This window comes from Streptomyces luteoverticillatus (assembly GCF_003970715.1).
GTDB classification, from domain to species: domain Bacteria; phylum Actinomycetota; class Actinomycetes; order Streptomycetales; family Streptomycetaceae; genus Streptomyces; species Streptomyces abikoensis.
Window position 1 is genome coordinate 5615653 of the sequence record NZ_CP034587.1, and the last position, 113438, is coordinate 5729090.

A 113438-nucleotide genomic window follows, 5' to 3' on the forward strand; every position below is an offset into this window, starting at 1 on the left:
TACCAGGTACTCCGCCGGGCGGGCACCGAGCCCGCCTTCCGCGGTGAGTACACCGACACCAAGACGGAGGGCGTCTACGCCTGCCGGGCCTGCGGCGCGGAGCTGTTCCGCTCCACGGAGAAGTTCGAGAGCCACTGCGGCTGGCCCAGCTTCTTCGACCCGAAGGACTCCGACGCCGTCGAGCTCCTGGACGACCGCTCCCACGGAATGGTCCGCACCGAGGTCCGCTGCGCCCGCTGCGGCTCCCACCTGGGCCACGTCTTCGAGGGTGAGGGCTACCCCACGCCCACCGACCAGCGGTACTGCATCAACTCCATCTCTCTGCGGCTGCGCCCGGCCGAGGGCTGAGCGGAGCGCTCACCCGGTGAAATCCGCGAGGCCCTTCTTCAGGTCGTCCAGGTTCATCACCGGGTTCAGCTCGACCTCGGCGTCCGCTTCCTGGAAGAGCTTCTCGCCGATCCCGACGATCTGCGAGGAGTCCTGCATGTCGAAGACCATGAGACAGGACCGGCCGCCGTCCAGGGGCGCGAAGTAGGCGGCTTCGGGCTTGAGCTCCTCCACGATCTTCTCCATCAGCCTGGGCAGGCTGCCGTCCTTGACCCCCGCGTTCGACGTGTGGGTGTCCATCCGGGCCCGCAAGAGCATGCGCATGGCCCTCACTCCTTCACCTGCGCGGTTGCGTCACTTCCAGGGTCGGCCCGCCGCGCGGAGGGGCGCAAACGCGCGGGCCGGTTCAGCGCAGCACCGCCGCCGTCTCCGGCGGCAGCCGCAGCACGCCGTCGGGGCCGTCCGGCAGGCCCACCGGGCGCCACGCCGCGACGGCCTCCGTCACCGGGCCCGCCGGGCGCAGGGCGGCCGGGCGGGCGGCGAGGTTGACCGCGATGTGCAGGGGGCCCCGCCGGAAGGAGACGAGGCCCTCGGCGGTGACGGACAGCGCCTCGTACCGCCAGCGCGGATCCGTCAGGGCGGGCTCGGCGCGGCGCAGGGCGATCAGGTTCCGGTACCAGGCGAGGAGCCGGGCGTGCGGGGGGCGGCCGGGTTCCGTCCAGTCCAGGCAGGAGCGGTCGCGGGTCGCCGGGTCCTGGGGGTCGGGGATCTCCTCGGCGGGCCAGCCGTGCGCCTCGAACTCCCGGCGGCGGCCGGTGCGCACGGCCTCCGCCAGGGCCGGGTCCGGGTGGTCGGTGAAGTACTGCCAGGGCGTCCGGGCGCCCCACTCCTCGCCCATGAACAGCATGGGGGTGAAGGGCGCGCACAGGACGAGCGCGGCCGCGCAGGCCAGCAGGCCCGGGGAGAGCCGGGCGGAGAGGCGGTCGCCGAGCGCCCGGTTGCCGACCTGGTCGTGGGTCTGGGCGTAGCCGAGGAGCCGGTGGGCGGGGGTGGCGGCCGGGTCCAGGGGCCGGCCGTGGCGGCGGGCGCGGAAGGCGGAGGGCGTGCCGTCGTGGAAGAAGCCGCCGCGCAGGGTCTTGGCGAGGGCGTGGGCCGGGTCGGCGGCGAAGTCCGCGTAGTAGCCCTGGGACTCGCCGGTCAGGGCGGTGTGCAGGGCGTGATGGAAGTCGTCGTTCCACTGGGCGTGGAGGCCGTGGCCGCCCGCCTCGCGCGGGGTGGTGGTGGCCGGGTCGTTGAGGTCGGACTCGGCGATGAGGAACAGCGGTCTGCCCAGCCGTCCGGCCAGCGCGTCGACGGCGGCGGACAGGTCGGCGAGGAAGTGCCGGGGCCCGGTGTCGGCGAGCGCGTGCACGGCGTCCAGCCGCAGCCCGTCGAGCCGGTAGTCCCGCAGCCAGGCCAGGGCGCTGCCGATGAGGTACGCCCGCACCTCCGGTGATCCGGGCGCGTCGAGGTTGACGGCCGCGCCCCAGGGGGTGTGGTGGGTGTCGGTGAAGTACGGGCCGTACGCGGGCAGGTGGTTGCCGGAGGGGCCCAGGTGGTTGTGGACGACGTCGAGGACGACGCCCAGGCCGAGGGCGTGCGCGGCGTCCACGAACCGCCGCAGCCCGTCCGGGCCGCCGTAGGGCTCGTGCACGGCCCAGGGCGCCACCCCGTCGTACCCCCAGCCGTGCCGGCCCGGGAAGGGGCAGACGGGCATCAGCTCCACGTGCGTGACGCCCAGCTCCGCGAGGTGGGGCAGTCGCCCGGCCGCCGCGTCGAAGGTGCCCTCGGGGGTGAACGTGCCGGTGTGCAGCTCGTAGAGGACCGCGCCGGGCAGCCCCCGGCCGGGCCACGGATGCCGCCAGGCGAAGCGGCCGAAGTCGACGACGGCGCTGGGCCCGTCCGGCCCGTCCGGCTGCCGGCGCGAGCGCGGATCGGGCCGGGCCGGGCCGCCGTCGAGGGCGAAGCCGTAGCGGGTGCCGTGCCGGGCGGGGGCTTCGCCCCGCCACCAGCCGGGCCGGGCCGGGTCGGCCTCCATGGCGTACGTCCGGCCGTCCGCCTCCAGGGCGACGTGCCGGGCCTGCGGTGCCCACACCTCGAACAGCACGACGGCTCCTCTCGACGAGGGAGTTTTTCCCCGGACGGGCTGCGATCAGCCCGTCCGGCGTTTGAGGACCGGGGGCTCGGGGGCGGAGCCCTCGAAAGAAACGGTGAAAGGGTGGGTCAGGGGCCGGAAACCAGTAGCGCCACCGGCGCCGCCCCCAGCAGCTCCGCAACCGCCACCCGCCCCCGCCATTCCCCGCCCCCAGCAGATCCCGCCATGTCCCGTCCCCGGGCAGCTCCAGGGCCGTCCCCCGCCAGCCACCCGCTTCCGCCAGCCGTCCCGCCAGCCGGCACACCACGGTGACGACTCGCGCCGCCCGCGTGAAAGCGACGACATGCTCCGCCGCTGGTCCGGACGCGTACTGCGGCACATACGAGCCCCCCTCCCCGAACCACTCCGGCCGCTCGCGCCGCAGCCGCAGCGCCGACCGCGTCAGCCGGAGCTTCTCGCCGGCGAGCCCGTCCTCCGTCCCGTCGGGGAAGGGAGGGACCGGCCGGTTGTCCGGGTCGACGAGCGCCCGGTACAGCCCCTCCGTCCCCATGTACACATCCGGCACCCCCGGCATCGTCAGGTGGAGCAGCGCCGCCCCCAGGGTGTTGGCCCGTATGGAGGCCAGGACCTCGCCTTCGAACGCGGCCAGGGCCTCCCGGCCCGCCGCCCCGCAGGGGCCGGTGGTGACGAAGGCCGCCACCGCCGCCTCGTACGCCGCGTCCGGTTCCGTCCACGTCGTCAGCAGCGCCGCCTCCCGGGCGCCCTTGAGGGCGGCGGGCACGAGCCGGGCGGGGTCGGGGTCGCCGAGGGCGAAGGCGTTCTGCCAGGCGGTCCACGCCAGGTGGGGATCCGGGGCGGGGGAGTCGGACCACAGCCGGTCCATCAGCCGGGCCCAGCGCGCCGGGTGCTCGCTCAGCGCGGCGATCCGCGCCCGCGCGTCCGCGCTGCGCTTGGTGTCGTGGGTGGACAGGACGGTCCCGCCGTGGGGCCGGTCGCGCTGCGCGCGGGCGCAGAAGGCGTGGAAGTCCTCCGGGGCGACCGCCGGCCGGTCGGGGGTGCCGCCCACCTCCGTCGCCGACAGCAGGGGCGCGTAGCGGTAGAAGGCGGTGTCCTCGACGGACTTGGCGCGCAGCGCCGACGCCGTCTGGGCGAAGCGGGCGCGGAAGTCGCGCTGGTCGGGGCCGTCGCCGAGGCGGCCGAGGGCGGCGTCGCGGATCAGTTCGACGGCCCGGGCCTCCTCGGGCACGGCGAAGGCGGTCCGGGCCCCCCGGGCGGCCTCCTCCAGCAGGGCGGCGTCCGTGGGCGCGGCGGGCCGTCCCGCCGTGACGTACGGGCGGTAGACGGGCAGCCGGACGAGGATCTCGCACAGGGCGGTGCGCAGCGTCCAGGGGGCGTGGTCGCGCAGCCGGTGGGAGGTCTCGCAGAGGCGGACGGCGGTGCGGACGAGCCGCTCGGTCTCGGCGGCCAGCTCGTGGCCGATGACCCGGTGGGCGGCGCGGCGCGCGGTCGCGGGCCAGTCGCCGCCCCGGTCGGGCGGGCAGCCGGTGAAGGCGAGGTAGACGTCGGTGAGTTCGCCGAGCCCGGCGGGGTCGGTGAACAGGCCGTCGAGCCGGCGCAGGGCGTCGTAGCCGGTGGTGCCGGCGACGGGCCAGTCGGCGGGCAGCCGTTCGTCCCCGGCGAGGATCTTCTCCACGACCGTCCACCGCCCGCCGGTGGCCTCGTGCAGCCGCCGCAGATACGCGGGCGGGTCGGCGAGCCCGTCCGGGTGGTCGACGCGCAGCCCGTCGAGGACGCCTTCGCGCAGCAGGCGGAGGATCGTGGCGTGGGTGGCGGCGAAGACCTCGGGCTCCTCCACGCGCACCGCGATCAGCTCGGAGACGGTGAAGAAGCGCCGGTAGTTGAGCTCGGTGCGGGCCAGCCGCCACCAGGCGGGGCGGTACCACTGGGCGTCGAGCAGCTCGGGCAGCGGGAGACGCTCGGTGCCGGGCCGCAGGGGGAGGACGTGGTCGCCGTAGCGGAGTACGCCGTCGGCGGTGGTGAAACGGTCCAGCTCGTCGCCGAGCCGGCCGGCGAGCACGGGCAGCAGGATCTTGCCACCGTGCTCGGCCCAGTCGACGTCGAACCAGCGGGCGTACGGGGAGGCCGGGCCGTCGCGCAGCACGTGCCACAGGGGGCCGCCCGGCCGTCCGGCGGCGGGCAGGGCCATGTGGTTGGGCACGATGTCGGCGATCAGCCCCAGCCCGTGCGCGTGGGCGGTACGGGCCAGGGAGCGCAGCCCGTCCTCGCCGCCCAGCTCCGCCCGTACCGTCGTGTGGTCGACGACGTCGTAACCGTGGGTGGAGCCGGGGACGGCCTCCAGGAGGGGGGAGAGGTGCAGGTGGGACACGCCGAGCCCGGCGAGGCGGGGCACGACCCGCTCGGCCGCCGCGAAGGGAAAGCCGGGCTGGAGCTGGAGCCGGTAAGTGGCGGTAGGCGGCTTCACAAGAACATGCGTACCCACCACGGAGCCCCGTAAGGGGCGCGGGGCTGTGTCGACCTGCGGCTGCCGCCGCGTGAGCGCGATCAACCCCCACCGGCCGGCAGGCGACCGGATCGCGCTCACCCCGGCCGCTGCAACACCGCCAGACTGCGGTCGACAAGAGTCAGCCGTTCCCCCGCCCGCACCTTCGGCCCGTCCGCCGCCACGCCCTCCGGGCGCGCCGTGTCGACGACGACCTGCCACTGCGCGCCGTGGTCGACCGGGACGGTGAAGTCCAGCGGCCGGTCGTGCGCGTTGAACATCAGCAGGAAGGAGTCGTCGGTCACCGGCTCGCCCCGGGGCCCGGGCTCGGAGATGGCGCTGCCGTTGAGGAAGACGGTCAGGGACCTGGCGTGGGCTACCTGCCAGTCGCCATCCCGCATTTCCCCCCCTTCCGGGGTGAACCAGGAGATATCGGAAAGCTCGTCGTGGGTGCCCTGCATCGGCCGCCCGTGGAAGAAGCGCCTGCGGCGGAAGACGGGGTGGTCGCGGCGGAGCCAGACCAGCGAGCGGGTGAAGCGCAGCATCCGCAGCGCCCGTGCCGTCTCCTCGTCCACGTCCTCCTCCGCCCCCTCCGGTCGGCGCGGCCAGCGCACCCAGGACACCTCGCCGTCCTGGCAGTAGGCGTTGTTGTTGCCGTGCTGGGTGCGGGCGAACTCGTCGCCGTGGCTGAGCATCGGCACGCCCTGCGACACCATCAGGGTGGCGATGAAATTGCGCATCTGCCGCTCGCGCAGGGCGAGGATGCCCGGGTCGTCGGTCGGCCCTTCCGTGCCGCAGTTCCAGGAGCGGTTGTGGCTCTCGCCGTCCCGGTTGTCCTCGCCGTTGGCCTCGTTGTGCTTGGCGTTGTACGCGACGAGGTCGTGGAGGGTGAAGCCGTCGTGGCAGGTGACGAAGTTGACGGAGGCCAGCGGGCGCCTGCTGTCGCCCTGGTAGAGGTCGGAGGAGCCGGTCAGCCGGGAGCCGAACTCCGCCAGGGTGGCCGGCTCGCCCCGCCACAGGTCCCGCACGGTGTCCCGGAACTTTCCATTCCACTCGGTCCACAGGGGCGGGAAGTTGCCGACCTGATAGCCGCCCTCGCCCACGTCCCACGGCTCCGCGATCAGCTTCACCTGACTGACCACCGGATCCTGCTGCACCAGGTCGAAGAACGACGACAGCCGGTCCACCTCGTGGAACTGCCGCGCCAGCGTCGCCGCCAGATCGAAGCGGAAACCGTCCACCCGCATCTCGGTCACCCAGTAGCGCAGCGAGTCCATGATGAGCTGCAGCACGTGCGGGCTCCGCATCAGCAGCGAATTGCCGGTGCCGGTGGTGTCCATGTAGTAGCGCGGATCATCGGTCAGCCGGTAGTACGACGCGTTGTCCAGCCCCCGGAACGACAGCGTCGGACCCAGATGGTTGCCCTCGGCCGTGTGGTTGTACACCACATCGAGAATCACCTCGATGCCCGCCGCGTGCAGCGCCCGCACCGCCGTCTTGAACTCCAGCACCTGCTGACCCCGGTCGCCCCACGACGCGTACGCGTTGTGCGGCGCGAAGAACCCGATGGTGTTGTAGCCCCAGTAGTTGACCAGTCCCGCGTCCACCAGCCGGTGGTCCTGCACGAACTGATGGACCGGCATCAATTCGATCGCCGTGACCCCCAGCTCCCTCAGATGCCCGATCACCGCCGGATGCGCCAGAGCCGCGTACGTCCCCCGGATCTCCTCCGGCAGCTCCGGGTGGCACATCGTCAGGCCCTTGACGTGGGCCTCGTAGATGACCGTGCGGTGGTACTCCGTCCGGGGTGGCCGGTCGTCCCCCCAGTCGAAGTACGGATTGACCACCACCGAAGTCATCATGTGCGGTGCCGAGTCCATGTCATTGCGCTTCTCCGGCCGCCCGAAGGGATAGCCGTAGACCGCCTCCCCCCAGTCCACCGCCCCGCTCACGGCCTTCGCGTACGGGTCGAGCAGCAGCTTGGCGGAGTTGCAGCGCAGACCGCGCCGCGGCTCGTACGGGCCGTGCGCCCGGAAGCCGTACCGCTGACCCGGCATCACACCCGGGAGATACGCGTGCCATACGAACGCGTCGGTCTCCTTCAGCTCCACCGCCGTCTCCGAGCCGTCCCCGTGCAACAGGCACAACTCGATCCGTTCGGCGGCCTCCGAGAAGACCGCGAAATTGGTCCCGGCGCCGTCGTACGTGGCACCGAGGGGGTACGCCTGTCCCGGCCAGACCTGCATGCCCAGAAGTCTTCCACCCCCGGCCGCGCTTTCCGCAGATCTTCCGCAAAAGCCGGTCCGCCGCCCGCCCCGAGGGCTCTGCCGAGCGGGTGACACCACCCTTCCGCCACCCGTCCGGCTACTTCTGGCTATGAATCAGATCACGTCCGCTGCCCGGGTATCGGACAACCGGCACGTCCGACGGCAGAGTTGGCCGAAGGCCCGACGGACGCGCGTGCACCCCCTCCCGCCCGCGCAGTAGTCTGCCTTGATCATTGGGAGCGGGGGCGGAAGGCGGTGCGCTGGTGAGCTCGGGCGGGCTGGAGCTGCCCCCTGGGGACGGCTGTCCGGAAGAGGACGGCACGTCCGACACCCCTCCGGGCGTGGTCTCCCTGACCCGCCCGAGGGAGATCGGGGCGGAACTGGACTGGGGCGCCGACGCCTGGGGCGAGGTGCGCACACGCGCCCGCCGGGCGGGGCGTGCCTACATATGGCTCAACCTGGTCGAGCAGCGGCTCCGCGCCGTCGTCGCCGCCGTGCTGCGCCCGGTCTACGAGCCCGTCCACGGCGACGAGGAATGGGTCGTCGCGGCAGCCGGCCCGGCCGGCCAGGAATGGGTGCAGCGCGCCGTCGCCGTCCGCGAGGTCAGCCGCCGCAAGGGCTATCTGCTCGACCCGGCCGACGACAACGTCCTCAGCTTCCTCACCCTGCCCCAGCTGCGCGAGCTGGTCGTCCAGCACTGGCCGTGCTTCGAGCCCTACCTCGACGACCGGCGCGAGCTCGAACTCGTACTGGACGAGCTCGAGGTGGCCCGCAACGTCGTCTCCCGCAACCGGGCGCTCTCCCAGACCGTCCTCGCCCAGGCCGAACGCGCCTCGGCCCGGCTGCTGGACATCCTCGGCAGCGGCAGCGGCGCGGGCGCGTCCTCCGGCGACCGGCTGCCCATAGACGCCGTCGAGGACCTCGTCGGCGACCGCTACGCCGACGTCGTCGGCGTCCACCCCGACCGGGTGCGCCTCCAGCGCCAGCTGCCCGTCGAGGACCTCTTCAGCAGCGCCCGCCGCCTCGACGCGGTCGGCATCGGCCTGAACCTGCTCGTCCAGAACTACTCCGGACGGCGCATGGTCCGCCTCGCCGAGGCCGGCTGCCGCACCCGGCTGCTCTTCCTCAACCCCGCCAGCAGCGCCGTGCGCCGCCGGGAGCGGGAACTGGGGATCAAGAAGGGCGAGATGAGCCGGTCCGTGGAGATGAACATCCTCCACATGCGGCGGGTGCGCGCCGCGCTCCGGGACGCCTCCTCCTTCGAGATCCGCGTCTTCGACGAGACCCCGCGCTTCACCGCCTACCTGGTCAACGGCGACGGCTCGGACGGGGTCGCCGTGGTGCAGTCCTATCTCCGCAAGGCGCGCGGCATGGAGTCGCCCGTGCTCGTCCTGCGCGGCGGCCACGGCCGGGGCGTGCTCCGGGAGGGGCGCCCCGACGCGGACGGCGGGCTCTTCGACACCTACCGCGAGGAGTTCGAGGGCGTGTGGGAGGACTCCCGGCCGGTGTCCTAGCGGACTCCTCCTTCGGGGCCGCGGCCCGTTGTCAGTGGGCCGTGCGACGCTGGGGACCAGACGGGGGAAGCACAACCGACAGGGGGGACCGCGATGGCCTGGCACGAGGAGCGTCTGGTCGGCTTCGATCTGGAGACGACGGGCACCGACCCGTCGACGGCCCGGATCGTCACCGCGGCGGTCGTGGAGACCAAGGGCGGCGAGGTCGTCGCGGGCCGGCGCTGGCTGGCCGACCCGGGCACGCCGATACCGGCCGAGACCACGGCGATCCACGGCATCACGACCGAGCAGGCCGCCGACTGCGGGCGGCCCGCGCGCGAGGTGGCGGAGGAGGTGGCCACCGCCCTTGTCGGTCACTGGTCGATGGGCGTGCCGGTCATCGCGTACAATGCCGCCTTCGACCTGAGCCTGCTCTCGGCCGAGCTGGAGCGGTACGGCCTGCGTTCGCTGACCGAGCGGCTGGGCGAGGACGGCGCGGGCGCGCCGACGGCCGTGGGCCCGGTCGTCGACCCCCTCACCATCGACCGCGCCGTCGACCGCTACCGCAAGGGCCGGCGCACGCTGGCCGCCGCCTGCCGGGAGTACGGCGTCGTGCTCGACGGGGCGCACGAGGCGGGTGCGGATGCCCTGGCGGCCGTGCGCGTGGCGCGCGCGATAGCCGAGCGGTACGCGCACATCGCGGCGGCCGACCTGTGGGAGCTGCACCGCGACCAGACGCGGTGGTACGGGGAGTGGGCGGCCGACTATCAGAAGTGGCTGCGACGGCAGGGGAATCCGGAGGCGGTGGTGGAGGGAACGTGGCCGCTGCGCTGAGGTAAGGAAACGGTAAAATCGGCTGGTAATGTCGTTGATCCGCCGATTCGACCTGCCTGAAGGATCTTGCATGAGCATGCCCACTCCGCCTGGCGACCAGAATCCTGTGGGCCAGGCGCCGACCGGCCAGGATCCCTGGGGCCCCCGCCCGGCGGGACCCGCCCCCTCGTACTGGCCGCCGTACCCGATACCCGTGCCGCAGCCACGCAACGGCATGGGCATCACGGCCCTGGTCCTCGGCCTCACCGGCGTGGTCCTCGGCCTGACCGTCCTCCTGTTCTGGCTGTCCTGGCTGCCGGCCCTGCTGGCCGTGGTCTTCGGCTTCGTCGGACTGAGCTACGCGCGTAGGGGGCTGGCGACCAATAAGGCGATGGCACTGGCCGGGGTGGTCCTGGGCGGGGTCGGTCTCCTGATCTCGGCCGGCGTCGGCGTGTTCTTCGTGGTGGTGGCGAAAGAGGTCGCCGACGACGGTCGTGCGGAGGCCGCGCGGGTGAAGGCGGAGGCCGCCGCGGAGGAAGAGAAGGAGAAGGCGGAGGAGAAGGCCAGGCACCTGTCGTTCGGTCAGTCGTACACGTTCGAGAACGGCCTGAAGGTCACGGTGGCCAAGCCGCAGCCGTTCGACCCGCGCGAGCCCGTGTTCGGCCACGCGGAGGGGAACAAGGCCGTCGAGGTGACGGTCACCGTCGTCAACACCGGCACGGAGCGGCTCTCGGTCGAGTCGGGGCTGCCCAGTGTCAACGACGCCAACGGGGCCTCCACGGAGCTGGTGATCGACGGAAGCGGACGCCAGAAGGTCCTCACCGGCTACGTCCTGCCCGGCAAGGAAGCCGTCGGCAAGTACGCCTTCTCGCTGCCGTCCGACGCGGCCGGCAAGGCCGAGGTCGAGTTCACCCCCGACGCGAAGCGGTGGGCGAACGCCTACTGGTCCGGCCCCACCTCCTGAGCGGTCGGGCGCCGGCCGCGCCGGTGTTCAGCCCGGTGTTCAGTCCGGGGGCTCGTCCGGCCGCGGTTCCCTGGAGCCGCCCGTACCGCCGGTCCGCTCCCCGGAGTTCTTGACGTTCTCGGTGCCCTTCCGGCTGCGGGAGGTCTCCGGGCCGGCCGGGCCCTGCCGTGGCGTGGCGCCCGCCTGCTGGTCCTGCATGTCCCGGGGAATGGCCTTGCGATGCCCGGACGTCTTCCTGGGCTGCTGCCGAGCCATATCGGCCACCTCCGTGGTCGTGAGCGCGCACCCACCACGTGGATGCGGCGGGCCCCCCGGGTACCCGCGAGCCGGTCACACATGCGGGGCCGACGAAACCGCGGTCCCTACCTCGCCTCCGCCGCCTCGATCCGGTGCAGCGTCACCTCGGTGAGCTCGCCGCCGTCCGCACGAGCGGTCATGTACGTGCGATAGGGCTGACGGCGCCGGTCGGTGGGCGAACCGGGGTTCAGCAGGCGCAGGCCGCCGGGGGCGGTGGTGTCCCAGGGGATGTGGCTGTGGCCGAAGACCAGCACGTCGGTGGACGGAAAGCGTTCGGCGCAGCGTTCCTCGCGGCCGAGGGCCGGGCCGGTCTCGTGGACGATCGTGAAGCGCAGTCCGCCGAGCTCGGCGTGGGCGATCTCGGGCAGCCGGGCGCGCAGCTCGGGGCCGTCGTTGTTGCCGTGGACGGCGACAAGACGGCGGGCGCGGGCGGTGAACAGCTCCAGGGTCGCGGTGTCGGTCCAGTCGCCGGCGTGGAGGACGACGTCGGCCCGGTCCATGGCGTCCAGAAGGGGTGGCGGCACCTTCCGGGCCCGGGTGGGCAGGTGGGTGTCGGACGTCAGGAGCAACCGCATGAACCGCACTGTAGCCCCGGCGCCCAGCGGTGGCGGGACCTGACGGTATGCGGTGTGCTGACCATGCCGACAAGGGGAAGAGCGCTTCCCGACCCGTCCCCCTACGCCTGGATACGCCTGGAGAGACCGTGACCATCGCCCTCGACAAGCTGAACGACCCGGCCGTGCGCGCGTTCGTGGGCGCGCTCAACGCCGGAGACCGTGTTGCCTTCGCCGCCGCGCTCACGCCCGGGGCCACCATGTCGGACGACGGCTCGGACCGGGACGTCGCCGACTGGACCGAGCGCGAGATCTTCTCCTCGGGCGGCCACATGGACGTCGAGACGCAGACGCTCGACGGGCTCGGCCTGGTCGCCAACTACCGCAACGACACGTGGGGCGAGATGCGCACGGCCTGGCGTTTCACTGTCGACGACGGAAAAGTCAGCCGCTTCGAAACCGGGCAGGCGTAAACCCTGGACCCATAGGCCCTGGACCCTAGCCCCGTACCCTGAGCGCGCTCTCGTCGCAGGAGACGATCTCCAGCTCCCGTCCGGGCCGCCCGGCCGTCGGGAAGGAGATCGTCAGCCGGACGCCGTCCTTGGTCTGCCAGACGCCGGGCACGGAGTCGGGGGCGTCACCGCGCCCGATGGGGTGGTCGATGAACGTTCCGTCGGCGGCGAACTCCATCCCTTCCCGCCCTCGCGAGGGCGGGAAGGGATGGTCGGCGGGCCGGTAGACGGAGACGTCGGCGGAGTCCTCTTCGCGGGAGTGGATCCAGCTCCGGAAGAGAGCCGGGGGTGGCTCGTTCATTCCTCAAACACCTCAGTAATCGCCCGGATTCACCTGAATGGCGGGATCCGGAAGGTTGACATACGGTTGGAATTGAATTCCGGTATATCCATCTCTTTCCACGTTCTACGGGTCTACCGTAGACGCCATCGGGCCCGACTCTCTCCCGTAACTCGCCGCGTCAGACGGCGGTCAGAGGAGGTGCCGCATGCCCGAGAACCGGCAGAACGCCACATCCGAGAGGTCACCCGAGAGCCTGCTGTGCGGGACCATGGAAGTCCACCGCAGACTGCTCACCGAACACGCTCCGTACGCGGGGGCGCGTGCGGCCCTCGAGAACAAGGCCTTCGCCTACGAGAAGGGGCACGAGCGGACCACGCGTGCCGGAGTGACCCTCATCCAGGTCGTCGTCCACGTCGTGCACCAGAACGGCGCGCAGAACATCGACGACGCGCAGGTCGCCAGCCAGATCGAGGCCCTCAACCGGGACTACCGCAAGACCAATACGGACGTCTCCGGCGTCCCGGCCGTCTGGCAGGCACTGGCGGCCGACTGCGACATCGAGTTCCAGCTGGCCACCACCGACCCGTCCGGGGCGCCGACCAACGGCATCACCCGCACCCAGACCGCGACAGCGAGTTTCGGCACCGACGACGCCGTGAAGTCGACGGCGACCGGTGGCCAGGACCCCTGGCCCACCGACCGCTACCTCAACCTGTGGTCCTGCGAACTGGGCGGCGGGCTGCTCGGGTACGCACAGTTCCCGGGCGGACCGGCCGCCACCGACGGCGTGGTCATCCTCCACTCCGCGTTCGGCACCAGCGGGACCGCGACGGCACCGTTCGACATGGGCCGCACCGCGACCCATGAAGTGGGCCACTGGCTGAACCTCTTCCACATCTGGGGCGACGACGGCACGGCCTGCAACGGCACCGACTTCGTGGCCGACACCCCCAACCAGGGCGGGCCCAACTTCGGCAAGCCGAACTTCCCCCGCGTCACGTGCAACAACGCACCCGACGGCGACATGTTCATGAACTACATGGACTACGTCGACGACGCGGCCATGTTCATGTTCACGGAGGGCCAGCTGGCACGCATGAACGCCACCCTCGACGGCCCGCGCGCCTCGTTCCTCAGCGCGTAGCCGCGCCGGTCAGAAGGGACAGCCGGTCAGAAGGGATACCAGCGCACCGTCGGGTCGTTCTCGCGGAGGGAGGCGACCCGGCGGCGGAACTCCGTGAGGGCGGCCGGATTGCCCGGCGCGTGCTGCGCCACCCAGGCGCAACTGGCCGTCTCCCGGGCCCCGCGCAGCACGGCGCAGCCCTCCCACTCCCGGACGTCCCAGCCGTAGGCGTGGGCGAAGGAGTGATAGGCGTCCGGGTCCAGCCCGTACCGGTCCTTGCTGAGGGCCATCACCACGAGATCGTGCTCGCGCAGGTCCGAGGCGAACGTCTCCAGGTCGACGAGTACGGGACCGTCGGGCCCGATGTGGACATTGCGGGGGAGGGCGTCGCCGTGGATCGCCCCCGGTGTGAGATGCGGGGTGAGGGCGGCGGCCGCGGCGGCGAACCCGTCGCGGCGCTCGCGCAGATAGTCGGCGTCGGCCGGATCGATCGCCGTCCCGGCCAGCCGCAGCCACCGTTCGACACCGCCCAGCAGATCGCGCCGCGGCAGCCCGAACCCGGGCTCCGGGAGGGTGTGCACCTGCCGGAGCAGCACGGCCAGATCGGCGGGATCGGCAGGGCGTTCCGCCGCCGGGAGCCGGTGCCAGAGCGTCACGGGGTGCCCGTCGGCGACCAGCACCTCGGGCTCCGCGGCCCGCACCGCCGGCACGCCCGCCTCCGCGAGCCAGGCGGCGATCCGCAGCTCACGGGTGGCGCGCTCCACGAGGGACGCGTCCCGGCCCACCTTCGCGACGAGACCGTCGGCGGCGAACACCGCGTTCTCGCCGAGGGCCAATAGCTCGGCGTCGGCCGCCGGGAGCGGGGTGCCCGCCTCCGCGAGGAGTTCCCGCGCCCGTTCTTCGGTGAATGCCACGCCGTTCCTTCCGCTTTTCCGCTCTCCAGGATGCCGCCAGTCTCCCCCATGGACGGCGGTATCCGGACACGCCGGAGTTCGGCCGATCACGTAACCCCTGGTACGGTCGCGTCCCATCGGCCGCCGTGCCCAACCCCCACGGGGCACGGCGGCCATCTCGATAAGCTCCTCCACGTTCTGCGTGATCTTGCGAGAGGAGCTTCGCCCATGACCACCGCGATACTCGGCTTCGCCCTCTTCTCCCTGCTGGTGGCCATGGCCCCTGGCCCCGACACCCTCCTCGTGCTGCGCAACTGCCTGCGCGGCGGCCGCCGCACGGGCAGCGCGACCGCGCTCGGCGCGGCGGCCGGCTCCCTCGCCTGGGGCGTCGCCGCGGCCCTCGGCCTGGCGGCGGCTCTCCAGCGCTGGGACGCGGCCTTCACGGTCGTCAGACTGGCGGGGGCGGTGTACCTCGTCTTTCTGGGGGCGCAGGTGCTGTGGGCCCAGCGGCGGTCGGCCGCTGCCGCGGCTGTGGAGGTGCCGGACGAGGGCGGGCAGGCCCCGGGGGCAGGGGAGGCGTTCCGCCAGGGGCTGCTGAGCTGTCTGCTCAACCCCAAGGTGGGGGTCTTCTTCGTGGCCGTCGTCCCGCAGTTCCTCCCGGAGGGCGGGGGGTCGGCGCTGGGCACGACGCTGTTGTTCGGCGCGGTCGACGCGGCGGTCGCGGGCGTCTGGCTGCTGCTGGTGGCAGCCGGTGCCACCCACTTGCTGGGCTGGCTCCGCCGGCCCCGGGTGCACCGCAACCTTGAGCGGACGACGGGCGGGGTGCTGGTGGCGCTGGGGGTGGGGACGGCGGTGGAGGGTTAATAGCGGGGGCCGGGGGCGATGGTGACCTTGCCGGGTGGGAAGAGGTCCAGGTTCAGGACCTCCTTGGCCTCCGCGATGACGATGTCGAGAGGTTCGGCGGTGGCGAGTGGGCTCAGGTCGACGACCGTTTGATGTGGCCAGTGGCAGGAGAGCCTGAGCAGCCGGAGTCCCGGGAAGAGCTTGCCCACGGGTGTCAGGTCGACAGGGTGCGAGGGACTTAGGAGCGTGAGTTCCCGCACCTGGGGGAGCACGGGAGCTATGGCGAGCCGGGGCATGTCCTGCTCGACGATCACCAAGCGAGTCAGTCGTGGGAGGCGCGTGAGCTCTTCACGATCCGCGTCGGGGAATCTGGGGGCATTGATGGCGAGAAATTCCAACCCGTCGAACGCGTCCAGTCCCGTCAGGGATCGCGACGCGTTCTGCTGCCATACGTAGAGCCTCCGCAATTTGGGCATGGCGGGCAGGGACGAGGTGTGCGACCGGCGCACGGGGAGGTCGAGGTTCAGCTCCTCAAGCTCCGGCAGCTCGGCCACGCGGCGCAGGTCGTGCGGGCGAGTGTCGTTGATCATCAACTCGGTGAGCGGCAGCCCGTCGAGCGGCGACAAGTCAGTGATCTCGGAGCACCCGAGCAGGGAGAGGCTGCGTAACTTGGGCAGTCTCCGGAGGAAAGCCACATCGCTCAGCCGCAGGTTGGCGGACAAGATGATGCTCGTCAACCGGTCCGGATCGACCACCGCCAGGATTTCTTCTGCGGAGAGATCTCCGAAGAAGCGGATGTCCGACTTCTGCGGGAGGTTTGGGGCGAGTTCCAGACCAGCGCGGCTGCGGACGGTAATGGTGCAGTCGGTCGGCAGGTGGTTGAGGATCTCTTCCGCGAACTCCCCGGTGTCGAACGAGTCCCAGCGCGCCGACAGTGCGCTGATGACGCGCGGGCCGCGACAGCCGCGATACCGCTTGAGCAAGGTGAGAGCGGCGTCCCCGCCGACGTCCGCCGCCGTGTGGACGACAGCCTCCGCCTCCTTCTCCGACAGCCCCTGCGGACCCGGCAGCAGATCGAGGATCACCGGCCCCACCATGGCCAGCTTCTGCGCCTCGGCGTAGCCGCGTGGCGGCAGCAGCGCCGCCGCCCGCTCCTCCACCGTCGCCCGGACCTCGGGGTCCAGCTCGGTGGCCTGCTCCAGGCACGCCATGGCGAGCAAGTGCAGCCGCGTGCGATGGTCGCCGGCTTGGTCACCGCGTGCCACGAGCTGGCGCAGCAGCGTCGCCCGCTCGGCAGGCCGCGCATGGGCCACGGCCATCCGTACGACGTCCTCCCACTGGTCGTCGTGGGCGTTCCGCACCAGCAGTCCGAGGTCGTGCCCTTCGACGACGGCCTTCGCGCCGAGGTAGTCCTGGAACGTGCGGTGAACGAAGTCGATGGTGTCCGCCGTCGGTCTGCGCAGCAGTCCGCAACGGGAGACCAGGTGGGTGAGGATCTGCCGGGCGTCGCCCTGTCCGGCGACGGTGGGCATCGCGGGAAGAACGTCTTCGAGGACAACCAGGGCGATGTTCTCCCCCATCTCCGCCTGGCTGTTGCGGATGAGCCAGTACGCCAGCCGCTGCAGCAGCTGAACCGCCTCGTGCTGCGTGAGGCTGATCCCCTCGGGGGCCTCGATGCCCCGCTCGTCGTCCCTCCGGCCGAGCAGCATGGCCAGCGCGGCCTCGTACAGCTCCATCCGGCTCCGTGGCAGACGCCCCCGCCGGTCGCGGTGGAGCGCACACAGCAGCGCGCACATCAGCGGCGTGGTCGCCAGTTGGGCCAGTGACCGCTGGGCCCGCACGGCGTCCTTGAAGCGCTCTTCGAGTTCGGGCTCGGTACCGGCCGCCGTGTGCCACCGCGTGGCGAAGACGAGGACGTCCTTCCGGTTCATCGGTCGTACGGTCAGCTCGGCGAACCCCGCCGCTTCGAGCCACCGTTCGGGCACGGCCGTCGGCCGCGTGGTGACCAGGAAGGTCGACCGAGGGTAGGCCGCGATCAGGTCGCGGAGCCACTCCTTCGTCTCTTCGCGCCGATGGGCGGGCACCTCGTCGATGCCGTCGACGAGCAACAGCCCCCGCCCGTTCGTCAGGACCCGGTCCGCCCAGTGTGATGGCTGCGTCGCGGCGAGCGGGCACCTGATGGCTTCCAGGAAACGGTCCGGAGCGGGTGGGGCGCTCTTGAGGTCGAGCCTGCGCAGGGGAATGACGAAGGGGATGCTCCCGCGCCGGGCGGAGGTGACGGCCAGCCACTGGACGAGCGTGGTCTTGCCGCTGCCCGCGAGCCCGCGGATCAGCGCTCGCTGCTGCCCGGCCAAGGCCTTCTCGGCACGTTCGACGACGGTGAGGGAGCCGTCGCGCCTGCTCGTCAGTTCCAGGCTGACGTAGGCGGGCTCCAGCGGCCAGCTCGCCGCGTGTGATCCCCGTAGGTCGAGGCCGACGACGGTGAGCCCGCTGTGCCGCTCGACGACATAACGGCAATACCGTTCTTCGAACGGGATGTCGTCCGCCCGGACAGCGGCCTCGACGATCTCCTCCGCCGCTCTCTCCCGCAGCACCAGCAGCGGGCCCGGGTCGGCGCCCAGGGCCTTGGCGAGAGCCACCACCGTGCCCTCCGTCGGCACCTTCCGCCCGTTGAGGGTCTGGCTGACGGTTGTGTGTCCCAACCGCGCCCGTCGCTCCAGCGCCACATGCGTCAGCCCGCGCTCGAACCGCAACCGGCGTAAGCGCGCGGCCAGTTCGCCCAGCGCCCCCGAATCCGCACCCATGCGTTCATCTTCATACGCGCGAACGTCGGCGAACGCGAAATCGCGGAAGTTCAGCCCATGGCCCTCGAACTGCTCATCCTCATCACCGCGTTCACCGCGATCCTGTCGCGCACCGACACCACCCCCGCCGACCGCGCCGCGCTCCTGACCGCCTTCGTCAACGTCCTCACCCTGCTCACCCGGTAGCGGCCACGACCACCGAACGCGTCACCCGCGCCGCCTCCTCGTACCGCCGCAGCACCAGCGCGGCCACCTCCGGCGCCGGCCCCAGCACGTTCGCCAGAAAGTCGGCGTCCCCGGCCCGCGCCCCCGCCGCGATGCGGTCCGGCAGGCGCCCCGGGGCCAGGACGTACGGTGCGACCGCCACGCGCCGTATGCCCTCGGCGCGCCGCAGCGCGCGCACCGCGTCCTCCGTTCTCGGAAAGGAAGAGGAGGCGGAGGCGAACGCGGGTCGCACGGCACACCAACCACTCGCGTGCCGCCACTCCCGCGCGATTTCTGCGATCACCGCGATCGCCTCCGGGTCCGATGAGCCCGCCGAGGCCAGGACGACCCCGGTCGAGCTCCGGTCGGCGTCCCGCACCCCGGCCTGCCGCAGCCGTCGTTCCAGTGCGTCCGTCAGCAGGGACGACGGGCCCAGGACGGGGGCCTGGTGGACGGACAACGAAGGAAGCGCGGCCGTCGCACCCGCCAGCACCGCCGGAATATCCGCCTTCGCGTGGAACGCCCGCGTCAGCAGCAGCGGAACCGCCACCACCTCCCCCACGCCCTCCGCCGCCAGCCGTTCCAGTACGCGCGGCACGCTCGGCGCGCAGAAGTCCAGGAAGCCGACCTCCACGCGCAGCCCCGGCCGACGCTCCGCGACCGCCTGCCGCAGCGCGGTGACCGTCGCCGCGTGCCGGGGGTCGCGGCTGCCGTGGGCGATGAGGAGGAGGACCACAAGCAGCGCCCCTATCGCGTCGCCAGGCCGCGCGAGCGCAGCACCCTGCGCTCCAGCGGGCTGAAGACGATCAGGTCGATGGCGATGCCGACGAACAGGATCAGGATGATGCCCAGCAGCACCCCCGGCATGTCCGAGTCCGTGCGGGCGTTCTCCAGGTACTGGCCCAGGCCCAGGCCCAGGTCGGGCGAGGACGCGATGAGTTCCGCCGCCATCAGCGATCGCCAGGAGAAGGCCCAGCCCTGCTTCAGCCCGGCGAGGTACCCCGGCAGTGCCGCCGGCAGCAGTATGTGCCACGCCCCGCGCGCGCCCGTCGCGCCCATCGTGCGGCCCGCGCGCAGGTACAGCGGGGGCACCTGGTCGATGCCGGAGACCAGGCCGTTGGCGATGGACGGCACGGCACCCAGCAGGATCACCGCGTACATCGCCGAGTCAGTGATGCCCAGCCAGATGACGGCCGCCGGCACCCAGGCCACCGACGGGAGCGACTGGAGCCCGGACAGGACCGGGCCCAGTGCCGCCCGTATCAGTGGCACTCTGGCCACCAGCAGTCCCAGCGGCGTGCCGATGGCGAGGGCGGCGAGGAAGCCGAGCAGGCCCCGCGAGACGCTCGTCCAGACGATGCCGAAGAGCGTGCCCTCCAGCCACAGCCGGCGCAGGGCGCCCCACACCGCCGACGGGTCGGGGAGCTTGTAGTCGTCCGTGACACCCGCCAGGACCAGCAGCTTCCACACCACCAGCACCAGGACGACGGCCGCCACAGGCGGCAGTACCTTGCGCAGCAGCACTTCCCGCAGCGGTGTCCGCTTCACCGGTACCGCGTCGAGGGCGTCCAGGCCGGCCTCCAGGCCCGCCAGATCCCCCACTCCGGCCCGGGGGCGGTCGGTCTCAGTCCCGGCCATGGCGGCGGATCTCCCCCCGGAGCTCTTCCGTGATCTCGACCGACAGGTCGGCCACCGCCGCGTCCTCGATCCGGCGCGGCTGCGGGATGTCCACCGTCCACTCCCGCACCACCCGCCCCGGCCGGGACGACAGCAGCACCACCCGCTGGCCGAGCCGCACCGCCTCCCGGACGTTGTGGGTGACGAACAGCACCGACAGCGAGGTCTCCGACCAGATGCGCGTCAGCTCGTGGTGGAGCACGTCCCGGGTGATGGCGTCCAGCGCGGCGAACGGCTCGTCCATCAGCAGCACCCGGCTGTCCTGTGCCAGGGCCCGCGCCAGCGCGACGCGCTGCCGCATCCCGCCTGACAGCTCGTGCACGCGCTTGCCGTACGAGCCGCCCAGCCGGACGAGCTGGAGCAGCCGCTCCGCCTCCGCCCGGCGCTCCGCCCTCGGCACGCCGCGCAGCCGCAGGGCCAGCTCGATGTTGCGGCCTGCCGTCAGCCACGGGAACAGCGCGTGTTCCTGGAACATCAGCGCCGGGCGGCCGCCGGGGACTTCGATGGTGCCGGCCGACGGCCGGTCCAGGCCGGCCACCAGGTTCAGCAGCGTCGACTTGCCGCAGCCCGAGGCGCCCAGCAGGCACACGAACTCCCCGGGGCGGACGTCGAGGGTGATGTCGTCGAGGACGGAACGGCCGTCGTAGCTCTTGTGGACGTGGTCGATCCGGACGCCCGTCGCCGGTGCCCGGTCCTCGCCGACGGCGGCCGTGGCGGACGTATTCGTGCTCAGTGCCGGTGCCATCCGGTCACCTCCTGGTCGGGGAGCGGGCATACGAGCCCCTACTGCCGCGTACACGTCACTGCCTGCCGAGCTTCGCCGCGTCGACCGTGGGCCTGCCCTCGGCCGCCAGGACCTTGTTGAGCGGGGCCAGGTCGTAGATGCCGACCAGATCCGGCTTCTCCAGCAGCCCCGCCTTGACCGCGTGGTCCGCCTCGGCCTGGAGGGTGGCGGCCAGCGGGTCGTCCGTCGTCCGGATGGACTGCCACGCCGGGTCGAGGATCTCCGGCGGCAGCTCCTTGCCCGACAGCTTCTTCAGCGCCGCGTTGGCCGAGGCCTTCGCCCGGTCGGGGTTCGCGGCGATCCAGGCGTTGGTCTTCACCGAGCCCCGCAGCACGGCCTCGACGACGTCCGGGTGGGCGTCGAGGAACTTCCGCGACACGATCACATTGGTGATGACGAACTTGCCGTCAGGCCAGAGGGTGCTCTCGTCCAGCAGCACCTTCCCGCCCTCCGACACCAGCTTGGAGGCGGTCGGCTCGGGCACCCACGCGCCGTCGACCGAACCGGACTTGAAGGCGTCGGGCGTCACCTTGTTGTCCGTGCGGACGACGGAGACGTCGCCCTTGCCGCTCTGCGGGTCGACCTTCCAGCCCTGCCCGGAGATCCAGTTGAGGAACGCCACGTCCTGGGTGTTGCCCTTCTGCGGAGTGGCGATCCGCTTGCCCTTGACGTCCTCCAGCGAGCCGATCTTCTTGGGGTCGACGACCAGCTTCACCCCGCCGGACGCCGAGCCGGCGATGATCCGCAGGCTCTGGCCCTTGGACTTCGCATAGCCGTTGATGGCGGGCGAGGGGCCGATCCAGCCGATGTCGATCGAGCCCGCGTTGAGCGCCTCGATCTCCGACGGCCCGGCGTTGAACGTCGTCGAGGTGAGCTTGGTGGTGCCCAGCTCCTTCTGGAGGATGCCCTCCTGCTCGCCGACCAGCGGCGTGGCGTGGGTGATGTTGGGGAAGTAGCCGATGCGCACGGTGCCGGCGGAGAGCTTCGCTCCGGTGGCGGCCGAGGGGCCGGCGTTGGAGCCGGAGGACTTCTGGGAGCCGTAGCCGCAGGCGCCCAGAGCCAAGGCCAGCAGCGGCACGGCGACGAGCGCCGGCCAAGGCCGGCGAGCGAGGGATGACACGAGGGGGGTTCCTCTCGTTCAGCGATACAGGCGGTGTCGGGGACGGGGACGGGCGTCAGCCCGCACATCGCCCCACTCCGCCCTGTCCGCTGCCGAGGGCGCCGCTGCCGATACGGCCGCCCTCCTTGTCGAACGTCGCGAAGGCGTCCTGCGCCCGCCCCGTCATCACTGGAAGTCCCAGCCGTCGTCGGCAGCCGCCACCGGGGTCTTCGCCGCGAACGCCGTCCCGGCCATGCCCGCCGTCAGCGTCGTGCCGTCGGCGGGGTCGATCAGCAGGAAGGAGCCGGTGCGCCGGGAGTCGGCGTACGTGTCGAGCGCGAGCGGCTCGGCGGTGCGCAGCACGACCCGGCCGATGTCGTTGGCGGCCAGCTCGCCGGGGTCGGGGTGCTGGGTGAGGTCGTCGAGGGCCAGCCGTGAAGGCACCGCTTTGACCAGTGCCTTCACCGTTCGCGTGGTGTGCTTGAGCAGCACCCGGTCGCCGACGCGCAGCGGGCGGTCGGCCACGTGGCAGACGGTGGCCTCGACGTCCCGGGTGGTGCCGGGCGCCGTGCCGGTGGGGGCTATCAGGTCGCCGCGCGAGACGTCGAGGTCGTCGGCGAGCCGGAGGGTGACCGACTGCGGGGCCCAGGCCACGTCCACCGGCCCGGCCAGGCCGTCGATGGCGGCGATCGTGCTCGTGCGCCCCGACGGCAGCACCGTCACCGGTTCGCCGACGCGCAGCACGCCGGAGGCGACCTGGCCGGCGTAGCCCCGGTAGTCGGGGTGCGCGGCGGTTTGCGGGCGGATGACGTACTGGACGGGAAAGCGGGCGGGTTCGTCGGTGGCATCGCTGCCGACGGGCACGGTCTCCAGGTGCTCCAGCACGGTGGGGCCGCCGTACCAGTCCATGTGCGCGGACGGGGTCACCACGTTGTCGCCCGCGAGCGCCGAGATCGGGATCGCGGTGACCTCGGGCACCCCGAGCGAGGCGGCGTACGCGCCGAACTCCCCGGCGATCGCGGCGAACGCGGACTCGGCGTAGCCCACGAGGTCCATCTTGTTGACGGCCAGCACCACGTGGGGGACGCGCAGCAGCGCGGCGACGGCCGCGTGGCGGCGGGTCTGCTCGACGACGCCGTTGCGGGCGTCGACGAGCACCACGGCCAGCTCGGCGGTGGAGGCGCCGGTGACCATGTTGCGGGTGTACTGCACATGGCCGGGCGTGTCGGCCAGGATGAACCGGCGGCGGGGCGTGGCGAAGTAGCGGTGGGCGACGTCGATGGTGATGCCCTGCTCACGCTCGGCGCGCAGCCCGTCGGTGAGCAGCGCCAGATCGGGGGCGTCCTGGCCGCGGCCCAGCGACGCCCGCTCGACGGCCTCCAGCTGGTCGGCCAGGACCGACTTGGAGTCGTGGAGGAGCCGTCCGACGAGTGTGGACTTGCCGTCGTCGACGCTTCCGGCGGTGGCGAAGCGCAGGAGCGAGGTGGCCTGGTCGGTGGCGGTGTCGGTGCTCATGGCTAGAAGTACCCCTCGCGCTTGCGGTCCTCCATCGCGGCCTCGGACAGTTTGTCGTCGGCCCGGGTCGCGCCCCGCTCGGTGAGCCGGGACGCCGCGATCTCGGCGATGACGGCGTGGATGGTGGCGGCGCCGGAATCGACGGCGCCGGTGCAGGACATGTCACCCACGGTGCGGTAGCGCACCAGGCGTCTCTCCACCCGCTCGCCGTCGCGGGGGCCTCCCCAGGCGCCGGGGGCCAGCCACATGCCGTCGCGGGCGAAGACCTCGCGTTCGTGGGCGTAGTAGATCGAGGGCAGTTCGATCTTCTCGCGGGCGATGTACTGCCAGACGTCCAGCTCGGTCCAGTTGGACAGCGGGAAGACGCGGACGTGTTCGCCGGGGGAGTGGCGGCCGTTGTAGAGCTGCCACAGCTCGGGGCGCTGGCGGCGCGGGTCCCAGCCGCCGAACTCGTCCCGCAGCGAGAACACGCGCTCTTTGGCCCGGGCCTTCTCCTCGTCGCGCCTGCCGCCACCGAAGACGGCGTCGAAGCGGTGGCGGCCGATGGTGTCCAGCAGCGGCACCGTCTGGAGCGGATTGCGGGTGCCGTCGGGGCGTTCGCGCAGCTCGCCCCGGTCGATGAAGTCCTGCACGGACGCCACGTGCAGCCGCAGGCCCAGCTCGGCGACCGTGCGGTCGCGGTAGGCGAGGACCTCGGGGAAGTTGTGCCCGGTGTCCACGTGCAGCAGCCCGAAGGGGACGGCCGCCGGGGCGAACGCCTTGAGGGCGAGGTGCAGCATGACGATGGAGTCCTTGCCGCCGGAGAAGAGCAGCACCGGCCGCTCGAACTCGCCCGCGACCTCACGGAAGACGTGCACCGCCTCCGACTCCAGCGCGTCCAGATGCGTCAGGGCGTACGGGCTGTCGTACGGCTTGTCCGCCGTGGTCACAGCAGTCCCCTCTCCGTCAGCAGCGCGTACAGCGCCGCCGCCGACTCCTCGACGTTCTGCTCGTGCGCGGGGATCCGCAGGTCCGGGTCGGCCGGCGCCTCGTACGGGTCGTCGACGCCGGTCAGGCCGGATATCTCACCCGCCGCCCGCTTGGCGTACAGGCCCTTCACATCACGCGTGGAGCACACGTCCACCGGCGTGGCCACATGGACCTCCACATATCCCGTGCCGCTCGCCTGGTGGCGCTTGCGCACCGCCTCGCGGGAGTCCGCGTAGGGCGCGATGACGGGCACGAGCACCGTCACGCCGTGCGAGGCCAGCAGTTGGGCGACGAAGCCGATCCGCTGGACGTTGGTGTGCCGGTCCTCGCGGGAGAAGCCCAGGCCCGCCGAGAGGAACTCCCGGATCTCGTCGCCGTCCAGCACCTCCACCGGCCGCCCCTCGGCGCCCAGCCGGGCCTCGAGCGCACGGGCGATCGTCGTCTTGCCCGCGCTCGGCAGGCCGGTGAGCCACACGGTGGCGCCCACGCTCATGTTCCTCTCCAGCTCGTTCGGCAGCTCGTTCAGCAGCTCGTTCGGCAGGGCTTCCGTCATCCGTGCAGCCCGCATTCCGTCTTGCCCGTGCCCGACCAGCGGCCGGCCCGTGCGTCCTCGCCCGCCAGCGTGCGCCGCGTGCACGGCGCACAGCCGACGGAGGTGTAGCCGTCCATCAGCAGCGGGTTGACGAGCACGCCGTGCTCGGCGACGTACGCGTCGACGTCCGCCTCGGTCCAGCGGGCGATCGGGGAGACCTTGACCTTGCCGCGCCGGGCGTCCCAGCCCACGACCGGCGTGCCGGCCCGGGTCGGGGACTCGTCGCGGCGCAGGCCGGTCGCCCAGGCGTCGTACCCGGCCAGGCCCTCCGCCAGCGGTTCGACCTTCCGCATCCGGCAGCACAGGTCCGGGTCGCGCTCGTACAGCCGCGGCCCGTGCGCCGCGTCCTGCTCGGCGACGCTCAGGCGCGGGGTGAGGGTCAGGACCCGGACGTCCATCACGGCCTCGACCGCGTCCCGGGTGCCGATGGTCTCCGGGAAGTGGTAGCCGGTGTCCAGGAAGACCACGTCGACGCCGGGCCGGACGCGCGAGGCGAGGTGGGCGACGACGGCGTCCGCCATGGAGGCGGTCACGCAGAAACGCTCGCCGAAGGTGTCGGCCGCCCAGCGCAGGATCTCCGGGGCGGGCGCGTCCTCCAGCTCCCGGCCCGCGTCGAGGGCCAGCTTCTCAAGTCCGGTCATGTCCCCGCTCCTTGACCAGGCCCCGGGTCAGGAGTCCGAGGAAGGAGAGCTTGAACGCGCGGTTGCAGGCGCCGCATTCCCAGGCGCCGTGGCCCTGCTCACCGGGCCGCAGGTCCTCGTCCCCGCAGTAGGGGCAGTAGAAGGGAGCCGCACGCTCACTCATGGCCCCTCCTGATTGTTCGCTTCTCCGCCCACGCGGCGCAGAGGTGCGGCCATCGTCGATGTCTGCGGCCCGGCGGCCGCGTGTGCGTCGCTCACGACAGCGCCTCCTCGTCCGCCCTGGCCGCCCATTGGGCGAACCGTTCCCCCTCGGTTCTCTCCGCCTGGAAGCGCCGCAGGACGCGCTCCACGTAGTCCGGGAGCTCTGCCGAAGTGACCTTCAGTCCGCGCACCTTGCGGCCGAAGCCCGCCTCCAGGCCCAGCGCCCCGCCCAGGTGCACCTGGAAACCCTCGACCTGCTCGCCCCGCTCGTCGGTGACCAGCTGGCCCTTGAGGCCGATGTCCGCCACCTGGATACGGGCGCAGGCGTTGGGGCAGCCGTTGATGTTGATCGTGACGGGCTCGTCGAACTCCGGCAGCCGGCGCTCGAGTTCGTCGATGAGCGAGGCGCCGCGCGCCTTGGTCTCCGTGATCGCGAGCTTGCAGAACTCGATGCCCGTGCAGGCCATCGTGCCCCGCCGGAAGGGCGAGGGCGCGACCCGCAGGTCCAGCGCCTCCAGGCCCGCCACCAGCGAGGGGACCTGCTCCTCCGGCACGTCCAGCACGATCATCTTCTGCTCGGCCGTGGTGCGTATCCGGCCCGATCCGTGCTGCTCCGCCAGCTCCGCGATCTTGGTGAGCGTGGCGCCGTCGACCCGGCCGACGCGCGGGGCGAAGCCGACGTAGAAACGGCCGTCCTTCTGCCGGTGGACGCCGACGTGGTCCCGCCAGCGGTGCAGGGGCTGTTCGGGGGCCGGGCCGTCGGTGAGCCGGCGGCCGAGGTACTCGTCCTCCAGCACCTGGCGAAACCGTTCCGCACCCCAGTCGGCCACGAGGAACTTCAGCCGGGCCCGGTTGCGCAGCCGCCGGTAGCCATAGTCGCGGAAGACGCCGATGACGGCGCCGTAGACGTCGGCCACCTCCTCCAGCGGCACCCAGGCGCCGAGCCGTACCCCGATCCGGGGGTTGGTGGAGAGCCCGCCGCCCACCCACAGGTCGAAGCCCGGGCCGTGCTCGGGGTGGCGGACGCCGACGAACGCGACGTCGTTGATCTCGTGGGCGACGTCCAGCAGCGGGGAGCCGGAGACGGCGGACTTGAACTTCCGGGGCAGATTGGAGAATTCGGGGTTGCCGATGAAGCGGCGGTGGATCTCCTCGATGGCCGGGGTGCCGTCGAGGATCTCGTCCTCGGCGATGCCGGCCACGGGCGAGCCCAGGATCACCCGGGGCGTGTCCCCGCACGCCTCCGTGGTGGACAGGCCGACGGCCTCCAGCCGCCGCCAGATCTCGGGCACGTCCTCGATCCGGATCCAGTGGTACTGGATGTTCTGCCGGTCGGTGATGTCGGCGGTGCCCCGGGCGAACTCCTGGGAGACCTCGCCGATGACGCGCAGTTGCGCGGTGGTCAGCCGGCCGCCGTCGACGCGCACCCGCAGCATGAAGAACTCGTCGTCCAGCTCCTCCGGGGCCAGGACGGCCGTGCGGCCGCCGTCGATACCGGGCTTGCGCTGGGTGTAGAGGCCCCACCAGCGCATCCGGCCGCGCAGATCGCTGGGGTCGATGGAGTCGAAACCGGCCCTGGAGTAGATCGTCTCAATGCGTGTCCGCACATTGAGACCGTCGTCGTCCTTCTTGACCTGCTCGTTGGCGTTCAGCGGGGTGAAGTGGCCGACGGCCCACTGGCCTTCGCCTCGGTGACGGCCGGACTTGCGCCGCGCCGGGGCGGCGGCAGGGGAGCGGGAAGGAGTGTCAGCCATGGAGAAATGTCCTTAAGATCCGCATACGTCACCGGCAGAGGGGCCGGGCACGGCATACGAAGGGAAGCGAGGGCCACCCCGTCGGCGATACATGGCCGACGGAGGGAGGGAACGGTGGTGCTGTGACTGTCAGCCCGCCGGACAGATGGCGCTGGACATGCGGCCGAGGTCGACGTGACGCCGACTCACCAAGGCGATTCCAGCTCGGGACATGACGGCAGCGTGGCACGGCAGTCTTCGGCCAGTCCACTGTTGTCCGAATAGCAAGATGGACCATTCCGGGATGTGGAATGGTCCATCGGCTCGCGGGCCGCCGCCCGCCGTCGCCCCGCGCGCCGTGCCCAAGCCGCCGCTAAGCCGCGCCTTCCGGGTAAGCGCCAGGCCAGGGGCCCGGAGTGGGCGCGTCCGGCTCTTCCGTCACCTCGGTGGCGAACACCCGGAAGCCGCGCCGCTCGTAATTGCCGAGCGCGTGCGGTCCGTCCAGGCTGCACGTGTGCAGCCACACCCGCTTCGTGGGCTCCCGCTCGGGCCAGCGCTCGGCCAGGTCCCAGGCCCGAGCGGTCCCCACGCTCAGCAGATGGCCCCCGATCCGCCGCCCCCGGAACGCCGGGACCAGCCCGAAGTACACGATCTCGACCGCCCCCTCCGGCTGGGCGTCCAGCTCCACGTACCCGGCCGGCGTGCCGTGCTCGTACGCCACCCAGGTCTCCGTCCCGGGCCGCTCCAGAAAGGCCGTCCACTTCTCGTACGACCAGCTCAGCCGGTCCGTCCAGCGGATGTCCCCGCCCACGGCCGTGTACAGGAAACGGCTGAACTCCGGGGAGGGCACGGCCGCCCGTTCGATCCGGATGCCGGACGAAGCGTCCGGAACGTGAGCCGGGATGAGGTCGGCCGGTGAGGTCTGCTCCAGCGACCAGGTGGTCACGGTCGTCGTCGTGCTGTCGCTCATGGCCGAAACCTCATCACACACCTGTCAGCGGTCCACGGGCAGCCCCCGGCGCGCGGCCAGCACCAGCGGCGCCGTCGAGGCGGGCAGCAGGTCCTCGGGGGACTCAGGCTCCAGCAGACGCACCTCCAGCCCGTCGGCGAACCGGTACGGGCGGTGGCTCAGCACCCCCGCCAGGGTGCGCCGCAGCCGGGAGAGCTCCGCCCGCACCGTCACCGTGCGCGAGGCGTCGCCGAAGAGGTCCGCCGCCAGCTGGGCGGCCGTCCGCCCCGCCCGGTGCCGGGCCAGCACGTACAGCAGCTCGGCGTGGCGCGGGCTGAGGGCGTGCGACCACTGGCCCGCCGCCCCGGCGACGCTCACCGTCCACGTGCGCGGACGGCTCAGGTCCAGCACCAGCCGGCCGGGCGGCACGTCCTCGTCCACGCCCCGGTCCAGCCGGACCAGCCAGCCGTCCGGCAGCGGCTCCAGCGTGCACGGCCCCAGCGACGGCAGCCACACCCGCCCCGGGGCCGCCTCCAGGGGCAGCACCACCCGGCTCACCGGCGCCATCCCCGTCACGGCCGCCGTCCAGCCGTCGCGGTCCACGGCCAGCGCACGGCCGCCCAGCCGGGCCAGCATCGGCGACGCGACCGTGCGCAGCCGGTCCACCGACTCCCAGTGCCGGGCGCGCAACTCCGCCTCGGACACCTTCGCCACGGCCGTCACCAGGGCCAGCGTCGCCGGGTTGAACGCGGGCACGGGCCCCGACACGTTCAGCACGCCCAGCAGCCGTCCGTCGCGCGGATCGTGCAGCGGCGCCGCCGCGCACGTCCAGGCGTGGTGCGTCCGCACGAAGTGCTCGGCCGAATGCACCTGCACCGGCCGGCGCTCCACCAGCGCCAGCCCGATCCCGTTGGTGCCCACCCGCTCCTCGGTCCAGGACGCGCCCACCTCGAAGCCCAGCCGGTCCGCGCTCCGGCGCACCCCGGCGCCGCCCTCCCGCCACAGCACCCGGCCCTCGGCGTCCGAGACCACGATCAGATGCCGCACGGCGTCCACCGCCTCGCGCAGCCCCTCCCGCACCTGCGGCAGCACCCCGCCCAGCGGGGAGGCCCGGCGCAGATGCTCCACCTCCTCCACCGAGAGCAGGGCGACGGACCCGCCGGTGTCGGGGTCGAGGCCGTGGCGGCGCACCCGGTGCCACGACTCGCCGATCACCGGACGCGGTCGCACGGGCGGCTCGGCGCCGGCGAGGGCGGCCTCCCGGATGGCGGGCAGCAGCCCCGCGTCGATCGGTATGCGCTTCACGCTGCAATGGTGCCGCCGCGAGCCGCTCCGCGCCGGGTCATCCGCGATATTGCAACGCCTTGCAACCATTGCGAACGCACCCGCTCCGGGCGGAAGGTGAAGGGGAGCGGCCGGAGGGTGGTGCCGAGTCGGCGCAGCATCACCCTCCGCGGCCTCCCACCTGCAACGGTTCCGCAGGGCCCGCTGCCCGGCCGCGGGATGAACCGACCCGCCCGCGGCGGATACGGTTAGGTCGTGCAGGCAGCAAAAGAACATTCGGGCCGGGAGGTCGGCCGGCTCCGCAGGGCTAGGGCTCTGTACCGAAATGTCTCCAAACGCAGGATGGCGTGGCTGCTCCTGAAGGACACCGTCAACTCCTGCATGGAGTACCGGGTCACGGGACTGGCCGCCGAGGCCGCCTTCTTCACCCTCCTGTCGCTGCCCCCGCTGCTGCTCGCCCTCCTCGGGCTGCTGCGCTACCTGGACGACTGGACGGGCACCCGCACCATCCTCGGCATCCAGGAGAGCATCCTCACCGTGTCCTCGGCCGTCCTGTCGGACAAGGGCACCAAGGAGATCGCCGAGCCGCTGGTCCGGGACGTCCTCAAGCTCGGCAGCCCGGACATCATCTCCGTCGGCTTCGCCATCGCCCTGTGGTCCGGCTCGCGGGCCGTGAACGTCTTCGTGGACACCATCACGATCATGTACGGGCTGGAGGGCAAGCGCGGCATCGTCAGGACCCGGCTGCTGGCCTTCCTCCTCTACGTCGTCGCCCTCGTCATCGGGGCGGTGGCGCTGCCGCTGATGGTGGCCGGGCCGGAGACGGTGGTGAACGTCGTGCCCTGGAGCGCGGACGCCGTCCGCTTCCTCTACTGGCCCGTCGTCACCCTCCTGTCCATCGCCTTCCTCACCACGCTCTACCACGTGTCCGTGCCCGTCCGTTCCCCCTGGGCGGAGGACATCCCGGGCGCCTTCGTCGCCCTCACCATGTGGGTCCTCGGCAGCCTCCTGCTGCGCGTCTACCTCACCCACACCGTCGAGGGCGTCACCATCTACAGCTCGCTGGCCGCGCCCGTCGCCGTGCTCCTGTGGATCGGCGTCTCCGCCTTCGCGGTGCTCGTCGGCGCCGCCGTGAACGCCGCGATCGACCGGGTCTGGCCCTCCGTCACCACCGCCGCCGCCCGCGCCGAGGTCGACCGGCAGCGCGAGGCCGCAGCCGCCCGCGCGGCCGCCGAGCGGGCCGCGCGGGCCCTGGTCCACGAGAACGACGACGATCCCTGGGAGGCCGAGGAGGGCGTCATCGGCCAGGACCGGGAGCCTCCCTCGGAATTCCCGGAGCGCTGGGCCCAGTTCCTGCCCCCGAGGACGTCCGCTCCCGGCTCCACAAACCGGACCACCCGCCCAAGCACGCCAAACCGAACAACAAACGGGATCAGGGCTAGCCCCACCGAACGCCGACGGGCCGCGAGAAAACCACTCGCGGCCCGTCGGCGTTCGTCTCTACGATCGTTCTTGTCAGGACGATCCCGTCAGGACAAAACGACTCCACAGGAGGTGAGCACGCGATGACTGTCGTCGCCACGGGCCGCGCCCGCGCTCAGAAGACCATCCACACCTCCCTCCTGAAGGACCACAGTCTTGTCCGAGCTCAATGCTCCGCACCCCCTCTCCGCCTACGGCTGGGACGCGGGGTTCGCTGACAGCTTCGCCCCCCACGCCGCCGAGGGCCTTGTCCCCGGGCGGATCGTCCGCGTCGACCGCGGCCGCTGCGACCTCGTCGTCGCGGACGGCGAGAGCGGCGTACGCCATGTCATGGCCGACACCTCGCTCGTCACCACCGGCGACCCACTGAACATCATGTGCACCGGCGACTGGGCCGCCGTCGACCTCGCCGGAGGCTACGTACGGGCCCTGCTGCCGCGCCGCACCGCCTTCGTCCGCTCCACGTCCTCCAAGCGGTCCGAGGGCCAGATCCTCGCCGCCAACGTCGACCACGCCGTCGTCGCCGTCTCGCTCGCCGTCGAGCTCGACCTCGGCCGGATCGAGCGGTTCCTGACCCTGGCCTGGGAGAGCGGCGCCACTCCGCTCGTCGTCCTCACCAAGGCCGACCTCGTCCCCGACCCCGCCGCCCTCGCCCACCTCCTCGCCGACGCGGAGACGGCGGCGCCTGGCGTGACAGTGCTGGCCGTCAGCGCCGAGACGGGGGAGGGCGTCGACGTCCTCGCGGCGGTGCTGACGGGCGGCGCGTCCGTCCTCCTCGGCCAGTCCGGCGCCGGTAAGTCCACGCTGGCCAACGCGCTCGTCGGCGGCGAGGTCCAGGCCGTCCGGGCGACGCGTGACCGTGACGGCAAGGGCCGCCACACCACGACCACGCGCAACATGCTGCCGCTGCCCGGCGGCGGCGTCCTCATCGACACCCCCGGGCTGCGGGGAGTGGGCCTGTGGGACGCGGAGGACGGCGTCGGCCGGACCTTCGCCGAGATCGAGGCCCTCGCCGCGGAGTGCCGCTTCCACGACTGCGGGCACGTGACGGAACCGGGCTGCGCGGTCCTCGCGGCGGTCGAGGACGGCACGCTGCGGCCGCGCCGCCTGGAGAGCTACCGCAAGCTTCTGCGCGAGAACGAATGGATCGCCTCGCGCACGGACGCCCGCCGGCGGACGGAGATCCGCCGCGACTGGAAGCGGAAGCAGGCGGAGGGGAGGGCGGCGGTGGCGTTGAAGCGGGGGGTCAGCTGACGCCGGGGGGTGGGCCCCCGGGGCGTCTGTCGCCCCCCCCCGGGCCGGGGGCCGCTGCGGTTCGGGGCGCTGGCCGGGCCGGGGGCGGTGCGGCACCGCCGGGCCGCGGCGCGGTGGCTGATCGCCGTCGCGGCGGGAGGGGGCCCCGGTCCCGCCCTTTCACCGTTTCCCGGGGCTGCGCCCCGGCCCCCCGTGGGGCCGGGCTCGCTCCCCCCTACGCCGGGCCCGCGCAGTGGCGGGTCGCCAGTGCTTCGGCCCCCGCCAGGTCGCCCGCCTCCAGCGCGTCCAGCAACCGCAGGTGCTCCGCGGCGTGGGCGGCGAGCCCGCCCGTCACCACGCCCGGGCACTGGGACCGGCGGTGGAGCTCCTCCGCGACGATCACGAGCTGCCGGTTGCCCGTGAGCTCCAGGAGCGCCCGGTGGAAGGCCCGGTCGGCCTCCGCGTAGGCCGCGCGGTCGCCCTCGGCGGCCACGGCGGCCGTGCGCTCGGCCAGCGGCCGCAGCTCGCGCCAGCGGGCCGCCGGCACCGCGCGGGCGACCCGCAGCAGGGCGGGCACCTCCAGGAGCGCGCGGACCTCCGCGAGCTCCGCGTGGTCCCGCTCGGTGCGGCTGGTGACGCGGAAGCCCCGGTTGGGGACGACCTCGACCGCGCCCTCCAGGGCCAGCTGCTGCATGGCCTCCCGCACGGGAGTCGCGCTCACCCCGAAGCGCTCGCCGAGCGCGGGCCCGGAGTAGACCTCGCCGGGCACGAGCTCCCCGCTGACGAGCGCCTTGCGGAGGGCGTCGAGCACCTGGCCCCGGACGGAGTAGCGCTGGGGAACCCGGGGCGCGGGGCGGGCGCCGGGGGCGTAGGCGTACTCGCTCTCGTCATGGGTGTGCTCCCCGCGCGCACTCGGCGTGGCCTGCGCGGGTACACCGGTATGCGGCCGCGATACTGCGCTGTGGGGTCTGCCCTGCTCCATTGAGGTCCTCCTGGTGTCCCATCGGAACCATAGGCGGCGAATCCGACAGTTCAAACCCCGATACGTCTGGGTAAGGTTAGGCTTACCTGTTTATGGCCGGGATTCGACGGCCACCGGGCTCGACGTGACTGTCAGCCGCCCGAATCGGCTAAGCCACTCCATCGAGTGGATTGGTTAGAACTCAATTCACCTGCCGCTGGCGGGCGTTCGAATTCATTCGTCGCTCTCCGTATATCCTTGCCGTCCATTGGCGGTGAGTTACCGCGAAACCCCTTGGCACCCGGCGCGAGTCCGTCAGGATGGCGCGCGAAACGCCGTACTGCATGCAAGGGACGAAGATGAGAGTGACCGACATACCGCTGAATTGGGCGCTCCCCAGTGCCGTGGCGCTCATCGGGGCAGTGGTGGCGGTGACGGTGTACACGCGCGGCCGGAACACCGCCAGGGAGGACGGGGCCGCCGGCACGGACTCCTGGGAGCGCAACGAGGAACGCAGACGCCGCAAGGAAGCCCTCTACGGCAGCGCCTCGTACGTACTCCTCTTCTGCTGCGCCGCGGTCGCCGCGGCCCTCTCCTTCCATGGCCTGGTCGGCTTCGGGCAGCAGAACCTGGGGCTGACGGACGGCTGGGAGTACCTGGTGCCCTTCGGCCTCGACGGCGCCGCCATGTTCTGCTCGGTGCTGGCGGTGCGCGAGGCGAGCCACGGCGACGCCGCGCTGGGCTCCCGGATGCTGGTGTGGACGTTCGCGAGCGCCGCCGCCTGGTTCAACTGGGTGCACGCGCCCCGGGGCCTGGACCACGCCGGGGCTCCGCAGTTCTTCGCCGGCATGTCGCTGTCGGCGGCCGTGCTCTTCGACCGGGCGCTCAAGCAGACCCGCCGCGCGGCGCTGCGCGAGCAGGGCCTGGTGCCCCGCCCGCTGCCGCAGATCCGGATAGTGCGATGGCTGCGGGCGCCCCGGGAGACCTTCGGCGCCTGGTCGCTGATGCTCCTGGAGGGCGTGCGGTCGCTGGACGAGGCCGTGGAGGAGGTCCGCGAGGACAAGCGCCAGCAGGCCCAGCACCGGATGCGCCGCCGGGAGGCCGGCAAGCTGGAGCGCGCCCGGCTGAAGGCCTACAACCGGCAGCACCGGATGTGGCCCCGGGTGCGCGGCGGACGGCAGGTCGAGGTGACCGGCCCGGCCGTGCCGGCCGCCCCGCAGCCCGCCCAGATCGGCTCGCAGGCGGGGCCGGAGCCCTCCATAGTCGAGCCGGGGCAGCTTCCGGTACGTTCCCGCCCGCTGCAGTCGGTGGACAGGCCAGTCCCCATCGACCTCACAGCGGAGGACGACACCCAGGCCATCCCGCGGCTCGACTCGCTGGAGGAGAAACTGGCCCGGATCGAGCGGCAGTTCGGCTGACGAAGCCCGGACAACCGCCGACAGCCGTCGCGACGGCCCCGGACCAGGAGCCCTGAACCGCCTCGTGGAGGCGGTTCAGGGCTCTCGCGCGTCCAGCTCGAACCAGACGGACTTGCCCACGCCGTGGCTCCGCACCCCCCAGCCGTCCGCGAGGGCGTGGACGAGCAGCAGGCCCCGCCCGGAGGTGGCCGCCGTGTCCATGCCCCGCTCGCCGTTCCGGCCCGGAGGGCCGGTGGCGGGCGCCCGTACCGTCGGATGCCGGGAGAGGAAGTCCCGCACCTCCACGCGCAGTCGGCCCTTGACGGGCGCGGCCGGACCGCCGGTGAGGCGGGCGGTGACGACGGCGCCGCCGTCGGTGTGCACCAGGGCGTTCGTGACCAGCTCGCTCACCAGCAGCTCGGCGGTGTCGGCCCGGCCCGGGGCGCCCCAGCGGGCGAGCAGCGCGCGCAGCCCGGCGCGGACGTCGTGGACGGCCGCCAGGTCCTTGCGCGGCAGTCTTCTCTCCCAGTGCGGCCCCGGGGCCGCCGCCGCACCCGATTCGCCGGATCCCTCCGACACGCCGCCTTCCGCGGACCCTCCCCTGCTCTCGCGCTGTTCCGCGCCCGCCCAGTGTCCAGTCCGCCTTTTCATCCCTCGCCGACCCGACCCCTCCCCGGCGCCCCGGCCTCGAACACGCTCACGGGAAATGCATGCCCCGAGGCCGCCGAGTCGACGCCTGTTGACGCGTCAACATGGTTATACGACCGGAATCCCGAAGTCGCTTGTGCGGCGCGCGAATTGCCGACCCGAGGGGCCGGGCAGGCGGCCGTTAGCCCTCCCAGACCGCGCAGGCCGTACGGTCGTCGGCGTACCCCTTCACCCTCAGCTGGACGTCCGCGAGGAACTCCGCCAGCCCCGGCGGCTCCGTCCGGGCCCACCGCTCCGCCAGCCGCACGCCCAGTTCCGCCTCGCCGCGCAGCGGGTCGGCCAGACCCGCGCTGCACAGCAGCAGGGTGTCGCCGGGCCGGGCGATCGAGGCGCGGAAGCGGAAGGGCTCGGAGGGCACCTCGGCGGGGTCGATGACGGGCGCGGTGCCGGGCGTGGGGATGCCGAGGTCCACGGTGATCCGGTCGGCGACGTCGTAGCCCGTCAACGGCTCCGCCTCCGCCTCGGCGACGGGCTCCCGGGGCTCCGGGTCCAGGTCCTGCCAGGCGCCCTCGCGCAGCCGGAAGAGCCCGCCCGGGCCCACACCGAAGAACACGCGCGTCCGGCAGCGCGGGTCCACGGGAAGGAGCAGACAGCGCAGCCCCGCCGTGTACTCGCTCGGCCGCAGGCCCAGTTCGGCCGCGCGGACGCGCAGCCGGCCGTACGTGCGGTCCGTCAGCCGGTGCAGCCCCGACTTGAGCTCGTCGCGGCGGCCCGCGTGGATGTCCTCGACCAGCCGGGCATGGCTGCGCCCGACCGCGCCGCCCAGCCACGCGCAGATCTCCCGCGCCGCCCGGTGGGCGCCCTCCGCCGCGCGGGCGCCGCTCGCCATGGCGACGAGCAGCAGCGCGTCGTCACCCGCGCCGAAGCGCGCGGTCAGCAGGGCGTCCCGGCGGGGCTCGCCGCGGTAGCGGGCGGAGTCCCCGCGCAGCGAGCCGGCCCGCAGCGTCAGCGCCCCGTACCGGGCGCCGTCCAGCACGGTGTCGGGCACGAGGTCCTCCAGCCCGCCGGGGTCCGCGGCCGGCCATGAGGTCGGCTCGGCCTCGTAGGTGGGCGGGCGCCGCCCCACGTACTCGGGGGTGCGCAGCCGCGCGCCGTTCCGGCGCGGCGAACCGGCGACGGGGGACCGCTCGGGCGGGGGCAGCTCGGATGCCTCGGTGGTCTCCAGCGCGGTGCCGGGGGCGGTCGCCGCGCGGGAGAGGCCGGGGATGCCGGAGAACCCGGGCAGGTCGGGGAGGCCGGGGAGGCCGGCGAGGTCCGGCAGCTCCGGGAATCCGGGCGGCTCCGCGACATCGGGGATGCCGGCGGGAGCGCCCGGGGCGCGTTTGCGCTTGGTGAGCTCCGCGCGTTCTGTGCGTTCCACGCGTTCTGGGCGGTCCATGCGGTCCATGCGGTCCGGGCGTTCCGCGCGTTCCATGCGCTCGGCTGGGCCCGCGTACCGGTCCGGGTCCGCGACGGCGTCCGGCGGCTCCGGGGGAGCCGGCGGCACCGGCTGCGGAGGGGGCGGCGGGGAGACCCGCGTCCTGGGGTCGGGGGGCGGCGGCCCGTCGGGAAGCCCCTCCGGCCCCACGGGCGCGCACGGCTCGGGAGGCGGCGGGGGCGGGGGCTGCCGCCGGGGGTGACGGGGACGGGCAGGGCGGAGCCCCGGGAGCGGTCGGGCCCACCGGGGCCGGTGCCGGTGCCCGTGCCGGTGGCTCGGCCGCCGGTGCGGGGGGCTCCGCCGGTGTGGGGGGCTGCGTCAGTGCTGTGGGGGCCGGCGGAGCCGTTCGGCCCGAGACTGCCGTTCGTTCCGAAGTCGCCGTTCGGCCTGGGGGCGCCGTTGGGCCCGGGGCCGTTGTTCGACCCGAGATCGTCGTCGGGTTCGAGCTCGCTTCCGAGACCGTCGTTCGCTCCGAGGCCGCCGCTGGATCGGAACCCGCCGTCGGCCTTCGGGCCGTCGTTCGTTCCGAGGCTGCCGCCGGATCCGACATCGCCGTTCGCCTCAAGGCCGCCGCCGGACCCGTTGGCCGCGCCCGTGCCGTGGCCGGTGCCGTGGCCGGTGCCGTTGGATCCGTTCGTGGTGGGGGGCTCCGTACCGCGGCCGCCGGGGGAGGGGGCGGGCGGCGACCAGCGTTTGGTCTGGCGTGGCACCCCGCGGGACACGGCGGGCGAGAGCCCGCCCGGGCCGCCCGGCGGCGGGCCGGGCGGGGCGTCCGTACCCCCGGCCGCCCTCCTGGGCGGCTCGGGCCGTCGCGGCTCCGCTCTCGGCCGAAGAGGTTCCGGACCCACGATCGCCGAGGCGGAGGAGAACCGTTCGTCGAGGCTGTCGCCGGCGGCGACACCACCCGTGTCGGCTTCACTCCTGCCGTACAACTCGCGCCACCAGGCGTCCTCTTGTTCGGCGTACTGGTCCCCCTGCTGACTCATGCCCTTATTGTCCACACTGTGGGGCATACGGGAAGAGTGCACAGCGAACACCACCCCAGGGATGATGTCCCGAGCCATAACGCGGTCGCGGGGATGGGGAGGAAAGTCGCGTGCTCGGTTCCATGGGTGTGGACGCCATACAACGGACGGCACACGGGGAAAGTCCAGCGGAGCAGCCTGTCGGCGAGGGTGCGGCGGAGATCGTGAGGGGTGCCGGGGCGGTCGCCCGGCGGCTGTCGGGGCTCCGGCTGGGCGCGGTGGAAGAAGTGTGCGTCATGTTGACGGCCCGGGTAGGGGTGTTGACGGAGCGGGCCGGTGGCCCCGTTCCCGGAGGGCCGGGGGCGGTGGTCCACCGGACGGTCGTCGAGGGCACCCCGCCGATCCCCGGCCTGTGCCGGGTGGTCGACCGAATACCCGCCGAACTCGTCATCGTGGACCGCAGGGTCGCGCTGCTGCCCCTCGCCTCGGGCGCCGCCGGCACCGCCGCCCTGGTCGTCCACTCCGGCGCGCTGCTGGACTCGCTGATCGACCTGTTCGAGGACGCCTGGCACGAGGGCCGCCCCCTGCGGCCGGGCGGTGGATCCGTCGGCGGTCCGTCCGAGCCCGACGCCACCGATCTGGAGGTGCTGTCCCTGCTGCTGGCGGGACTGACGGATGCGAGCGTCGCCAAACAGCTCGGGCTGGGCCTGCGGACTGTCCAGCGCCGGGTGCGGCGGCTGATGGAGCTGGCCGGGGTGACCACCCGGCTCCAACTGGGCTGGCAGGCCGCCGAGCGCGGGTGGGGGCGGGGGCGGGGTGGGGTGGACGGGCCCTTACGGGGCTGAGCTCTTCGCGGTGCCTGGTATCACGGTGCTGGTTGCCCCGTATTTGGCCCTAGCGGCGAAGAGCTCCTTACGCCCCTACCAGGGCCCGTCCACCCCACCCCGCCCCCTCACGTCAGTACCTCGTGGGTGCGCTTCCGGGTAATCGGGCGGGCGGGTGGGCGAAATCCCGCGCCGCCAGGCGCGGGCACCCCGACGGCGGGCAGCCGGAACACGCGGCTACGCTCCTTCGAGCTCCAGGAGCAGCCGCTTGCGGTCCAGTCCCCCCGCGTACCCCGTCAGGGACCCGTCCGCCCCGATCACCCGATGACACGGCCGGAGGATCAGCAGCGGATTGGCCCCGACGGCGCCGCCGATCGCGCGGACGGCCGCGCGCGGGGCCCCGATCCGGGCGGCGAGCTCGCCGTACGTCGTGGTGGCCCCGTACGGGATGGAGCCGAGCGCCTCCCACACCCTGCGCCGGAAGTCCGTGCCCTCGGCGGCGAATTCGAGCTCGAACTCCTTGACCCCGCCCGCGAAGTACGCGCCGAGCTGGCGCTCGGCCTCCGCGAACGCGGCGGGGTCCGCGTGCCAGTCCGGGCCGACGGCCGGGGCGTTCTTCTGTCCGGGCACGGTGAGGGAGGCCAGGGCGGTGCCGCCGGGGGCCGTGGCGGAGGGCAGACCGGTGAGCAGCAATGGGCCCAGGGGGCTGGCGATGTGGGTGTACAGCATGGTCAGGAGTCCTTCGGTGCGTTCCACAGGTGGTGGAGGGCGTACGAGCGCCAGGGGCGCCAGGCGTCGGCGTCGCCGGCCGTGGCGTCGAGGGCGGCGAGCCCATGGCGTACTCCGGCGTCGCCCGGGAGGAAGACGTCGGGGTCGCCGAGGGCCCGCATGCGGATGTAGCCGGCGGTCCAGGGGCCGATGCCCGGCAGGCCGAGCAGGGCGCGCTCGGTGTCGTCGCGGTCCACGCCCGCGTCGAGGCGGACCGTGCCGTCCGCGAGGGCGGTCGCGAGGGTGCGCAGGGTCCGCCGGCGGGTGTCGGGCATGCCCAGTTCGGCGAGGTCGGCGGAGGCGAGGGTGGCGGCGTCGGGGAAGAGATGGGTGAGCCCGCCGTCCGGCGCGGCCAGCGGCTTCCCGTACGCGGCCACGAGCGTGCCCGCGAGGCGGGCGGCGGCCGGGACGGAGATCTGCTGGCCGAGGACGGCCCGTACGGCGAGTTCGTCGCCGTCGGCGGTGCCCGGGGAGCGGAGCCCGGGGCGGGCCTCCACCAGCGGGCGCAGCCGGGGGTCGGCGCCGAGCCGCTCGGCGACGGCGAAGGGGTCGGCGTCGAGATCGAACAGGCGCCGGACGCGGTGGACGGCGGCGGCCGTGTCGCGGGGGTCGGTGAGGTGCAGCCGGCAGTCGAGCCAGTCGCCGTGCCGGCGGGCTCCTGCGGGGGCCGGCTCATGGATCTCGGCGATGCCGGTGCCGTAGGGGAGGCGCAGGGTTCGGCGGTAGATCCGGGAGGCGGGGGTGGCGAGGACCTCCTCGATGCCGGTGATGGCGCGGCGCTGGAGGAAGTCGAAGACCTCGCGTGCGGCGTACGGGCCCCGGTGGGCGAGCCGCAGCGGGACGCCTGCGGGGCCGGCGCCCGTCCCGTGCCGCTGGGCGGGGCGGGCGCGGAGTTCGCTGGGGGTGCGGGCGTAGACGGCGCGGACGGTGTCGTTGAACTGACGGACGCTGGCGAAACCGGCGGCGAAGGCGATCTCGGTGACCGGCAGGTCGGTGGTCTGGAGCAGCACCCGCGCGGTATGGGCGCGCTGGGCCCGGGCGAGGGCGACCGGGCCCGCGCCCAGCTCCTCGGTGAGTTGCCGGTGCACCTGGCGGGAGCTGTAGCCGAGGCGCGTGGCGAGCCCGGTGACGCCCTCGCGGTCGACGACGCCGTCGCCGATCAGCCGCATGGCCCGGCCGACGAGGTCGGCGCGGACGTTCCACTCGGGCGACCCGGGCGCGGCGTCCGGCCGGCACCGGCGACAGGCCCGGAACCCGGCGCGCTGGGCGGCCGCCGCCGACGGATAGAAGCCGACATTCGCCCGCTTCGGCGTCACGGCGGGGCAGCTCGGCCGGCAGTAGATCCCGGTGGTGGTGACGCCGAGGTAGAACACCCCGTCGAAACGCGCGTCCCGGCTGGTCACGGCCAGATAGCGGGTGTCGTCGTCGAGGGTGGTGGAGTGGTCCGTGGGGCGTTCCATGAGTCCAGTCTGCGGGAGCGCGCGCCGTCGGGCTGGCGGGAATCGGACACGGCCCTCGGGGCCGTTTTCCCCGCCGGGGCCCGGAGGCGTTCAGTCCTTTCGCTCGGTCATCGGGTTGGGCAGCAGCGCCCACTGATCGCCTTCCTGCGACAGCCGCATCAGGGTGAGGGCCTTCACCGGTAGTTCCTCTGTTTGCAGTGCCCTTAGGTCCGGGCTCTCGGGGAGGTCGCGGGTGGCGGCTTCGAGGAGGGTGCCCAGGGCCGCGGTGTTCCCGGCCAGCGGGCCCAGCGCGCCCGTGAGCAGGCAGCCGAGGACCTTGCGGCGGAGAACGGTGGGGTCGTCGTTGAGGAGACGGCCGGTCAGCGGTGGAGCCGGGAAGCCGTGCCGGGCCAGCCGGGCCGGGCTGATCCGTATGTCGGCGAGGTCGCGGTAAACCAGCCTTCTGGGCCATCCGTCCGCGTCGACGACCGCGAGGAGGTTCTGGCCGTGGGCTTCGAGTGACACGCCGAGGTGGAGCAAGTCCAGGCAGATGCCGAGGGCCAGGCGGGCGAACGCGGTGATCCGCGTCTGCCGCTGGTGAGGGCTGTGGGAGGCGAAGTACCCGGGCAGCTCGGCCACGGGTATCACCTGTTCCCCCGCCCCGGCGTAGCCGTACGGCGACTCCCGCAGCACCGCCGCCAGGTCGGGTGTGCCCGCGCCCGCCGCCGTCAGCGTCCGCGCGATGTGCAGCCGGCCGTCCAGCCGGTCCGCGACGCGCTCGATGACGTCCGAGGTGGTCAGGGCGTTGTCCACCCCGTAGGCCGAGATGTCGCGGACCGCCGAGGTGAGCCGGGTGCTCAGCGCGGTCTTGACGTGCAGTCCCGTGTCGAGGGCGAGGGTGCGCAGGGACAGCAGCGGATGGGCCTGCGGCCCGGGCAGCAGCGTCCGGCCGCTCAGGACGTGCTCGGCCTGCCAGGGGTGCACCGGGATCAGCACGGCGGTCCCGTCCCGTAACTCCGATGGCCACGGGCCCCGTACCGTCGCTCCCGGCACGGGTGCGAGCCGCAGGCCGACCACGGGCCGGTGCTCGGGCGCGTAGGCCAGCTGCTCGGCCGCCGAGAAGCCGGGCCGGGAGCGGCAGCCGGGATGGTACGGATGGCCGTCCGGCGACCGTTGCTCCCATTCCCAGGGAACCAAGGGAACCGAAGGCGCCACGGCTGGACGGCGGGCCGTCCGGGACAGGGCCATGGACGCGACGCTGTGGTCGAGCTCGGCGGCCAGTCGCCCGCCGCCCGGTACGCCCAGCGCCGTCATCAGCCGGGCCGGATGGCCGTACGGGACGCCGTCCAGCTCCACAGCGGCGACCGCCGTCCCCGTCGCCCACGGATCCGACGGCGGGCCGTGCAGCCGCCGCCCGTCGACGAGCCGCAGCGTGAGGCCGTCGCTCGTGGGGGCGCGCGTCGTGATCCAGGGCAGCGGTTCATGGACGAGCCCGCGCCACAGCCGCGCCAGCACCGCCGCCCGCGCCCCCGGCAGGGCGGCGAGGTAGGCGGACGCCGACTCGGGGCGAACGCGGTCCAGTTCCTCGGCAAGCTCCCGCTCGGCGGGTGTATCGCACACGCGCATGTCCTACCGCAGCCGAACACACGACACACATACTGGTGGTCGATGAATGCCTTCGCCGCGGAAGCCGACGCACTGGCCATGGTGCCCCTGCTCAACTGTCTGCTGAGGGAGGCCTCCTCGCCGGCCTTCTCACCGGGCTCCTCACCGGCCGGGGAACCGGTCGCCCGCCGGGCCGTCCACCGCCTGCGCGCCACCGGCAGGCTGCTGAGCGTCCGCACCGGCCACCGGCCCTCCGCACCCGAGCTCTGGGACGGCCGCACCTGGCGCCCCCTGCGCCACTCCGGCCTCGTCGACCTCACCGTCCAGGAGATGCGCGCGGTCACCGGACGCTCCAACGCCCCCCTGGTCGCCGAGATGACCGCCGGCCGCGAGGCCGTCGAGGCCCTCCTCGCCGCCCGCGCCCGCGCCACCCCGCCCGCCGGCCCGTGGCTGCGCTCCGAACAGGCCCTGGTCATGGGCCACCCCTACCATCCGGCCCCCAAGGCCCGCACCGGCGGCGGCCCGCCCGGCACCTGGCTGCGCTACGCGCCGGAGGCGTACGGCCGCTTTCCCCTCGTCCTGTTGGGCGTGCGCCAGGACGCGGTGCTCGACGGCGGCGACACCCGCGCCCTCGACGCCCTGGGCCAGGCCCCGCCCGGCTACCGGCTGTTACCCGTCCACCCCTGGCAGCTCGACCTCACCCACCGCCTGCCCGCCGTGCACGCCGCCTTCGCCGAGGGCCGCCTCGTCCACCTCGGCCATACGCCCTGGGACGCCCGGGCCACGGCCTCGGTGCGCACGGTCCACGTTCCCGGGAGCCCCGAACGGCCCGGAGCGGACGGCGACTTGTTCCTGAAGTTCAGCCTGGAAGTGCAGATCACCAACGACGTCCGGCGGATCCGCCGGCACGAGCTGCGCCATGTGCGTGGCATCGATCCGCTGGTCACCGCGGCGTTCCGGGCGATGGACGGCCCGGCGGCGTGGCTGAGCGAGCGCGGGCACCGCACCGTTCGCGGTCTGGAGGAGACGTTCCCCGTCATCGTCCGCGACGGCCTGGACCGTCATGTGGTCCCGGGCGCCACCCCTGTGCTGGCGGCGGCGCTCACCGAGGGTTTCGACGGGGACCCGCTCGACGGCCTCAGTGACCCACTGCCGTGGTGGTCGGCCTACCTGGACCGCGTCGTTCCGCCCGTGCTGGAGGCCTACGCCCGGCACGGCGTCGCGGTCGAGTGCCACCTGCAGAACACGCTGATCGCCGTCGGCCCGGACGGAATGCCCGTCCAGGCCGTCTTCCGCGACACCGAGGGCGCCAAGGCGATCCCCGCCACGTCCCGGGAGGCCGCCTGGGAGCGAGTGGCGTACTGCCTCGTCGTCAACAACCTCACCGAGATCGCGAACGTTCTCGCCCACCGCTTCCCCCGGGCCGCCGGAGCCCTGTGGCCCATGGCACGACGGGAGTTCCAGCGGTGCGACAAGGAGCACGGCCTCCCGGAGACCGGGGCGCTGCTCGCCGCGCCGACGGTCCCCTGCAAGGCCAGCCTGCTCTCCCGCTGGATCGACGCCGACGGCACCGAACCCGCCTACGTCCCCCTCACCAACCCGCTGGCTCTCCTACCGTTCGGCGGCGACGGGCAGGGGCCGCCGTGATCAGTGCCGGAGCCGCTCCGCGAGCCATCCCGGGACGCCCCCCAGCAGCCGCACCAGCCGGCGGGCCTCCTCCCGGAGCCGTTCCGCCTCCTCCGGGTCGGCCACGACCGCCGCGAGGGACGCGAGGGCCGGGGCGATGCCGACGAGGTAGCCGAGCTCCTCGCGGATCCGCAGCGACTCCGCGAAGCCGTGCCGGGCCGCCGGGAGGTCGCCGTCGTGCTCGGCCATCGCCGCCACGTGGCGCCAGGTGAAGGAGAGCAGCAGATGCTGCCCGTGGGCGGCGGCTCCCGCGTGCGCGCGCTGGAAGACGGCCGTGGCGTCGGAGGGGTTGCCCGACAGGTGCTGGGCGATCAGGCCGCGCCGGAAGTCCAGCAGCGGGCGGGTCGGCGAGTGCGGGGCCAGCAGGGCCGCCGCGCGGCCCAGCGCGGACCGCGCCTCGTCGGCCCGGTCCCGTACGCCCAGCAGGGTGGACGCGTAGGCGAGGTGGCCGCGTTCGCAGGCGGCCGCGCCGCGCTCCTCGTCGTCCGTGGCGAGGGCCTCCGCCTCGCGGAGCGCGGCCTCCGCCGGGGCCCAGCCCTCCGCCGTGAACAGGCACCGTTCGATCAGCACCGCCGTCCGCCGCAGCGCGGCCCCCGGTTCGGTGGCGGCGCGGGGTGCGAGCAGCGCTGCCGCGTCGTCCCAGCAGGCCCGCGACCGCAGCCGCCAGACGGCGCGTTCGAGGGGGTCGTCCCCCGGGATGTGTTCCTCCGGGACGTGTTTCCCCTGGACGTGTTCCCCCGGGACGTGTGGCTCCGACAACCCAGAATTCCGCATGGCGGTGTCCGCCACAGTGCCCTCCCCAAGCGCGCCGTCGAGCTGGAAGCCTGCCTCGATCACAGCACGGCGAACCACGCGCGGCCAAGGGTCAGGTGTGAACCAATTCACAAACTCCCGGCCCGAAGGCTACCCAAGATGATCGGCTTCATGAGCGTGCGTCCGCTCATCCGGGCGGCCCGGCGAGGGGGGTGGCCTCAGCTCATGCGCAGCGCCAGGAAGAAGTCCAGCTTGTCCTCCAGCCGGGACAGGTCGCGCCCCGTCAGCTGCTCGATGCGCCCCACCCGGTACCGCAGCGTGTTCACGTGCAGATGCAGCCGCGTCGCGCAGCGCGTCCAGGAGCCGTCGCAGTCGAGGAATGCCTCCAGCGTCGGGATGAGCTCGGCGCGGTGGCGCCGGTCGTAGTCGCGCAGGGGGTCCAGCAGCCGGGCCGTGAAGGCGCGGCGGACGTCGTCCGGGACGAACGGCAGGAGCAGGACGTGCGAGGCCAGCTCCTGGTGGCCGGCCGCGCACACCCGGCCCGGGCGCGCGGCGGCGACGCGGCGGGCGTGCCGGGCCTCCTCCAGTGCGCCGCGCAGTCCCTCCGCCGAGTGGACGGCGGCGCTGACGCCGAAGGTGAGGCGCCCGTCGTCGGCGAGCCCGCGCTCCAGCGGCTCGCGGACGGCGGCGAGCAGCGCGTCGGCGTGGAGGCCCGCGCCGGTCAGCGGCTCGTCGGGCCCGGTGACCACGCCGGGCAGCGGCACCAGCGCGACCGCCTCGTCACCCGTGTGGGCGACGGCGATCCGGTCGGTGGGCTCGGGGCCGGCGCTGTCCTGGTCGACCAGGACCTCCTCCAGCAGGGCCTGTGCCACCGGGCCGCCGGGGACGTCGCCGCCCTCCCACTCCACCCGGGCCACGACGACCTGCCAGTGCGGGGCGGTGCCCAGGCCGGGCAGCAGCACGGGGGCCGCCACCCGCAGCCGGGCCGCGATCTCGGCGGGCGCGGCGCCCGCCTGGACCAGCTCCAGCACCTCCTGCGCGAGCCGACGGCGCACCGTGCGGGCCGCGTCGCGGCGGTCGCGCTCGACGGCGATCAGCTGGGTGACGCCGTGGAGGAGGTCCAGGCGCTCCGCGGGCCAGTCGCCCGCGTCGGCCTCGACGGCCAGCAGCCAGTCCGACAGGACGGTCTCGCGCACGTCGGCCGCCGACGCCGCGCGGGCGGTGTTGCCCACGGGGAACAGGGAGTACGTGCTGCCGCCGGTGGTCACCCGGTGCGGGCCGCGCCGGCCGGTGCGCGAGGCGGCCAGGTGCTCGCCCGCGAGGACGGCGCCCGTCTCGGGGGACAGGCCGGGGCCCGCCTCCGCCGGCGCGGAGCCGGCGATCCGGCGGCCGGTGGGGGAGAGCACCCAGGCGCGCAGGTCCAGGTCGGTGCCGAGCAGGTCGAGGACGACCTCGGGGCCGCCGCCCGCCGGGCCGCCCGTCATCAGCCGCCGGTGGCGGTCCACGACGGCCGCGAGGTCGCCTGCGCGCTCGCTGGAGACCTGCCGGACGACGTGCTCGGTGATCGAGGCGAAGGAGACCGTCTCGTCCACGGAGAACAGCGGCATCCGGTGCCGGGCGCAGGCCGCGATCAGGTCGTCGGGGGTCGAGGCGATCTCCGCCTCGCCCGCCGCCAGCCCGGCCACTCCGGCGGCCGTGAGGATCCGGACGAACCGCTCGGAGTCCTCCGGCTCGCGCCGCCAGGCCAGGCCGGTGAGCACCAGCTCACCGCCCGACAGGTAGCGGCTGGGGTCGCGGAGGTCCGTGGTCATCACGCCGCGCACGGTGCGGTCCAGCTCGTCCTCGCCGCCGAGCAGCCGAAGGCCCAGCGCGTCCGTCTCCAGCAGTGCGCGCAGCCGCATCCTCGTCGCCGCCGATCTGTCCTCAGGTAACCCGTGGAATGCAGTGAGGTTTCTGCATCCCGTCTTTCGTTCGAATCTACAAGACATGGGGCCTGGCCAGCCAACCAGCTTCATGGTTTCGGTGACTGCACCGGCCCGGTCACGCGTCGCTGTACTGGCGGTGCGCCGCGTGAACAGCCATCGCCAGGACATGAAGCCGCTCGAAAAACTCTCGAGAAGAGACCCCCCATGGACTTCCTGCGCCCCGCCGCCTGGGAGGAAGCGCTGGCCGCCAAGGCCGCGCACCCCACGGCCGTGCCCATCGCGGGCGGCACGGACGTGATGGTCGAGATCAACTTCGACCACCGCCGTCCGGCCCACCTCCTGGACCTCACCCGGATAGGTGAACTCCACGAGTGGGACGAGGACGGCCCCGACATCCGCCTCGGCGCCGCCGTCCCCTACGCCCGGATCCTCGACGAGCTCCGCGCGCCGCTGCCCGGCCTCGCCCTCGCCGCCCACACCGTCGGCTCCCCGCAGATCCGCAACCGGGGCAGCGTCGGCGGCAACCTCGGCGCCGCCTCCCCGGCCGGCGACAGCCACCCCCCGCTGCTCGCGGCGGGAGCCGTGGTGGAGGCGGAGTCGGTGCGCGGCACCCGGCTGATACCGGTCGAGGAGTTCTACACCGGCGTCAAACGCAACGCCCTCGCCCCCGACGAGCTCATCCGCGCCGTCCGCGTCCGCAAGGCCACCGGGCCGCAGCAGTTCTCCAAGGTCGGCACGCGCAACGCCATGGTCATCGCCGTCTGCGCCCTCGGTATCGCCCTCCACCCCGACAGCCGCACGGTCCGCACCGGCATCGGCTCGGCGGCGCCCACCCCGGTGCGCGCCCGGGCCGCCGAGGACTTCCTCGCCTCCGTCCTGGAGGAGGACGGCCTCTGGGAGTCGGGGCGCCCCATCGCCCCGTCCGCCGTACGGCAGTTCGCCGAGCTGTGCTCGGGCGCCTGCAACCCGATCGACGACGTGCGCGGCAGTGCCCGCTACCGCCGCCACGCGGTCGGCGTCATGGCCCGCCGCACCCTCGGCTGGGTGTGGGACGCGTACACCACGAGGGAGGGGGAAGCGCGATGCGCGTGACGTTCACCGTCAACGGCCGCACCCAGCGGGCCGACGACGTCTGGGAGGGCGAGTCCCTGCTGTACGTGCTGCGCGAACGGCTCGGCCTGGCGGGCTCCAAGAACGCCTGCGAACAAGGCGAATGCGGCTCCTGCACGGTACGTCTCGACGGCGTCCCCGTGTGCGCGTGCCTCGTCGCGGCGGGCCAGGCCGAGGGCCGGGAGATCGAGACCGTCGAGGGCCTCGCCGACCGGACCACCGGCGAACTCTCCCTCGTCCAGCAGGCGTTCGTCGACTCCGGCGCCGTCCAGTGCGGCTTCTGCACCCCCGGCCTCCTCGTCGCCGCCGACGACCTGCTCAGGCAGCGGCCCGACCCCTCAGACGCCGACATCCGCGAAGCCCTCTCCGGCAATCTCTGCCGCTGCACCGGATACGAGAAGATCCTCGACGCCGTCCGCCTCGCGGCGGCCCGCACCGGAGAGGCGGACTGACCCGATGCGCGACCTCACCCCCACCGGACTCACCCAGGCCAGCGGCACCAAGGGCGGCATCGGCGAGTCCACCCTCCGTCCCGACGGCACCCTCAAGGTCACCGGCGAGTTCGCCTACGCCTCCGACCTGTGGCACGAGGACATGCTCTGGGGCGTGACGCTGCGCAGCCCGCACGCCCACGCCCGCATCCGCTCCCTCGACGTCGCCGAGGCCCTCGCCACCCCGGGCGTCCACGCCGTCCTCACCCACGCCGACCTGCCCGCCGCCACCCGCTACGGGCTGGAGATCGAGGACACCCCCGTCCTCGCCGACGGCGTCGTCCGCCACCACGGCGAGCCCGTCGCGCTCGTCGCCGCCGACCACCCGGAGACCGCCCGCCGCGCGGCCGCGAAGATCCGCGTCGACTACGAGACCCTGCCCGTCGTCACCGACGAGGCGAGCGCCACCGCCCCCGACGCCCCCGTCCTCCACCCCGGCCGCACCGACGTCCCCCAAGGACCTCCGACAAGCTCCGGTCCAGGGGGTACCCCCATCGCCCCCCACGTCCCGCACCCCAACATCGTCCACCGCCAGCCCGTCGTGCGCGGCGACGTGGCCGCCGTGAAGGACCGCGCCGACGTCGTCGTCACCGGCGAGTACGAAGTCGGCATGCAGGACCAGGCGTTCCTCGGCCCCGAATCCGGGCTCGCCGTCCCCGCCGAGGACGGCGGCGTCGACCTCTACATCGCCACCCAGTGGCTCCACGCCGACCTCCGCCAGATCGCCCCCGTCCTCGGCCTGCCCGAGGAGAAGATCCGCATGACGCTCTCCGGCGTCGGCGGCGCCTTCGGCGGCCGCGAGGACCTGTCCATGCAAGCCCACGCCTGCCTCCTCGCGCTGCGCACCGGCCGGCCCGTGAAGATGGTCTACAACCGCTTCGAGTCCTTCTTCGGCCACGTCCACCGCCACCCCGCGAAGCTCCGCTACGAGCACGGGGCGACCCGCGACGGCGACCTCCTCTATGTGACGGCCCGCATCGTGCTGGACGGCGGTGCCTACGCCTCGTCCTCCCCGGCCGTCGTCGGCAACGCCGCCTCACTCGCCGTGGGCCCGTACGTCGTCGACCACGTCGACGTCGAGGCGATCGCCCTCTACACCAACAACCCGCCCTGCGGGGCGATGCGCGGCTTCGGCGCGGTGCAGGCGTGCTTCGCCTACGAGGCGCAGATGGACAAGCTCGCGGCGGCGCTGGGCATGGACCCCGTCGAGTTCCGTCGCCGCAACGCCATGTCGCAGGGCGCGGTGATGCCGACCGGGCAGGTCGTCGACTCGCCCGCGCCCGTCGCCGAACTGCTGCGGCGCGTCAAGGCGATGCCGCTGCCGCCGGCCCGCCAGTGGGAGTCTGCGGGCGGCGCGGCGGACGTCCGGGCGCTGCCGGGCGGCCTGTCGAACACGACCCACGGCGAATCGGTCGTCCGGGGCGTCGGCTACGCGGTCGGCATCAAGAACGTCGGCTTCTCCGAGGGCTTCGACGACTACTCCACCGCCCGCGTGCGGCTGGAGGCGGTGGGCGGCGAGGCCGTGGCCACCGTGCACACCGCGATGGCCGAGGTGGGCCAGGGCGGGGTCACCGTCCACGCCCAGATCGCTCGTACCGAACTCGGCGTCGCCCGGGTGACGATCCACCCCGCCGACACCCGGGTCGGCTCCGCCGGCTCCACCTCCGCCTCCCGGCAGACGTACGTCACCGGCGGCGCGGTCAAGCACGTCTGCGAGCTGGTGCGGGAGAAGGTCCTGGAGCTGGCCCGGGCCCGCTTCGGCACCTACCACCCGGCGTGGGCCACCGCCGAACTCCTGCTGGAGGACGGCAAGGTGGTCACCGACGGCGGCGAGGTCCTCGCCACGCTCGTGGACGTCCTGGAGGGCGAAGCCGTCGAGGCCGAGGACGAATGGCGGCACCGCCCCACCCGGCCCTTCGACCGGCGCACCGGGCAGGGCTTCGGGCACGTCCAGTACTCCTTCGCCGCCCACCGGGCGGTCGTGGAGGTCGACACCGAGCTGGGCCTGGTCAAGGTCGTGGAGCTGGCCTGCGCCCAGGACGTCGGCAAGGCCCTCAACCCGCTGTCCGTCACCGGCCAGATCCAGGGCGGTACGACGCAGGGGCTGGGCCTCGCGGTCATGGAAGAGATCGTCGTCGACCCGGTGACCGCGAAGGTCCGCAACCCCTCCTTCACCGACTACCTCATCCCCACCATCCTCGACACCCCGGCCATCCCGGTCGACGTCCTCGAACTCGCCGACGACCACGCCCCGTACGGCCTGCGCGGAGTGGGGGAGGCCCCCACCCTCTCCTCGACGCCGGCCGTCGTGGCGGCGATCCGGCAGGCCACGGGCCTGGCCCTGACCCGCGTCCCGGTCCGCCCGGAACACCTGACCGGCACGTAGCCCTCTCTTTTCCCATCGTCTCGGGCCGTCCCCCGGGTCACGCAGCCCCCACCGGACACCTGGAGCAGGCACCATGACCCATGCACCCGTGCGGCCCGGGACCACGGCGGAGGACGCGGGCGCGGGCTCGCGTCCGCCCTCCGGACGGTCCTGGCTCGACCGCTACTTCCACATCTCCGAACGGGGCTCGACGCTCGCCCGCGAAGTGCGCGGCGGCGTCACCACGTTCATGGCGATGAGCTACATCCTCCTCCTCAACCCCCTCATCCTCTCCGGCCCCGACGCCGGGCGGCACACCCTCGCCCGGACGGGTCTGATCACGGCGACGGCCTTCGCGGCGGCGCTGTCCACCCTGCTGATGGGACTGATCGGCAGGGTTCCGCTGGCACTCGCGGCCGGCCTCGGCGTCTCCGGGGTGCTCTCCACCCAGGTCGCGCCCCAGCTGACCTGGCCGCAGGCCATGGGCATGTGCGTGATCTACGGCGTCGTCATCATGCTGCTCGTCCTCACCGGGCTGCGCGAACGCGTCATGAACGCCATCCCGCTCGAGCTCAAGCACGCCATCACCATGGGCATCGGCATGTTCATCGCCCTGATCGGCCTGGTCAAGGCCGGTTTCGTGCACGCCGCGAAGGCCGGGGGACCGGTCACCCTCGGCCCGGCGGGCGAGCTGGCCGGCTGGCCGGTGCTGCTCTTCTGCGTCACCCTGCTGCTGATCTTCATGCTCCAGGCGCGCGACGTGCCCGGCGCGATCCTCATCGGCATCGTCGCCGGCACCGTGCTCGCCGTCGTCGTGAACGCGGCCTTCGGCCTCGACCCCCGCACCTGGCAGAACGGCGCCCCGGAACTCACCGGCGGCGCCGTCTCCATGCCCGACTTCTCACTCTTCGGCCAGGTCGAGTTCGGCGGCTGGGAGAAGGTCGGCGGGGTCACCGTGGGAATGATCGTCTTCACGCTGGTGCTGGCCGGGTTCTTCGACGCCATGGCCACGATCATCGGCGTGGGCACCGAGGCCGGACTCGCCGACGAGCACGGCCGGATGCCCGGCCTGAGCCGGGCCCTGCTCGTCGACGGCGCCGGCGGCGCGATCGGCGGGGTTGCCGGGGCCTCGGGCCAGACGGTCTTCGTCGAGTCGGCGACGGGCGTGGGCGAGGGCGCCCGCACGGGCCTGTCGTCCGTCGTCACCGGGCTGTTCTTCACGGCGTGCCTGTTCTTCACGCCCCTGACGAGGATCGTCCCCGGCGAGATCGCCGCGGCGGCGCTCGTCGTCATCGGCGCGATGATGATGAGCCACGCCCGCCATATCGACTGGACGGACCGGGCGGTCGCCATCCCGGTCTTCCTGACGGTGGCGCTCATGCCGTTCACGTACTCCATCACCGTGGGCGTCGGCGGCGGCGTCATCGCCCACACAGTCATCAAGGCCGGGCAGGGCCGCTGGCGCGAGCCGGGCCTCTTCATGTGGGTGCTGACCCTGGTCTTCGCGGGCTACTTCGCCCTGCACCCGATCGAGCAGTGGCTCGGCGTGAGGTAGGGGGGTCTGCCGTGTTGGACATCGCGGGCGAGTTGCACCAGTGGTGCGCGGAGGGCCGCGACTTCGCGGTCGCGACGGTCGTGGCCGTCCGGGGCAGCGCGCCTCGCCCACCGGGTGCGGCCCTCGCCGTCGACGTCGGGGGCACGGCCGTCGGCTCGGTCTCCGGAGGGTGCGTGGAGGGCGCGGTGTACGAGCTGTGCCGCGAGGCGCTGCGCACGGGGGAGCCGCTGCTGGAACGGTTCGGCTACTCGGACGAGGACGCCTTCGCCGTCGGCCTGATGTGCGGAGGGGAGATCGACGTGCTGGTGACCCCGGTACGTCGCCACCGTCCGGTGCTGGCCTCGGCGCTGGCCACCGCCGCGCGCGGCGAGGCGCTCGCCCTGGCCCGCGTGGTGACGGGCCCGCCAGGCACGCCGGGCCGCGCCCTGCTCGTACGACCGGACGGCACGGTCGAGGGCGGCCTGGGCGGCGGCCCCGCGCTCGACGCGACGGCGGCCCGGGAGGCGCTGGCCCTGCTGGACACGGGCCGTACCGCCCCGGTCGACGTCGGAGCGGACGGCTCGCGCTGCGGGGAGCCGGTACGGCTCCTGGTCGAGTGCAGCGTGCCGCCGCCGCGGATGCTGGTCTTCGGCGCGATCGACTTCGCGGCGGCGCTGGTGCGGGCGGGCAAGTTCCTCGGCTACCACGTGACCGTGTGCGACGCGCGGCCCGTCTTCGCGACGGCGAAGCGCTTTCCGGAGGCGGACGAGGTCGTGGTCGACTGGCCGCACCGGTATCTGGACGGGGTGGCGGTCGACGCCCGTACGGTCGTGTGCGTCCTGACGCACGACGCGAAGTTCGACGTGCCGCTGCTGGAGCGGGCGTTGCGGCTGCCGGTCGCCTATGTGGGCGCGATGGGTTCGCGGCGTACGCACGAGGCGCGGCTGGGGCGGCTGAGGGAGGCGGGGCTGTCGGAGCGGGAGCTGGGCCGGTTGCGCTCGCCGATCGGGCTCGACCTCGGGGCGCGGACGCCGGAGGAGACGGCGCTCTCCATAGCAGCGGAAATCATCGCGCTGCGACGCGGGGGATCGGGGATTCCGCTGGCGGGAGGATCCGTTCCGATCCACCACGAGGGGGTGGTCGAGCCGGTGGGGGCTCGGTAGCGAGGGTCTCCCGTCAGGTGGGCATCCGGAGCGGCACCACGCGCACCGGTCCGGCACCGGCCGCCTGCGCGGCGATGGCGTAGGGGATGCCGATGACGTCCTCGCAGTCCCCGAGCCGGAAGACGACGCTGAGCTCGTCCCCCCGGCCGGGGCGCCCGACGCCGACGGTGATCTCGCCGGCGGCCTCGTCGGCACGTACGGACAGCAGACGGACCGGCTCCTCGGTGAACGCGAACCAGGCGTCGCTCGCGCCGCTCAACTCCTCCAGCAGCCAGGCATACTTGAGCGGAAACGGGTCGCTCTCGCGGGGAACGCGGTAGCCCGGGTCCGTCCCGGACACGGCCAGCGGCTCACGGAGGGCCTCCGGGCCCGCCTCGGAGTCCGGGCTGACCGTTGTACGGCTCCCGTCCGGCCACACGGCGGTGACGGTGGGGGCCTCGCCGGTCAGCTCGACGGCGGCCAGCAACGGCCCGGAGGCCGCAGCGGCCCGCTGGATCGCGGCGAGACCGGCGAGCAGGGGCGCCCACCACTCCGCCCCCGGCCAGCGGCGGGACGGTCGTACCGGTCGGGCGCCCATGCCGTACCCCTCTCGATCTCCAGGGTCAGATGTTGATCGCCTGCCGCACCCAGTCGGGGCACCGGCCCGGCGTGTTCTCACAGTAGGCGGTGACCACGCCGAACGGCTTGTTGTCCCGCAACACGCGGAAGTTCACCACGGCGTCGACGGCCTTCACCTCCACGACACGGCACGTGCGGAAGATCCACCAGCCGCTGCACTTCACGTGCAGCACGTCGGTGACGTAGATGTAGCTCGTCCCGCCCTGCTGCTTCTTCCCGCCCGTGGGACGCGGGTACTTGGTGGTGGCCTTGACGGCGGCCAGGCTGAGGTTGTGCTTCTGGTCCACCTTCGTCAGGCCGAAGCCGTAGTCGCCGCCGGGCCACTTGCCCTGGCGCATCGTGGTGTCCCAGCCGTCCTTGTCCTTCCACTCGCCCACGATGCTGTAGGCGGGGTCGGGCGCGGCGGGCGCGGCGGGCGCGGCGGGTGCGGCCTTCTCGGCGGAGTCCGCCGCCCCGGACGTCCGGCCCTCGGCCAGCCGGTTCACGGCCTTCTGCTCGACCCCGTACCGCGCCAGGTCGCGCAGCTGGAATGTACCGGTCCGTGGGATGGCGGACTTCGCGTCGATGACGGAGAAGGACATGTCGCCCTTGGCGGCCGGTCCTTCGTCCGCCTGTGCGGCGGTGGGTGCCAGGGCTATCGCGCAGGCGGTCATCACCACGGCGGACGCGACGGCACTTCGGAGTGGTTGCATCTCGTTTTCCCCCTCGTGCGGAGCTGCCACAGGACGTGCTCCGGAGCGCAGGCGACGTTACGAGCCGACAGCGACCCTGGCCAGCCGCACGGGCCCGAACCAGTCGCTCCGGCAACGGCGGTGGCGCGCGGCGCGAAGCGGGGCGCTCACCGGGGGATTCGCGCGCCGGTCCGCCGTTGGGGTCACGGCCTCCGGATGCGGGTGGGGTGTGGAGGCGCGGGGGAGGGGCGGGCGAAGGCCGCATGTAACGGCGATTTATGGCCATGGTTGTGGCGCGGAGTGATGGGCGATCGACTGTGGCCGGAATCTGACCACGGGTGGCCGGAGATGTTCTCCTACGCTGAGCGCGTCGCGTGATCGGTTGTACGGGGGAGGGACCGGGGATGCCCAGGTGGGCCGTGGGATGCGTGCGAGTGGTGGTTCTGACGGTGGCCGTCCTCGGCCTCGTCCACGCCCCGTCGTGGCTGGAAGACGCGTACCGGGACCGGGCGGCGTACGAACGGGCGTCCCAGTGCCCCGCCGGCCACCCGGCCGGAGCCGATTGCTTAGAGCAGGTGAAGGGCGAGGTCGTCGACATGGGCACCAGAGGCTGCCCCGGCGACGGCTGCCCGCCCGAGGAGCGACGACTCCGAGTCCGCTACGGGAGTGACACCGTCTGGCTGACGGTGAACGGCAGCACGTACGACGCCGCGCGGCGGGGCACTCCGGCCGACGTCCGCGTGTGGCACGGCGCGGTGACCCGGGTGACGGTCCGGGGACACAGCACCGACTTCCTCCCGTCCGCCGGGAGTTCACTGCTGTGGCGCCTGGCGGGCGTGTGGCTCCTAGCGGGGGCGGCGATATGCGCGTTGATCGCTTCCCGCCGCCGAACCCTGGCCTTCTTGGGCGGTGCCTGGCTGCTACTGACAGCGCCGTTCGTCGTGATCGTGGACACGTCGCTGGTGGGCAGGCTGGGCGTGGTGGACGTGATCCTCGCGGCCGTGCTGGCGGTGCCGGGTGTCATCGTGAGCGTTGTCGGACTGCGCCGGCCCGCCCGTCGCGGTGCCCATCCATGATCAGCTGAACGATGTCCTCGTGGGCGGAGAGATCCGGCACGACGACCTCGGCGCCGGCGGACCGCAGCTCCTCCCGACCGCACCGCCCGGTGGCCACGGCCACCACCCGCACCCCACCGGCCAGCCCGGCCCGTACGTCGCCCGGGGTGTCCCCGACGAGCACCGCCTCCGAGGCGGGACAGCCCGCCCGGTCGAGGGCCAGCGTCACCAGTTCGGCCCGGTCCTCCGACTCCTCGCCGTAGGCCCCGATGCCGAGGTCGAGGTGACGGTCGAGACCGTACGCCGCGACCTTGACGTGGGCCGTGGCCCGGATGTTCCCGGTCAGCACGGTCTGCCTGACCCCGGGCACCCGGCCGAGCGCGGCGAGCACCGACGCGGCACCAGGCAGCGCGTGGCCGCGCTCGCGGAGTTCGGCGGCGTGCCGGAGGTGGAGTTCGGCGAGCACGGGCGCGAACGCGTCGAACTCCTCGCGGGTGGTGGACAGTCCGTGCAGCCTGGCGGTCTCCCGGAAGATGACCGGCTCGGTCATGCCGCCGATGCGGGGCTGCCGCTCCAGCGCCACTCCGGTCACCTGATGAAACGCCTCGGCGAACAGGGCCCACCCGAAGCCGCGGGTGTCCACGAGCGTGTGGTCGATGTCCCAGAGGACGAGCCGGGTCGCCATTTCCGCCGCTCCTAGCGCCGCCGAGCCATGGTCTTTCACCGCAGTTCGAGCACCATGGCATCGTAAACCGGCGCCTCGCCCCAAGGCGCCATAGCCCGCCGCAGCGTGGCCCGTTCGCGACGTGCCCGCCTGGATCCGGCGTCCACGGCGATTCCGGCCGCTTGGGCGTCCGGCTCGACCGCCTGGTCGTGGGACTACCATGCGCGGCATGATCAGAGCTGTTGTCTTCGACGTCGGTGAGTGCCTCGTGGACGAGACCCGCGAGTACGGGACGTGGGCCGACTGGCTCGGTGTGCCGCGCCACACGTTCGCCGCGGTGTTCGGTGCGGTGATCGCCCGTGGGCAGGACTACAGGCAGACGTTCCAGGTCTTCCGCCCCGGCTTCGATCTGTACGAGGAACGTGAAAAGCGCGCGGCTGCCGGTCGGCCGGAGTGGTTCGGGGAGCCGGACCTCTACCAGGACGTGCGGCCCGCGCTTCGCGAGCTGCGGGATGCCGGGCTGTGGCTGGCCATCGCGGGCAACCAGACGGTGCGAGCGGGTGGCCTGCTCCGGGAGTTGTTCGCGGCGGACGTCGATCTCATCGGCACCTCCGACGACTGGGGCGCGAGCAAGCCCGACCCGACGTTTTTCGAGCGTGTCGCCGAGGTTGTCCCCTTCGCGAAGCACGAGACGTTGTACGTCGGAGACCGCCTCGACAACGACATCCGGCCCGCAGTGACGGCCGGAATGAGGACGGCGCTGATCCGTCGCGGACCGTGGGGCACGATCCAGCAGGGCGACCCGGAAGCGGCGACGCTGCCGACGTTCCGCATCGACAGCCTCCGGGAGCTGGTCGAGGAGATCGGCAAGTTCAACGCTGGAGAGCGCTGACGGTCGTTCCCCAGCCGTACAACCGATCGTCCAGCTCGCGGACGCAGGGTTCGTGCTGCCACCGCGTGAGCGAGCGCCGTACGTCACGGACGCGTTCCATGCCTGTGGCGTACCACGTGGCCGCCAGTTGATCGAGGGCACGGATCGCGTACGCGCACGCGTCCTCGGGGTGGCCGGCGGCCACTTCCACGGCGGCCAGGTCGCCCAGGACGACCGTGCGCTGCTTGTCGGACGCCGTGGGCAAATCGTCGAGCACGCGCAGCAGCGTCTCTCGGGCCTGCGGCAGGTGCCCGGCCTTGAGCTGGGTGTTCCCCTTGAAGGCGGCGAGCCTCGTCGCGTCGAACCAGTCGAACCACGGTGGGGAGGGCGCCTCGGAGCCCGCTGTCATGGCGTCTTCTCCGCGCGAGATGAGACGCAGGGCGATGTGAGCGTTTCCGCATCGGGCCTCGCACTCGGCCTCGACCGCGTCGAGCCAGGCGAGGAACTCCGCCGAAGTGTCGCTGCGGCGGGCGTACGCACGCGCCGCGACCATGCGCTCGACGGCTTCGTCCCTTTTCCCGTCCCAGCCCGGGATGAACGCGGTGTGCGCGAGAACGGCGCTGCCCATGAGCGAGTCGTCCGCTTCACCCGCCGCTTGCAGCGCGCGGAGGAGCGTCTCACTCGCCTGCTCCGGCTGCCTCAGGTCGAAGAACTCGATGCGTCCCGCGAGCAGGAACGACTCGGCCAGCGATGCCGCGAGAACACGGCGGCAAGCCGCGCTCGTGTCCGGCAGCAGAGCGCAGCCGAGTCGGGCATGCGCCAGTACGGCGGGGTGGAGCGTCGCGGGGGCGACGCTCCAGTAGAGACGTCGGTGGGCCCGGGTGACGCTACTGAAGTCGTGTCCGGCTGTGGCCGGTTGCGGCGAGGCGGCTGCCCGCGTGGGAATCGTGGCGAGCCCCACGGCCGCCACCGTGCCCGCCGCACTGGAAGCACGACGCATCGCGTCACGCTGATCGCCGCCGCCCGGACCCCACGGCGGCGTGAAGCCCAGCTCCTCAAGGCTTTGGCCGAAGAGATGGGTCAGGACCCGACCGATGTCGGGGTGGGGCCATGGCGGCGCGGACGATTCCCAACGACGGATCTGCCGGACGCCCGTCGTCACTCCGCGGAGCCCCAGCTCGGGTGCCGCACGTGTGATGGCCTCGGCGAGCTGCTGCTGTGATGTGTAACCGGCGGCGAGGCGCGCTGCTTTGAGGCGGATGTTGCCTGTCGTCCGCGACATGATGCCCTCCCATGGAACCCCCAAGGAACATGGTGGCTGTCGGCCAACGGTACGTCGGGGTAGCCGGGATGTTCACCCGATATGGGTAACGAAGGTCCTGTGCAGGCCCTTTGGGCGGCCTGTCGAAGTCCTCGAATCGTCCTTTGGCGAGCGCGAGGCTTGGCGCGGCCGGTCGTTCCGGCCGTCCCACCGAGCAGCTTGGAGCCGAATGATGCACCCAACCGCCGCCCAATGGCTCGTGTCCCGCGAGACCCACCCGCGCGAAGCGCGCGAGGCGTGGGCGCGGGGGGAACCCGCGATCATCCGGATGGGCGTCCACGTCGAAGCCGTCCGCCTGCCCGCGAGGTTCGTGCACGCCCGGGCGGGCGGCGAGGGGAGGGCGGTGGTCGAGGGGGTGTTCCGACAGGTCGGCGTGCTGCGGGCCGTGATCGCCGATGCCCACCGCCGCTGGTACTACGCACTCGTGCCGCCCGGCACGTCCGCCGCAGGGGACGAGCCCCGGCTCGTCTGCTGCGGCACGGGCGGCTACCTCGGCGTACCCCCGACACATCGCGTCGAGCCGCCCGGTACGTACTGGCTGCTCGCGCCGCCGGCCGGTGAGGCGGATCTCTGCGATCTCGACGCCCTGCGCGAGCTGGCCGCCGCGCCGGTGAGGGGCTGACGGCGCGCGCCGCCGGGCGTGTGGCGGGGCGGACGGCGGCGCGAGCATGCGCCGTCGCGCCGCGCGTCGCCGCCCCGGGGCGCTTTGCGTGCTCATTGCTCGCACATGGTCGACACCGGATACACCTGTGGCATGCTGGGTGCCGAAGGTGCCGTTCCGGTCCGCCAAGGCGGACGCGCCGGCGGCACCCGCGCTGTCCGTACGAGCGAGGAGGTGATCGGGATGACCAGTCGGAGTCCCGAGGGAAGTCCTCGCCACAGCGCACCTCTCCCGCGCGCGGCCCGTTGACGCCGTATTTCCGCTGACACGTAGGCCGTTCGCCCCGTCGGTCGCAGACCGTTCACGGTCTGTTCGCTGTCGCGTGTGATTCCCCTTCTCCATCGGCCCTTGTCGGCCTTTTTCTTCGCCTGAACCCGCGGACACGGGTGATTTCCGCTGCCCTCCGCGCGTCGGGTCCTCATACCTTCACGTCCACTTTTCCGTGCGACGGCACGTCCCCGCGCCATGCCGCCATGCCGCTCTCCGGCCATGCCGCCATGTCGCCGCGCCGCCATGCCGTCATGCCCGGAGAGAGGTTCCGCCATGACCAACACCACCCTCACCCCCCAGAAGCTCGCTCCGCCGGGCGGCCGTGCCCGCCGGGAGCGGAAGGCCGCCGAGCTCGAGGCCGGGACCCGGGCCGTCGCCGAGCGGCTCGCCCGGTACAGCGCCCTGCCCGGGTCGCAGGTGCTCCAGGACGTCCGCGCCACCCCGCAGGGGCTGCGGCAGGACGAGGCCGGGGAGCGGCTGGAGCGCGACGGCGCCAACGTCGTCGCCCACGACCGCGGGCCCCGCTGGTACGCACAGCTGGCCAGGGCCTTCTGGAACCCGTTCATCCTGATCCTGACCGCCCTTGTCGTGATCATGTACGTCCAGTGGCTGCAGGTCGCCGACGAGGAGCCCTTCGACCCCAAGATCCCCATCCTCGGCGCGATGGTGCTGATCAGCGGCCTGCTGCGGTTCTGGCAGGAGTACCGGTCCTCCGCCGCCGCCACCGCGCTCCGCGCCCTGGTCACCACCACCACGGCCGTCCAGCGCCGGGCCGGCCGGGACGCCGCGCCCGCGACCGTCGAGATCCCCATGGACCAGGTCGTCAAGGGCGACGTCGTCCGGCTCGCCGCCGGCGACCTCGTCCCCGCCGACCTGCGGCTGCTCACGGCCAAGGACCTCATGATCAGCCAGGCCGCGCTCTCCGGCGAGTCGCTGCCCGCGCCCAAGGCGGACACGCGCGTCCACGACTACGGGCAGTCCACGACCACCAACCCCGTCGAGGCCGACAACCTCGCCCTCATGGGCACCTCCGTCACCTCCGGAACCGCCACCGGCGTCGTCGTGGCCACCGGCTCGGGCACCTACTTCGGCTCGATGGCCGGCTCCCTCGTCGGCGAGCGGCCCGAGACGAGCTTCGACACGGGCGTGAAGAAGGTCAGCTACCTGCTGATCCGCTTCATGCTGGTCATGGTCCCGCTCGTCTTCGTGATCAACGGGTTCACCAAGGGCGACTGGGCCGAGGCCTTCACCTTCGCCGTCGCCGTGGCCGTCGGCCTCACCCCGAGATGCTGCCGATGGTCGTCACCACCAACCTGGCGCGCGGCGCGGTCACCATGTCCCGCCACAAGGTCGTCGTCAAGCGCCTCAACGCCATCCAGAACCTCGGCGCCATGGACGTCCTCTGCACGGACAAGACCGGCACCCTCACCGAGGACCGCATCGTCCTCGACCGCTACCTCGACGTCCGGGGCGGCGAGGACAGCGAGGTCCTGGAGTACGCCTACCTCAACAGCCACTTCCAGACCGGGCTGCGCAATCTGCTGGACCAGGCCGTCATCGACCGCGTGCTCGAGGCCGAGGAGGTTGTCGTCGACGCACGCTTCACGATGGTCGACGAGATCCCCTTCGACTTCGCCCGCCGGCGGATGTCGGTCGTGCTGGCGCGCAACGAGCTCAACGGGTCCGCAGACGCGCATGCGGTTGGTGAACACGTTCTCGTCACCAAGGGCGCCGTCGAGGAAGTCCTCGCCCTCTGCACCCACATCACCGACCGCGGCGCCCGCGTCCCGCTCACCGACACGCTGCGCCGTGAGGCGACCCTCACCGCCGAGGCCAACAACCGGCTCGGCCTGCGCGTCCTCGCCGTCGCCACCCGCACGATGCCCGCCGAGAGCGAGACGTACACCGTCGCCGACGAGGCCGGGCTCACCCTCATCGGCTTCCTCGCCTTCCTCGACCCGCCGAAGAAGGACGCCGCCCGCGCCCTGCAGGCGCTCGCCGACAACGGCGTCGCCGTCAAGGTCGTCACCGGCGACAACGAGCTGGTCGCCGCCCGGGTCTGCGCGGACGTCGGCATCGACGTCGGCCGCGTCGTCACCGGCGCGGAGGTCGACGAGCTGGACGACGCCGAGCTGCGCGTCCTCGCCGCCGCGACCACGGTCTTCGCCAAGGCGAACCCCGTGCAGAAGGCCCGGATCGTCCGCGCCCTCCAGGCCGAGGGGCACACCGTCGGCTTCCTCGGCGACGGCATCAACGACGCCGCCGCGCTGCGCGACGCCGACGTCGGCATCTCCGTCGACACGGCCGTCGACATCGCCAAGGAGTCCGCCGACATCATCCTGCTGGAGAAGGACCTCATGGTCCTGGAGCGGGGCGTCGTCCAGGGCCGGCAGACCTTCGGCAACACCATCAAGTACATCAAGATGACGGCCTCCTCGAACTTCGGGAACGTCTTCTCCGTCCTCGTCGCCTCCGCCTTCATCCCCTTCCAGCCGATGCTGGCCATGCAGCTGCTCGTGCAGAACCTCGCCTACGACATCTCGCAGCTGGCCACGCCCTGGGACCGGATGGACAAGGACTACCTGCGCGAGCCGCGCGCCTGGGACGCCCGGGGCATCGGTCGTTTCATGCTCGTGCTCGGGCCCACCAGCTCCGTCTTCGACATCACCACCTACCTGCTGATGTGGCACGTCTTCGGGGCGAACAGCGAGGCCCACCAGGCGCTCTTCCAGTCCGGCTGGTTCGTCGAGGGCCTGCTGACGCAGACCCTGGTCGTCCATATGCTGCGTACCCGGAAGGTTCCCTTCCTGCAGTCGCGGGCCACCGCGCCCGTGCTGGCGATGACCGCGCTGGTCATGGCGTTCGGCATGTGGGTGCCGTTCTCCCCGCTCGCCGGGGTGCTGGGGATGCAGGCGCTCCCCCTGACGTACTTCCCTTGGCTGGCCGGCACCTTGCTCGCCTACTGCCTGCTGACCCAGGGGGTGAAGAGCTGGTACATCCGCCGGTTCAACACCTGGCTGTGACCGGCCGATAAGAGATCGATACACGACGGGGAACGAGGACAAGGAGAGGCGGATCATGGCCATCGTTCACGAGTGGCAGCTCGCGGCCAACATCGGGGCCGGACTGGGCTTCGGTGCGATCATCGGGCTGGAGCGGCAGTGGCGGGCCAGAATGGCGGGGCTGCGCACCAACGCGCTCGTCGCCGCCGGATCCGCCCTCTTCGTCCTCCTCTCCACCTACGGCTTCAGCAGCGCCACCAGCACCACCGGCTACGACGGCTCGCGCGTCGCCGCCCAGATCGTCTCCGGCATCGGCTTCCTCGGCGCGGGCGTCATCATGCGCGACGGCCTGAGCGTGCGCGGCCTCAACACCGCCGCCACGCTTTGGTGTTCGGCCGCCGTCGGCGCCCTCGCCGGCACCGGGCTGTACGTCATCGCCGCCCTCGGCACGGTCGGGGTGGTGGGAGCCAACACCCTGCTGCGCCCGCTCGCCCGGGGTCTGGACCGGGGGGCCACCGGCGGGGCCGAGGTGGTCACGGACTACCACTTCGAGGTGGTCTGCACCGAGCCCGAGGAGGCGCACGTCCGCACGCTCGTCGTCCAGGCCGTGGCCCGGCCCGGCTTCACGCTGCGCTCGGTGCACAGCCGGGACGCGGAGACGGCCGGGAAGGTGACGGTCGCGGCGGAGCTGAGCACCGAGCGCCGGGACGACAGCCTGCTGGAGGAGGCCGTCAGCAGGCTCTCGCTGGAGCCCGCCGTCTCCGCCGTCAGCTGGACCGTGCTGCACGGCCCGGACGACGACGACAACGGTGATGACGACGACTACCCGGCCGGGCGCCGGACCAGGCGCCGGGTGCGGAACCTCTTCACCGGGCGGTGAGGTCGTCGACGGGGCGCCCGGGCAAGGGGGCGTCCGGCCCTGTGCACCGGGCACGCGGTGCTGTACGTTCGCGGTGGTCCGGCGATGGGAGTGTTTCAGCGTGACTGGCGTGGTGACTGGCGTGAACGGTTCGAGCGCGTCGGAGGCGTCGCGTGCGCCGCTGTTCGTCAAGATCTGCGGGCTGCGCACGGCCGAGGACGTGGACGCGGCCGTCGAGGCCGGGGCCGACGCCATCGGCTTCGTCTTCGCGCCGGGCGGCCCGCGCACGGTGGACCCCGCCCTCGCCCGCCCGCTCGCCGAGCGGGTGCCCGGGCACGTGCTGACCGTCGGCGTCTTCCGCGGCCAGCCCGTGGCCGAGGTCCGCGCGCTGGCCCGGGCCGCGGGCGTCCGGGCCGTACAGCTCCACGGCGACGAGGGGCCCGCGCACTACGCGGAGCTGCGGCCCGACGGCTGGACCCTGATCCGCGCCACCTCCTGCCACGGTGAGCCGCCGGCCCTCGGCGAGCTGGGGGAGGATCTCCTCCTGCTCGACGCCCCGGCCCCCGGGTCGGGCGAGCCGTGGGACTGGTCCGCCGGGAGCTTCACCCCGCCGGCGGGCCGCTGGATCCTCGCCGGCGGGCTGCACCCCGGGAACGTGGCGGACGCCGTCCGCACCACGCGCCCCTGGGGCGTGGACGTCTCCAGTGGCGTGGAGGCCCGGCGCGGAGTGAAGGACCCGCGTCTGATCAGGGAGTTCCTCCGGGCCGCCCGCTCGGTGGAATGATTCCGGCCGTCGGCACAGGGTCAACTCCGGCCTGCCCGTGTAGACTTCGAACGCCAGCGCGGTGTGCGAACACCTGTCCTGGAATATTCCCCTGACAACCCTCCATCGGATCGCGGCGCACTCGACGCGCCGCGCGGTTCCGGCCTGTCCGCGAACCGGAAGCTCACCATCTCCAGCACCCGAGAACCTCGCACCACCTTGCACTTCGCACGTCCGTGTACGGCAAGAGCGTCGGTCAGGAACTTCGGTATCACGAGAGTGAGGCGGCTGTATGTCCGCGAACGACTGTCAGAGCGACTGTAAATTGACCGGTACCTGGCTCGGCGAGGTCGATCTCCGACCGATCGCCGAACAAGTGGGGACACCGGTCTTCCTCTACAGCGAAGCACAGATCGTCAAGAACATAGGACGCGTACAGAGCGCCGCGGAGGCGGCCGGTATCGGCTCCCGCGTCGAGCTCTACGTCCCCTTCTTCCCCAACTCCAACCCCCACGTCCTGCGCCCCTTCCAGGACCTGGGCGTGGGCATCCTGCTCCAGCTCCCGAGCGAGTACCAGCTCCTCACGAAGTTCGGCTTCGACAAGTTCATCGTCTCCCCCGGCCACGTCTCCGACGACGAGATCAGCTTCTGGGACCGGGCGGGCTACCCCACCTTCCTCTCCAGCCTGGACGAGGTCTCCCACTCGCTGCGCAACGACGCCCCCTCGATCAGTGTCCGGATCGACAGCCTCGAGTCCGGGAAGCCCGGCATCAAGCTCAGCGAGCTGAAGAACCTGGCCGACCTGCTGGAACGGCACGGGCGCGACCTCGACTGCCTCGAGGTCTACTGCGGCAGCGGCAACTCCCTGGACGACATGGTCGGCATCATCGAGACGATGTTCACCATCTTCCTGACCCACTTCCCCAAGGCCCACTCCATCAACTTCGCGGGCGGCCACGGCTTCGTCTACGAGAAGTGGGACGAGACGGAGAAGCACTTCGACTGGGGCCAGTACTTCAAGGCGCTGCGGGCGAGCGCCGACCGGATGGGCATCCCGGAGCATGTGAAGTTCCTCTTCGAACCGGCCCGGGACGTACTGGCCGACACCGGAGCCCTCCTGCTCAGCGTCGAGCGCAACGTCCTCACCAACTCCGTCGGCAGCCTCGTCGTCACCGACGGCTCCCGCATGCTGATGCCCTCGGCCCAGCTCCGCGACCGGCGCCACAACGTGGTCTTCCTCGACGCGGACATGAAGGAGATCCCCGCCGGGGACGCCACCGGCGGCGTGAACGCGGCGCTGCGCGGCCGCAGCATCCTGCGCCACGACTACATCCTGCCGGGCGAGTACTTCGTGCCCGAGGGCGTCGACGGCCGCAGCCACATGCTGATCCTCGACGTCGGCGCCTACTGCGCCACGCAGCACATGGAATTCCTCAACATCCCGCCGGCGGCGGAAGTCCTCGTGGACACCGCCGGAACGCCGCACCTGATCACCGCCCGCGGTGGCGACCTCGACAAATGGCGCCACCTGCTCGACGAGAAGCAGGCAGTGAAGCTCTAACGCGCGCGTTCCCGCGAGGAGTGATCCGAGGAGTGAATTCCGTGCACGAAGTGAACGCCCCCATCGAACTGTTCCGTGAATGGTTCCGGGACGCCGAAGCCGGCGAAGTGAACGACCCCAACGCCATGTCGATCGCCACCACCGACGCCGACGGACTGCCCGACGTCCGGATCGTGCTGCTCAAGGGCTTCGACGCCGAGGGGTTCGTCTTCTACACCAACAGCCGGTCGCAGAAGGGCCGGGAGCTCGCCGGCAACATGCGGGCCGCAGGGGCCCTGCACTGGAAGTCCCTGCGCCGCCAGGTGCGCTTCCGGGGCCCCGTCGAGCACGTCACCGACGCCGAGGCCGACGCCTATTTCGCGTCACGCGCCCGGGACAGCCGTATCGGCGCCTGGGCCAGCCTCCAGTCCCAGCCGCTGGCCGACCGCGCCGAGCTCGAGGCCGCCGTGGCCCGCGAGAGCGCCCGCTTCGGCGACGGCGAGGTGCCGCGCCCGCCGCACTGGCTCGGCTACCGGGTCCGGCCCGTCTACGTGGAGTTCTGGACCGAAAAACCGTTCCGGCTGCACGACCGGCTGATATTCACGAGGGAGAAGCCGGAGGGCGAGTGGGACCGGAAGCGGTTCTACCCGTAGTCCGTGAGCGGGCGCCGGCCGGCGGCGCCGTCCCCGGACGGCGACCACCGGCCGGCGCCGCCCTCCGGCCCCACCGGTCCACCCGTACGGCTCCACCCGTACAGCGAGCAGGGACAGAACCATGTACTTCACACATGCCGATCCGGTCTGGAACGCCCACCCGCGCCTGCGCGCGGTCACCCTGGCCGTCGACGGCGTCCTCGGGACGACCAGCGGCCACGAGAGCGGCCGGGAACGCCGGGAGGCGCTCACCGCCCGGGTCGAGGAGCGGCTGGCCGCGGCGAGCGAGTCCGCGATGCCGGAGATCGCCGCCTGGCGCGAGGCGTTCTCCCGGATGGGGCTCAAGCCCACCCAGTACCGGTGCGCCTCGGAGGCGCTGCTCCGGCGCTACCGCAAGGAGCGGAACCTGCCGGGCTTCCACCCGCTGGTCGACTACCTCAACGTCGTCTCCATGGCCTTCGCCATCCCCATCGCCGTCTTCGACTGCGACAAGGTCACGGACGGCATCACGGTCCGCCACGCCGACGGCTCGGAGGTCCACCGGACCTTCCAGGGCGAGACCGAGCACCCCGCCCCCGAGGAGATCGTCTTCACGGACACGGCGGGCCACGCCCACTCCCGGCGCTGGACGTTCCGCCAGAGCGCCCTGTCCGTCGTCTCCAAGGAGACGGACCGCGCGCTCATCGTGGCGGAGGCGCTGCACCCCACGGCCGCCGAGGACCTCGCGGCGCTGGAACGGGAGCTGACGGCGGGGCTGCCGGAGGCCGGGGTGCGGATCGTGGCCGCCCGGCGGATCGACACCACGGATCGCCGGCTGGAGTTCTCGTACGCGGGAGGGGATCCCGCGGGAGGGAATTCCGCGGTAGGGGATTCCGCGCGAGGAGACTCGGTGCGACGAGACTCGGTGCGACGAGATGAGGAGACAGCATGAATCCGACCCCCGACCCCACCATCGGCCTCGAGAACGTACGGCGGGCCGTCGCCGAGGCCTGCGCGCGAGCGGGCCGCGAGCCCGGCTCGGTGACGCTCGTCGCCGCGTCCAAGACCGTGCCCGCCGACGTCCTGGAGCGCACGGTCGAGGCCGGCCACCTCGTCTTCGGCGAGAACCGGGTCCAGGAGGCCAAGGCCAAGTGGCCGGAGCTGCGCGGCCGATGTCCGGATCTGGAACTGCACCTGATAGGACCGCTCCAGAGCAACAAGGCCCGGGAGGCGGTGGCCCTGTTCGACGTCATCCACTCCCTGGACCGGTCGAGCCTGAGCGTGGCGCTGGCACGCGAGTGCGCCCGGCAGGGGCGTAGGCCCCGGCTGTTCGTCCAGGTCAACACGGGCAAGGAGCCGCAGAAGGCCGGTGTGCTGCCGGACGACGCGGACGCCTTCCTGGCCGACTGCCGGGAGACCCACGGCCTGGACGTCGTGGGGCTGATGTGCATCCCGCCGGCCGGTGAGCCGCCGGAGCCGCACTTCTCGACGCTGGCGAAGATCGCGGCCCGCAACGGTCTGGAACTGCTCTCCATGGGCATGAGCACGGACTACGCCACGGCCGTCGAGTACGGCGCCACGCATGTGCGCGTGGGCAGCGCGATCTTCGGCTCCAGGCCACCGCTGAAACCTTCCGGCACGGCCTGAGGCACGGACGGGCGGCCCGGTCATCGCCATGACCGGGCCGCCCGGCATGACCGCCCCCGTCCCACGACGCCCGCATGGAGACGTACATGCCCCACCGCCCCGCCCGCTACGACGTCCTCTTCGAACCCGTACGGATCGGCCCGGTCACCGCGAAGAACCGCTTCTACCAGGTACCCCACTGCAACGGCATGGGCCGGGCCTTCCCCAGTTCCATGGCCGCGATGCGCGGCGTCAAGGCCGAGGGCGGCTGGGGCGTCGTCGTCACCGAACAGTGCGACGTCCACCACTCCGGCAACCACCAGCGGGAGATCAGGATCTGGGACGAGAAGGACCTGCCCTATCTCACCCGGGCCACCGACGAGATCCACCGGCACGGCGCCCTCGCCGGCGTCGAACTCGCCCACAACGGCTCCTACGTCGGCAATCTGGAGAGCCGGACCATACCGATCGCCCCGAGCCTGAAGGCCGTCCGGGGCAACCTCCCCATCACCGCACGGGCCATGGACAAGGACGACATCCGCGCCGTCCGCCGCTGGCACCGCACGGCGGCGCTCAATGCCCGGCGCGCCGGCTTCGACATCGTCTACATCTACGCGGGCCACGACATGACGCTGCCCGTCCACTTCCTCTCCCGGCGCCACAACCAGCGCACCGACGAATACGGCGGCAGCCTGGAGAACCGAGCCCGGCTGCTGCGCGAGCTCATCGAGGACGCCAAGGAGGCCGTCGGCGACACCTGCGCCGTCGCCGTCCGCTTCGGCGTCGACGAGCTGATGGGACCGCGCGGCATCGGCTCCGAGGACGAGGGCCGTGACGTCGTCGAGATGCTCGCCGAGCTCCCCGACCTCTGGGACGTCAACCTCAGCAACTTCGACAACGACGGTCAGACGTCCCGGTTCAGCGACGAGGGCTTCCAGGCGGAGTACGTCAAGTTCGTCAAGAGCGTCACCAGCAAACCGGTCGTCGGCGTCGGCCGGTTCACCTCGCCCGACACCATGGTCTCCATGATCAAGGGCGGCACCCTCGACCTCATCGGCGCGGCCCGCCCCTCCATCGCCGACCCCTTCCTGCCGAGGAAGATCGAGGAAGGCCGCTTCGACGACCTCCGCGAGTGCATCGGCTGCAACATCTGCGTCGCCGGCGACAAGGCGAGTGTGCCGATGCGCTGCACCCAGAACCCCACCATGGGCGAGGAGTGGCGGCGCGGCTGGCACCCCGAGTACATCCCGCCCAAGGACACCGACGACACCGTCCTCGTCGTCGGCGCCGGCCCCGCCGGCCTGGAGGCCGCCCGGGCCCTGGGCCAGCGCGGCTACGACGTGCTGCTCGCCGACCGCCGCCGCGAACTCGGCGGCCGCGTCACCCTGGAGAGCCGGCTGCCGGGGCTGGGGGAGTGGGCGCGGGTGCGCGACTGGCGGCTCACCCAGCTGCGCCGCATGCCCAACGTCCAGCTCCTGCCGGACAACGAGATCACCGCCGAGATGGCCCTGGAGGCCGAGTGCTCGCTCGTGGCCGTCGCCACGGGCGCGCGGTGGCGGGCGGATGGAGTGGGCCGCTCCCACAGCTTCCCGATGGAGGGACTGGAGGGGCTGGAGGGACCGGCCGGGACACCCGTCTTCACCCCGGACGACATCATGGCCGGCCGGCTGCCGTCCGGCCGGGTCGTCGTCTTCGACGACGACCACTACTACATGGGCGGAGTGATCGCCGAGCGGCTGGCCGAGCACGGCTGCGAGGTCACGTTCGTCACGCCCGACAGCCTGGTGTCGTCGTTCACGCAGTTCACGGCGGAGCAGAAGCGCGTCCAGCGGCGCGTGATGGAGAAGTGCGCCGCCGTCCACACCTCGACGGCGCTCGTGCGGGCCGAGCCCGGCGCCGCCCGGCTGGCCTGCGTGTACACGGGCCGGGAGACGGTCGTCACCGCCGACGCGCTCGTCCTGGTCACCGGCATGGTGCCGCGCGACGAGCTGTACACCGGGCTGCGCGCGTTCGGCGAGGAGGCCCTGGGCGCGGCGGGCATCCGGCGCGTCGTCCGGCTGGGCGACTGCCTGGGCCCGGGGATCATCGCGGCGGCCGTCCACAGCGGCCACCTCTTCGCCCGCACTCTGGACACCGCGATCACCGATGAGACGCCGTACCGGCGGGAGAACGTCGAGCTCGACTGGGACCAGCCGCTGCCGGCGAGCAGCGGCGGCGCGTGGGGACGGCAGGAGGGGCAGGGGCATGGACGCTGACGACACCCGGTTCGAGGAGTTCAAGGACCTGGTCCGGAAGGTGGCCACCGGCGCCACCCTCACCCGTGAGGAATCGGCCCGCGCCTTCGAGCTGATGATGGCGGGCCGGGCCACGCCCTCCCAGATGGGCGGGCTGCTGATGGCGATGCGGATGCGTGGCGAGACCGTGGAGGAGATCACCGGCGGGGTGATCGCCATGCGGGCGCGGATGCGCGGGGTGGTGGCGCCGCCCGGGGCGATGGACCTGCTCGGCACGGGTGGCGACTCGTCCGGCTCGTACAACATCTCCACGTGCGCGGCGCTGATCGTCGCCGGGGCGGGGGTGCCGGTGGCCAAGCAGGGCAACCGGGCGCTGTCGTCGCGCAGCGGCGCGGCGGACGTCCTGCGCGCGCTGGGCGTCCGCATCGACCTGCGGCCCGAGGACGTGGCGCGCTGCGTCGCCGAGGCGGGCATCGGCTTCATGTTCGCCCCCGACCACCACCCGGCGACGGGCCACGTCCACCCCACCCGCGTCGAGCTCGGCACGCGCACCGTCTTCAACCTGATGGGGCCGCTGACCAACCCGGCGGGCGTGCGGCGCCAGATGGTCGGGGTGTTCGCCGAGGAGTGGGTCGAGCCGCTGGCGCGGGTGCTGGGCGAACTCGGTTCGGAGCGCGCCTTCGTCGTCCACGGCTCGGACGGCCTCGACGAGATCACCACCACCGGGCCCACGACCGTGGCCTCGCTGGAGAACGGCACGGTGCGGGTGTTCCGGGTGAGCCCGGAGGACGTCGGCCTGCCACGCGTTCCCCCGGAGTCGCTCAAGGGCGGCGACGCGCGAGCCAACGCGGAGGCGCTGCGGGGCGTCCTCACGGGGGAGAAGGGGCCGTACCGCGACATCGCGGCGTTCAACGCAGCGGCGGCACTCGTCGTCGGCGGCCGGGCGAAGGACCTGAAGGACGGCATGGAGCTCGCCACGGAGTCGATCGACGGCGGGGAAGCGCATCGCAGGCTGGAACGACTGATAACGGAATCGAACCGAAGCGACCGTAGTGACCGAAGCGAAGGGGCTTAATCGGATGCCGGACTTCCTCTCAAGGATCGAAGGGGCCAAGCGTGAGGAAATCGCGGAGGCGAAGCGCGACCGTCCCCTCGCCTCCCTCGAACGCGAGGCGGCGGCCGCCCCGGCGCCGCGTGGCTTCCTGACGGCCGTCGAACACCGTGTGGCCCGGGGCGAGTACGCCCTGCTCGCCGAGATCAAGAAGGCGAGCCCGTCCAAGGGCCTGATCCGCGCCGACTTCGACCCGCCGCTCATCGCCCGCGCCTATGAGGCGGGCGGTGCGGCCTGTCTGTCGGTCCTCACCGACACCCCGTCCTTCCAGGGCGGCCCGGAGCACCTGACGGCGGCCCGCGAGGCGACGGAACTCCCGGCGTTGCGCAAAGACTTCATGTACGACCCCTACCAGGTCGTCCAGGCGCGGGCCTGGGGCGCCGACGCGATCCTGATCATCATGGCGGCGGTCGACGACGCGGAGGCGAAGGACCTGGAGGACGCGGCGTTCGACCTCGGCATGGACGTCCTGGTCGAGGTGCACGACGAGGCGGAGCTGGAGCGGGCCACCCGGCTGCGGTCCCGCCTCCTCGGCATCAACAACCGCGACCACCACACCTTCGAGACCACGCTCGCCACAAGTGAACGGCTGGCGTCGAAGGTGCCCAAGGACCGGGTGATCGTGGGGGAGAGTGGTCTGTCCACCCCCGCCGACCTGGCCCGTCTCGCCCAAGTGGGCATCTCCGCCTTCCTGGTGGGCGAGAGCCTGATGCGCACTCCGGACATCGAGGCCGCGACGCGGGCCCTCCTGACCCGGTAGAAACGTATCGTCACTCGCCACAGAACAGCAGCAAGAGGAGTATGTCCCGTGGGCATCGAATTCCTGGTCACGTCCTTAATCGTGACCGCCTCACCCGGTACCGGCGTTCTCTACACACTGGCCACCGGCCTCTCGCGCGGCTTCCGCCCGAGCATCGTCGCCGCGTTCGGATGCACCCTGGGCATCGTCCCCCACATGGCGGCCACCATCATGGGCCTGGCCGCCCTCATGCACACCAGCGCCCTGGCCTTCCAGACCTTCAAGTTCCTGGGCGTCGCCTACCTCCTCTACGTCGCCTGGAACACCTGGCGCGACCGCGGCACCCTGAGCGTGGAGGAGCAGGCGGGCGAGCCGCCGTCCCCGGTGCGGGTGATCTGGACGGGCATCCTGCTCAACATCCTCAACCCCAAGCTGACCATCTTCTTCCTGGCCTTTCTCCCGCAGTTCGTCAGCGCGAACGAGGCCCACCCGGTGCCGCGCATGATCGAGCTGAGCGCGGTCTTCATGCTGATGACCTTCGTCATCTTCATCGGCTACGGGCTGCTCGCGGCCTCGGTCCGCGACCACGTCATCTCCCGCCCGCAGGTCATGACCTGGATGCGGCGCACGTTCGCGGGGGCGTTCGTGGCACTGGGCGCGAAGCTGGCGTTCACGAACATCTGAGGGAGTTCCCCGCCGCGGCGGACTCCGCGCCCCTGGAGGCCGGGGGCGCGGTGACCGCCGGCCGCGCCTCCAGCAGCCGCTCCAGCCGGCGCCGCGCCTCGACCCCTCCCGGGGCAGGTGCACGGTCACCCGCAGGTCGTGCCGGCTCGACGGGTGCAGCACCAAGTGGTCGAAGGTCATCTCGCCCAGCACCGGATGGAGCACGGCCTTCGTGCCGTTGGACTCCTTGCGCACGTCGTGCTGGTCCCACAGCTTCGCGAACTCCGGGCTGCGGGCGGGAATAGAGCTCGCCCGCGATGGACGTGAACTGCGCGTCGTCGGGATAGGCCGCGGCCGAACCCCGGAAATCGGCCACGACTGGTCGGCGCTCTGCGCGCGCCAACTGGTCTCCCCGGTGCGCTGGCACGCCACGCTCCACACGCTCGTGACCGGCCTGGGCAGCACCCGCTTCACCGACTTCGGCCCGGGCCGGAGCCTGGCGGGCCTGGCCCGCCGCGCGTTCCCGGACGTCCCGGCGGAACCGGTCGTCGGCCTCCGGCTGGCCGTGGTGTGACGGAAAAACGAAGTGCGGCGGACTCTCGTGAGAGAGTCCGCCGCGCTTGTCGGCGTTTCGGTCAGCCGGCCGAGAGGGCCGCTCTATCCGGTCAAGGCCGGTGCGGAGTGGTCAGGATGGCGAATCCGTCCCACTCGGCGAACTTGTCGAACGAGAGCACAGGACCTTCTTCACCCGTGCCGGCGGCACAGATGTACGCGGGATGCACTCGGCCCATGGTCAAGTGGTCCAGCTCGAAGAAGGCGTCCCTGCTGCTGCAGAGAATGCCGGGCTCGGAAGCCGAGTACATGATGAAGGACTTCTCGAATTCCATGAACCCGTTCGCGCGGGCCCACTCGACCGCCGCGTCCCCCGACCATCCGGCATCCGCATAGCTGAACACGGAGTACGGGATCTCGCGCCAGTCGATGCGCGACGGAAGCCACGGAAGCGTGCACAGGTATTCGTCGAACTTCCTGCTCGCCTCGACCGGCATCCGTTCCACCCTGCCGGAGTCCAACCAATCGGTGAAGTGATCGGAATCGATGTACATTCTCGTCCTCCGTATCAGCCGTGCGTGATCCGGCTGATCGTCGTTCTAGGTCCAGGGGAAATGCTTGATGATGTCCCTGTAGTCGCCCTCATCGGCAGGACCGCCTCGCGGCGACGGGATCGTGAAGTATCCGCGCGCGGAATCGGGCCCCATTTCGGCACGCTTCTTCGACCTGTCGAAGTTCTTCCACCAGTTGATATGAAGGGCCTTCTCCGGGTTCTTCGGGTCGAAGTCGATGCGCCATCCGTTCCGGCCGTCAGGGCTCTGCATTCCCACGTAGAGCTTGTCCTTCATCGGGCCGACTTCACTCTTGAACGGGACCGCGTCGTCCCCCAGGCCCGCCTCTGCTCGGGCCTTGTCCCGGGCAGAGGCGAAGTTCGGCACCTCGCCGCCGTCGATCTCTTCGCACGGGTTCTTGGAATTGTGGACGAGAACCGGAGCCGACCCCGCCACCACATAGTACGTGTGGAGGTTGTCGACGGTGAGGTTGTACACCGTCCGGGTGCCGGGCGCGGCACGGGTGCCCGTGACCTCCTTCAGCTCACCCTGCGGGGTGCGGAGGCGATCACCCGCCTTGAGATCCCTGGCGTCGGTCCAGTGGTGCCGGTTCTCCACCCAGAACGGGTGACCGGAGGTGGCCTTCAGCGTGCCGATGGCGCTCCCGGCATCGCCGTCCGTGTCGATCGTGACCTCGACGAGGTCGTTCTTGTCGCCGACGATCACGTCCGTGACCGTGCGGGCCCCGGTCGTGCCGGTGGCGGGGTCGGTGGCCAGGACCCGCTCCCCGATCCGGATCCTCCCGATCGGCTCCCGGGTTCCGTCGGCCATCAGGACGGGCGTGTCCGGGGTGAAGCTGTTCGGCTTCTTCTTCACATTGCAGACGGGGACCTTCTCAAGAGCCTCCTCGGCCTTCTTGATGTACTTCTTCGCCTTGGACGATTCCTCGAGCAGCTTGTCGATGCCCATGAGGCGCTTGACGAACTTGACGATGTCCGGGAGCTTCTCGGCGACCCTGAGGGCCTTGGTCCAGGGAACGTTATTGATGAGCGCCCAGAAGCAGGCCTCGACGTTGCCTTCCTTGTAGCACTTCTGGACGTCCTCCCAGTCGATGAGGCCCTTGATGACATCACCGCCGATTTCCAGCAGGAAGTCCTCGAAGCTCTTGTTCGCGAGCTGCCGGAGCTTCTCGTACTCATCCGGGTCGAACCCGGCGAGCCGGAGAGCCTCCTTCTCCTCGTCGTTCAGCTCCGGAAGGCCGCCCTTCTCAGTGGCCTCCTTGGCGGCTTCCTCGCGGGCCTTGCGCTCCCGTTCCTCCTGTTCGGCCTGGGCCTTCTTGGCCTCCGCGTCGGCCTTCTTGGCGTAGTCGAGGGCGTTGTCGGCCGCTTCCTTCGCCGACGCGGCGTGCTTCTCGGCGGATTCGGCGAGCTTGTCGGCCGCGTCGGCGTCCTCCTTGGCCTTGGTGGCCGCGGCCTGGGCGGTGGCGGCTTCTTGTTCGGCGAGATCGGCAGCACCAGCGGCGGCCGCGGCGTGCTGCTCGGCTTCGGCGGCGGCGCCTCGGGCGCGGGCTGCTTCGGCTTCGGCCTGGTTGGCGGCCTGGCGGGCGGCGGCCGCGTCGGCGTAGGCCTGGTTGGCGGCTTCGCGGGCTGCCTTGGCGTCTGCCTGGGCCTGTGCGTCGGCCTGGTTGGCGCGGGCCGCTGCGGCGCGGGCCTTGGCGCCGTCGACGGCGGCTTCGGCGGCGGACTTCATGGCGGCGGCCATGGAGCGGGTGGCGTTCGCGGAGGAACGGGCGGCGTCGGCGGCGGCCTTGAAGGCCGGCGCGACCTGGGCGTTCGCACCCTTCGCGGCGGCCTCGGCGGCTTCAGCGGCCTTGAGGGCCTCCGCTGCCTTGGCCTCGGCGGAAGCCACCTGCTCCGCGCCCAGCTCCTGGGCGGCGGCCGCGACGTCGGCGGCGAAGTCGGCGTCGACGTCCTTGCCGGCGAACGGGGCGGTCAGCTCGATCGCGGTGTTCGCCGGGTCGGCGATACCGGCCGCGCTGGCCTTGGCCGCCGTGGACGCCTGGACGGCGATACCGGCCTGAAGACGGGCCATCGCGGCCTCGCGGGTGGCGCCTTCCGCCTCGTCCTTCGTACGGTTCGCGGCCTGCAGCGCGTTCTTCGCCTCGATCGCGGCCAGACCGGCCAGACGGGCGGCCTCGTGCGCGGCCACACCGGCACGCGCCTCCTGGGCCGTGGCCTCGGCGGCCTTGACGTTGGCACGCGTCGCCGCGGCGTGGGTCGCGGCGGCCTCGGCCTCGGCCCGGTTGGCGGCCGCGTTGGCACGGGAGGCAGCGGCCTCCGCCGCGTTGGCGGCGGCGTTGGCACGCGCCGCGTGCGCGGTCGCCTCGGCCGCGGCGGCACGGGCGCGAGCGGCCGCGCCGGCGGCCTCCGTCGCGGCGGAACGGGCACGGATGGCGGCACCGCTGGCGGTGTCGGCGGCACCCTGCGCCTGATCGGCGGCGGCACCGGCGGTGTCGGCGTCCGCGCGCGCCGCGGCCGCGGCGGTCTGCGCCTGGACCGAGTACGCGGTGCCCTTGGTCGCGGCCGCCATCGACGCGGTCGCCTGAGCCTTGGCCTGCTTGGCGTCGGCGTCCTTCCGGGCCTGGCGCGCGTTGGACAAGGCCTCGCGGGCCTTGGTCTCCATCCCGCGGGCGTTGTCGTCCGCCGTGGCGGCGATGCCCTCCTGCTTCTCGGCGTCCGCCCGGGCCGACGCCGCCGTCGCGGCGGCGGCCTGGGCCTCCGCCCGTGCCGCCGACGCCGTACGGGCCTCGGCCTCCGCGCGCGCACGCGCGGCGGCGGCGATGTCGCGCTCGCGCTCCGCGCGCGCACGCGCAGCCGCAGCCAGGTCGCGCTCGCGCTCGGCGATGGCCCGCTGTTCGGCGGCGATCTTCGCCTGGCGCTCGGCCTCGAGCCGCGCCTCGCGCGTCTTCTTCGCGTGCTCCCACGCCTCGGCCTCGGCCTTCTCCGCCGCGATCCGCGCCGTGCGCGCACGGGACGCCGCGTCAGCGGCGATCTTGGCCTGCTTGTCGGCGGCCTCCGCGAGCTTCGCGGCGGTGGCGGCGTGCTGCTCGGCGTTCGCGCGCCACTTCTTGGCCTGCTGCTCGTGCAGCTCCGCCTGGTTCTTGGCGTTGAGGCCCTTGGCGTCGGCCTCGGTGGCGTCCACCGCGTGCTGCGCGGTCTCGCTCGCCTTCACCGCGGCGTCCGCGGCGGCGGCGATGCCGGAGGCGACCTCGGACCACTGCGTGCCATACGTCAGACCGGTCTCGACCAGCACGTCGGCCTGGACCTTCGCCTGCGCCGCGGCGACCTGCGCCTGCTTGGCGGCGATGCCGGCGAACTCGACCTGACGCGCGACGTCGGCCTTGACGTTGTCGTAGGACGACAGGGTCTTGCCGGCACGGTCGGCGGAGAGCATCCGGTCCGCCTGACGGGCCGAACCCGCCGCCAGCGTCATCGCGTTCGAGGCGTTCTTCAGCGCCTTGACCGCGTCGCCGTGCGCGGCGATGAGCTTGGTGCGGGCCTCGGCGGCGCGGGCGGCCTTCTCGGCCAGCTCGCGCAGCTTGTCCGCCGCCTCCTGCGCTTCCTTCTGCGCCTTCTCGATGGCGGCGCGGGCGTCGGCGTCCTTCTGGGCCGCGACCAGGTAGCCCTTCTCCAGGAACTCGGCGATCTTCGCGTTGTCCTTGGTGTCGAGGGCGGCCTGGGCGGCCTTCTTCACCTCCGGGCCACCGGAGGCCGCGAGCATCTCGACGCGCTTGCGGTTCTCCTCCGCCTGCTTCGCCGCGTTCTGCTTGTCCTTCTCGTCACGCTGCTTCGCGATCGCCGCGCCGAAGGCGAGGAAGTCGGCGCGGTCCTTCGCGGTCGCCTTCGGGCCCAGGACACGCTCGACCTCGGCGTTGAAGTACGTACCGCCGGTGCCGCGCAACTTCTCGATTTCGGCGCGGTTCTTGACGTCCGCGCCGTCCTTCTTCTCCTTCGCACGCTGGCGGGCCTCGGCTTCGCCGTGCTCCAGGAATGCCCGGATCGCGTTCGGGTCCGAGCTCTCCAGGGCCTTCTTCGCGGCCTCCTGGACCTCCGGCTCAGGATCGAACTCCGCGAAGTCCTCAACGAGCTGCCGGTCACGATCGGCCGACAGCTTGTCGAGCTCCGTGCGCGGCGCGGGCACCGCCGCGGCCGCCGGCTTCGGCAGCGCCGCCGCGAGCTTGTCCAGCGCTGCCATCGCCTCGGCCGGCGAGACCGCGGCGTTCCGGGCGTGCGCGGTGGTGGTGGCCGCGGTGGCCTCCCCTGTCGCGCCACCCAGGATCGCCACCACCACAGCTGTGGAGACGGCCTTTCTCACCACACCGGCCACGTCACCACGCAGCCGTCGTCCGGCTCTTGGCCGGAATCTACCCATCACGGGAAGAACCCCCAACGAAATGAAATGGAAAAAGGCCCTGAACCCGCCCACGCGGGCAGGGCGGAGCGGACCCGGTCACGAGAACCGGGTCCGGATGACCGCCGGAACACAGCGGTCAGGGAAGTTCGGCCGGCAGGTCAGGCCGGCCGAGACACTTGCGAAACACCTGAAGGACGTCAGCCCTTGACGCGGTTCTCGCCGTCCCGGGCCTTGTCGAACATCTCCTGCCAGAACGTGGACGTCTCCAGAGCGTCGGCCTGCTCCTGGGACCAGGTCTTCCGGGTGGCGTCGGCCGACTGGCCGATGCTCTTCCAGAGCTCGTCCGAGGACTCCTTGGCGGCCTTGGCGATGTTCTGCCAGTTCTCCGCCTGCGCCGCCGCCGTTTCCCGCTCGGCCAGCCACGCCTTGCGCGCGGCCTCGGAGTGCTCGGCCACGGCCTTCCAGGCCCGCTCGGCCTCGGCGCGGGCCTTCGCCGCGTCCGCCGAGCCCCGCACGGCCTTCTCCGCGGCCTCGGCGTCCTTGACAAGACGTGACAGGGCGGTCAGCCGGAACGTTTCCGCTTCCGCGATCCGCATCCCGAAGGCCTCGATGTCCAAGGTCGCGCCGGTCGCCCAGCCGTAGCCGTAGAACTCCGCGACGTCGGCGTCCGTCGCGCCCGGGCGAAGCGCCCACTGCGCCGCCACCCGCACCTGCTCACCCGGGTCGTGCTCGGCGACCGAGGACACGAAGTCACGGTCCTTGGCGGCGACTTCCAGCTTGTGCCGGGTGTCCGCCTCCCGGGCGGCCCGGTCGCGCTTCTGCGCCTCGGCGTACCCGGTCTTCACGAATGCCGCCTGGTCGGTGGCCGTGCCCTTCAGCGCGCGCTCGGCAGCCGCCCGCACCTCGGGAGAGAACTCGAGCGTGTGCGTGCGCACCACGCGCTCGCAGAAGAGCCTGTTGCGGGTACGGGCGTCCCGTATCCGCTGCTTGGCGGTCTCGAATCCGCCGCCGGGCGCCAACCACTCCGCGATCGCCTCGTCCCCTCCGGAACTGCGCAGGGCGTTCCAGGCGGATGTACGGATCTCGGCGGGCAAGGACGACTTCGCCATCTTGAGCACGTAGTTACGTGCCTCTTCGGCCGCCGCCGCTTTCGCGAGCGCGGCCGGATCAACCGGCTGATCGGCCGATGTCGAGGCCGGGGCCGATACCAAGGCCGGGGCGTCGGCCCAGGCCGGCGCCACACCCGCCACGGCGACCCCACCGGTCAGCATGCAGACCGTCAACGCCTGCGCGACCCACCACTGACGACTCACTCTTCCCCCTCAAGAACGTGTAAATCGCTGCACGTCCGTGTCGCTCATGTCGTTCATACGGAGAGGGACAGCGTCCTGGTCAAGACGCTGTCCCTCCGCGCGGTCCACCTGCCGCGCACACGCGGCACGGACCGCGAGGTCACTTGACCGGCGTGATCTTCCACAGCTGGGCGTCGGTCTCGTTGCAGTACCACTGCTGAGCCTTCACGTTGTTCTCCTTGCTGGCGCTGGGGATGTCCAGGCACCGGTCCTGGACGTGCTGGGGGCGCAGCTGGAAGAGCTTCTTGTCGTGGTCGACCAGGACGGCCTGCCAGCGCGTGTTCGCACCGCCGTGGCAGGTCCACTGCTGGGCGTCGTCGCCGGCCTTGGTGCCGCTGTTCTCCACCTCGAGGCACTTGCCGCTGGGTACGGACCTCAGCTCGTAGGTGGAGTCGGCGGAGGGGACCATGCGCCACTGCTGGGCGGTGGTGCCGTTGCAGGTGTACTGCTGGGCCTTGATGCCGTTGTCCTTCGCGCCGTTGTTGATCTCCAGGCACTTGCCGCTGGCCGCGACCTGGAGGGTGACGACGGTCTGGGGCGCGTTCGCGCGCTCGGCGGCGGCGCGTGCCGCGTCGGCGGCGGCGCGCGCGGCCTCTGCGGCTTCGGCGGCCGCCCGCGCGGCGGCGTCGGTGGCGGTGCGGTCCCCGTCCGCGTACGCGGTGCCGGCGCCGCCGGTCAGGACGACGATGCCGGCACCGATGGCCAGCGCGGCTCGGATGGTCCGTGCCATGGTGGTGTTATCCGTTTCTTCAGGAGGGATGTCGGTGCCGCTCAGGCGGACTTGGCGGGCAGGAGCTTCCAGCGCTGGCCGGCGGTGCCGTTGCAGTACCAGAGCATGATGTTGGCGCCGTCGTCGAGGTTGCCGCCCTGGACGTCCAGGCAGCGGTTCAGGGCGTGGGCGGGGTGCAGCTCGTACAACTCCTTGGCCACATCGACCATGACCAGTCGCCAGCGCTGGTGGGGGAGCTCGGCGCACCACCACTGCTGGACGTTGGCGCGGATGTCGGTGCCCGCGTTCTCCACTTCGAGGCACTTGCCGCTGTGCTTGGGGCGCAGCTCGAAGGTGGCGTTGCCGACGGACACGACGTCGAAGAGCTGGTTGTCCAGGCCGTCGGCGCACTGGGCCTGCGTGGCCTCGGCGCCGTTGCGGAGGCTGCCCTTCTCGATCGTGAGGCACTTGCCGCTGTGCTGGGCCTGGAGCTGCACGGCCGTCGGCGCGGCGGCGCGCGCGGCGGTCTCGTCCGCGGAGGCGGTTCCCGCGCTGGCGGCCAGCGCGGCGACGCTGGCGCCGATGGCGAGGGTGGCTCGGGTGATCCGAGACATGGGTGATTCCGTTCTTCTCAAGATGTGGGCTCGATGACGAGCGAGGTCAACGAGCGAAGTCAACGAGCGAGGCCAACGGGCGACGTCAGGAGGCGACGTCGGCGGACGACGTCAGGGGACGATGTCAGCGGGCGAGGGGCCCGGCGATCTTCCAGGTGGCGTCCTGGGCGAAGTCCTTCTCGGCGTCGTAGCGGTTCTTGCCGCTCTTGTCGGCCGTGTAGAGGTCGCCCCAGTACTGCCGCAGCCAACGCCCCGACTGGCCCGCGGACTCGAAGGACATGCCGGAACCAGTAAGGCCCTTGCGGGCGCACCAGGTGGCGTCCTTGCGGAACTGCGTGCTGTTGTCGTCCGCGGACATCCGGACCCGCCGGTCCTTCTGCGCCAGGTAGTAGCCGGGCTTGCGAGCGGACTCGAAGGAGTAGCAGCCGGGCTGGTTGGCCAGCGCGGGGACGACGACCCAGGTGGCGTCCTCGCGGTCGGTCTGCTTGTCCTTGGCGTCGACGGGGGCGATGAAGGCCTCGCCGCCGTCCACGTCGGACTGACGGATGCGGAAGCCGGCCAGCTTGGCGTTGGCGGGCTGGAAGGACTGCCGCTTCGCGCGGTACTGGCTGTCCTCCTTGAGGAACCGGGCGACGTCCTCGTCGCTGCCGGCCAGCGCCTTCTTCGCGACGGCGACCAGGTTCGGGTTCATCCCGGTCTTCTCGGCCGCGGCCTGGAGCTGCAGCGCGCGCTTGCGGTTGGCGTCGGCGATCTTCTTCCGGCGGGCCTCGTCGTCGCGCTTGTACGCTTCCTCGGCGCCGGTGTGGATGAACTGCTTCCAGTCCGCGGGGCTGGAGCTGAGCACCGCCTTCTGGGCCGCCGCGTAGAGCTCGGTGCCCTGGTCGCCGGAGGCGGCGCGCAGCAGTTCGCGGATGAAGTTGTCGTCGCCGAGGCTGAGCACGGCCTCGGACGGCGTGATGCCGAACAGGGCGGCCGCGTTCTTGCGGGCGGCCAGCTCCTTGCGGCGCTCGGCCTCCTCGCGGTTCTTCTGCTCGAGCTCCTTGAGCTCGTTGGCCACATCGCGCTGGTGGGCCTCACGGGCGCCGTTGGCGATGAACATCGCCCAGTCGTCGGCGCCGCCCGCCAGGGCCTTCGCCGCCGCGTCGCGCACCTCCGGCCCGGAGGCCTCGTGCTTCATCATGGCGCGGATGAAATTGTCGTCGCTGAGCGCGAGCAGGTCCGGGCTGTTCGGGATGCCCACGGCGATCAGGGCCTGGGTCTTGGTCTCGCGGGCGGCGCGCTCGGCGTCGGCCTTGGCCTTCTCCCGCTGCTTGTCGAGCTCGTAGGCCTCGTGGATGCCGGTGGTGATGAACCGCACGTGGTCCTCGGCGGATTCACTGACCATGGCGTCCTCGGCGGCCAGCCGCACGTTCTCGAACCCCTGGCCACCGTCCCGCGCCTTCTGCCACAGCGCGTGGATGAAGTCGTGGTCGCTGAGGAGGAGAACGTCCGGCGTGGGGTCCAGACGGACCACGGCCGCGGCGTCGACACGCTGCGTGTCAGTGGTCCCGATCCCGACGGCCGCGGCCACCGCGCCGGCGGACGCCGCCACGGCGATCCCCGGCGCGGCCGCACCGGCGACGGCGGCCAGCGCGGTGGTCGCCACGATCCCGCGCTTGATGATGTTTCGCGTGCGCGCAGAGTTGGTCTGACTCTTGTGCATTGTTGTTACCCCCAGTAGCGCCTCGTTCGAATGGCCCGCTGAACGGGCGAACGAAGGCGTTGTCTGGGCGCAGTGTTGAAGATCCCCCGAGAGGAGTCAAACCAGCCACCCGTTGATATGATCCCGACGCGATTGGCCTGCCTTTGGGGCCGATTCGGGGGAACGGGGGCTTGACTTTGCGCTGGGTTATGTGTTTGCGCGCGTTGCGATATCCGGGGGCGGGGGCTCTACTCGGAGCCGGTCGCGCTTCTTGAAGACGAAGTACGGGCTGACGCGGCCCATCCCTATCGGTGCGATGGCGAACGGGGGGCGAACGCCCAGTTGAGTTCCGCCAATTGCTCGAAGTTCACACCGTAGGTGATGCTGGCGAGTGTGTGCGGCGGATCGTTCACAGGGAACAACCCCTCCTTGACGCCGCGCGCGGCCACCGAACTTCCGGTGGTGCTCTGGCCTCCCAGTCCCTGAGGGCCATGCCGTGGCGGTGGCGGATCACCTGCGTCTCAGCCGACCACCCGCGGCAGCCGCAGATTCAGCAGCTCCGCCACCGCCACCGCCCCTAGCTGCGCCAGCAGCGTCACCACCAGCGCGTCCCCGTACCCCGCTGAGCGGGACCGGCCCTGCCCTTTGGGGTGCCGCCCTGCGGCGGCCGTGCGTCAGTTCTGTGCGGTGTCGTCGCTCGCCTGCCCGGCGGCCTCGGCTGCGCGTGCCTTTTCGCGCATCTTGCGAACCAGCTCCGCCTTCTGGGCGGCGGCGCCCTGGCGGTCCAGGTTGCGGTGCGGACCGTTGTTCTGCCGTTCGGTGCGGGACAGTTTCTTGCGCTGGCCGCCGCCCTGGCCCACGGGGTTGTTGATGTTCTTGCTGTCGGTCACGGGTTCTCCCGGTGGTGATGTGAAGTGATCTACGGATTCATCGGTGGGGGACGGGCGCGGCGACGTCGGGAAAGGCGTCAGCGGGAGCCCGTCGCGCTCTCACTCGTAAATCGGTGTCTGGAAGAACATGACAAAGACGTTACCCGGTTCCGTCGGCCCCGCGCGCCAAGATTTTCGCCGCCCGGCGTTGGCCGGGCCTTCGGTGAGGGCCCGGGGGCAGCCTCCTTGCGGGAATGAGTGCCGTCCGCGATCCGCATGTGCTCCGTGACCGGCTCCGCTGGTTCGAGTGCCAGCAGGCCCTGCAGGATGGGGCTGCAGTGGCCGTCGAGATTTCTTCCCTACGGGCCCCTGGCTGCCGTTCGTCGCGACTCAGCCTGCCGTGGGTCTGGCGCTACACGAGCGAATTCGCTCCCCAGCTCGGTTCGGCTCAGCTCAGTTCCTCGCGGGCGGCCTTGAGGTCGTCTACGACGAACACGTCCTGGGACCACTGACCAGGCCATGCGGCAAGAACCAGATCCTTCGGTCCTGCCTGTGCCAGCATGGTCCGCTTCTCGGTTATTCGGGTCGCTTGAGTGACGCTTCCCTTCGCATCGATCCGGATCAAGGTCACGGTTTGTCCGCGCCAGGGAAACCCGCCCTCCACTGAGGTGGTGCGGCGGAGGGCTGAGGCGTCGAAGTCAGCGAATCTAGGCATGCCTCGAACCATAACGTCGGCCACCCGTTTCTGCGTGAGATAGCGGCTGAAAAGCACCGACCCGGCAGCCCTCTAGTTCCGCATCCAGCACCGCGAGGGTGCCACACTCCACCCGCGCGGCCATCCACGTCTGCGGAATCGTCGCTTGTGCGGTACACGGTTGCCCTGTCAGTCGAACTTCCGTCTCGTTCCCTGGCACGGTGGACTTGCCGGTGATCACGCAGGGATGGGTCAGGTGGGGGCGGGTGCGTGGGCCGTGCCGAAGACTTGGCTGATGTCTTAGCTGCGGCCGTCGGCGTCGATCGGCGTTCCGTCGGCGAGGAAGCGGCGTCGGCGAAGGCTGCGAGCTCGGCCAGGTCCGTGGTGAAGCGCAGTCGGTCGCGGGGCCGGGGCGCCGCCGTGCCAGATCGCGATGACGAAGTCGGGGCCGACGAGGATGCGCAGCTCGCCGAAGTCGACCTCAGTGGCGGGGCGTCGAGGTAGCGGGCGGCGCGCAGCACCGCGATGAGGACGTCGCCGTAACGTTCCAGCTTGGGTCGCCGGCGGGCCTCCAGGGTGTCCTCGACGGCGAGCTGGTGGAGACCCAACTCCTCGGCGGGGGGATTTAATTCGTGGAAGGGCCGTGGAAGTCGATCCATGCCATCGGCGGTGTCCAAGTCGGGCGCCGGGGGAGTGGCCGTGCCGCCGTTCGTGGGGCGCGGCCGCGAGTGCTTCCTGGGGCGGGCCGGTGGTACGGAGAGTGCTCGGGCATGGTTCGTCCCCCGCTTGTTCGTCGCGGGCCGTGGAGCGCGATATATGTCCCGTTCCGCGCTTCCGTCGGCGCCGCGATCAGTTCTTCTCGCCCCGCAGTGACCGCAAGTGCAGCCGCAGTACCCGTCGCATGTCGTCGGCGGGGAGCCGGGCCGGGTGGAGGACGGAGGTGAGGGTCAGGCCGTCCAGGAGGGCGAGTAGTCGTAGGGCCTCTGTGGGGATGTCGAGGTGGTTGGGGAAGCCGCCGGCGTTTTGGGCCTCGTGGAGGACGCGTTCGATCAGTTCGCGCATGCCGGTGTGGATTCTGTCCGCGCTGGGGCGTAGTTCCGGGCGGACGCGGGCCGCCGTGCAGAAGGCCAGCCACAGGACGGCCTCGTCGTGGCGGGCCTGGTCCAAGGGGAGGAACTCCGCGAGGAGGTCTTCGACGAGCGCGGCGCGGTTATCGGCGGGCGGTGTGGCCAGGAGGTGCTCGGCGTGGTCGCGCACTCGGGCCTCGACGCGGCGGGCCAGTTCCCGCATGGCGAAGAGCATCAGGTCGGAGTGGTCGGCGAAGTAGTGCCGCACGGAGCCGACGGCGAGCCCCGCCTCCTGGGCGACGTTGCGCAGCGACGCGTTCTCCAGGCCGTCGCGCCGGGCCACCCGGAACACGGCGTCGGCGACCGCCCGGCGGCGGGCCTCCGGATCGACGATCTTTGGCATGTTGCCGTTATAGCACGACCGGGCTAAATTCTTATTTGGCACGAGTGAGCTATTAAAGTGAGCCATGCGAGGAGTCCTAGTGAACGCCTGGGTGTCTGCCGCCCTCATCGCCGCGGTCGCCGTGGCCGTCGTCGTCAAGCGGCTGCGAGGGGAGCCCCTCAACGCGCGCGAGTTGTTCGCCGCCCCGTTGGTCCTGACCGGCATCGGCGCGTGGACGCTGTGGAAGGCCGAAGGCGTCGGCGTCGCGGACGCGTTCTGGGTGGCGGGCGGTGCGCTGCTGGGCGTCTCGCTGGGGGTGGTGCGCGGGACGACCATCCAGGTCTTCGAGAAGGAAGGCGTGCTGTGGCAGCGCTACACCGGGCGGACGTTCGCGGTGATGGCGGTGTCCGCGCTGGTCTCGTTCGGCTTCGGCCTGCTCGCCGGCCGGATGGGCATGCACCCGCAGGCCCGCCCGGTCCAGCTCTCGATCGGTGTCGGCTTCCTGGGTGAGGCGCTCGCGGTGGGGGCGCGCGGGTTGATGGCAGGGGTGCCGTTCGCGCCGGAGACGCGGGACGGACGACGGCGCGATCGTTGAACGAGGGCGTGTGGACCCCGCCCCGCCCCACCTCAGTCCGGCAGCTCCCGGCTCCACAGGTCCGCCGGTGTCTCGCGGCGCACCAGCAGCCGCGCCCGGCCGCCCGTCACGGCCGCCACCGGCGGCCGGCCGACGAGGTTGTACGACGAGGCCATCGACAAGTGGTACGCCCCCGACGCCGGCACCGCGAGGACGTCCCCCGGGCGGACGTCGCCCGGCAACGGCACGTCCTCCGCCAGCACATCGCCCGCCTCGCAGTGGCGCCCCACGACCGTCATCGGCCGGTCCGGTGCCGCCCCGGCGCGGCCCGCCAGGCGGACCGTGTAGCGGACCCCGTACAGCGCCGGGCGCGGGTTGTCGCTCATGCCGCCGTCCACGGCGACGAACGTCCGTCCGCCCGAGACCTTCACCGCCAGCACCCGGTACAGCGCCACGCCCGCCGGGCCCGCTATCCAGCGGCCCGGCTCGACGGCGAGCCGGGGGACCGGCAGGTCCACGTGGGCGCAGCGCAGCGCCAGTTCGGCGCGGACGCGCGCCGCGTACTCGGCGGGGTCGAGCGTCGGTTCGCCGTCGCGGTAGGGGATGCCGAAGCCGCCGCCCAGGTCGAGTTCGGGGAACGTCACGCCGTGCACGTCCCGCAGGGTGGACAGGAAGGGCACCAGCTTGCGGACGGCGGCGAGGTAGGGGTCGACCGAGGTGATCTGGGAGCCGAGGTGGCAGTGGAGGCCGACGAGTTCCAGCCGGGGCTGGCCCAGGACGCGGGCCACGGCGTCCGCCGCCTCGCCGCCGTCCACGGACAGCCCGAACTTCTGCCCCTCGACCCCCGTCCGCACCGCCGCGTGGGCGCCGGCCTCGATGCCCGGCACCACGCGCACCAGCACCTTCTGCCGGGCACCGGGCGGCACCAGCGCCGCGAGCCGGGCTACCTCACCGGTGTTGTCGAGAACCACGCGCCCCACGCCCAGCCGCAGCGCGGTCCGCAGGTCGTCGGGGCTCTTGGCGTTGCCGTGGAGGACGACACGCTCGCCGGGGAAGCCCGCGTGCGCGGCGAGTTCGAGCTCACCGGCCGAGCAGACGTCGAGGTGGAGCCCCTCCTCCTCGACCCACCGGACCATCGCGCGGGTGAGGAACGCCTTGCCGGCGTAGGCCACGTCGGCGTCCGGGAGCGCCGCGCGCCAGGCGCGGGCACGTGCCCGGACCTCGTCCTCGTCGACGACGTAGGAGGGGGTGCCGAAGCGGTCGGCGAGCTCGGCGAGGGGAACCCCGCCGACGGCCAGCCCGCCCGAGGGCAGGACGCGGGCGGACGCGGGCCACACGGGCCCCGGCCACGCCGAGTCCGCGCGAGCGGATTCCACGAGAGAGGGCTTCCCGGGCCGCGGGGGCAGGGCGATGGGGGAGAGGGGGAGGGACACGGGTGATCTCCTTCGGGGGAAATCGGTGGGACGCGAGGAGTCAGCCGAAAGGGTCAGCCGGAAGAGCCGGCCGGAAGGATCAGTCGGCAAAGGGGGGCAGCATGGGCGCGGCGTCCTCGGTCACCGGCAGCGCGGGGCGGGCCGTCAGCTGCGGGTCGACCGACACCTGCCCGACGCCCAGCGGCGCGGCCAGCGCCCGTACGGCGGGCAGCGACAGGCGGACCGAGGGGACACCCGGCCCCAGACAGTCGGAAAGCCGCCGCCTACTGGTGAAGGCGACGGCCGTCCGGGCGCCGAGGGGGGTGCGGAAGACCCGTAGGGCGAAGCCCACGGGGCAGGGCCGTACGGGGATGTACAGCGGCCGCGCCGGGCCCGGATGGGAGGGCTCGCCGTCGTCGGCGGGGCGGCTCCCGGCGATGTCGGGGCGGTCGGCGCGGTCGGTGCGGTTCGCCGCGGCGACGGCCGCGGCCTCGGCGGGAGTACGGCTCACATGCATGACGATCCTTGGGAGGTGTCGATGAGGAGGTGTCAGTGCGGAGGTGTTGATGAGGAAGTGTTGATGAGGAGGCCTTGGCGAGGCGCCTCGGTGAGGTGCCTCGGTCACGCTATGCCCGTCCCCCGCCCGGGCGACCGCCACCTTGACAGCACATTGACCCCACCCGGGAGTCCCTTGACGGCTCGTTTACGCACCCGGATTCGCCCCCGCGCTCCCACGCGCCCTTGCGCCGGTCCTATCCGTCCACACGCCGCCCACGCGCCGCCGCACCGGCCGCCCCGGAACCACCCGCTCCAGCCGCCCGAAAACTTTGGAACAATCCGCCCCGCGCGTACCCCCACCGGCCCCGAGTCCCGCCGGGCGCGCACCAGCCCCCTCCGGGGCTGGTCAGACGTGGATCATTGCCGCACGATGCTTACGGCGAGGGCGGCGAGCCCCGGGCACTCTGGAGGACGAAGTGACGGCGACGAACGTGCCTACGAACGTGACCGCGGTCGGCCCGGCTGACGGCTTCCGGGCGGCCCGGGACTTCCTGCTCGCGCACCGTGAGGACTACGCGGCGGCCCGCGAGGGCTTCTCCTGGCCCCGGCCCACCGCCTTCAACTGGGCGCTGGACTGGTTCGACACGATCGCCCGCGACAACGACCGCACCGCCCTGTGGATCGTGGAGGAGGACGGCCGCGAGGAGAAGCTCTCCTTCGACACGATGCGCCGCCGCTCCGACCGCGTCGCCAACTGGCTGCGCGCGCGGGGCGTACGGGCCGGCGACCGGATCGTCGTCATGCTCGGCAACCAGCGCGAGCTGTGGGAGACCGCCCTGGCGGCCATGAAGCTGCGCGCCGTCGTCATCCCCGCCACCCCGCTGCTCGGCCCGGCCGACCTCGCCGACCGCATCGAGCGCGGCGGGGCCCGCCACGTGCTCGTACGGGACGAGGACACCGGCAAGTTCACGGACGTCCCCGGCGACTACACCCGCATCGCCGTCGGCGGAACGCCCACCGAGGGCTGGCTCGCGTACGAGGAAGCCTACGAGGACGCCGACGACGCCGACCACGCCGACGAGGCGTTCACCCCCGACGGGCCCACCCCCGCCGACGACACCCTGCTCCTCTACTTCACCTCGGGCACCACCGCCAGCCCCAAACTCGTCGAGCACACCCACATCTCGTACCCCATCGGTCACTTGACCACCATGTACTGGATCGGGCTGCGCCCCGGCGACGTCCATCTCAACATCTCCTCGCCCGGCTGGGCCAAGCACGCCTGGTCCAACCTCTTCGCCCCCTGGAACGCCGAGGCCACCGTCTTCGTCCACAACTACACCCGCTTCGACGCGGCCCGCCTCATGGCCGAGATGGACCGCTGCGGTGTGACGAGCTTCTGCGCCCCGCCCACGGTGTGGCGGATGCTCATCCAGGCCGACCTGGGTGCGCTGCGCGAGCCGCCGCGCGAGGTCGTGGCGGCGGGCGAGCCCCTGAACCCCGAGGTCATCGAGGCCGTCCGGCGCCACTGGGGCCGGACCATCCGCGACGGCTTCGGGCAGACCGAGACCTCCGTCCAGATCGCCAACCCGCCCGGCCAGCCCCTGAAGCCCGGCTCCATGGGCCGCCCGAGCCCCGGCTTCACCGTCGTCCTTCTCGACCCGCGCACCGGCGAGCTCGCCGACGAGGGCGAGATCGCCCTCGACCTGAGCGACCGCCCCGTCGGCCTCATGACCGGCTACGCGGGCGACCCCGAGCGCACCGCCGAGGTCATGGCGGACGGCTACTACCGCACCGGAGACATCGGCGCGCGCGACGAAGACGGATACATCACCTATATCGGGCGCGCCGACGACGTCTTCAAATCCAGCGACTACAAGATCAGCCCCTTCGAGCTCGAGAGCGCCCTCCTGGAGCACGAGGCCGTCGCCGAGGCCGCCGTCGTCCCCGCCCCCGACCCGCTGCGGCTGGCCGTGCCCAAGGCCTACGTCGTCCTCGCCGCCGGCTGGGAGCCCGGCCCGGACACCGCCAAGGCCCTCTTCGCCCACTCGCGCGCCGTGCTGGCCCCCTACAAGCGCGTCCGTCGGCTGGAGTTCGCCGAGCTGCCCAAGACCGTGTCCGGCAAGATCCGCCGCATCGAGCTGCGCGAACACACCGCGAAGGGCGGCGGGACCGAGTACCGAGAGGAAGACCACCGGTGACCACACCCTCCCCCTCCCACACGGCAGGCCCCGTCGACACCCCGCTGCGCGAGGAGACCATCGGGGCCAACCTGGCCCGCACCGTCGCGCTCTTCGGCGACCGCGAGGCGCTCGTCGACGTCCAGGGCGGCCGCCGCTGGACCTACGAGGAATTCGGCAGGGCGGTGGAGGAGGTCGCCCTGGGACTGCTCGCCAAGGGCGTGGCCAAGGGCGACCGCGTGGGCATCTGGGCCGTCAACTGCCCCGAGTGGGTGATGGTCCAGTACGCCACCGCCCGTATCGGCGCGATCATGGTCAACGTCAATCCGGCCTACCGCGTCCACGAACTGGCCTACGTCCTGCGCCAGGCGGGGATCAGCATCCTCGTCTCCTCCGTCGAGTACAAGACGAGCGACTACCGCCGCATGGTCGAACAGGTCCGCGGCCGCTGCCCGGCGCTGCGCGACGTCGTCTACATCGACGACCCCACCTGGACCGGCCTCGTCCGCGTCGGCCAGGGCGTCGACCCCGCCCGGCTCGCCGCCCGCGAAGCCCTGCTGAGCTGCGACGACCCCGTCAACATCCAGTACACCTCGGGCACCACCGGCTTCGCCAAGGGCGCCACCCTCTCCCACCGCAACATCCTCAACAACGGCTATTTCGTGGGCGAGGGCCTCGGCTACACCGAGCAGGACCGCATCGCCCTGCCCGTGCCCTTCTACCACTGCTTCGGCATGGTCATGGGCAACCTCGCCGCCACCACCCACGGCGCCTGCGTCGTCATCCCGGCCCCCACCTTCGACGCCACCGCCACCCTCCACGCCGTCGAACGTGAGCGCTGCACCTCGCTCTACGGCGTCCCCACCATGTTCATCGCCGAACTCGGCCTGCCCGACTTCGCCACCTACGACCTCGGCTCGCTGCGCACCGGCATCATGGCGGGCTCGCCCTGCCCGGAGGAGGTGATGAGGCGCGTCGTGACGGAGATGCACATGTCCGAGGTCGCCATCTGCTACGGGATGACGGAGACCTCCCCGGTCTCCACCCAGACCCGGCGCGACGACGATCTCGCGCGCCGCACCGGCACGGTCGGACGCGTACTGCCGCACATCGAAGTGAAGATCACCGACCCGGCCGACGGCACCACCGTCCCGCGCGGCGAACCCGGCGAACTCTGCACCCGCGGCTACTCGGTGATGCTCGGCTACTGGGACGACCCCGAGCGCACCGCCGAGGTCGTCGACGCCGACCGGTGGATGCACACCGGCGACCTCGCGGTGATGGACGAGGACGGCTGCGTCCGGATCGTCGGCCGCATCAAGGACATGATCATCAGGGGTGGGGAGAACGTCTACCCGCGCGAGATCGAGGAGTTCCTCCACACCCACCCCAAGATCTCCGACGTCCAGGTGATCGGCGTCCCCGACGAGAAGCTCGGCGAGGAGATCATGGCCTGCGTCATCCTGCGCGACCCCGCCGAGACCCTCACGCGCGACGAGCTCGCCCGCTACTGCCGGGGCCGGCTCGCGCACTACAAGGTGCCGCGCCATCTGCGGGTGATGGACGCCTTCCCCATGACCGTCAGCGGCAAGGTGCGGAAGGTGGAGCTGAGGGAGGAGGCCGCCGCGCTGCTCGACGGCGCGGGCATCGCCGTACGGGGCTGACGGATGGGATGAGGACGAGCGGCGGACGGACGGGGCGGGCCGCGTACGGCGGCCCGCCCCGTCGTTCCCCCGTTCCCCCGTATCCCCCGTTCCCCCGTGAACGGTCTCTTTCTCCCCCGGTATTCCCCCCGTGGCCGGGCCGGCGGTCCCCCGTGTCTCGCTGGCCCTGCGCCCAGTCTCCGCCCTGCCGCGCCCAAGTCGCCATGGTGAGCGGTCAGTTCAGAGGAAGAATTGAGCTTCGGGTCACCTCCTGCCGCGCCGCACCAGTTCGTCGGCCCACTCGTTGAGGGGCTGCGGAGTGCCGGTCAGGTCCATCACGAACAGAGGGAGCCGCAGGTCGTCCGCCCGGCAGCGGGCGTCCCGGGCGTAGCCCGCCAGGGAGAAGCAGACGCTCGTCGCGGAGTCCAGCAGGCCGTACAGCCACAGGCACTCGATGTCGCGCAGGGTGGTCGGCAGGGTCGTGGGGTCGACGCGGGCGACGACGCCGGTGGCGCACAGGTCCACGCCGCTCGCCGCGGGCGCCGGGCAGTTGCCGGGGCGGCGTACGTCCGGGAAGCCCAGCCAGCGCAGATAGCGCTCGGCGGACATCACCGCGTCGCGCTCGGTACGGATGGCCACCGGCCGGAACGGCGGCTTCGAGATGGCGCGGGGGCGCGGAGCGGCGTCGGAGGGCGCCTCGGGCGCTGCCTCCTCCGGGCTCGTCACGCCCTTGACGTCCTCGGAGGCGTCCTCGGCGTCGCGCGGCGGCAGGACGGGCAGCCGGACGACCGTCCCGCAGGAACAGCCGAGTTCGGGCCGGGGCCACTGGCCCTGGCGGTCACAGGAGGGGCAGCGCACCGCCACCCAGGAGTCGCGCCAGGTGCGATGGGCGAGTAACTCGGGGCTGGCGTCGGGCGGTACCGGCAGCGTCAGCGGGGTGCCGCAGGCGCAGGGAAAGGTGGGCGGGGTGAAGGAGTGCTCCCGGTGACACGTGGGGCAGTGCACCGGCACGCTCTTGGCCATCTTCGGCTCCAGCGTAGGGTCCGTAGGGGATGTGGGACCCCATCGTCCACGATGTGGGCGCGGCGGGGGAGCGAATCGGCAAGGCGGGCGCGGGAGAGTGCTCCGGGCGGCGCCGCCGGGGCGCGAACAGGATGGATGCCGGCACCACCGCCCGGAGGTCAGGGGAGGGGAAGCGGAGGCGCGGGTGACGCCAGGAGATCCTCCTGGGGGACCGGCTCGAACTCCCGCACGGCGTCGATGTTCACGCCGTGCGGTGTGTTCGCCTCCCGCTCGATCATGATCTCGACGAGGACGGGCCGGGAGGTGGCGACCGCCTCCTTGCGGGCCCATTCGATCGCCGGACGGATGTCCGCCGGCTCGACGACACGCCGCCCCGAACAGCCGTAGGCCTCCATCAGTTTGACGTTGTCGGTGCCGGTCTCGTCGTAGTGGACGTCGACCTGGTAGTTCATCCCATAGCCGATGGACGCCTGCCGGATCAGGCCCAGGTACTCGTTGTTGAGCATGATCAGGACGAACGGGATGCCGTACTGCGCCGCGACGGCCAGCTCCTCCGCCGTGTACTGGAAGCCGTAGTCCCCGACGACGCCCACCACCTCGGTGGCGCCCCGCCCCATCCCCTCCAGCGCCTTCTTCGCCCCGATCGCCGCCGGGACCTCCCAGCCCAGCGGGCCCGCCTGACCGCACACCTGGTAGTGGCGGGGCCGGTGGGCCTTCTGATGCTGGCCGCCCCAGATCTGGTACAGGCCGATGGCGGTGAGGAAATAGGTGTCCTCGCCGAAGATCTCGTTGATCTCCTTGTAGACGCGGGGGGCCTTGACGGGGGCGGTGTCGAAGTCCTCCCGCCGGACGAGGGTCCGCTTGAGCAGCCGGCAGCGCTCCCGCCACGGCTGCCAGGACTGCCAGGGGCCGGTGTCGCCGGTGTCCGTCCGGGCCTTGCGCCGCCGGGCGGCGGCCAGCAGGGCCGCGAGGAACTCCTTCGCGTCCGAGACGACGCCCACGTCCGGCGCGACGACCCTGCCCAGCTGCGTGGGCTCCACGTCCACCTGGACGAAGGTCCGCCCGCCCCGGTAGACGTCCAGGTCCGCCCCCGTGTGGCGGTCGCCGAAGCGGGCGCCCACGGCGAGTACGAAATCCGCCTCCAGGAACGAGGCGTTGGCGTACCGCTGCGAGGTCTGGATACCCGTGGTGCCCATGTGGAGCTCGTGGTCGTCCTCGACGGCCCCCTTGCCCATCAGCGTCACCTGGAACGGCACGCCCAGCAGCTCCACCAGCGCGCGCAACTCGTCCGCCGCCCCGGCCAGGATCACCCCGCCGCCCGCCAGCACCAGCGGCCGCTCGGCCGCCAGCAGCAGATCCAGGGCGGCCTCGACACTCGGCGGGTGCGGCACCGGGACGCGGACGGGGAGCCGGGTGTCGGTGGCCGCGTCGTAGCGGATCTCGCGCCGGGCGATATCGACCGGAATGTCGATCAGCACCGGCCCCGGCCGCCCCTCGCGCGCGATCCGGAACGCCTCCCGGAACACCCAGGGGATCTGCGCGGCCTCCGTGATCCGCACCGCCCACTTGGTGACGGGACGGACGATCCCCACGATGTCGACCGCCTGGAACGCCTCCTGGTGGAGCTTGGTGGAGACCGCCTGGCCGGTGACGCAGACCATGGGGATCGAGTCGGCGAAGGCGGTGTACAGGCCGGTGACGAGATTGGTGCCCCCGGGCCCGGAGGTCGCCAGCGCCACCCCGACCCGGCCGTTGGTACGGGCCCACCCGTCGGCCATGTGCGCGGCGCCCGCCTCGTGGCGGACGATCAGGTGCTCGATGCCGCCGACGGTCTCCAGCGCCTTGTACAGCGGCAGGATCGCGGCGCCGGGGCAGCCGAAGACGATGTCGACGCCTTCGTCCTTGAGGATCCGCACGACGGCGTGCATGGCGGGAACGGTGGTCATACTGCGGCGTGGAACGGTGGTCATACCGCGGCTCCCGACAGCCGCTCGACGCCCCGGAGCAGGGCCGAGTGGTCGAGCGCGCCGTCGCCCCGGTCCCGGGCGGCGGCGACGAGCGTGGCCACCAGCGTGCCGAGCGGCAGCGCGGCGCCGACCTCGCGGGCGGCGGCGGTGACGATGCCCATGTCCTTGTGGTGGAGTTCGATCCGGAACCCCGGCGGGTACTCGCGGCTGAGGAAGTTCTCCCGCTTCCGGGCGAGCACGGCGGAGGCGGCGAGCCCGCCGCCGAGGACGTCCAGCGCGGCGACGAGGTCCACGCCGGACTTCTCCAGGAAGACGACGGCCTCGGCGCACGCCTGGATGTTGGCGGCGACGATCAGCTGGTTGGCGGCCTTGACGGTCTGCCCGGCGCCGTGGGGGCCGCAGTGCACGACGGTCGTGCCCAGCGCGCGCAGCAGGGGCGCGGCCTCCTCGAAGTCGGCCCGCTCGCCGCCGCACATGACGGACAGCGTGCCTTCGACAGCGCCGGCCTCACCGCCGGAGACGGGCGCGTCGAGGGCCCGTATGCCACGAGCGGCCGCCTCGGCGGCGAGCGCGGCGGAGGTGGCGGGGCTGATCGAGGACATGTCGATGAAGAGCGTGCCGGGGCGGGCGTTGGCGAGGACGCCGTCGTCGCCCCGGGCGACGGCGACGACCTCGCGGTCGGCGGGCAGCATCGTGACGACGACGTCGGCGTCGGCGACGGCCTCCCGCACGGAGGCGGCGGGGGTGCCGCCTGCGGCGGCGAGGCGGGTGAGCTTGTGGGTTTCGAGGGTGTGGCCGGTGACGGGGTACCCGGCCTTGAGGAGGTTCTCGGCCATGGGGGAGCCCATGATGCCGAGGCCTATCCAGGCGGTGCGGGGGAGGGAGGGCATGTGTTTCCTTTCGGGGTGGTTGGTGGTGCCCCGGTCCCGCCCTTTCACCGTTTCCGAGTGGGGCTGCCGCCCCCTCGAACCCCCGCTCCGCGCTGACGCGCGGTGTCCTCAAACGCCGGACGGGCTGATTTCAGCCCCGCCGGGGATTGAGGCGCGGGGGTCCGGGGCGGAGCCCTCGGGAAACGGGAAGGGGCGGGGCTGGGGAAGAGTCAACGTCCGGCGAGCCAGCCGAAGGCGTTCGCGCTGGGCCCGTCGGCCCGGTACTCGAGCCCGACGGGCCCGTCGTACCCGGCCGCGTCCAAGCGGGAGAACAGGTCCGCGAAATCCAGCGCCCCCGTCCCCGGCGCCCCCCGCCCCGGCACGTCCGCGATCTGGACGTGCCCCGCCCGCCCCGCGTACCGGTCGACGACCTCCCGCACGTCCGCCCCGCCCATGGCCACGTGGTACAGGTCCAGCAGCAGCCGCGCGTTCCCCAGCCCCGTCGCCGCGTCGACCTTGTCGACGATCTCGACGGCCGACGCCGCGTCCGTCAGCGGATAGCTCGGTGATTCCGCGGCGTTGAGCGCCTCGATCAGCAGGATCGCCCCCACCCGGTCCGCCGCCCGCGCCGCGTACGCGAGGTTCTCCAGCGCCAGGGCGTCCTGGACGCCGGGCGCCACCCCGTCGACGCGGTTGCCGTACAGCGCGTTGAGCGCCCGGCAGCCCACCGACGCGGCGAAACCGGCGGCGACGTCGACGTTCGCGCGGAAGCGCGCGGACTCCTCGCCGGGCACGGAGGCCGCGCCCCGGTCCGGTCCGGGCAGCCGGCCGGCGTAGAAGTTGAGGGCGGTCAAACGGGTTCCGGCGGCGTCCAACGCGTCGCGTAGCGCCGCCAGTTCCGCCTCGGGCGGCTCCGGGTCGTCCGGCCAGGGCCACCACAGCTCCACCTTCGTGAACCCGGCCGCCGCGGCCGCGGCGGGCCGGGCGAGGAGCGGCAGTTCGGTGAAGAGGATGGAGAGATTCACATCGAATTCCGTATTACGGAAAGAAACTTCCATGACAAGGAAGGCTGCTCCCGCCCACCGGCCCTGTCAAGGGCCCGGTACGTTGACCGGGTGCGATTGAGAGTGGAGTTCACGACCGAACCGTTCGATCTCGACGAGCCCCCGCCCCATGCCACGGCGGCCCGGGACGTCGTCCAGGCGGCGGAGTTGGACACCGTCGACGTCGGCCCGTTCGGCAACACCGTCGAAGGCCGGGCCGACTCCGTGCTCGCGACGCTGGACACCCTGCTGCGCGCCTCGCTGGAGGCGGGCGCCACGCGGGTTTCGCTGCAGGTCAACGTCCTTGACGCGGAGGGCGTTGAGGGCGCGGAGGGCGGGGACGGCCCGTGAGCGAGGACGCCTTCCGCGCCGCCGTCAGGCCGCTCGTGGACGCCATGGGCGGCCGGCTGCTCGACCCCGAGCAGGCCGAGGGCGACGACGTCGTCCTCCGCTGGGAGGGCCGTCCGGTCCTGGCCGTACGCCTCCCGCACCTCGCGGACTCGCTGGAGAGCATCCTCGCCGACCTTGAACGCCGGCACGGCGCGCCGCTCGCCGAACTCGACCGCAGGACCAAGCAGTCGGTCGTACGGAACCTGGAGGCGCGCGGCGCCTTCGCGCTGCGGCACGGCGTCGAGACGGTCGCCGCCGCGCTCGGCGTCAGCCGGTTCACCATCTACAACTACCTGAACCGCGAGCGGGACGCGAACGGTTCTGGTTCTTCAACAAACTGTTGACGCGCGTTCGCCGGAGGCGTTAGCTATGCGCAGCTCATCCGAGTGCGGCGAGAAGCGCCACGGAGGTTCCCGTGACTTCGAGTTCCACGCCGGGGCTCACCCGGTTCAACACGGCCGAGGACGACACCGCGCGGGCCGCGCTGCGCGCGATCTGCGCCAGTGGCGCGTGGGCCGAGGAGGTCCTCGCCCGGCGCCCCTACCGCGACGCCGAGGAACTGCTGGCCGCCAGCGACACGGCCGTCGCGCGGCTCACGCCGGACGACCTGACCGAGGCCATGGCCGCGCACCCGCCCATCGGCCGCCCCCGGCCGGGTGACCCGGTCTCCGCCCGGGAGCAGCGCGGCATGACGGGCGCCACCGACCGGCTCAAGGCCGAGATGCTCGAACTCAACCTCGCCTACCAGGAGAAGTTCGGGCACGTCTTCCTCATCTGTGCCACCGGCCTCACCGCCGAACAGATGCGGGACTCCGTCCGTAACAGGATCGACAACCCCCCGGAACGCGAGCGCGAGATCGTCCGTGAGGAACTGGGCAGGATCAACCGCGTCCGGCTGGCCCGGCTCGCCGTCCGCCCCGAGAACGAAGGAACGCCCCGACCATGAGCGACAGCACGGTCTCGACCCACGTCCTCGACACCGGCGCCGGCCGCCCCGCCGCCGGCGTCGGCGTGGAACTGGCCGTGCGCGGCGGCCCGGACGGCGATTGGGCCGTGCTCGGCTCGGCCCGCACCGACGCGGACGGGCGCTGCGCCGCCCTCCCCGCGCTGCCGCCCGCTGCCGCGCACGTCCGGCTGCGCTTCGACGTGGCACCGCATCTGTCCGCCGGGTCCACCGTCGGCACGGCGTTCTTCCCCGAGGTGACGGTCGCTTTCGCGGTGTCACCCGGCGAGCACCACCACGTCCCGCTGTTGCTCAGCCCGTTCGGATACTCCGTATACCGAGGGAGTTAGCCCGTGATCCTGGGTCAGAACCAGTACGGCAAGGCCGAGAACCGCATCGTACGGATCACCCGCGAGGGAAGCACCCACCACATCAAGGACCTCAACGTCTCGGTCGCGCTCACCGGCGACATGACGGACGTCCACCTCTCCGGCTCCAATGCCAACGTCCTGACCACCGACACCACCAAGAACACTGTCTTCGCCTTCGCCAAGGAGCACGGCATCGCGTCGGCCGAGGAGTTCGGCATCCTCCTCGCCCGTCACTTCGTCACCGGCCTGCCCACGATCCACAGCGCCCGGATCCGAATCGAGGAATACGCGTGGGAACGGATAGAGACCCCCGGCCCGAAGCGGCACTCCTTCGTCCGTGAGGGCCGGGAGACCCGTACCGCCCAGATCCGTTTCGACGGCACCGCCTGGGAGATCGTCTCCGGGCTCAAGGACCTGACCGTCCTGAACTCCACCGACTCCGAGTTCACGGGCTACGTCAAGGACCGCTACACCACCCTCCCCGAGACCCGCGACCGCGTCCTCGCCACCCAGGTGCACGCCCGCTGGCGCCACTCCGGCGACTCCGCCCCCGAAGCGGGCTGGGACCACTCCTACCGGCAGGCCCGCGAGCACCTCCTGGCGGCCTTCGCCGACACGTACTCGCTCTCCCTCCAGCAGACCCTCTACCGCATGGGGTCGCGCGTCATCGAGAAGTGCCCCGGCATCGACGAGATCCGGCTGTCCCTCCCCAACCGGCACCACTTCCTCGTCGACCTCGAACCCTTCGGCCTCAAGAACGACAACGAGGTCTACTACGCGGCCGACCGCCCGTACGGTCTCATCGAGGCGACCATCCTGCGTGACGGCGCCGAGCCCCGGATACCGGTGGACATGACGAACCTCTAGGACCCGTAGGCCTCTAGGACCGGACCCGTAAGGACATACGACCATGACGGAACCCCCACCCTCCGTATCCCCCGTATCCCCCGTCCCCGAGTCACGCGTCGTCATCGAGAACTGCGCCATCGCGACCGTCGACGCCGACGACACCGAATACGCCTCCGGCCACATCGTCGTCGCCGGCAACCTCATCGAGACCGTGGGCCCCGGGCCGGCCCCCGCCGGACTGACCCGCGTCGTCCGCCGCGTCGACGGCACCGGCCACCTCGCCACCCCCGGGCTGGTCAACACCCACCACCACTTCTACCAGTGGCTCACCCGGGGCCTGGCCCAGAACTCCAACCTCTTCGACTGGCTCGTCACCCTCTACCCCGTCTGGGCGCGCATCGACGAGCCCATGGTCCACGCCGCCGCGCGCGGCTCGCTGGCCATGATGGTCCGCGGCGGCGTCACCACCGCCATGGACCACCACTACGTCTTCCCCCGGGGCGCGGGCGACCTCCTCGGCGCGGAGATCCGCGCCGCCCGCGAGTTGGGCGTGCGGTTCAGCCCCACCCGCGGCTCCATGGACCTCGGCGAGTCGGCGGGCGGACTGCCCCCCGACTTCGCCGTCGAGACCACCGAGGACGCGCTCCGCGCCACCGAGGAGGCCATCGACACCCACCACGACCCGTCGTTCGGCTCGATGCTGCGCGTCGGCGTCGCCCCCTGCTCACCGTTCTCCGTCTCCACCGGACTCCTCCGCGAGGCGGCCGAGCTCGCCCGCCGCAAGGGGGTGCGCCTCCACACCCACGGCTCGGAGACGGTGGAGGAAGAGCGGTTCTGCAAGGAGAAGTTCGGCATGGGGCCCACGGACTACCTCGCGTCCACGGGCTGGCTCGGCGAGGACGTGTGGATGGCCCACTGCATCCACATGAACGGCGCCGACATCGCCGCCTTCGCCCGCACCGGCACCGGCGTGGCGCACTGCCCCTCCTCCAACGCCCGGATCGCCGCCGGCACCGCCCCCGTCCCCGCGCTGCTGGGGGCCGGCGTCCCCGTCGGCCTCGGCGTCGACGGCACGGCCTCCAACGAGACGGGCGAACTCCACACGGAGCTGCGCAACGCCCTCCTCGTCCACCGGCTGGCGGGCGGCGAGAACGCCCTGAACGTCCGGCAGGCGCTGCGGCTGGGCACCTACGGCGGTGCCCAGGTGCTGGGCCGGGCGGCGGAGACCGGCTCGCTGGAGCCGGGCAAGCTCGCCGACCTCGTCCTGTGGAAGCTCGACGGCCTCGGCCACTCCACCATCGCCGACCCGGTCGCCGCCCTCGTCCTCGGGGCGCCCGCGCCCGTCACCCTCTCGCTCGTGGACGGCAGGCCGGTCGTCGAGGACGGCCGCCTGGTCACCGCCGACGAGGACGCCATCGCCCGCGAGGCCCGCGACGAGGCCCGTCGCCTGGCCCGCATCGCGGCCGACGCCTGACGGGCCCGGGCCTGCGGCCGTTCGCCGGCCCGGGCCCGGCAAAGACCGTTCGCGCGAGCCGCCCGTCGAGGGGGACGGCCCTCGGCGGGCCGGACCGGGGCGCGGGGCACCGCCCCGCGCCCCGGTCCTTCTTCATCCCCCACCACACCGGAGGAACAGCCGTGACCGCAGAACCGGAGGACGACGACCCCGAGCGGGACGGAGCGGGTACGGGCTTCCACCCCGTCGACCAGGTCCCCGCCCCCGGCCGGCTGCTGGCCGGCGGTTTCCAGCACGTGGCCGCCAGCTACGCCGGGGTGGTCGCCCCGCCGCTCGTCCTCGGCGCGGCCCTCGGCCTCCCACCGAAGGAGATCACCTTCCTGGTCGGGGCGGCCCTCTTCACGGCCGGCATCGCGACGCTCCTCCAGACGATCGGCTTCTGGAAGGTCGGGGCGAGGATGCCGTTCGTCAACGGCGTCTCGTTCGCGGGCGTCGCCCCCATGCTCGCCATCGCCGACGCCCGCGCCGGCCACGGGGACGCGCTGCCCGTCATCCACGGCGCCGTCATCGTCGCCGGAGTCCTGGGCTTTGTGCTGGCTCCCTCCTTCTGCCGGCTCGTGCGGTTCTTCCCACCCGTCGTCAGCGGCACGGTCATCACCCTCATCGGGATCACTCTGCTGCCCGTCTCCTTCGGCTGGATCCAGGGCGGCCGTCCCGACCGGCCCGCCTCGCTGACCAATCTCGCCCTGGCCGGGGCGACGCTGGTGACCGTGCTCGTCCTGCGCCGGCTTCTCAGCGGTTTCCTGCGCCAGATCGCCATCCTGCTGGGGATCGTCGCGGGCACGCTGATAGCCGTCCCCACCGGCGTCGTCGACACCACCGCCACCCGGCACGCCGCCCTCGTCGGCTTCCCCACCCCCTTCCACTTCGGCCACCCCGTCTTCGAGGTGCCGGCGATCGTCTCCATGTGCGTCGTGATGCTGGTCTGCATGACCGAGAGCACCGCCGACATGCTCGCGCTCGGCGAGATCGTCGGCCGCCGGGCCGACGAGAAGGTCATCGCCTCGGGCCTGCGCGCCGACACCCTGGGCAGCGCCGTCAGCCCGTTCTTCAACGGCTTCGCCAACAGCGCGTTCGCCCAGAACATCGGCCTGGTCGCCATCACCCGCGTCCGCAGCCGCTACACCGTGGCCGCCTGCGGGCTGTTCTTCGTCCTGCTCGGCCTGAGCCCGGTCTTCGCCTCCCTCATCGCCCTCGTGCCGCAGCCGGTCCTCGGTGGCGCGGGCATCGTGCTCTTCGGCACGGTCGCCGCCAGCGGCATCGACGTCCTCCGCACGGCGGGCCTGGACCAGGGTGACAACCTGCTGATCGCCGCCGCCTCCCTCGGCATGGGCCTGATCCCGGTCGTCTCCCGGGCCTTCTACGACAACACCGCGATCCCCGAGACCCTGAAGATCATCCTGAACTCGGGGGTCAGCGCGGGCTGCCTGACGGCGGTGCTGCTGAACCTCGCGTTCAACCACGTGGGGCGCGGCCGACGGGCACCGTGAGGCCTGCGCGCCTCAGCCACCCGGACGCGGCCGTACGCCAGAATCCCGACAAAGACCCCAAAGAGACTGATTGGTGTGCCGTCGTGGAGGAGCAACCGCAGCAGAGGGAGGACCGGGAGCCGGCGGGGACCGCGCGTCGCTTCGTCTTCCCCAGCGCGCTGACCGTCCTCGCGGTGGTGACGGTCGCCGTCTGGATCGTCGCCTTCTTCATCCCCTCCGGCACCTACGACCGCGGCCCCGACGGCAGCCCCCTCCAGGGCACCTACCACCACGAACCCGCCCGGGGCGGCTTCGTCCACCGCCTCGGTCAGCTCTTCCTGGCGCCCGTCAACGGCCTCTACGGCGTCCGCGACCTCAAGACCGGCGAGGTCGCGCCCGACGCGGTCGGCACGCTTTACGGCAGCGCCGGGGTGTTCCTCTTCGTCCTCGCCATCGGCGCGTTCATCACCGTCGTCTTCGCCACCGGCGCCCTGGACCGTGGCATCGAACGCCTTGCCCACCGGCTCCGGGAGCGCGGGGCGCTGCTCATCGCCGGGGTGATGACCGTCTTCTCCCTGCTGGGGACGGTCGAGGGGTTCGCCGAGGAGACCCTGGGGTTCTACGGGCTGCTGGTGCCGCTGATGCTGGCGCTCGGCTACGACCGCATGGTCGCGACCGGCACGATCATCCTCGGCGCGGGCATCGGGGTGCTGGCCTCGACGGTCAATCCCTTCGCCACCGGCGTCGCCTCCTCGGCGGCGGGAATCTCACTCGGTGACGGCATCGCCTTGAGATTCGCGATGTGGCTGGTGCTCACGGCCGTCACCATCGCCTACGTCGTCCGCTACGCCCGCCGGGTGCGGGCGAACCCGGCCCGCTCCCTGGTCGGCTTCCGGGAGGGCGACCGCGAACTCGCCGAGCAGGCGGTCCACCCGCCGGAGCTGACGGGCCTCCAGAAGGGCGTGCTGGTGCTCGTCGCCCTGGTCTTCGCCTTCATGATCTTCTCGGTGATCCCCTGGGCGAGCGCGCTCAGCGGCAAGGCCGACGCGACGCCCTACGGCTGGGAACTGGGCTGGGGCTTCGCCCAGCTGGCCGCGTTGTTCATCGTCGCGGCGGTGCTCGTCGGGCTCGTCGCCCGGCTGGGCGAGCAGAAGCTCAGCGCCACGATCGTGCAGGGCGTGGCGGACTTCGTGGCGCCGGCGCTGGTGATCGTGCTCGCGCGCGGCATCACGGTCATCATGACGAACGCGAAGATCATCGACACGGTGCTCCACGCCATCGAGGGCACGGTCCGGGGCACGCCCGAGGCGCTCTTCGGCGTCATGGTCTTTGTGGTGAACCTGCCGCTCGCGTTCCTGATCCCGTCGACGTCCGGGCACGCGACGCTCGCCATGCCGATCCTCGCGCCCCTCGCCGAGTTCGCCGGCGTCGCCCGCGCGCTCGTCGTGACGGCCTGGCAGTCGGCCAGCGGCTGGATGAACCTCTGGGTGCCGACCACGGCCGTGGTGGTCGGCGGGGTGTCGCTGGCGAAAGTGGGCTACGACCGGTACTTGCGGTTCGTGTGGCCGCTGTTGGTGATCCTGGCGGTGCTGGTGTGTGCGTTCGTGGCGGTGGGGGCGGTGGTCGGTTCCGGCGGCGGGTGAGGGTGCCCCGGTCCCGCCCTACCCCCGGAAGAAACGGTGAAAGGGCGGGGTTGGGGCACCCTCACTCCAGCAGCTCGTACGCCGGCAGCGTCAGGAAGTCCACGTACTCCTCGCTGAGCGCCACCCGCAGGAACAGGTCGTGCGCCTGCCGCCACGTGCCCGACGCCTCCGGCGCGGACGCCAGTTCCTCCGCCGCCACCTCCCGGACGAGCCCCGCCGTCACCTTCTCCCCGTTGTCGAGCACGACCCCCGCGGCCACCCACTGCCAGATCTGCGAGCGGGAGATCTCCGCCGTGGCCGCGTCCTCCATGAGGTTGAAGATGGCCACCGCGCCCAGCCCCCGCAGCCACGCCTCGATGTACCGCAGGCCTACCTGCACCGCGTTGCGCAGCCCGGCGATCGTCGGCTTGGCCTCCAGGGATCCGACGGCGACGAGCTGGTCGGCGGTGACCCGTACGTCCTCGCGCAGGCGGTGCTTCTGGTGCGGGCGGTCGCCGAGGACGGCGTCGAAGGAGGCGCGGGCGACCGGGACCAGGTCCGGGTGGGCGACCCAGGAGCCGTCGAAGCCGTCGCCGGCCTCACGGTCCTTGTCGGCCCGGACCTTCTCCAGTGCGACCTCGTTGATTTCCGGGTCCCGGCGGGACGGGATGAAGGCGGCCATGCCGCCGATGGCGTGCGCGCCGCGCTTGTGGCAGGTGCGCACCAGGAGCTCCGTGTAGGCGCGCATGAACGGGGCCGTCATGGTGACGGCGTTGCGGTCGGGGAGGACGAACGCCTCACCCGCGTCGCGGAAGTTCTTGATGATGGAGAAGAGGTAGTCCCAGCGGCCGGCGTTGAGGCCCGAGGCGTGCTCGCGCAGCTCGTGGAGGATCTCCTCCATCTCGAAGGCCGCCGTGATCGTCTCGATGAGGACGGTCGCGCGGATCGTGCCCCGGGGGATGCCCAGTTCCTCCTGGGCGAAGACGAAGACGTCGTTCCACAGCCGGGCCTCGAGGTGCGACTCGGTCTTGGGGAGGTAGAAGTACGGCCCCTTCCCGAGGTCGAGCAGCCGCCGGGCGTTGTGGAAGAAGTAGAGGCCGAAGTCGGCCAGGGCACCGGGGACGGGGCGGCCGTCGACGGTCAGATGGCGCTCGTCGAGGTGCCAGCCGCGGGGGCGCATCACGACGGTGGCGAGCCGCTCGGCGGGCCCGAGGGCGTAGGTCCTGCCCTCGGGGCCGGTGAAGTCGATGCGGCGGGCGAAGGCGTCCATGAGGTTGAGCTGGCCGTGGACGACGTTGCGCCAGGTGGGGGAGGAGGCGTCCTCCATGTCGGCGAGCCAGACGCGGGCGCCGGAGTTGAGGGCGTTGATCGTCATCTTGCGGTCGTCGGCGGGCCCGGTGATCTCCACGCGCCGGTCCTCCAGCGCGGCGGGGGCGGGCGCCACCCGCCAGTCGGGGTCCTCGCGGACGGCGGCGGTCTCCGGGAGGAAGTCCGGCCGACCGGTCCGGGCGAGCTCCGCGCGCCGCTCGGCGCGGCGGGCCAGCAACTCGTCACGGCGCGGGGTGAACCGGCGGTGCAGCGCCGCGACGAACGCGAGCGCCGCTTCCGTGAGCACCTCCTCCTGCCGCTCCACGTACGGGGCTTCGACGGCTGCCGGCGAGGACGGAGCAGGCGCGGACATGGGCTGTCACTCCTTCAGCGGGCGATGCGGCCCTTCAGCGAGCGGTGCGGCACGCGGTGCCGCCTCGGCTAGTGGAGAATAGTTTTCTCATTGTGGAAGTTCAATGGGGCGTCGGGGCGGCTCAGCGCAGGAGGCCGAGATCGTCCGGAGTGTCGACATCGTCGGGCGAGGCGATGTCCGCGCACTCCACGAGCCGTATGGCGGCGGCGTGTTGCCGCAGATAGGCCCGCGCGCCCGTGTCCCCGTCGGCCGCCCGGGCCGCGCCCTCCCAGTGCTCCCGGGCGAGCAGCACCGGGTGCCCCCGCTCGCCCCCGTACGCCGCCGCCGCGAGCCTCGCCCCTGCCCGGTGCGCGGCCAGCACCCGCGCCACCGCCTCGACGCCGACGCGCGGCTGGTCGACGAGCGTCACCAGCGCCGCCGTCGTCGACGCCGGGTCCGTCGAGGCGGTCAGTGAGGCCAGCCCGGCGCGCAGGGATGTGCCCATCCCCTGGGCCCAGTCGGGGTTCTCCACGAGGGTGACGTCCGCCGCCGCACCGAGCCGGGCCCGTACCTCCGCCGCCCCCGCGCCCAGCACCACACACACCCGTGCGCAGCCGCCCTCGCGCAGGACCCGCACCGCGTGCTCCACCAGCAGGCCGCCCCGGAACTCCAGCAGCGCCTTGGGCCGCCCGCCGAGCCGCCGCCCACCGCCGGCCGCCAGCAGCAGCCCCGCGACCGGTCCGCCGTCCGTCATCCATGCCATGGCCCCTGCATACCGTATGGGCGACCGCGTGTGCGCCGTACGGGAGTTCGTCACTCGTACGTGAACGCGCGGCCTGAATTTCGCTGTGAGTGTGGCGCGTCACACGTGAAGTGGCGTTAACTGATCCGCGCGGGCGGGCGTGCGTGCGGGAGGGGGACAGTCGTGGCGGAAGGCGCCGTGGTGGTGGAAGTGGAGCGAACGGGACGATCCGGTGAGGATCCCGACCCGAGAGCCGGTGAGCTGGGCGTCGCGGTGGCCAGGCTGCGCCGGGCGCTGGCCGGGCACCCCGCGCCCTTACCCGACAGGGACGCCGCCGAGGACGAGCTGGCCGCGCTCGACGCGATGGCGCGCACGGGGCACCCGGACGTCTCCCGGCTGCGGCGCTCGCTGCTGTTGGTGGCGGGGGCGGTGGGGTCCGTGAGCGCGCTGGGGTCGGCGCTCGGTGAAGTGCGGGCGGCGGTTGATCGGTTCGGGGACGGTCCGGGCGCCCCAGAAGGGGTGCCGCACCCCCGCGAGGGGGCCTGACCGGGGTCGGCGCGTCCGCCGGGTGGGGGTGCCCCGGTCCCGCCCTTTCACCGTTTCCGAGGGGGCTTCGCCCCCTCGCACCCCCTTCCGCGCTGACGCGCGTCGTCCTCAAACGCCGGACGGGCTGCTGCGCTTTGTCCTCAAGCGCCGGACGGGCTGCTGCGCTTTGTCCTCAAGCGCCGGACGGGCTGAATTCAGCCCGCGAGCGTCTCCGACAGTTCCGCCGCGACCTCCCGCAGCAGTGGCACGATCCGTTCCGTCGCGGACTCCGTGACGCGGCCCGCCGGGCCCGAGATGGAGATGGCCGCGGACGTGGGGGAGTCGGGCACCGGCACCGCGAGGCAGCGGACGCCGATCTCCTGCTCGTTGTCGTCCATCGCGAAGCCCGACTCGCGCACCCGGGCGAGCTCCGTCAGGAAGTCCTCCGGCGACGTGATCGTCTTCTCCGTCGCGGCCGGCATGCCCGTCCGGGCCAGCAGTGCCCGCACCTCGTCGTCCCCGGCCTGGGCCAGCAGCGCCTTGCCCACGCCCGTGGTGTGGGGCAGCACCCGCCGGCCGACCTCCGTGAACATCCGCATCGAGTGCCGCGAGGGCACCTGGGCCACGTAGACGACCTCGTCGCCGTCGAGCAGCGCCATGTTGGCCGTCTCGCCGGTCTCGTCCACCAGCCGCGCGAGGTGGGGGCGGGCCCAGGTGCCGAGCAGGCGTGAGGAGCTCTCGCCGAGGCGGATCAGCCGGGGGCCCAGCGCGTAGCGCCGGTTGGGCTGCTGCCGGACGTATCCACAGGCCACCAGCGTGCGCATCAGCCGGTGGATGGTGGGCAGCGGCAGCCCGCTGCTCGTGGACAGTTCGCTCAGCCCGACCTCGCCGCCGGCGTCGGCCATCCGCTCCAGCAGGTCGAATGCGCGCTCGAGGGACTGGACGCCGCCGCTGGCGGAGGCGGTTCGGGGCTCGGCGGACGGGGGCACGGCGCTCCTTCCGGGATGGGTGGCAGCAGCCTACCGGCCACTCCACGTGTTACGGGCTCTGTCACATGCTGGTTTCTACCAGGTGAAATCAGGATTCCATATAACGAAAGGACTCTTGACGGGGTCGCGGGGCGGCTGAAGACTGCGGGCAGCGCTGTTCAACAAATCGTTGACGATTCGTCGAGGGGCGGACGGTGGAACTGCTGCTGCGTTCGACACGAGTGGTGACCCCGGAGGGCGTGCGCGCCGCCGCCGTCGCCGTGACCGGCGGCCGGATCGCGGCGGTCCTGCCCCACGGGACCGAGCCGCCCCCGGGAACCCCCGTCGAGGAACTGGGCGACGACGTCATCCTGCCCGGTCTCGTCGACACCCATGTGCATGTGAACGACCCCGGCCGGGCCGAGTGGGAGGGCTTCGCGACCGCCACCCGGGCGGCCGCCGCCGGCGGGGTCACCACGCTCGTCGACATGCCGCTCAACAGCATCCCGCCCACCACCACCGTGCCCCACCTGCGCGCCAAACAGGCCGTGGCCCGGGGCCGGGCGCACATCGACGTGGGTTTCTGGGGCGGGGCGCTGCCCGGCAACCTGGACGACCTGCGTCCGCTGCACGACGCCGGTGTCCTCGGCTTCAAGGCCTTCCTCTCCCCGTCCGGCGTCGACGAGTTCCCGCACCTGGACCGCCACGACCTGGACGCCGTCGCGACCCGGATCGCCGAGCTCGACGCCCTGCTGATCGTCCACGCCGAGGACCCGGACCGGCTGGCCGGCGCCCCGCAGCGCGGCGGCCCTCGCTACGCTGACTTCCTCGCCTCCCGCCCGCGCGCCGCCGAGCACGAGGCGATCGCCGCGCTCGTCGACGTCGCGCGCCGCCGGGGCACCCGCGTCCACGTACTGCACCTGTCCTCCGCCGACGCGCTGCCCCTGATCGCCGCCGCCCGCGCCGAAGGCGTACGGATCACCGCCGAGACCTGTCCACACTTCCTGACCCTCGCCGCCGAGGAAGTGCCGGACGGGGCCACCGAGTTCAAGTGCTGCCCTCCCATCCGTGAGGCCGCCAACCGGGACGCCCTGTGGGCCGGGCTGGCCGACGGGGTCGTCGACTGCGTCGTCTCCGACCACTCGCCCTGCACGGCCGACCTCAAGGTCCCCGACTTCGCGGAAGCCTGGGGCGGGATCTCCTCCCTCCAGCTGGGCCTGTCCGCCGTCTGGACCGAGGCCCGGCGGCGCGGCCGCACCCTGGCCGACGTGGCCCGCTGGATGTCCACCGCCCCCGCCGCCCTCGCCGGCCTGTCCGCCAAGGGCGCCGTCGAGGGGGGCCGGGACGCCGACTTCGCGGTCCTCGCCCCCGACGAGACCTTCACTGTGGACGCGGCCGCGCTCCACCATCGCAACCCCGTCACCGCCTACGCGGGCCGGACCCTGACCGGCGTCGTCCGGTCCACTTGGCTGCGCGGCCGCAAGGTGACCGACCACGGCACCCCCCTGACAGGACCGCCCGCCCTCACCGCACCCACCGGCCGACTCCTGGAGCGCTGATGAGCATTCCCTCCTTCGCCGGCGGCGCCGCCCCGTACACCGGCGGCGACCCCTACGCCGACTACCGGACCGCCGACTTCCCCTTCACCCACCTTCCCGACCTGGCCGACCGCCGGCTGGGCGGCTCGGTGATCGCCGCCAACGACGAGTTCTTCGCCGAGCGCGAGAACCTGATCAAACCGGAGGCACCGCACTTCGACCCCGCCCTCTTCGGCCACAAGGGCAAGGTCATGGACGGCTGGGAGACCCGCCGCCGGCGCGGCGCCACGGCCGGCGAGCCGCATCCCTCGGACGAGGACCACGACTGGGCGATCGTCCGGCTCGGCGTGCCCGGCGTCGTCCGTGGCGTGGTCGTCGACACCGCCCATTTCCGCGGCAACCACCCGCACGCCGTCGGTGTGGAGGGCGCCTCGCTGCCCGGCTCGCCGTCCCCGGCCGACCTGCTCGCCGACGACGTGAAGTGGACGGTCCTCGTTCCCCGCACCCCCGTCGGCGGGCACGCCGCCAACGGCTTCGCCGTCGGGGGCGGGGAGCGCTTCACCCACCTGAGACTCAGTCAGTTCCCCGACGGCGGCATAGCCCGGCTGAGAGTCCACGGCGAGGCCGCCCCCGACCCGGCCTGGCTGGCGGCGCTGGGCACCTTCGACCTCGCCGCGCTGGAGAACGGCGGGCACGCCGAGGACGCCTCCGACCGCTTCTACTCGTCCCCGGTGAACGCCATCCATCCGGGGCGCTCCCGCAAGATGGACGACGGCTGGGAGACCCGCCGCCGCCGCGACCGCGGCCACGACTGGGTGCGCTACCGGCTGACCGGGCAGGCGTCCCTCCGGGCCGTGGAGATCGACACCGGCTGCTACAAGGGCAACGCGGCCGGGTGGGCCGCCCTGTCCGTCCTGGACGCCGCCACGGGCGCCGACCCCGCCGACCACACCACCGGGTGGCGGGAACTGCTGCCCCGGACCCGGCTGGAGCCGGACACCGTCCACCGCTTCGTCCTGGACCGTCCCGCCGTCGCCACGCACGTCCGGGTGGACATCTTCCCCGACGGGGGCATCGCGCGGCTGCGCGTGCACGGCTCGCTGACGGAGCAGGGCGCGCGGGGGCTGGCGGCCGGCTAGGCGTATGGCCGGCCGGCCAGGCGTAAGGCCTGGGCGTCAAGCCTGGGCGTCAGGCCAGCGCGCGGCTCATGAACAGCGCCGTCTCGCCCTCCGCCGCCGTCCCCCGGTAGAGGGTGGTGTCCAGCCCGCACACCGCGAACCCCATGCGGCGATACGCCTGGATCGCGGGCGCGTTGACGCTCGTCACCTCCAGCCAGGCCGTCCGGGCGCCCAGTTCACGGCCGCGCGCGAGGGCGCGGTCCATCAGGCCGCGGCCTATGCCCTGCCCCCGGCGGCCGGGGGCGACCCGGACGTCGGCGACGAACAGCCTGCGGTTCCAGGCCTCGTAGGCGAAGGTGATCGCGCCGCACAGCTCCGCGCCGTCCTGGGCGACGACGGTCTCGCGGGGGCGGTCGTCCTCGTCCTCGTCGTCCGGGTAGACCTTGCGCAGCGGGGGGCTCACCCGCACCGTGCGCAGGCGGAAGCCGTCGTCCGAGGCGGTGACCACGATGACGGAGTCCGTGGTGAAGGAGTTGTCGAGCGCGTCGACACGGGCCAGCTCGTCGGCTTGCGCCGAACGGTAGTTCAGCATGCCGCGAGCGTAGCCCAGAACATCAGTTCATAGTCCTGGAGCAGCCGACCGTAACGGCGCGCCAGCCGTTCCGTGAGCCGGCCGTCCACCAGGCCGGTGCCCACGGCGGCCAGCGCGCGCTCGGCGCCCTCGGGGTCGGGCGCGGCGAACAGGTCGAAGAAGCCGCACGCCTCGTCGTCGAAGCCGTAGTGCTCGCGCAAGGCCCGGCCCACCGTGGCGCAGTAGTCGCCCCACGCCGCGAAGTTGGCGCACAGGGCCACGACCACGTCGACGGGCTCGGCGCCCAGCGCCAGCCAGGCCGCGTACGCCGGGTACGCCTGGCAACCGGCGCGCGGCTCGTGCTCCCGCACCGCCTCCTCGTCCAGCCGGCAGGCGGCCGCGAGGGGGCCGAGGCAGGCCAGTGCCCGGGACTCGTCCTGGGCGAGGTGGTCGAAGAAGGCGGCGACGGCGGGCTGCCGCAGCAGGGCGGCCCGTTCGGCGAGGTGGAGGAAGCTGCGGGCGTCGGAGGCGATGACGTGGTGCTGTTCGAGGGCGAAGGCGGCGACGGCGGTCACGGGGGCGTCGCCCGCCGCGATCAGGGGGACCAGGCGGTTCGCCCCCGCCTCCGGTGCCAGCTCGCGCGTCGCTTCGTCGAGGACCTGCCGGGCTGTACGGGCCATGGGACCAGGGTAGCCAGGGCCACCCCGCCCGCCGGGTCACTTCGCGCCTCCGGGCTACTTCGCGCCTCCGGGCTACTTCGCCCCGCCGAGATAGAAGAGGAGGAAGAAGAAGGCCACGATGAAGTGGACGGCGACGAGGTAGATGAAGACCCGGAACGTCATGCCCATCGGGGCCCGGTCCTCCTCGCGGAACCGCTTCGCGCCCGTGGAGCCTGTCGTGCCCGTCGCTTCCGTCGCGTTGTCGCTCATCGGATTCCCCTCTGGGTCGTCGACGTGGCGCCGAGGCACAGCTCGGCGGCGCCGCTCTGGAGCAGTGTGTGGAGGAACAGCAGGTCCACCCCGTCGCGTGACGCGGCGGCGATGCGGTGCGGGGTGAGGGAGTCGAAGTGGGCGGCGTCACCGGCGTCGAGCAGGTGCGTGGTCCCGCCCAGCGACAGCCGGAGCCGTCCCCGGGTGACGTAGAGCCACTCCTCGCCCGGGTGGACGCGGACCAGCTCCTCCTGGCTGTCCCGGCCCTGCGGCACGTGCAGCCGCAGCGCCTGCATGGCGCGGCCGGAGCCGCCGGCCCGCCAGTAGGTCCAGCCGCCCGCCTCCTGCGGCTCCATGCGGTCGGCGCGGACGATCGGGTCGAGCTCGGCGGGCACCTCGCCCAGGAGGTCGGATACGGTCGTACCGTAGGTCCGTGCCAGCGCCAGCAGCATGGGGAGGGACGGCGTGCGCCGTCCGGTCTCCAGCCGCGACAGATGCGCGGGGGACAGGCCCACACGGGCCGCGGCGGCCTCCAGGGTCAGCCCGCTCCGTCGGCGCAGCGCGCGCAGTCGCGGGGCGACGGCGGGCAGTTCGGTCACCTCGTGGGGACCCTCTTGGGGGTCGGGCAGCGGACTCATGGTTCCGGTATAGACCCGCTCTTGCCCGTGGGGCAAAACTTTTGCCTCAGAGGTAAAACCTCGACGTCTCTCTGTGTGGCGGCGTGGACACAGACGATCTCCTCGGTCAACGTGATGAACGTCAAGGGAACATCAGGAGATTGGCATTGACATGTCATACGGCTCGCCGGTCATCCTGATGTCCATGACAACCCCCCATCGTCTCGTGCGCTTCGGCGCCCTCGCCGCCGTCGCCGGCACCCTCCTCTTCGGCACCCCCGCCGTGGCCGCCCCGTCGGCCGCTCCCTCGGTGGTGAGCGTGCAGTCCGTCGGTGACATCTGTTACTCGGAGCTGCCCTCCCAGGCCCACGACACCATCCGGCTGATCGACCAGGGCGGCCCCTTCCCGTACCCGCGGGACGGGATCGTCTTCTCCAACCGTGAGGGCGTCCTCCCCAAGCAGGCGAGCGGGTACTACCACGAGTACACCGTCATCACCCCGGGCTCCCCGGACCGCGGCGCCCGCCGTGTCATCGCCGGCAAGGGCGCGCACGAGGACTACTACACGGCCGACCACTACCGGAGCTTCGACCTCGTCGACTTCTCCTGCTGACCTCTTTTCGTCGAGGAGCCCCGTCACCGATGCGCGGTGACGGGGCTCCGGCGTTCCCTCAAGATCGGTTGTACCTACTGGTATGTACACTGGGATCATGAGCACCCCGGAACGCCTCATCGAGAGCACCCGTGAACTCCTGTGGGAGCGCGGCTACGTCGGTACGAGTCCCAAGGCGATCCAGCAGCGCGCCGGCGCCGGTCAGGGCAGCATGTACCACCACTTCTCCGGCAAGCCCGACCTCGCCCTCGCCGCGATCCGGCGCACCGCCGAGGAGCTCCGGGCCGCCGCCGAGGAGCGGTTCGCCGCGCCCGGCACGGCCGTCG

Annotated in this window: 104 protein-coding genes and 4 pseudogenes (2 of these 108 only partly in view); 50 read left to right on the forward strand and 58 right to left on the reverse strand. The window is 72.4% G+C overall.

The genetic code is table 11. The features are described 5' to 3' along the window. Window positions 1-348, forward strand: partial view of a peptide-methionine (R)-S-oxide reductase MsrB gene (gene msrB / locus EKH77_RS25065; RefSeq protein ID WP_126916560.1) — the 3' portion only. Its footprint begins 60 nt before the window's first position; 348 of the gene's 408 nt are visible here — the last part of the coding sequence; its start codon lies off the left edge, out of view; the stop codon is at window positions 346-348. 9 nt (window positions 349-357) lie between these two features. On the opposite strand, the gene EKH77_RS25070 is transcribed toward msrB, so the two are convergent. The 4 genes and pseudogenes from EKH77_RS25070 to glgX all read right to left on the reverse strand — a co-directional run bounded on the left by EKH77_RS25070 (window position 358) and on the right by glgX (window position 7207). After that, the gene (locus EKH77_RS25070; protein ID WP_126916561.1) at window positions 358-651 is read right to left on the reverse strand and encodes a hypothetical protein; all 294 of its coding nucleotides are present in this window, start codon (window positions 649-651) and stop codon (window positions 358-360) included. A gap of 82 nt (window positions 652-733) precedes the next feature. After that, window positions 734-2473, reverse strand: a complete 1740-nt coding sequence (gene treZ, locus EKH77_RS25075; protein WP_126916562.1) for a malto-oligosyltrehalose trehalohydrolase — start codon at window positions 2471-2473, stop codon at window positions 734-736. Window positions 2474-2729: 256 nt separating this feature from the next. After that, window positions 2730-5063: pseudogene (gene treY, locus EKH77_RS25080) on the reverse strand (malto-oligosyltrehalose synthase); the annotation flags it as partial. Continuing rightward, complete coding sequence (gene glgX, locus EKH77_RS25085) at window positions 5060-7207, reverse strand: glycogen debranching protein GlgX (protein WP_126916563.1); 2148 nt, start codon at window positions 7205-7207, stop codon at window positions 5060-5062. The gene glgX and the pseudogene treY, both read right to left, overlap by 4 nt. Window positions 7208-7491: 284 nt before the next feature. On the opposite strand from glgX, the gene EKH77_RS25090 reads away from it, so the two are divergent. The 3 genes from EKH77_RS25090 (at window position 7492) to EKH77_RS25100 (ending at window position 10498) form a co-directional block, all read left to right on the forward strand. Continuing rightward, a complete protein-coding gene (locus EKH77_RS25090) occupies window positions 7492-8742 on the forward strand; it encodes an SAV2148 family HEPN domain-containing protein (protein WP_126916564.1) in 1251 nt (416 codons plus the stop codon). Between the two features lie 93 nt (window positions 8743-8835). Further along, window positions 8836-9555: an exonuclease domain-containing protein gene (locus EKH77_RS25095; RefSeq protein ID WP_126916565.1), complete on the forward strand. Its 720-nt coding sequence runs from the start codon at window positions 8836-8838 to the stop codon at window positions 9553-9555. Window positions 9556-9625: 70 nt separating this feature from the next. Further along, the gene (locus EKH77_RS25100; protein ID WP_126916566.1) at window positions 9626-10498 is read left to right on the forward strand and encodes a DUF4190 domain-containing protein; all 873 of its coding nucleotides are present in this window, start codon (window positions 9626-9628) and stop codon (window positions 10496-10498) included. A gap of 39 nt (window positions 10499-10537) precedes the next feature. Here EKH77_RS25100 and EKH77_RS25105 read toward each other — a convergent pair whose 3' ends face one another. Together EKH77_RS25105 and EKH77_RS25110 are read right to left on the reverse strand one after the other, a co-directional pair. Then, complete coding sequence (locus EKH77_RS25105) at window positions 10538-10753, reverse strand: hypothetical protein (RefSeq protein WP_126916567.1); 216 nt, start codon at window positions 10751-10753, stop codon at window positions 10538-10540. A gap of 107 nt (window positions 10754-10860) precedes the next feature. Then, window positions 10861-11370, reverse strand: coding sequence for a metallophosphoesterase family protein (locus tag EKH77_RS25110; protein ID WP_126916568.1), 510 nt, complete (start codon window positions 11368-11370; stop codon window positions 10861-10863). Window positions 11371-11498: 128 nt separating this feature from the next. Between EKH77_RS25110 and EKH77_RS25115 the strand changes: the two genes are divergently transcribed. Continuing rightward, window positions 11499-11822: a nuclear transport factor 2 family protein gene (locus EKH77_RS25115; RefSeq protein WP_126916569.1), complete on the forward strand. Its 324-nt coding sequence runs from the start codon at window positions 11499-11501 to the stop codon at window positions 11820-11822. A 25-nt stretch (window positions 11823-11847) separates the two neighbouring features. Here the strand turns inward: EKH77_RS25115 and EKH77_RS25120 are convergent, their stop codons facing one another. After that, window positions 11848-12162, reverse strand: coding sequence for a hypothetical protein (locus tag EKH77_RS25120; RefSeq protein WP_126916570.1), 315 nt, complete (start codon window positions 12160-12162; stop codon window positions 11848-11850). Window positions 12163-12349: 187 nt separating this feature from the next. Here EKH77_RS25120 and EKH77_RS25125 point away from each other — a divergent pair, with 187 nt between their 5' ends. Next, a complete protein-coding gene (locus tag EKH77_RS25125; RefSeq protein WP_206279918.1) occupies window positions 12350-13288 on the forward strand; it encodes a zinc metalloprotease in 939 nt (312 codons plus the stop codon). 26 nt (window positions 13289-13314) lie between these two features. Here the strand turns inward: EKH77_RS25125 and EKH77_RS25130 are convergent, their stop codons facing one another. Beyond that, on the reverse strand, window positions 13315-14181 hold the full coding sequence (locus EKH77_RS25130) for a phosphotransferase enzyme family protein (RefSeq protein ID WP_126916571.1): 867 nt from the start codon (window positions 14179-14181) through the stop codon (window positions 13315-13317). A 207-nt stretch (window positions 14182-14388) separates the two neighbouring features. Here EKH77_RS25130 and EKH77_RS25135 point away from each other — a divergent pair, with 207 nt between their 5' ends. Beyond that, window positions 14389-15024 carry a LysE family translocator gene (locus EKH77_RS25135; protein WP_126916572.1) on the forward strand — a complete coding sequence of 212 codons (636 nt, stop codon included), beginning with the start codon at window positions 14389-14391 and terminating at the stop codon, window positions 15022-15024. Here EKH77_RS25135 and EKH77_RS25140 read toward each other — a convergent pair. After that, window positions 15021-17807 (reverse strand): NACHT domain-containing protein, encoded by a 2787-nt coding sequence (locus EKH77_RS25140; protein ID WP_126916573.1) that lies wholly within the window; start codon window positions 17805-17807, stop codon window positions 15021-15023. The two genes, EKH77_RS25135 and EKH77_RS25140, sit on opposite strands and share 4 nt — an antisense overlap. Window positions 17808-17864: 57 nt before the next feature. Here EKH77_RS25140 and EKH77_RS34420 point away from each other — a divergent pair, with 57 nt between their 5' ends. Continuing rightward, window positions 17865-17993: a hypothetical protein gene (locus EKH77_RS34420; RefSeq protein WP_276319238.1), complete on the forward strand. Its 129-nt coding sequence runs from the start codon at window positions 17865-17867 to the stop codon at window positions 17991-17993. Here EKH77_RS34420 and EKH77_RS25145 read toward each other — a convergent pair. The 13 genes from EKH77_RS25145 to EKH77_RS25205 all read right to left on the reverse strand — a co-directional run bounded on the left by EKH77_RS25145 (window position 17983) and on the right by EKH77_RS25205 (window position 29476). Beyond that, the gene (locus EKH77_RS25145; protein ID WP_240667514.1) at window positions 17983-18747 is read right to left on the reverse strand and encodes a sirohydrochlorin chelatase; all 765 of its coding nucleotides are present in this window, start codon (window positions 18745-18747) and stop codon (window positions 17983-17985) included. The two genes, EKH77_RS34420 and EKH77_RS25145, sit on opposite strands and share 11 nt — an antisense overlap. 11 nt (window positions 18748-18758) lie before the next feature. Next, window positions 18759-19649, reverse strand: coding sequence for an ABC transporter permease (locus EKH77_RS25150; protein WP_126916574.1), 891 nt, complete (start codon window positions 19647-19649; stop codon window positions 18759-18761). Beyond that, a complete protein-coding gene (locus tag EKH77_RS25155; protein WP_126916575.1) occupies window positions 19636-20433 on the reverse strand; it encodes an ABC transporter ATP-binding protein in 798 nt (265 codons plus the stop codon). The genes EKH77_RS25150 and EKH77_RS25155 overlap by 14 nt, the downstream gene beginning before the upstream one ends. Window positions 20434-20488: 55 nt before the next feature. Then, complete coding sequence (locus EKH77_RS25160; protein ID WP_126916576.1) at window positions 20489-21592, reverse strand: aliphatic sulfonate ABC transporter substrate-binding protein; 1104 nt, start codon at window positions 21590-21592, stop codon at window positions 20489-20491. 165 nt (window positions 21593-21757) lie between these two features. Beyond that, on the reverse strand, window positions 21758-23086 hold the full coding sequence (locus tag EKH77_RS25170) for a sulfate adenylyltransferase subunit 1 (protein ID WP_126916578.1): 1329 nt from the start codon (window positions 23084-23086) through the stop codon (window positions 21758-21760). A gap of 2 nt (window positions 23087-23088) precedes the next feature. Continuing rightward, window positions 23089-24015, reverse strand: coding sequence for a sulfate adenylyltransferase subunit CysD (cysD, locus tag EKH77_RS25175; RefSeq protein ID WP_126916579.1), 927 nt, complete (start codon window positions 24013-24015; stop codon window positions 23089-23091). Beyond that, on the reverse strand, window positions 24012-24548 hold the full coding sequence (cysC, locus tag EKH77_RS25180; RefSeq protein WP_240667799.1) for an adenylyl-sulfate kinase: 537 nt from the start codon (window positions 24546-24548) through the stop codon (window positions 24012-24014). Before cysC ends, cysD begins: the two co-directional genes overlap by 4 nt. Before the next feature lie 56 nt (window positions 24549-24604). Then, window positions 24605-25288, reverse strand: coding sequence for a phosphoadenylyl-sulfate reductase (locus EKH77_RS25185; RefSeq protein WP_126916581.1), 684 nt, complete (start codon window positions 25286-25288; stop codon window positions 24605-24607). Then, on the reverse strand, window positions 25275-25451 hold the full coding sequence (locus EKH77_RS25190) for a hypothetical protein (protein ID WP_126916582.1): 177 nt from the start codon (window positions 25449-25451) through the stop codon (window positions 25275-25277). Before EKH77_RS25190 ends, EKH77_RS25185 begins: the two co-directional genes overlap by 14 nt. Window positions 25452-25542: 91 nt before the next feature. Further along, window positions 25543-27243 carry a nitrite/sulfite reductase gene (locus tag EKH77_RS25195; RefSeq protein WP_126916583.1) on the reverse strand — a complete coding sequence of 567 codons (1701 nt, stop codon included), beginning with the start codon at window positions 27241-27243 and terminating at the stop codon, window positions 25543-25545. A 129-nt stretch (window positions 27244-27372) separates the two neighbouring features. Further along, on the reverse strand, window positions 27373-27456 hold the full coding sequence (locus tag EKH77_RS34810) for a putative leader peptide (RefSeq protein ID WP_309471194.1): 84 nt from the start codon (window positions 27454-27456) through the stop codon (window positions 27373-27375). Window positions 27457-27595: 139 nt separating this feature from the next. Further along, window positions 27596-28192 carry a GNAT family N-acetyltransferase gene (locus tag EKH77_RS25200; RefSeq protein WP_126916584.1) on the reverse strand — a complete coding sequence of 199 codons (597 nt, stop codon included), beginning with the start codon at window positions 28190-28192 and terminating at the stop codon, window positions 27596-27598. A gap of 24 nt (window positions 28193-28216) precedes the next feature. Further along, on the reverse strand, window positions 28217-29476 hold the full coding sequence (locus EKH77_RS25205) for a GAF domain-containing protein (RefSeq protein WP_240667515.1): 1260 nt from the start codon (window positions 29474-29476) through the stop codon (window positions 28217-28219). A 321-nt stretch (window positions 29477-29797) separates the two neighbouring features. Here EKH77_RS25205 and EKH77_RS25210 point away from each other — a divergent pair, with 321 nt between their 5' ends. Both EKH77_RS25210 and rsgA read left to right on the forward strand, forming a co-directional pair. Beyond that, window positions 29798-31024, forward strand: a complete 1227-nt coding sequence (locus EKH77_RS25210; protein ID WP_126916586.1) for a YihY/virulence factor BrkB family protein — start codon at window positions 29798-29800, stop codon at window positions 31022-31024. Window positions 31025-31093: 69 nt separating this feature from the next. Continuing rightward, the gene (gene rsgA / locus EKH77_RS25215) at window positions 31094-32191 is read left to right on the forward strand and encodes a ribosome small subunit-dependent GTPase A (protein ID WP_126916587.1); all 1098 of its coding nucleotides are present in this window, start codon (window positions 31094-31096) and stop codon (window positions 32189-32191) included. 214 nt (window positions 32192-32405) lie between these two features. On the opposite strand, the gene EKH77_RS25220 is transcribed toward rsgA, so the two are convergent. Continuing rightward, a complete protein-coding gene (locus EKH77_RS25220) occupies window positions 32406-33152 on the reverse strand; it encodes a GntR family transcriptional regulator (protein WP_126916588.1) in 747 nt (248 codons plus the stop codon). Window positions 33153-33490: 338 nt separating this feature from the next. Between EKH77_RS25220 and EKH77_RS25225 the strand changes: the two genes are divergently transcribed. Further along, the gene (locus EKH77_RS25225; RefSeq protein WP_126916589.1) at window positions 33491-34549 is read left to right on the forward strand and encodes a DUF2637 domain-containing protein; all 1059 of its coding nucleotides are present in this window, start codon (window positions 33491-33493) and stop codon (window positions 34547-34549) included. 75 nt (window positions 34550-34624) lie between these two features. Here EKH77_RS25225 and EKH77_RS25230 read toward each other — a convergent pair whose 3' ends face one another. Both EKH77_RS25230 and EKH77_RS25235 read right to left on the reverse strand, forming a co-directional pair. Further along, window positions 34625-35107, reverse strand: coding sequence for an ATP-binding protein (locus EKH77_RS25230; protein WP_240667517.1), 483 nt, complete (start codon window positions 35105-35107; stop codon window positions 34625-34627). A 250-nt stretch (window positions 35108-35357) separates the two neighbouring features. Continuing rightward, the gene (locus EKH77_RS25235) at window positions 35358-36596 is read right to left on the reverse strand and encodes a protein phosphatase 2C domain-containing protein (RefSeq protein WP_430981009.1); all 1239 of its coding nucleotides are present in this window, start codon (window positions 36594-36596) and stop codon (window positions 35358-35360) included. 1246 nt (window positions 36597-37842) lie between these two features. On the opposite strand from EKH77_RS25235, the gene EKH77_RS25240 reads away from it, so the two are divergent. Then, complete coding sequence (locus EKH77_RS25240) at window positions 37843-38463, forward strand: helix-turn-helix transcriptional regulator (protein ID WP_126916591.1); 621 nt, start codon at window positions 37843-37845, stop codon at window positions 38461-38463. Between the two features lie 216 nt (window positions 38464-38679). Here EKH77_RS25240 and EKH77_RS25245 read toward each other — a convergent pair whose 3' ends face one another. The 3 genes from EKH77_RS25245 to EKH77_RS25255 form a co-directional block, all read right to left on the reverse strand. Further along, window positions 38680-39171 (reverse strand): methylated-DNA--[protein]-cysteine S-methyltransferase, encoded by a 492-nt coding sequence (locus EKH77_RS25245; RefSeq protein ID WP_126916592.1) that lies wholly within the window; start codon window positions 39169-39171, stop codon window positions 38680-38682. Window positions 39172-39173: 2 nt separating this feature from the next. After that, entirely contained in the window at window positions 39174-40670 is a 1497-nt protein-coding gene (locus EKH77_RS25250) for a DNA-3-methyladenine glycosylase 2 family protein (RefSeq protein WP_126916593.1), read from the reverse strand. A gap of 90 nt (window positions 40671-40760) precedes the next feature. Continuing rightward, window positions 40761-42275 carry an IucA/IucC family protein gene (locus EKH77_RS25255; RefSeq protein WP_126916594.1) on the reverse strand — a complete coding sequence of 505 codons (1515 nt, stop codon included), beginning with the start codon at window positions 42273-42275 and terminating at the stop codon, window positions 40761-40763. Window positions 42276-42317: 42 nt separating this feature from the next. Between EKH77_RS25255 and EKH77_RS25260 the strand changes: the two genes are divergently transcribed. Then, a complete protein-coding gene (locus EKH77_RS25260; protein WP_126916595.1) occupies window positions 42318-43901 on the forward strand; it encodes an IucA/IucC family protein in 1584 nt (527 codons plus the stop codon). Here EKH77_RS25260 and EKH77_RS25265 read toward each other — a convergent pair whose 3' ends face one another. Beyond that, window positions 43902-44714, reverse strand: a complete 813-nt coding sequence (locus tag EKH77_RS25265; RefSeq protein WP_397612247.1) for a hypothetical protein — start codon at window positions 44712-44714, stop codon at window positions 43902-43904. Window positions 44715-44911: 197 nt separating this feature from the next. Continuing rightward, window positions 44912-46594, reverse strand: a complete 1683-nt coding sequence (locus tag EKH77_RS25270) for a PucR family transcriptional regulator (protein ID WP_126916596.1) — start codon at window positions 46592-46594, stop codon at window positions 44912-44914. A 228-nt stretch (window positions 46595-46822) separates the two neighbouring features. Between EKH77_RS25270 and EKH77_RS25275 the strand changes: the two genes are divergently transcribed. The 5 genes from EKH77_RS25275 to EKH77_RS25295 all read left to right on the forward strand — a co-directional run bounded on the left by EKH77_RS25275 (window position 46823) and on the right by EKH77_RS25295 (window position 53281). After that, window positions 46823-47710, forward strand: a complete 888-nt coding sequence (locus EKH77_RS25275; RefSeq protein ID WP_126916597.1) for an FAD binding domain-containing protein — start codon at window positions 46823-46825, stop codon at window positions 47708-47710. Further along, window positions 47701-48180 carry a (2Fe-2S)-binding protein gene (locus EKH77_RS25280; RefSeq protein ID WP_126916598.1) on the forward strand — a complete coding sequence of 160 codons (480 nt, stop codon included), beginning with the start codon at window positions 47701-47703 and terminating at the stop codon, window positions 48178-48180. The genes EKH77_RS25275 and EKH77_RS25280 overlap by 10 nt, the downstream gene beginning before the upstream one ends. 4 nt (window positions 48181-48184) lie before the next feature. After that, complete coding sequence (locus EKH77_RS25285; protein ID WP_126916599.1) at window positions 48185-50605, forward strand: xanthine dehydrogenase family protein molybdopterin-binding subunit; 2421 nt, start codon at window positions 48185-48187, stop codon at window positions 50603-50605. A gap of 73 nt (window positions 50606-50678) precedes the next feature. Then, the gene (locus EKH77_RS25290) at window positions 50679-52139 is read left to right on the forward strand and encodes an NCS2 family permease (RefSeq protein WP_126916600.1); all 1461 of its coding nucleotides are present in this window, start codon (window positions 50679-50681) and stop codon (window positions 52137-52139) included. Between the two features lie 11 nt (window positions 52140-52150). Then, complete coding sequence (locus tag EKH77_RS25295) at window positions 52151-53281, forward strand: XdhC family protein (protein ID WP_126916601.1); 1131 nt, start codon at window positions 52151-52153, stop codon at window positions 53279-53281. A 13-nt stretch (window positions 53282-53294) separates the two neighbouring features. Here the strand turns inward: EKH77_RS25295 and EKH77_RS25300 are convergent, their stop codons facing one another. Continuing rightward, entirely contained in the window at window positions 53295-53858 is a 564-nt protein-coding gene (locus EKH77_RS25300; RefSeq protein ID WP_126916602.1) for a hypothetical protein, read from the reverse strand. A 25-nt stretch (window positions 53859-53883) separates the two neighbouring features. After that, the gene (locus EKH77_RS25305) at window positions 53884-54591 is read right to left on the reverse strand and encodes a hypothetical protein (RefSeq protein WP_126916603.1); all 708 of its coding nucleotides are present in this window, start codon (window positions 54589-54591) and stop codon (window positions 53884-53886) included. Between the two features lie 407 nt (window positions 54592-54998). Between EKH77_RS25305 and EKH77_RS25310 the strand changes: the two genes are divergently transcribed. Then, window positions 54999-55646: a hypothetical protein gene (locus EKH77_RS25310; RefSeq protein WP_126916604.1), complete on the forward strand. Its 648-nt coding sequence runs from the start codon at window positions 54999-55001 to the stop codon at window positions 55644-55646. Here EKH77_RS25310 and EKH77_RS25315 read toward each other — a convergent pair. Continuing rightward, window positions 55591-56310 (reverse strand): HAD family hydrolase, encoded by a 720-nt coding sequence (locus EKH77_RS25315; RefSeq protein ID WP_126916605.1) that lies wholly within the window; start codon window positions 56308-56310, stop codon window positions 55591-55593. The two genes, EKH77_RS25310 and EKH77_RS25315, sit on opposite strands and share 56 nt — an antisense overlap. A 208-nt stretch (window positions 56311-56518) precedes the next feature. Between EKH77_RS25315 and EKH77_RS25320 the strand changes: the two genes are divergently transcribed. Beyond that, the gene (locus EKH77_RS25320) at window positions 56519-57181 is read left to right on the forward strand and encodes an HAD family hydrolase (protein WP_126918279.1); all 663 of its coding nucleotides are present in this window, start codon (window positions 56519-56521) and stop codon (window positions 57179-57181) included. On the opposite strand, the gene EKH77_RS25325 is transcribed toward EKH77_RS25320, so the two are convergent. Continuing rightward, a complete protein-coding gene (locus EKH77_RS25325) occupies window positions 57162-58442 on the reverse strand; it encodes a transcriptional regulator (RefSeq protein WP_126916606.1) in 1281 nt (426 codons plus the stop codon). The two genes, EKH77_RS25320 and EKH77_RS25325, sit on opposite strands and share 20 nt — an antisense overlap. A gap of 208 nt (window positions 58443-58650) precedes the next feature. On the opposite strand from EKH77_RS25325, the gene EKH77_RS25330 reads away from it, so the two are divergent. The 13 genes and pseudogenes from EKH77_RS25330 (at window position 58651) to EKH77_RS25385 (ending at window position 72602) form a co-directional block, all read left to right on the forward strand. Next, window positions 58651-59103 carry a hypothetical protein gene (locus tag EKH77_RS25330; protein WP_126916607.1) on the forward strand — a complete coding sequence of 151 codons (453 nt, stop codon included), beginning with the start codon at window positions 58651-58653 and terminating at the stop codon, window positions 59101-59103. 582 nt (window positions 59104-59685) lie between these two features. Beyond that, window positions 59686-60636: pseudogene (locus EKH77_RS33950) on the forward strand (cation-transporting P-type ATPase); the annotation flags it as partial. 71 nt (window positions 60637-60707) lie between these two features. After that, window positions 60708-62435, forward strand: a complete 1728-nt coding sequence (gene mgtA / locus EKH77_RS33955) for a magnesium-translocating P-type ATPase (RefSeq protein ID WP_240667520.1) — start codon at window positions 60708-60710, stop codon at window positions 62433-62435. Window positions 62436-62490: 55 nt separating this feature from the next. After that, complete coding sequence (locus EKH77_RS25340; protein WP_164737857.1) at window positions 62491-63294, forward strand: MgtC/SapB family protein; 804 nt, start codon at window positions 62491-62493, stop codon at window positions 63292-63294. 121 nt (window positions 63295-63415) lie between these two features. Continuing rightward, a complete protein-coding gene (locus EKH77_RS25345) occupies window positions 63416-64057 on the forward strand; it encodes a phosphoribosylanthranilate isomerase (protein ID WP_240667521.1) in 642 nt (213 codons plus the stop codon). Between the two features lie 304 nt (window positions 64058-64361). Then, on the forward strand, window positions 64362-65597 hold the full coding sequence (locus EKH77_RS25350; protein WP_126916609.1) for a diaminopimelate decarboxylase: 1236 nt from the start codon (window positions 64362-64364) through the stop codon (window positions 65595-65597). 41 nt (window positions 65598-65638) lie between these two features. Next, window positions 65639-66229, forward strand: a complete 591-nt coding sequence (gene pdxH / locus EKH77_RS25355) for a pyridoxamine 5'-phosphate oxidase (RefSeq protein ID WP_206279919.1) — start codon at window positions 65639-65641, stop codon at window positions 66227-66229. Window positions 66230-66350: 121 nt separating this feature from the next. Next, window positions 66351-67160: a B3/B4 domain-containing protein gene (locus EKH77_RS25360; protein WP_126916611.1), complete on the forward strand. Its 810-nt coding sequence runs from the start codon at window positions 66351-66353 to the stop codon at window positions 67158-67160. Beyond that, window positions 67157-67855 (forward strand): YggS family pyridoxal phosphate-dependent enzyme, encoded by a 699-nt coding sequence (locus EKH77_RS25365; protein ID WP_126916612.1) that lies wholly within the window; start codon window positions 67157-67159, stop codon window positions 67853-67855. Before EKH77_RS25360 ends, EKH77_RS25365 begins: the two co-directional genes overlap by 4 nt. Before the next feature lie 86 nt (window positions 67856-67941). Next, entirely contained in the window at window positions 67942-70089 is a 2148-nt protein-coding gene (locus EKH77_RS25370) for an FAD-dependent oxidoreductase (RefSeq protein ID WP_240667522.1), read from the forward strand. Further along, complete coding sequence (gene trpD / locus EKH77_RS25375) at window positions 70079-71143, forward strand: anthranilate phosphoribosyltransferase (RefSeq protein ID WP_126916614.1); 1065 nt, start codon at window positions 70079-70081, stop codon at window positions 71141-71143. The genes EKH77_RS25370 and trpD overlap by 11 nt, the downstream gene beginning before the upstream one ends. Window positions 71144-71147: 4 nt before the next feature. After that, window positions 71148-71939, forward strand: coding sequence for an indole-3-glycerol phosphate synthase TrpC (trpC, locus tag EKH77_RS25380; RefSeq protein ID WP_126916615.1), 792 nt, complete (start codon window positions 71148-71150; stop codon window positions 71937-71939). A 48-nt stretch (window positions 71940-71987) separates the two neighbouring features. Then, window positions 71988-72602, forward strand: coding sequence for a LysE family translocator (locus EKH77_RS25385; RefSeq protein ID WP_126916616.1), 615 nt, complete (start codon window positions 71988-71990; stop codon window positions 72600-72602). A gap of 159 nt (window positions 72603-72761) precedes the next feature. Here EKH77_RS25385 and EKH77_RS34815 read toward each other — a convergent pair. Further along, window positions 72762-72836, reverse strand: a pseudogene (locus EKH77_RS34815) (hypothetical protein); the annotation flags it as partial. Here EKH77_RS34815 and EKH77_RS33960 point away from each other — a divergent pair. Continuing rightward, window positions 72814-73155 (forward strand): hypothetical protein, encoded by a 342-nt coding sequence (locus EKH77_RS33960; protein ID WP_126916617.1) that lies wholly within the window; start codon window positions 72814-72816, stop codon window positions 73153-73155. The pseudogene EKH77_RS34815 and the gene EKH77_RS33960 overlap by 23 nt on opposite strands. A 91-nt stretch (window positions 73156-73246) precedes the next feature. Here EKH77_RS33960 and EKH77_RS25395 read toward each other — a convergent pair whose 3' ends face one another. From EKH77_RS25395 to EKH77_RS25445, 10 genes and pseudogenes are all read right to left on the reverse strand, one after another. After that, the gene (locus EKH77_RS25395; protein WP_126916618.1) at window positions 73247-73687 is read right to left on the reverse strand and encodes a hypothetical protein; all 441 of its coding nucleotides are present in this window, start codon (window positions 73685-73687) and stop codon (window positions 73247-73249) included. A gap of 45 nt (window positions 73688-73732) precedes the next feature. Continuing rightward, on the reverse strand, window positions 73733-78061 hold the full coding sequence (locus tag EKH77_RS25400) for a polymorphic toxin-type HINT domain-containing protein (RefSeq protein WP_126916619.1): 4329 nt from the start codon (window positions 78059-78061) through the stop codon (window positions 73733-73735). Window positions 78062-78294: 233 nt separating this feature from the next. Continuing rightward, window positions 78295-79410: a hypothetical protein gene (locus EKH77_RS25405; protein ID WP_240667523.1), complete on the reverse strand. Its 1116-nt coding sequence runs from the start codon at window positions 79408-79410 to the stop codon at window positions 78295-78297. A gap of 139 nt (window positions 79411-79549) precedes the next feature. Beyond that, the gene (locus tag EKH77_RS25410; RefSeq protein WP_126916620.1) at window positions 79550-80179 is read right to left on the reverse strand and encodes an RICIN domain-containing protein; all 630 of its coding nucleotides are present in this window, start codon (window positions 80177-80179) and stop codon (window positions 79550-79552) included. 41 nt (window positions 80180-80220) lie between these two features. After that, window positions 80221-80772 (reverse strand): RICIN domain-containing protein, encoded by a 552-nt coding sequence (locus EKH77_RS25415; protein WP_126916621.1) that lies wholly within the window; start codon window positions 80770-80772, stop codon window positions 80221-80223. A 124-nt stretch (window positions 80773-80896) separates the two neighbouring features. Beyond that, window positions 80897-82417 (reverse strand): AbfB domain-containing protein, encoded by a 1521-nt coding sequence (locus EKH77_RS25420; RefSeq protein ID WP_240667524.1) that lies wholly within the window; start codon window positions 82415-82417, stop codon window positions 80897-80899. A gap of 710 nt (window positions 82418-83127) precedes the next feature. Next, window positions 83128-83343, reverse strand: coding sequence for a DUF6243 family protein (locus EKH77_RS25430; protein ID WP_126916623.1), 216 nt, complete (start codon window positions 83341-83343; stop codon window positions 83128-83130). 427 nt (window positions 83344-83770) lie between these two features. Further along, complete coding sequence (locus EKH77_RS25435) at window positions 83771-84037, reverse strand: hypothetical protein (RefSeq protein WP_126916624.1); 267 nt, start codon at window positions 84035-84037, stop codon at window positions 83771-83773. A 387-nt stretch (window positions 84038-84424) separates the two neighbouring features. Next, window positions 84425-84680: pseudogene (locus EKH77_RS33965) on the reverse strand (CorA family divalent cation transporter); the annotation flags it as partial. Between the two features lie 185 nt (window positions 84681-84865). Continuing rightward, window positions 84866-85486, reverse strand: a complete 621-nt coding sequence (locus tag EKH77_RS25445) for a TetR/AcrR family transcriptional regulator (RefSeq protein ID WP_126916625.1) — start codon at window positions 85484-85486, stop codon at window positions 84866-84868. 79 nt (window positions 85487-85565) lie between these two features. On the opposite strand from EKH77_RS25445, the gene EKH77_RS25450 reads away from it, so the two are divergent. After that, a complete protein-coding gene (locus tag EKH77_RS25450) occupies window positions 85566-86060 on the forward strand; it encodes a DUF1453 domain-containing protein (protein WP_126916626.1) in 495 nt (164 codons plus the stop codon). A 32-nt stretch (window positions 86061-86092) separates the two neighbouring features. Here EKH77_RS25450 and lysA read toward each other — a convergent pair whose 3' ends face one another. Together lysA and EKH77_RS25460 are read right to left on the reverse strand one after the other, a co-directional pair. Further along, window positions 86093-87415, reverse strand: coding sequence for a diaminopimelate decarboxylase (gene lysA / locus EKH77_RS25455; RefSeq protein ID WP_126918282.1), 1323 nt, complete (start codon window positions 87413-87415; stop codon window positions 86093-86095). 136 nt (window positions 87416-87551) lie between these two features. After that, window positions 87552-87962 carry an SAV_915 family protein gene (locus tag EKH77_RS25460; protein WP_346429071.1) on the reverse strand — a complete coding sequence of 137 codons (411 nt, stop codon included), beginning with the start codon at window positions 87960-87962 and terminating at the stop codon, window positions 87552-87554. A gap of 490 nt (window positions 87963-88452) precedes the next feature. Between EKH77_RS25460 and EKH77_RS25465 the strand changes: the two genes are divergently transcribed. Together EKH77_RS25465 and EKH77_RS25470 are read left to right on the forward strand one after the other, a co-directional pair. After that, window positions 88453-90150, forward strand: coding sequence for an AMP-binding protein (locus EKH77_RS25465; protein ID WP_126918284.1), 1698 nt, complete (start codon window positions 88453-88455; stop codon window positions 90148-90150). Further along, window positions 90147-91793: an AMP-binding protein gene (locus EKH77_RS25470; RefSeq protein WP_126916627.1), complete on the forward strand. Its 1647-nt coding sequence runs from the start codon at window positions 90147-90149 to the stop codon at window positions 91791-91793. The genes EKH77_RS25465 and EKH77_RS25470 overlap by 4 nt, the downstream gene beginning before the upstream one ends. 243 nt (window positions 91794-92036) lie before the next feature. Here the strand turns inward: EKH77_RS25470 and EKH77_RS25475 are convergent, their stop codons facing one another. The 4 genes from EKH77_RS25475 to EKH77_RS25490 form a co-directional block, all read right to left on the reverse strand. Continuing rightward, window positions 92037-92795, reverse strand: a complete 759-nt coding sequence (locus tag EKH77_RS25475; RefSeq protein WP_126916628.1) for a hypothetical protein — start codon at window positions 92793-92795, stop codon at window positions 92037-92039. Between the two features lie 158 nt (window positions 92796-92953). Next, window positions 92954-94765, reverse strand: a complete 1812-nt coding sequence (gcl, locus tag EKH77_RS25480; protein ID WP_240667525.1) for a glyoxylate carboligase — start codon at window positions 94763-94765, stop codon at window positions 92954-92956. Then, window positions 94762-95652, reverse strand: a complete 891-nt coding sequence (locus EKH77_RS25485; RefSeq protein ID WP_126916629.1) for a 2-hydroxy-3-oxopropionate reductase — start codon at window positions 95650-95652, stop codon at window positions 94762-94764. Before EKH77_RS25485 ends, gcl begins: the two co-directional genes overlap by 4 nt. Window positions 95653-95861: 209 nt before the next feature. Next, window positions 95862-96689 (reverse strand): TIM barrel protein, encoded by an 828-nt coding sequence (locus tag EKH77_RS25490; RefSeq protein WP_126916630.1) that lies wholly within the window; start codon window positions 96687-96689, stop codon window positions 95862-95864. Between the two features lie 57 nt (window positions 96690-96746). Between EKH77_RS25490 and EKH77_RS25495 the strand changes: the two genes are divergently transcribed. The 8 genes from EKH77_RS25495 (at window position 96747) to EKH77_RS25530 (ending at window position 103852) form a co-directional block, all read left to right on the forward strand. Then, complete coding sequence (locus EKH77_RS25495) at window positions 96747-97025, forward strand: thiamine-binding protein (protein ID WP_126916631.1); 279 nt, start codon at window positions 96747-96749, stop codon at window positions 97023-97025. Window positions 97026-97069: 44 nt separating this feature from the next. After that, entirely contained in the window at window positions 97070-97408 is a 339-nt protein-coding gene (locus tag EKH77_RS25500) for a helix-turn-helix domain-containing protein (protein WP_126918286.1), read from the forward strand. Window positions 97409-97479: 71 nt separating this feature from the next. After that, window positions 97480-98010, forward strand: a complete 531-nt coding sequence (uraD, locus tag EKH77_RS25505; protein ID WP_126916632.1) for a 2-oxo-4-hydroxy-4-carboxy-5-ureidoimidazoline decarboxylase — start codon at window positions 97480-97482, stop codon at window positions 98008-98010. After that, window positions 98007-98357: a hydroxyisourate hydrolase gene (gene uraH, locus EKH77_RS25510; RefSeq protein ID WP_126916633.1), complete on the forward strand. Its 351-nt coding sequence runs from the start codon at window positions 98007-98009 to the stop codon at window positions 98355-98357. The genes uraD and uraH overlap by 4 nt, the downstream gene beginning before the upstream one ends. A 3-nt stretch (window positions 98358-98360) precedes the next feature. After that, window positions 98361-99245, forward strand: a complete 885-nt coding sequence (pucL, locus tag EKH77_RS25515; RefSeq protein WP_126916634.1) for a factor-independent urate hydroxylase — start codon at window positions 98361-98363, stop codon at window positions 99243-99245. A gap of 43 nt (window positions 99246-99288) precedes the next feature. Then, entirely contained in the window at window positions 99289-100701 is a 1413-nt protein-coding gene (locus EKH77_RS25520) for an 8-oxoguanine deaminase (RefSeq protein ID WP_126916635.1), read from the forward strand. Window positions 100702-100862: 161 nt separating this feature from the next. Beyond that, window positions 100863-102230, forward strand: a complete 1368-nt coding sequence (locus tag EKH77_RS25525; protein WP_126916636.1) for a nucleobase:cation symporter-2 family protein — start codon at window positions 100863-100865, stop codon at window positions 102228-102230. Between the two features lie 83 nt (window positions 102231-102313). Then, a complete protein-coding gene (locus EKH77_RS25530; protein ID WP_126916637.1) occupies window positions 102314-103852 on the forward strand; it encodes a YfcC family protein in 1539 nt (512 codons plus the stop codon). A 61-nt stretch (window positions 103853-103913) separates the two neighbouring features. On the opposite strand, the gene aceB is transcribed toward EKH77_RS25530, so the two are convergent. Further along, window positions 103914-105512, reverse strand: coding sequence for a malate synthase A (aceB, locus tag EKH77_RS25535; RefSeq protein ID WP_126916638.1), 1599 nt, complete (start codon window positions 105510-105512; stop codon window positions 103914-103916). A gap of 121 nt (window positions 105513-105633) precedes the next feature. Beyond that, a complete protein-coding gene (locus EKH77_RS25540; RefSeq protein WP_126916639.1) occupies window positions 105634-106254 on the reverse strand; it encodes a nucleotidyltransferase family protein in 621 nt (206 codons plus the stop codon). A 162-nt stretch (window positions 106255-106416) separates the two neighbouring features. Here EKH77_RS25540 and EKH77_RS25545 point away from each other — a divergent pair, with 162 nt between their 5' ends. Continuing rightward, window positions 106417-106779, forward strand: a complete 363-nt coding sequence (locus EKH77_RS25545) for a DUF5955 family protein (protein ID WP_126916640.1) — start codon at window positions 106417-106419, stop codon at window positions 106777-106779. A gap of 194 nt (window positions 106780-106973) precedes the next feature. On the opposite strand, the gene EKH77_RS25550 is transcribed toward EKH77_RS25545, so the two are convergent. Further along, window positions 106974-107747: an IclR family transcriptional regulator gene (locus EKH77_RS25550; protein WP_126916641.1), complete on the reverse strand. Its 774-nt coding sequence runs from the start codon at window positions 107745-107747 to the stop codon at window positions 106974-106976. Window positions 107748-107941: 194 nt separating this feature from the next. Between EKH77_RS25550 and allB the strand changes: the two genes are divergently transcribed. After that, window positions 107942-109285, forward strand: coding sequence for an allantoinase AllB (gene allB, locus EKH77_RS25555; protein WP_126916642.1), 1344 nt, complete (start codon window positions 107942-107944; stop codon window positions 109283-109285). Then, a complete protein-coding gene (alc, locus tag EKH77_RS25560) occupies window positions 109285-110403 on the forward strand; it encodes an allantoicase (RefSeq protein ID WP_126916643.1) in 1119 nt (372 codons plus the stop codon). The genes allB and alc overlap by 1 nt, the downstream gene beginning before the upstream one ends. A 49-nt stretch (window positions 110404-110452) precedes the next feature. On the opposite strand, the gene EKH77_RS25565 is transcribed toward alc, so the two are convergent. The 4 genes from EKH77_RS25565 to EKH77_RS25575 form a co-directional block, all read right to left on the reverse strand. Continuing rightward, on the reverse strand, window positions 110453-110974 hold the full coding sequence (locus tag EKH77_RS25565; RefSeq protein ID WP_126916644.1) for a GNAT family N-acetyltransferase: 522 nt from the start codon (window positions 110972-110974) through the stop codon (window positions 110453-110455). Beyond that, on the reverse strand, window positions 110968-111633 hold the full coding sequence (locus EKH77_RS25570; protein ID WP_126916645.1) for a transcriptional regulator: 666 nt from the start codon (window positions 111631-111633) through the stop codon (window positions 110968-110970). Before EKH77_RS25570 ends, EKH77_RS25565 begins: the two co-directional genes overlap by 7 nt. Window positions 111634-111705: 72 nt before the next feature. Beyond that, the gene (locus tag EKH77_RS33105) at window positions 111706-111882 is read right to left on the reverse strand and encodes a DUF6126 family protein (RefSeq protein WP_164737858.1); all 177 of its coding nucleotides are present in this window, start codon (window positions 111880-111882) and stop codon (window positions 111706-111708) included. After that, complete coding sequence (locus EKH77_RS25575) at window positions 111879-112520, reverse strand: helix-turn-helix domain-containing protein (RefSeq protein ID WP_126916646.1); 642 nt, start codon at window positions 112518-112520, stop codon at window positions 111879-111881. The genes EKH77_RS33105 and EKH77_RS25575 overlap by 4 nt, the downstream gene beginning before the upstream one ends. Before the next feature lie 184 nt (window positions 112521-112704). On the opposite strand from EKH77_RS25575, the gene EKH77_RS25580 reads away from it, so the two are divergent. Both EKH77_RS25580 and EKH77_RS25585 read left to right on the forward strand, forming a co-directional pair. After that, on the forward strand, window positions 112705-113112 hold the full coding sequence (locus EKH77_RS25580) for a ribonuclease domain-containing protein (protein ID WP_126916647.1): 408 nt from the start codon (window positions 112705-112707) through the stop codon (window positions 113110-113112). A gap of 97 nt (window positions 113113-113209) precedes the next feature. Next, on the forward strand, window positions 113210-113438 hold the 5' end (the start) of the coding sequence (locus EKH77_RS25585; RefSeq protein ID WP_126916648.1) for a TetR/AcrR family transcriptional regulator. It continues 353 nt past the right edge of the window; the window shows 229 of its 582 coding nt (coding positions 1-229); the start codon lies at window positions 113210-113212; its stop codon lies off the right edge, out of view.

Bases quoted from the DNA above. Each gene is read 5' to 3' on its own strand.
- EKH77_RS25265 (WP_397612247.1), bottom strand. From the start codon at position 44,714: ATGCGGAATTCTGGGTTGTCGGAGCCACACGTCCCGGGGGAACACGTC.
- EKH77_RS25225 (WP_126916589.1), top strand. From the start codon at position 33,491: ATGAGAGTGACCGACATACCGCTGAATTGGGCGCTCCCCAGTGCCGTG.
- EKH77_RS25255 (WP_126916594.1), bottom strand. From the start codon at position 42,275: ATGCGCGTGTGCGATACACCCGCCGAGCGGGAGCTTGCCGAGGAACTG.
- EKH77_RS25395 (WP_126916618.1), bottom strand. From the start codon at position 73,687: ATGTACATCGATTCCGATCACTTCACCGATTGGTTGGACTCCGGCAGG.
- EKH77_RS25155 (WP_126916575.1), bottom strand. From the start codon at position 20,433: ATGGCACCGGCACTGAGCACGAATACGTCCGCCACGGCCGCCGTCGGC.
- EKH77_RS25580 (WP_126916647.1), top strand. From the start codon at position 112,705: ATGACAACCCCCCATCGTCTCGTGCGCTTCGGCGCCCTCGCCGCCGTC.
- EKH77_RS25260 (WP_126916595.1), top strand. From the start codon at position 42,318: ATGAATGCCTTCGCCGCGGAAGCCGACGCACTGGCCATGGTGCCCCTG.
- aceB (WP_126916638.1), bottom strand. From the start codon at position 105,512: ATGTCCGCGCCTGCTCCGTCCTCGCCGGCAGCCGTCGAAGCCCCGTAC.
- EKH77_RS25320 (WP_126918279.1), top strand. From the start codon at position 56,519: ATGATCAGAGCTGTTGTCTTCGACGTCGGTGAGTGCCTCGTGGACGAG.
- EKH77_RS25305 (WP_126916603.1), bottom strand. From the start codon at position 54,591: ATGCAACCACTCCGAAGTGCCGTCGCGTCCGCCGTGGTGATGACCGCC.
- EKH77_RS25170 (WP_126916578.1), bottom strand. From the start codon at position 23,086: ATGAGCACCGACACCGCCACCGACCAGGCCACCTCGCTCCTGCGCTTC.
- EKH77_RS25220 (WP_126916588.1), bottom strand. From the start codon at position 33,152: ATGGAGCAGGGCAGACCCCACAGCGCAGTATCGCGGCCGCATACCGGT.
- EKH77_RS25290 (WP_126916600.1), top strand. From the start codon at position 50,679: ATGACCCATGCACCCGTGCGGCCCGGGACCACGGCGGAGGACGCGGGC.
- EKH77_RS25100 (WP_126916566.1), top strand. From the start codon at position 9,626: ATGAGCATGCCCACTCCGCCTGGCGACCAGAATCCTGTGGGCCAGGCG.
- EKH77_RS25110 (WP_126916568.1), bottom strand. From the start codon at position 11,370: ATGCGGTTGCTCCTGACGTCCGACACCCACCTGCCCACCCGGGCCCGG.
- EKH77_RS25095 (WP_126916565.1), top strand. From the start codon at position 8,836: ATGGCCTGGCACGAGGAGCGTCTGGTCGGCTTCGATCTGGAGACGACG.
- alc (WP_126916643.1), top strand. From the start codon at position 109,285: ATGAGCATTCCCTCCTTCGCCGGCGGCGCCGCCCCGTACACCGGCGGC.
- EKH77_RS25575 (WP_126916646.1), bottom strand. From the start codon at position 112,520: ATGAGTCCGCTGCCCGACCCCCAAGAGGGTCCCCACGAGGTGACCGAA.
- EKH77_RS25300 (WP_126916602.1), bottom strand. From the start codon at position 53,858: ATGGGCGCCCGACCGGTACGACCGTCCCGCCGCTGGCCGGGGGCGGAG.
- EKH77_RS25445 (WP_126916625.1), bottom strand. From the start codon at position 85,486: ATGCCAAAGATCGTCGATCCGGAGGCCCGCCGCCGGGCGGTCGCCGAC.
- EKH77_RS25105 (WP_126916567.1), bottom strand. From the start codon at position 10,753: ATGGCTCGGCAGCAGCCCAGGAAGACGTCCGGGCATCGCAAGGCCATT.
- EKH77_RS25120 (WP_126916570.1), bottom strand. From the start codon at position 12,162: ATGAACGAGCCACCCCCGGCTCTCTTCCGGAGCTGGATCCACTCCCGC.
- EKH77_RS25365 (WP_126916612.1), top strand. From the start codon at position 67,157: ATGAATCCGACCCCCGACCCCACCATCGGCCTCGAGAACGTACGGCGG.
- cysC (WP_240667799.1), bottom strand. From the start codon at position 24,548: ATGAGCGTGGGCGCCACCGTGTGGCTCACCGGCCTGCCGAGCGCGGGC.
- EKH77_RS25210 (WP_126916586.1), top strand. From the start codon at position 29,798: ATGGCGTGGCTGCTCCTGAAGGACACCGTCAACTCCTGCATGGAGTAC.
- EKH77_RS25245 (WP_126916592.1), bottom strand. From the start codon at position 39,171: ATGCTGTACACCCACATCGCCAGCCCCCTGGGCCCATTGCTGCTCACC.
- EKH77_RS25125 (WP_206279918.1), top strand. From the start codon at position 12,350: ATGCCCGAGAACCGGCAGAACGCCACATCCGAGAGGTCACCCGAGAGC.
- EKH77_RS25150 (WP_126916574.1), bottom strand. From the start codon at position 19,649: ATGGCCGGGACTGAGACCGACCGCCCCCGGGCCGGAGTGGGGGATCTG.
- EKH77_RS25250 (WP_126916593.1), bottom strand. From the start codon at position 40,670: ATGGAACGCCCCACGGACCACTCCACCACCCTCGACGACGACACCCGC.
- EKH77_RS25185 (WP_126916581.1), bottom strand. From the start codon at position 25,288: ATGACCGGACTTGAGAAGCTGGCCCTCGACGCGGGCCGGGAGCTGGAG.
- EKH77_RS33105 (WP_164737858.1), bottom strand. From the start codon at position 111,882: ATGAGCGACAACGCGACGGAAGCGACGGGCACGACAGGCTCCACGGGC.
- EKH77_RS34810 (WP_309471194.1), bottom strand. From the start codon at position 27,456: ATGTCCCGAGCTGGAATCGCCTTGGTGAGTCGGCGTCACGTCGACCTC.
- EKH77_RS25570 (WP_126916645.1), bottom strand. From the start codon at position 111,633: ATGGCCCGTACAGCCCGGCAGGTCCTCGACGAAGCGACGCGCGAGCTG.
- EKH77_RS25540 (WP_126916639.1), bottom strand. From the start codon at position 106,254: ATGGCATGGATGACGGACGGCGGACCGGTCGCGGGGCTGCTGCTGGCG.
- gcl (WP_240667525.1), bottom strand. From the start codon at position 94,765: ATGACCACCGTTCCACGCCGCAGTATGACCACCGTTCCCGCCATGCAC.
- mgtA (WP_240667520.1), top strand. From the start codon at position 60,708: ATGGTCGTCACCACCAACCTGGCGCGCGGCGCGGTCACCATGTCCCGC.
- EKH77_RS25565 (WP_126916644.1), bottom strand. From the start codon at position 110,974: ATGCTGAACTACCGTTCGGCGCAAGCCGACGAGCTGGCCCGTGTCGAC.
- EKH77_RS25410 (WP_126916620.1), bottom strand. From the start codon at position 80,179: ATGGCACGGACCATCCGAGCCGCGCTGGCCATCGGTGCCGGCATCGTC.
- EKH77_RS25340 (WP_164737857.1), top strand. From the start codon at position 62,491: ATGGCCATCGTTCACGAGTGGCAGCTCGCGGCCAACATCGGGGCCGGA.
- EKH77_RS25135 (WP_126916572.1), top strand. From the start codon at position 14,389: ATGACCACCGCGATACTCGGCTTCGCCCTCTTCTCCCTGCTGGTGGCC.
- EKH77_RS25490 (WP_126916630.1), bottom strand. From the start codon at position 96,689: ATGGAAGTTTCTTTCCGTAATACGGAATTCGATGTGAATCTCTCCATC.
- EKH77_RS25415 (WP_126916621.1), bottom strand. From the start codon at position 80,772: ATGTCTCGGATCACCCGAGCCACCCTCGCCATCGGCGCCAGCGTCGCC.
- EKH77_RS25285 (WP_126916599.1), top strand. From the start codon at position 48,185: ATGCGCGACCTCACCCCCACCGGACTCACCCAGGCCAGCGGCACCAAG.
- uraH (WP_126916633.1), top strand. From the start codon at position 98,007: ATGAGCGACAGCACGGTCTCGACCCACGTCCTCGACACCGGCGCCGGC.
- EKH77_RS25330 (WP_126916607.1), top strand. From the start codon at position 58,651: ATGATGCACCCAACCGCCGCCCAATGGCTCGTGTCCCGCGAGACCCAC.
- EKH77_RS25270 (WP_126916596.1), bottom strand. From the start codon at position 46,594: ATGCGGCTGCGCGCACTGCTGGAGACGGACGCGCTGGGCCTTCGGCTG.
- EKH77_RS25280 (WP_126916598.1), top strand. From the start codon at position 47,701: ATGCGCGTGACGTTCACCGTCAACGGCCGCACCCAGCGGGCCGACGAC.
- EKH77_RS25070 (WP_126916561.1), bottom strand. From the start codon at position 651: ATGCGCATGCTCTTGCGGGCCCGGATGGACACCCACACGTCGAACGCG.
- EKH77_RS25325 (WP_126916606.1), bottom strand. From the start codon at position 58,442: ATGTCGCGGACGACAGGCAACATCCGCCTCAAAGCAGCGCGCCTCGCC.
- trpC (WP_126916615.1), top strand. From the start codon at position 71,148: ATGCCGGACTTCCTCTCAAGGATCGAAGGGGCCAAGCGTGAGGAAATC.
- EKH77_RS25370 (WP_240667522.1), top strand. From the start codon at position 67,942: ATGCCCCACCGCCCCGCCCGCTACGACGTCCTCTTCGAACCCGTACGG.
- EKH77_RS25200 (WP_126916584.1), bottom strand. From the start codon at position 28,192: ATGAGCGACAGCACGACGACGACCGTGACCACCTGGTCGCTGGAGCAG.
- EKH77_RS25315 (WP_126916605.1), bottom strand. From the start codon at position 56,310: ATGGCGACCCGGCTCGTCCTCTGGGACATCGACCACACGCTCGTGGAC.
- EKH77_RS25195 (WP_126916583.1), bottom strand. From the start codon at position 27,243: ATGGCTGACACTCCTTCCCGCTCCCCTGCCGCCGCCCCGGCGCGGCGC.
- EKH77_RS25360 (WP_126916611.1), top strand. From the start codon at position 66,351: ATGTACTTCACACATGCCGATCCGGTCTGGAACGCCCACCCGCGCCTG.
- EKH77_RS25435 (WP_126916624.1), bottom strand. From the start codon at position 84,037: ATGCCTAGATTCGCTGACTTCGACGCCTCAGCCCTCCGCCGCACCACC.
- EKH77_RS34420 (WP_276319238.1), top strand. From the start codon at position 17,865: ATGGCCCTCGAACTGCTCATCCTCATCACCGCGTTCACCGCGATCCTG.
- EKH77_RS25475 (WP_126916628.1), bottom strand. From the start codon at position 92,795: ATGGCCAAGAGCGTGCCGGTGCACTGCCCCACGTGTCACCGGGAGCAC.
- EKH77_RS25500 (WP_126918286.1), top strand. From the start codon at position 97,070: ATGGGCGGCCGGCTGCTCGACCCCGAGCAGGCCGAGGGCGACGACGTC.
- EKH77_RS25140 (WP_126916573.1), bottom strand. From the start codon at position 17,807: ATGGGTGCGGATTCGGGGGCGCTGGGCGAACTGGCCGCGCGCTTACGC.
- EKH77_RS25520 (WP_126916635.1), top strand. From the start codon at position 99,289: ATGACGGAACCCCCACCCTCCGTATCCCCCGTATCCCCCGTCCCCGAG.
- trpD (WP_126916614.1), top strand. From the start codon at position 70,079: ATGGACGCTGACGACACCCGGTTCGAGGAGTTCAAGGACCTGGTCCGG.
- glgX (WP_126916563.1), bottom strand. From the start codon at position 7,207: ATGCAGGTCTGGCCGGGACAGGCGTACCCCCTCGGTGCCACGTACGAC.
- EKH77_RS25275 (WP_126916597.1), top strand. From the start codon at position 46,823: ATGGACTTCCTGCGCCCCGCCGCCTGGGAGGAAGCGCTGGCCGCCAAG.
- EKH77_RS25485 (WP_126916629.1), bottom strand. From the start codon at position 95,652: ATGCCCTCCCTCCCCCGCACCGCCTGGATAGGCCTCGGCATCATGGGC.
- EKH77_RS25190 (WP_126916582.1), bottom strand. From the start codon at position 25,451: ATGAGTGAGCGTGCGGCTCCCTTCTACTGCCCCTACTGCGGGGACGAG.